A 115023-nucleotide genomic window follows, 5' to 3' on the forward strand; every position below is an offset into this window, starting at 1 on the left:
CGCGCGAGGCCCGCCGTCGGGGCCTCGTGCGGCGCGCCGGCCAGGTAGTCGATCGCGCAGCGGGTCACGTCGAGGCCGACGGTGAGGAGGGTGCCCCACTGCTCGTGCGGCGGCTTGTGCTCGTCGGGTCGCATGCAGACGACGGCGTCGGCCCCGGCGTCGCCGCAGAAGGCCTTCGCCCGCTCGGCGGGCCGGAGTCCCGGCATCGCGCCGCGCACCTCGCGCAGGTGAGCGAGCCGCTCGGCGGTCATGGAGTCGGCCGGTCCGGTGTCCGCCGCCGCGAGTCCGGCGTCGAGGAAGTGGTTGGTGTGCAGCAGCCAGCCGTCCTCGGCCGCCGGGACCACGGCGAGGCCGGCCGGGGAGAGCTCCAGGCTCGCGGCGGAGGAGCCGGCGGTCACCACGGTCAGCGAGGTGGAGGCGCTGACGCGGGCCGTCGAGGCGATCTCGACGGCCTGGTCGAGGGTGTCCGCCTCGTCCAGGATGCGGCGGGCGACCGCGTGCACGGGGACGCCACCGCTCGCGGAGTCGGAGGCGTGGAACAGGATGTTGAAGTGCACGCCGAGGCCGGCGCTGTTCACGCCGATCTTGCCCGGGGCGCCGAACTCGGTGAACAGCTTCACCGTGCGACCCTCGCTCGGCGTCAGCGCGTGCAGCAGCGCCTCCGGGACGAGCAGATCGTGCCAGTCCCAGGTCTGCACGGTCTGCGGCGCGGCTCCCGCGGGGGCGAACACGGCCGTCGAGCACTCGCCCTTCCCGGGCGCCGGGCAGCCGGCGAGGATCTCGGTGCGGGCGCCGACGGCGGCCACCGCCCAGCGCTCGACGCCGGCCGCGTCGGCGCAGGCGTCCGACTCCTCGGCCAGGCCCGGCGCCCAGGCCCGGAGCGCCTCGTGGCTGCGGCCGGCGATGTCGCGGACCTGCTCCACGGGCATGCCGAGGACGGCGAAGTGCTCCCGGTAGAGCTCCGCGACGCGACGGACCTGGGCGCCGAATCGGGCGCCGAGCAGGGTCCCGCGCTCGCGGGGGTCGGTCGTCTCGGTCGTGAGGGTGTGCAGTTCCACGCGCGTTCCTTCGAGGCTGGTGAGGCCGCATGCCAACAGGGGCGGCGCGCATCAAGCTAGAAAGGTAAAACGTTTTATGCAATGCTTCGGGGAAGTATTCGGAGGATTCGGTTCAGGACGGGTGGCGCGGTGACACGGGCGCGGGGCATCACGATCAAGGACGTGGCACGCAGGGCGGGGGTCTCCATCACCGCCGTCTCGCACGCCCTCAACGACAAGGGCACCCTCAGCGCGGCCACGCGCGAGCACATCCGGACCGTCGCGGACGAGATGGGGTACGAGGCGGACGCCCTGGCGCGCGGGCTGCGCCGCTCCACGATGGGAGCGATCGGTCTGGTGCTGCGTTCCCTCGACGCCCTCGGCGACTACGCTCCGGCGGGCGTGGACGTCTTCGAGCGGTTCGTGGGCGCCGCCGCCTCACAGGCCCTGGCCCGCGGTCTCAGCCTCATGCTGGTGCCGGATCTGACCCGGGCACCGGTTCCGCCGCTCGCCTTCTCCCTGGACGGCTACATCGTCACCAACCCGCACGTGGACGACCCGGTCATCGCCCGCCTGGAGGAGCGCGGCATCCCTTACGTGACCTACGGACGGCCGCCCGGCCGCCCGGACTTCACGCACTGGGCCTCGGAGGACGACGAAGACTCCGCCCGCTTGGTCCTGAACCACCTGGCGACCGCCGGGGCCCGCTCCGTCGCCCTCGTACGGGGAACCGACCCGAACGCCTGGAACCTCGAACACCAGGAGATCTACCTCGGCTGGTGCGAGGAGCGCGGCAGCACCCCACGGCTGTACGAGCTGCCCGAGCGCGCGGGCGTCGAAGGCGGTGTGGCCCTGGCCGACCGGATCCTCGACGAGGGGCTGCCGGACGCGGTCTTCTGCCTCACCGGACGGCACGCGGCCGGTGTGCAGCGCGGTCTCATGGCCCGGGGCGTACGGGTTCCCGCGCAGACCATGGTGGTCGCGGGCTCCGACTCCGAGCACGCCCGCAACAGCCGCCCGGCCATCTCGGCCCTGGAACTGAACCCGGTCGACAGTTCGGCGGCTCTCCTCGACATCCTCCAGTCGCTCATCGCCGGCCGCCCCGCCGACGCCCCCCGCCTCACCCGGGCCCGCTTCCGCCCGAGGGCGTCGACCCGGCGCTAGGGCCTGTCCGACCCTGATCCGCCGGACAGGCCCCAGCCCGGCCGGGGACGAGCCGGCCGGCGCGGTGGGGCGATGCCGGCTCAGCCGCGGAAGGGCGGGGAGAGGCGCCGGTGGGATCGTGGCGGCTCAGCCGCGGAAGAACCGGGAGGCACCCGTGGGATCGTGGCGGCTCAGCCGCGGAAGAGCCGGCCGGTGCGCTGGGGCCGGTGACCGGTGCGCGCGGCGGCGAGCAGGGCCTCCCGGTCGACGATCTTGACGCGGGGGCGCCCCTGGAGGCCGCCTTCCGCGCGCTCCCGCGCGTCGATGGCCCGCCAGCCGTCGAGACCGACGGCGTCCGGGTGCCCGCCGGCCGGCGGACCGTCGCCGGCCGGGGCGGTGAGCAGGCCGGCTTCGAGGTCGTCGAGGAGCGCGGAGACGGTCTCCTGGGCACAGGACTTGTTGGTGCCGATGAATCCGCTGGGGCCGCGTTTGATCCAGCCGGTCACGTACACCCCCGGCCGGACGCGGCCCCTTTCGTGGGGCACCGTGCCGGTCGTCTCGTCGAACGGGAGGCCGGGGACGGGCCGGGCGCGGTAGCCGATCGCGCGCAGGACGAGCGACGTCTCGATGGTCTCGGCGTCTTCGCCGGCGCGCGGTCCCGTCCGTTCGACGGTCAGACCGGTCACCCGGTCGTCGCCGACGATCCGTGCCGGGCGGGTCCGGAAGCGCAGCACGATGCGGCGCCGTCCCGGCACGGGGGTCCGGGCGGCGAGCTCGGCGAGCACCCCGGCCCTGGGGTCGGTGCCCTCGGGCACGTCCGCCGGCGGGCCCTCGACGAGGACGTCGACGGTGTCGAGGGCGGCGAGGGCGAGCAGTTCCGGCAGGGTGAAGGCCGCCTCGGCCGGTCCGCGGCGGCCGAGGACGACGACCTCGCGGACGCGGCTCGTGCGCAGGGCGGCCAGCGCCCGGTCGGAGATGTCGGTACGGGCCAGGGCGTCGGGGTCGGCGGTCAGGATGCGGGCGACGTCCAGGGCGACGTTGCCGTTGCCGATGACGACGGCCCTCTCGCCGTCCAAGGTGTAGTGGTCGTCGGCGTGGTCGGGGTGGCCGTTGTACCAGGCCACGAAGTCGGTGGCGGAGGCGCTGCCGGGCAGTTCCTCGCCGTCGATGCCGAGGCGCCGGTCCGTGGCCGCGCCCACGGCGTAGACCACGGCGTGGTGTTCGCGGGCCAGGTCCTCGTGGTGCAGGTCGCGGCCGATCTCCGTGTTGAGCCGGTACGAGAAGCCGGGCTGGCTCTCGACGGCCCGGAAGAGCCGGGCGACGCGCTTGGTGTCCTGGTGGTCGGGCGCCACTCCCGCGCGGGCGAGTCCGTACGGGGTGGGCAGCCGGTCGTGGACGGTGACGGTCACGCCCGGGTACCGGAGCAGCTCGTCGGCGGCGAACAGCCCGGCCGGACCGGCGCCGACGACGGCGACCCTCAACTCGCCCGGGGCCGTGCGGCGTTGGGGCGGCACGACGGCCATCGGCGTGCGGTCCTCGTGCGGGTGGTCTTCGTAGTAGGCCCGGTTGAGTGCGAGGAACGGCAGCTCCGCCTCGGTGAGTCCGGTGTGCGGCTTGAGCGCGTCGACCGGGCAGGCGGTCGTGCAGGCACCGCAGTCGACGCAGGTGCGGGGGTCGACGTACAGCATCTCGGTCTGCCCGAAGCCCGGTTCGCCGGGGGCGGGGTGGATGCAGTTGACCGGGCAGGCCAGCACGCAGGAGGCGTCGGCGCAGCACGACCGGGTGACGACGTAGGGCATGGTTCTCCGTTCACGGATCCGCCGAGTCGGCTCTCGGCCGGCTGCGTCAGGCGGCGTGCGGGGCGGGCTCGCCGCGGTGGCGGGAGGGGCGGCCGTCGATGCGCAGTGCCTTCCAGACCCGCCGTGAGGCCCTGTTCATCAGGCCGATGTCCTCGGCGAGCATCCGCACGTCGGAGAAGAGGTCGCGGAGCATCTTCTCGCCGTCGGGCGACTTCCAGAAGATGTCCTTGATGACCCAGTGGGGCACGCCTATCGTCTCGGCGGTCTTCCGGTCGGGGACGACGATGACGTCGCCGAGCACCCGCATGATCACCGGGAAGGCCACCGACAGCGCGCCCCGGCGCGCCCTGCCGTAGCCGGGGACCTTGACGCGCAGGAACTCGTGGGCGAAGGAGATGTGCCGGGCCTCCTCGGCGACGTGGATCTGCATGAGCCGGCGCATCAGCGGGTGGATCTCGTCGCCGCTGCGCAGGATCGCCTTCTGGAGGTGGTCGATGGGCTCCTCGCCGGCGAGGACGCCGGTGAAGAACGACTCGGGGATCAGCGAGCCGGCCAGCGGCAGGAAGCGGCTGAGGACGCGGAAGGAGCGCCGTCCGCCGGGCACGTCGGCGCCCGCGCGGTTCACGAACTCCTGGAACATCTGGGTGTGGTGGCACTCCTCCGTGACCTCGTGGGTGAGGTAGCGGAACTCCGGGTCCTGGTTGCGCAGGGAGAAGAGGTAGTCCATCACCCCGCGGATGAGGACGTTCTCGAACTGCATGCCCACCTTGACGATGTTGGCGTACCGCCACAGTCCGATGCGCGTCCGGACCTCCAGCGGCTGCTCCTGGTACCAGGGGTGGCCGCCGAGGGGGTCGGCCGCGGGAAGCACCCAGCGGGGGTCCGCCGGGTCGATGGCGAAGTCGGGGTGGTCCCAGTCGATGTCGGTGAACGCGTCGAAGTGGAGGTGCACCGAGGCCTCGGACAGGGTCCGGAGCCTCTCGTGATAGCTCTGCACGCTGGTCATCATCGTCCTCGGTCTCTCGCGGTCGGCCGTCCGGAGGGGGCGGGGGATCGGGGTCAGGCCGCCGGCGACCTGTCCTGCCGGCCGGCGGGCCGCTCGTCGGGGACCGCGCGGTCGAAGCGGAGGGCGGGGTCCTCGATCGGGGACCGCCGCAGCGCGCGGCGGTCGCGGTAGTAGTTGTTCCAGATCCGCCACGGGTCGCGGGTGCCCTGGCGGGGCATGAGGGCGTCGCCGCGTGCGATGTAGCCGGAGGTCAGGGACTCGCCCATGACGGAGACGGCGGAGCGGTCGGACTCCGCGGCGACGGGGGTGACGGCGGTGAGGCCCTGCCGGTCCATGTGGGCGATCAGTCGGCTGACGTAGGCGGCGGCGAGGTCGGCCTTCAGCGTCCAGGAGGCGTTGGTGTAGCCGATGATCATTGCCAGGTTGGGGACGCCGTCCAGCATCACGCCCTTGTAGAGCAGGTGGTCGCGGGTGACGACGGGCTTGCCGTCGACCGCGAGTTCCATGCCGCCGGCGAGCTGCATGCGCAGGCCGGTGGCCGTGACGACGATGTCGGCGGGGATCTCCTCGCCGGACCTGACCTTGATCCCGGTCTCGGTGAACGTCTCGATGTGGTCGGTGACCACGGACGCCCGGCCGCTCCTGAGCGTCGTGAAGAGGTCGCCGCCGGGCACGACGCACAGCCGCTGGTCCCAGGGCTTGTACGCCGGCGTGAAGTGGCGCATGTCGACGCTCTTGCCGAGCCGCGCCCGTACCGCGCCGAGGAGCACCTTGCGCATGAGGCGGGGGGCCTTGCGGCACAGGGCGTACAGGGCGCGCTGCATCGCGATGTTGCGGGCGCGCCCGACCCGGTGGACGAGCGCGGCCGGGACGCGCAGTCTGCGCAGGAGGACCGAGAGGGGGTCGTCCGCGGGGAGCGCCAGGATGTACGTGGGCGAGCGCTGGACCATGGTGACGTGCGCGGCGTCGGGGGCCATCGCGGGGACGAGGGTGATGGCGGTGGCGCCGCTGCCGATGACGACGACGCGCTTGCCCGCGTGGTCGAGGTCCCGGGGCCAGTGCTGCGGGTGCACGAGGGTGCCCCGGAAGCGCTGCTCGCCGGGGAACTCGGGGCGGTGGCCCGCGTCGTAGTCGTAGTAGCCGGTGGCGCCGACGAGGAAGCGGGCGGTGAGGACGTGGGTCTCGCCGGTGGCCTCGTCGCGGGTCTCGACGGTCCAGCGGCCCTCCTCGCCCGACCAGTCCGCCCGGACCGCGCGGCGGCCGAAGCGGATGCGGTCGGTGACGCCGTGCTCCTCGGCGGTGGCCCGGATGTAGCGCCGGATGTCCGTGCCGCCGGCGAGGACCTTGGTGCCGTGCCAGGCGCGGAAGCCGTAGCCGAAGGTGTACATGTCCGAGTCCGAGCGGATGCCGGGGTAACGGAACAGGTCCCAGGTGCCGCCGATCGCGGAGCGCCGCTCGATGATCGCGTACGTGGTCCCCGGGTTGCCGGCGAGCAGATGGCAGGCGGCACTGATCCCGGACAGACCCGCGCCGATGATCAGCACGTCGACGTGCTCGTTCCCCATGTCCATCCCCTCTGCGGCCGGTGGTGGCGGTGCATTCTCCCCCAGGCACCGGAATTTACCTGTGTCACCGCGTCCAAGGTACTGGCGGTAACGTGACGTGCGCCACCCCTTGCGCCCTGGCACGTCGCGGCCGCCGGGTACGATCCACGCCGTGGCCGAGGACAGACACACACGCGACGACGGGCGCCCCGACGGCCGCGACACACGCTGGACGGGCCACCGTGCCGAGCGCCGGGACCAGATCCTCACGGCGGCCCTCGCCGTCATCGGGCGCGAGGGGACGGCGGTCAGCGTGGCGGCGATCGGCGCCGAGGCCGGTGTGCCCCGTTCCGTCGTCTACCGGATCTTCCGCAGTCGCGAGGACCTCGACGAGCAGATCCGCGCGCGCATCACCGACGACCTGATGACCGCCCTCTCCCCCGCCCTCGGCCCCAAGGGCACCATCCGGGAGGCGATCGAGCTCGGGGCGGCCACCTATGTGGGCTGGGTGGCGCTCCACCCCCACCTCCACCGGTTCCTCGGTACGGGTTCGCCCGCCGTCACGGGCACCCGTACGGCCATCGCCCTCCACCTGGCCCTGCTCCTGGACACGTACGCCGAGCGCTTCCTCGACGGCCGGACGGCGCCCACGGGCTTCCACCACAACCTGGCGTTCGGCATGGTCGGCCTGGTGGACGGCGTGGTGAACCAGTGGGCCGCGGACCCCGAGTCGAGAAGCTCCCTCGCCGACCTGACCCACTTCCTGAGCGACGCCCTCTGGGGCGTGCTCGCGAGCGCGACGGCACGCCTGGGCATCACGCTCGACCCCGACCAGCCGATCGACCTGACCTGAGCCGACCTGATCTGAGCGACCTGATCTGATCTGATCCACCCTGACCTGACCTGATCCGATCAGCCGTGGCCTCATCCGACCTGCGTCGACGGCCCCGTGTCCACCGACCGGTGGACACGGAGTTCAACCGGCCGATCCTGTCGGCCGGAACCCTCCGCCGACGAGTCTGGGCGTATGACGAACCCGACCGTACGCATGGCCCGTCACAGCGCCCGGCATCCCTGGCGCGCGCTGATCGGCTGGCTCCTCTTCGTGGCCCTCTGCCTGGGCGCGGGCATCGCCCTCGGCGCCAACCCCGCGACCACGGAGGACTTCCGCATCGGCGAGGCGGGCCGGGCCGAGGCCCTCGCGGCCGAGGGCGGTCTCCAGCAGAAACCCCTCGAACGCGTCCTCGTCCAGGCCGCGCCCGGCACCGGCCCGCTCGACCGGGCGGAGGCCGAGGCCGCCGCGCGCGAGATCGCCGCCCGGATGCGGCAGTTGCCCGAGGTGCTGGCGGTGGCCGAGCCGGTCCCCGACGCGGAGCACACCGCGCTGCGCGTCGACATCACCATGAAGGGCGCCGAGTTCGACGGGAAGAAGCACGTCGACGCGCTGCTCGCGCAGACCGCCGCCGTCCGGGCCGCGCACCCGGGGCTGCTCGTCGAGGAGGTCGGAAGCCCCTCCATCGGCAAGGGCGTCGACAAGCTCCGCGGCGACGACCTCTCCCGCACGGAGGTCATCGCACTGCCCGTCACCCTGATCACCCTGCTGATCGTCTTCGGCTCCGTGGTGATGGCCGTCGTCCCGCTGCTGCTCGCGCTCTCCTCGATCGTGGCCGCCGTCGGCCTGTCGATGATCGCCTCGCACGTCTTCCCCGACGCCGGTGTCGGCACCAACGTCATCCTGCTGATCGGCCTCGCCGTCGGCGTCGACTACACCCTCTTCCACCTGAAGCGGGAGCGCGAGGAACGGGCCCGCGCGGCCGGCGGACGGCTCGGCACGCAGGCCCTGGTGGAGCTCGCCGCCGCGACCTCGGGCAGGGCCGTGGTCGTCTCCGGGCTCGCCGTGGCCGTCTCCAGCGCCACCCTGTACCTCGCGGACGACGTCATCTTCTCCTCCATCGCCACCGGAGCCGTCGTCGTCACGCTGGTCGCCGTCCTCAGCTCCCTGACCGTCCTGCCGGCGCTCCTCGCCCTCCTCGGCGCACGCGCCGAACGCCGGAGGGCCCGCGGGAAGCCGCTGCGGCGGGACCGCGCTTCGCGTACGGGCCGCACCGGCGGCCGGATCACCGCCGCCGTCCTCCGACCCGTCGCCAAGCACCCCGCCGTGACGTTCGCCGTCTCCACCCTCGCGCTCCTCGCGCTCGCCCTGCCGGTCCTGCACGTCGACATCACGGAGATGAGCCGCGAGACGCACTCGCGCGCCATCCCCGCCATGCGGACGTACGACCGGCTCATGGCCGCCTACCCCGAGCTGAAGGCCATGCACCAGGTGGTCGTACGAGCCGACCCGGAGCGGGCCGGGGAGGTCGCCGCGGCCCTGCGCACCCTCGCGGACCGGGCGGGTGCCGAGGACCCGGCGATCGGCGGCGCGCCCGTCCTGCGGACCTCGGCCGACCGCCGGACCACCCTCCTGGAACTGGCCGTCCCCCGCTCCGTGAGCAGCCCCGAGGCCCGCGCCTCGCTCGACCGGCTCCGCGGCGACCTCGTGCCCAGGACCGTCGGCGCGCTCGCCGGCACCGAGGTCGCCGTCACCGGCGAGGTCGCCCGCTACGCCGACTACCCCGCCCACCAGAAACGGAAGTTGCCCCTCATCATCGGGGCGCTGCTCCTCGTCACCTTCGTGATGACCGTGTGGGCGTTCCGGTCCGTGGTCCTCGGCCTCGTCGGCGTCCTCCTCAACCTGCTCTCCGCGTTCGCCTCGCTGGGCGTCCTCGTCCTGGTCTTCCAGCACCGATGGGCCGAAGGGGTCCTCGACTTCACGTCCACGGGCTCGATCGGATCCCGCGTCCCCCTCTTCCTCTTCGTGATCCTCTTCGGACTCTCCATGGACTACCAGGTGTTCGTGATCAGCCGGATCCGCGAGGCGCGCCTCGACGGCGTCCCCACCCGACAGGCGGTGCTCCAGGGCCTGTCCTCGTCGGCCGGGGTCGTCACCAGCGCGGCCGTGGTGATGGTGACGGTGTTCGCGAGCTTCGCCGCACTGCACCTCATCGAGATGAAGCAGATCGGCTTCAGCCTCGCGGTCGCGGTCCTCCTCGACGCCTTCGTGATCCGGATCCTGGTCCTGCCCTCCCTGATGCTGCTGCTCGGCGAGGCCAACTGGTGGCCCGCGCGCGGCATTCCCCGATCCGGGGAGCCCGAGCGGCCGGAGCCCCGACCGGTGTCCGTAGGCTGACCGGATGAATGACGGGACGGCATCCACAGGTGCGGAGCGGCCGGCGCTCACCGCCCTCCGCCGCTGGTACACCGCCGCCTGGCTGCTCCTCGGTCTGATCCCCACGGTCATCGGCGTCGGCAACGACTCGGGGCCCCTGAAATGGGCCTCGCTGGCCCTGGTGGCGGCGGCCCTCGCGTACACGGCCGTCCACCGCGCCCGCCACCACTCGCAGGCCTACCTGGCGGCCCTGGCCGCCGGGCTCGGCGCGATGGCGGCCCTCCCCGGCGGCGGCGCGGCCCTGCTGATCGCCGCCCTCCCCCAGTTCTGGTTCCAGACCCGTGGTCCCCGGACCGCCGTCCTGCTCAGCGGCTGCGCGGCTGCCGCGACGGCGGCGGGGAGCGTCTGGCGCGACTCCCCGGGGAACGCGGCCGCCGCCCTCACCGGATACGCCGTGTCCGTCCTGGCGGGACTCCTGCTCCACCGTCTCGTCACGGACGGCGAGGCCCGCGCCACCGCACTCGCGGCCGAACTCTCCCTCGCCCAGGAGCGGTTGGCCGCCGCCCATCGCGCCCGGGGCGCGGCGGACGAGCGGGAGCGGATGGCCCGGGAGATCCACGACACCCTCGCCCAGGGCTTCGCCTCCATCATCGTCCTCGCCGAGGCCGCCCGAGCCGGGCTCGACGAGGACGCGGAGCACACGGCCCGGCAGCTGCGCTCCATCGAGCAGACGGCCCGCGAGAACTTCGCCGAGGCCCGGGTCCTGGTGGGCGCGGCCCCGCACAGCGGGCTCCGGCCCGGCTCGGTGGTGCCGACCCTGCGCCGCACCCTGGAGCGGTTCACCCAGGACACGGGCATCACGGTCGACGCCGAGCTGGCCGAGGACGTCCACTGCGACCAGCAGACCCGGATCGCGCTGTTGCGCTGCACCCAGGAGTCGCTGGCCAACGTGCGCAAGCACGCCGACGCGAGCACCGTCGGCGTGGTCCTCGCCCAGGGTCCGTACGCCATCGAGCTGGAGATCACCGACGACGGCCGGGGCTTCGTGGTCGAGGAGTCGCGTGGTTTCGGTCTCGACGGCATGCGCAAGCGGCTCGCCGAACTCGACGGAGAACTGACGGTGACCAGCTCGGTCGGGGACGGCACCCGCGTCCTCGCGACCTTCCACACGAACGGACGGCCCTGACATGCCCGAAGTGCACGAGCCCCTCCGGATCGTGGTCGTCGACGACCACACCGTGATGCGCGCCGGAGTGGTCGCCCTCCTGGCCCCGGTCCCGGACATCTCCGTCGTCGGCGAGGCGGGCGACGGCCGCGAGGCCCTCGACCTCGTCGAACGACTGGCACCCGACGTCGCGCTCGTCGACCTGCGGATGCCGGTCATGGACGGCGTCGAGGCCACCGCCGCGATCACCGCGGGACCCGCCGGGACGCGGGTGCTCATCCTCACCACGTACGACACGGACGTCGAGATCGAGCGGGCGGTCGAGGCCGGTGCCGTCGGCTACCTGCTGAAGGACACCACCGCCGACCAGCTCGCCGAGGCCGTGCGCGCCGCGGCCCGCGGCGAGACCGTCCTCGCTCCCCGCGTCGCCGAACGCCTGGTCGCCCTGATGCGCCGCCCCGCCCCGGTCGTCCTGACCGCGCGCGAGCGGGACGTGCTGGGCGCGGTGGCCGACGGCCTCTCCAACGCGGAGATCGGCCGGCGTCTCGTCATCGCGGAGGCCACGGTCAAGACCCACCTCCTGCGCGTCTTCGCCAAGCTGGACGTCAGCGACCGCACCCACGCCGTGGTCGTGGCCCTGGAGCGGGGCCTCCTGACCCGTCGTGAGCCCCCGCGCAGGGCCGGTGGAGCCGGTACGCACCCGGCCTGAGCGGACCGGCGAAGGGCTCGTTCCCGACCGGCGGCCCGGGTCCGGCTCCCCTCTTGTCCCCCTCGTCTCCCTTGCCTCCCTCACCCTTCCCCTCTCTCCCACCCCTTGGCCGCCCGCCCGGTGCGCGCCTACGATGCCGATGATCAACGCCACCGCGCAGAGCGGCGGTCGCATTCCGGGGGGAAGCAGCATGGATCCGTACAACGTGCCGGTCGGGCCCGCGGCCGTGAACGGTCCCCGCTACCGCTTCCGCAACCCCGCCGGGCCGGCACTCGTCGTCCAGTGTCTGATCGCCACATCGGCCCTCGCCGAGCTGTACATCGTCTTCACCGGCCCCGACGCCCCCTGGCTCGAGGACGGGGGCGCCGCGCTCGGCTTCCTCCAGATCGCCTGCTGGATCTCGTTCCTGGTCTGGTTCCACCGCGCCCGCTGCAACGCCGAGGTGCTCGCCCCGGGCACCCACAAGTACGCTCCGGGCTTCGCCCTCGGCGCCTGGATCGTCCCGCTCGCCATGTGGTGGCTGCCCCGGCGCATCACCCTGGACATCCGGCGCGCCGGCGGCCCGCCCCGCGACGCCTGGCTGATCAACGCCTGGTGGTTCCTCTGGCTCTGCGACGGCCCGATCTCGGTCGCGGTGCACCTTCTGGTGCTCAAGCAGACCAACTACCACAACCCGGTCGACCACGCCATCGGCATCCTTGACTCCGTCCTGGCGATCGCCGTGATCCGCCGTGTGACCGCCGACCAGCCGGCCGGACCTCTCCCGTACTTCAACATGACCTGAACGGCGGTCGCCGCCGACGTGAACGATCCAAGTGGCGGGCGCCACACAGGAGAAGAGTTGTGGAAGGACCCGTGGCGAGGTCCGGAAGCGCGGCAGCGGAGCGTTAGCGAGACGTGAGTACCGCGCGGGAAGCTGGTCGAGACCATCGTGACCGGTGCACCGGCCACGGACCAGCAGACCACGGGGAGCCTCACCGTGCGGGGCGACCACCGGCCGGAAGGCCGCCGTCGCCCCGCCGGCCACTCCCGGGCGCCCGACCACGCCCGGACGGTCGAGGCGAGTGAGAAAGAGCAGGTGGCGGAAGTGCTCACCACACGAGTGACGGTGACGGTCCACGCATCCGATCCGCTCAGCCGGGCCGGGCTCATCAGCCATTTAAGGCATCAGCCGAGCATCGACTTCGTGCCCGAGCACGACGACGGGGGCCGGGACGCCCCCGCGGTGGCCGTGATGCTCGCGGACCGGATCGACGAACCCACCACCGCGGAACTCAGGCGCCTGCTGCGCGGCCGCGACCAGCGCGTCGTGCTCGTCGCCCGCGAGCTGCGCGAACCCGACCTCCTGACGGTGGTCGAGTACGGGGTACGGGCCATCATCTGGCGCCATCAGGCCACGGAGCAGCGGCTGTTGAGCGCCGTGCACAGCGCGGCGCGGGGCGAGGGCGAACTGCCGCCGGACCTGGTCAGCCGCCTCCTGAACCAGGTGGGGCGCCTGCAGCGGGCGACGGCGGGGGGAACGGCCACGGGAGGGGCGGTGCCGCTCTTCGGGATGGCGCCGCGCGAGGTGGACGTCCTGCGCCTGCTCGCGGAGGGCCTGGACACCCGGCAGATCAGCGAGAAGCTCGCCTACTCCGAGCGCACCGTCAAGAACATCCTGCACTCGCTCATGACCCGTCTCCAGCTCACCAACCGGGCGCATGCCGTCGCGTACGCGCTCCGCGAAGGCTACATCTGATGATCCATGAGATAGACGAGGCGCTGCGCCGGCTGCTCGCCCCGGCCGTCACGGGCGACGTCGCCTTCGACGCGCCGACCCGGGACTGGGCGGCCCGGCGCAACGCGCCCACGCTGAACGCCTACCTGTACGACATCCGGGAGGACGTGGCCCGGCGCGAGCGCGGCACGCGCGCCGAGCGGGACGCCGACGGGATCGTGACGCGGAGGCGTCAACCGCCGCGGTGGTTCCGGCTCTCGTACCTGGTGACCGCCTGGACCTCGCGGCCCGAGGACGAACACCGGCTCCTCTCGGGCGCGCTGGCCCTGCTCCTGCCGCACGAGGCGCTGTCCGGCGCCGCGGTGCCGGAGTCCGTGCGGTCGATGGCCACGTCCCTGCCGCTCTCCGTCGCGGTGCCGCCCGCCGAGTCGCGCTCGCTCGCGGACATCTGGTCGGCGCTCGGCGGCGAACTCAAGCCCTCGCTCGACGTCGTGGTCACCACACCGTTCCCGGTCACCCCGGTGTACGAGGTGGCGCCTCCGGTCACCGAGGCGGAGGTCCTCGTGCGCGGGATCGACGGCGTACCCGGCGACTCCAGGCCCCGGGTGCGGCGACGCATCGGAGTCAGGACGGACTCGGCGCCGGAGGGTGGCGCGTGAGCGAGGACGACCGCACGGGTCCCGACGGCCTGCTCGGACTGCTCTCCGCCCTCCGGGCGCGGGTCGCCGCCCTCGTGGACGCCCGCGGCGCCGGGGATCCCACGGCGGGCGACCCGCTGCGCGGCCTGTACGTCACCGAGGAGACTGCCCGGCGGATCGCGGAGACGCCGCCGACGGCGGAGCGGGACCACGCCGTCCCGCTCCCGGACGTCGCCGGAGTGGACCGGCTCGCCCGCCTGACGCGGGACTTCGGGCTCACGGCCCTCGACGCGCACATCCTCGTCGCGGCGCTCGCGCCCGACGTGGACCGGGGCTTCGAGGCGCTGTACGGGTACCTCAACGACGATGTCGGCCGGCGCCGCGCCACCGTGGCGCTGGCTCTGGACCTCGCGGGCACGGGCCCCTCCGACCCGGCCGCCCGTGACCGCTTCCACCCGGCCGCGCCGCTGCGGTCCGGCGGCCTCCTGGAGGTCGAGGACGAGGACCGGCCTCTGCCCGGGCGGGCCCTGCGTGTGCCGGAGCGGGTGGTGGCGCACCTCCTCGGCGACGACGGGCGGCTCGACGCCCAACTGGCGGGCACCGGAGTGGAACTGCTCACCCCGGCCGAGCCGGAGACCGATGTCGCCGCCACGCCGCTCGGCGCGCGTGTCGTCGCCGCCGGACCCGTCACCGTCCATCTGCGGGAGCGTGTCCCGGGGGCCTCCACCGATGGGGTGGTGGAGGCCCTGCGGGCCACCGGGCGGCCCGTGCTGCGGTACCGGCCGGAGTCCGTGGACGAGGTGACGGCGCGGGCGCTGGTGCGCGAGGCCAGGCTGCGTGGCGCCGCCGTGGTCGTCGAGCCGCTGCCTCCGCGGCCGGGGCCGCTGGTGCGCGCGCTCGCCTCGTCCGGCGCGACGGTGGTTCTCGCCGGCGCCGAGGCACCTGATCCCCTGTGGGCCCCGGACGCGGAGCTCGTCGCCGTCGACACGCCGGGGGAAGCGGCGGGGTCCGGTGGTCTGTGGCACCGCGAACTCGACGCGTCGGAGCTGGACTTCGACCTGGACGCGGCCACCGCCCCGTACCGTCTGAGCGGCGATCAGGTGCGCCGGGCGGCGCGCTCCGCCCGGGCGCTCGCCGCGTTCGAGGGGACCGCGCTGACCCTCGCGCAGCTGCAGCGCGGCGCCCGGCTGGTCTCGGCGCCGCTCCTCGACAGCCATGCGCGACGGGTCCGGCCCGCCGTCGGGTTCGCCGATCTGGTGCTGCCCGAGGAGCCGCTGGGGCTGCTGCGCGAGCTGACCGGCCGGGCCCGCGACCGGGACCGGGTGCTCGGCGAGTGGCGGCTGCGGAGGGGCGGCGGGCGCGGGCGGGGTGTCGTCGCGCTGTTCGCCGGGGAGTCCGGCACCGGAAAGACGCTCGGCGCGGAGGTCGTGGCGGGCGAACTGGGCCTGGACCTCTATGTGGTGGACCTTTCGTCGGTGGTCGACAAGTACGTCGGCGAGACCGAGAAGAACCTGGAGCGGATCTTCGCCGAGGTGGACCGCACGGACTGTGTGCTCCTCTTCGACGAGGCCGACGCGGTCTTCGGCAAGCGCTCGGAGGTGAAGAGCTCGCACGACCGGTACGCCAACCTGGAGAGCGCCTATCTGCTCCAGCGCCTGGAGGCGTTCGACGGGATCGCGGTCCTCACGACCAACCTCCGGGCCAACATCGACGAGGCGTTCACCCGCCGGCTCGACCTGGTGGTGGACTTTCCCTTCCCGGACCCCGGGCAGCGAGTCTCGCTCTGGCACTCCTGCCTGGCGGGCACGCCGAGGGCGGAGGGAGTGGACGAGGAGATCGCGCGGTGCGCCCAGGAGTTCGAGCTGGCCGGCGGCGCGATCCGCTCGGCGGCGGTGACGGCCGGCTATCTGGCGGCGGCCCGCGGCTCGGCGGTGACCGGCGAGGACGTGCGCGCCGGGGCACGGCGCGAGTACCAGAAGGCGGGCCGGCTCGTCCCGGACGCCGGCATGCCCTGGGCGCCGTGAGGGCACGCGCCAGGCGAACGGCCGAGGGGGCCACCCGTGTGCGGGTGGCCCCCTCGGCTCGGTCGCGTCACGTCCGCCGCCGGCGGCTCACATCACGCTGCCGCCGACCATCTTGCGCAGGGTCGGCCAGTCGACCTCGCCCGTCGCGGTGAGTCCGACGGCCGTCTGGTACTCGCTGATGTGCGCCGCGACGCTGCTGCCGTAGCGGGTGGGCGTCACCTTGCCGGTACGGAGGTTGTCGATGCCGTACTGGGCGCGGACACGCGCCTTGGACAGGTCGTCCGCGGAGTAGCTGCGGTTGTACGCCCACCAGAAGGCCGCGATGAGCTGCGTGGTCTCCATCGTGCTGCTCCCGGACTTCACCTCTTCGGGGGTGACGCCCTGGGCCCAGAGGGAGGTGAGGGTGGCGCGCCCGAGGGTGCCCGGCGCGTCGGTGTTCAGGATCTCGCCGGAGTTCTTGCCGTTGTCGACGGCGTCCTTGACGACGGCGCGCTGGTAGCAGGCGATCGCGTCACGGGTCGCCCCGTCGATGACACCGCGGCTCCAGCTTCCCGTGAGCCTGCAGGGGTTGCCGCTGCTCATCGCGGCGAGCCGCTCCTGGGCGTACTCGACGACGAGGTCCTTCGCGTTGCCCTGCACCCACGGGGGCACGGGCTTCGCCGAGGCCGGCGGGGGCGGGGGCTGCTGGTTGCCGCCGCCTCCCGTGCCCGGGCCGGGGTCGGTCGGCGCGCCGCCGCCGGAGCCGCCGGAGCCGCCGCCGGTGGCCCCGCCTCCCGTGCCGCCGCCGGCGCCTCCGTCACCGCCGCCTCCGTCGTCCTCCCCGGGCGGCGGGGGGCCGCCGCCGTCCAGCGGGGGCGGCTCGTCGCCGGGCGGCTTCGCCCCGCCGGACGTGGCGCCGCCGCCGGCGCTGGGCGGGGGTGCCTCGGGCAGCTCGTCCCCGTCGCCCTGCGGCGCGGGCCTGGGCGCGCCGGTCGCCTGGATCTCCTTGGCCGCGCTGACGATCTTCGGGGAGAAGCCGAACCAGAGCACGGCGAAGGCGATGGCGGCGGTCACGAGGAGCCCGCCGACCACGACCAGCCAGTTCCCGAGGACGGGCCGCTGGTCGTACGTGCCCTCCAGGTCGAGGGCGGTGTCGTCGCCCGCCCGGCGGACGGCCACGGTGAACCGGTGCGACTCCTCGGCGCCGGTCCACCGCACGGCCTGCGGCCGTACGACGAGTTCCCCGAAGGCGGCGCGGCCGGGGGCGATCTGCACGGCGTTCGGCCGTACGTCGAAGGTGAGCCGGTTGGCCTCGTCGCGGACGATCAGGGACGCGGTGAGCGGGGTGTTGCCGAGGTTGTCGACGGCGATGCGGGCCCGTCCCCGGAAACGTCCGACGAGCGCGGGCGGCAGCAGTTCGGCGCGGGTCTCGGCGAAGGGCGTGACGGTCAGCCGGCCCTCCACCACGTCGCGGGCGGCGGAGTTCTCCCGGGGGTCGACGCGGATGCCGTAGGCGAGGGGACCGGCCTCCACGTCCGACGAGCGGGGCGGAGCGAAGGTGATCTCGGCGGTCCCCTCACTGCCCGGGTAGAGGCGGAGGACGTCCGGCTCCACCCGGGACCAGCCCGAGGGTTTGCCGACGAGGGAGAGCCGGTACTCCTCGACGGTGTCCCCGGTGTTGCGCACCCGCAGCCGGGCGGAGGTCCGGGTGCCCGGCTCGATGGTCACATCGGCCGGGTCCAGAGAGGTCCACATGGTCATGGGCGCAGGCTAGAGGGGCGGTCCTGCCGTCCGGCTGCCCGAACGTCTCTGTTCGGGGGCAGCACGAGGTGCCCCCGGCGGCCTCGCGGGTGCGCCCCGCGGGCGTGCGTACGGCCGGCCGGCCGCGCGGCGGGCCGGGTCGTGGGTCGCCGGCGTGACCGGGAGGGCACGCGCCCCTGCCCTCGCGACCGCCCCTTCTTCCCTCGCCGCGGCGGTGGGCGCGCGGCGAGAGTCGGAAGCGTACGAACGCCGTCCGGGACGAGAGCCGTCCAGGACCGAGGGGAGGGCAGGCGGGATGGAGTCGATGCATCGCGGCGGGCCGGAAGCGCACCGAAGCGGTCGCCCCGTGCCCCGCCCGGCGCGCGCGCCGCTCTCGGCGGACGCGGCACGGTTCGCGGCGGCCGGCGGTGCCGCGCGCCTGGATCCGGGTGCGGCGGCGGCGCTCCAGCGCGCCGTGGGAAACGCGGCGTTCGCCGCGGCGGTGCAGCGCTCGGCGGAACGGGACGCGCACACGCACGGCCCCGGCTGCGGGCACGGGGAGACCGTGCAGCGGTCGGCGGAGCGCGACGCGCACACGCACGGGGCGGGCTGCGGGCACGGGGAGGCCGTGCAGCGGTCCACGGTCCCCGATGTGCTGCGCTCGGCGGGCCGCCCGCTGGAGGACTCGGTCCGCACGGACATGGAGTCCCGGCTCGGAGCGGACTTCTCCGATGTCCGCGTCCACGACGACGCGGCCGCGAGGGCATCGGCGGCGGAGGTGGGTGCCCGTGCGTACACCTCGGGTGCCCATGTGGTCATCGGCGACGGCGGCGGCGACCGGCACACGCTCGCGCACGAACTGACCCACGTCATCCAGCAGCGGCAGGGCCCGGTGGCCGGTACGGACAGCGGCGACGGGCTGAAGGTCTCGGACCCGTCGGACCGCTTCGAGCGGGAGGCGGAGGCCAACGCGACCCGCGTCCTGAGCGGTCCCGCTCCCGCGACGGCGGCCGAGCCCGTCCAGCGCGCCGCCCGGCCGGCCCGGTCCGCGGCGGCGTTCAGCTGGGCCGACCCCATCCAGCGCGCCTGCGCCAGCTGTACCAACCCGAACTGCACCAACAAGTCGCTGTGCAAGTTCGGCACCCCGACCTACCAGGTCGGCACGCACGGCAACAAGAAGAAGGAACAGACCCGCCTCGCGCAGCTCTACGGCGCCCCCGTCAGCGGCAACACCCACGAGTCCGAGCACGTCATCGGCTACGAGCCGCTCTCCCAGACCAGCGGTCTGACGCGCGGCGGCTCCTCGGCGGCGAGGCAGCTGGAGAACCGCGCCCACGCCTACCAGGAAGTGGCGCCGTTCCACCGTGCCCACATCGGCACGGGAACGACCGGCACGGCGGACGCGTCCGGTCTCAACTCCCACGACTACCGCGCCCAGCAGCGCGCCCTGATGGTGTCGGGCGACATCAGCAGCGCAGTCCAGCTCAACCAGCTCGGCTACGCCCATCTGCCCGGGTTCCAGAACCAGGCCGCCACCCCCGCGCTGCAGCAGGCGAACGACTCCTACAACGCCATGGTCGGTTCCATGCACTCCACAGGCGTCACCTACGCGGGCCCCACGGCCAACACCACCGTGGGCGTGGACTGGTGGCAGCAAGCGGAGATGCACGCCGCCCGGCTCATGGCCCAGGGCCGCAGCCTCGACGAGGCCCGGCACGAAGCGTACAAGCGCTACAACCCCGACTACGAAGGCTGACACGGGCGCCCACAGCCGCAGCCGTCGCCTCTGATCCGTCCCACCCGTCCCTCCAGGAGTCTCCAGCATGCCCACCTACCTGTCCCCCGGCGTCTACGTCGAGGAAGTCGCCAGCGGCTCCCGCCCGATCGAGGGTGTCGGGACGTCCGTCGCCGCCTTCGTCGGACTGTCGCCGACCGGCCCGCTCAACGAGCCGGTGCTCGTCACCAACTGGTCCCAGTACGTGGCGTCGTTCGGGGACTTCACGGACGGGTACTACCTCGCCCACTCCGTGTACGGCTTCTTCAACAACGGCGGCACCGCCGCCTACGTGGTGCGCGTGGGCGGCGGCGACGCCCAGGGCGCCACGGAGCCCGTCGGAGCCGGCGCCGCCGCGCCGCGCGAGCTCGTCGCCGGTGAGGCCGTCGCGCTCGGCACCTTCCGCGTCGCGGCCGTCGCGGCCGGGTCCGAGGCCGGTGGCGCGCTCACCGTCGAGGTGCAGGACGTCGAGGGCGAGGCCGAGCGGTTCAAGCTGGTCGTCAAGGACGGCGAGAAGGTCGTCGAGAGCTTCGACGCCTCCGCGAAGAAGAGCGCCCGCAACTACGTCGTCGCGCAGGTCAAGCAGCGCTCCAAGACCATCGTCCTGGAGGAGGCGGCGGCCGGCGGGCAGCTCGCCCGGCCCGACGCGCAGACCGTGACCCTCGCCCCGCCGGTGCAGGCCCCCGCACCGGTCGCGACGCGGGCCGACGCGCCCGCCGCGATGGAGTCCGGCCAGTTCATCGGCGACTCCGCCGACCGCACCGGCTTCGGCGGCCTGGAGGCCTTCGACGAGATCAACATGGTCGCCGTGCCGGACCTGATGGCCGCCTACCAGCAGGGGCTCATCGACCTGGAGCAGGTCAAGGCCGTCCAGCTCGGCCTGATCGCGCACTGCGAGCTCATGGGCGACCGGATGGCGATCCTCGACCCGCCGCCGGGCCTGAACGCCCGGGACATCCGCAAGTGGCGCCAGGAGATCGCCGGTTACGACTCGCGGTACGCGGCGCTCTACTACCCGTGGATCAAGTCCTTCGACCCGGCCGGCGGCCAGACCCGCACGGTGCCGCCGTCCGGCCACATGGCCGGCATCTGGGCCCGGAACGACTCGGAGCGCGGTGTCCACAAGGCCCCCGCCAACGAGATCGTGCGCGGCGCGGTCGACCTGGAGCTCCAGATCACGCGCGGCGAGCAGGACCTGCTCAACCCGATCGGCGTGAACTGCATCCGTGCCTTCCCCGGCCGGGGCATCCGGGTGTGGGGCGCGCGGACCCTGGCCTCCGACCCGGCCTGGCGCTATCTGAACGTCCGCCGCTACTTCAACTACCTCGAGGAGTCGATCCTCGTCGGCACCCAGTGGGTGGTCTTCGAGCCCAACGACCAGTCGCTGTGGGCCCGCATCCGGCGCAACATCTCGGCCTTCCTGGTCAACGAGTGGCGCCAGGGCGCCCTGTTCGGCCAGCGCGCCGAGGACGCCTTCTACGTGAAGTGCGACGCGGAGACCAACCCCCCGGAGTCGGTGGACCTCGGCCGGGTGGTCTGCGAGATCGGCATCGCCCCCGTGAAGCCCGCCGAGTTCGTGGTCTTCCGCCTCGCGCAGTTCCAGGGAGGCGGCGGCGAGCTGGAGGAGTAGTCCCCCCTCGCAGCACCCCCGTACATCCCGACCCCCTCATGAACAGGAGTGACCCGCATGTCCCTCGACACCGGTGACGCCCTCACCACCCACAATTTCGGCCTGCAGATCGACGGCGTCATGGTCGAGACCCTGCAGGAGATCAGCGGCCTCACGATGGAGCAGGACGTCATCGAGTTCCAGCAGGTCTCGGCGGACGGCAAGCCGATCATCAAGAAGCTCCCCGGCGTGAAGAAGGCCGGCGAGTGCACGGTGACCCGCGGCGCCACGCAGTCCGCCGCCTTCACCGAGTGGATCTCCGCGTCCATCGCCGGCGACATGGGCTCGGCCCGCAAGGACGCGTCGATCATCTTCCTGGACTACCAGCTGACCGAGGTGAAGCGGTACAACCTCCGCAACGCCTGGTGCACCAAGGTCGAGCTGAGCTCCACCAAGGCCGGTGACGCCGCCGCGCTGACCGAGCAGGTCACCATCACCTTCGAAGAGCTGACCCTCGGCTGATGCGACGCGAAGGATCGTCGGGAGCGCAGCCCGACCGCCCACAGGAGCCGCTGCGGACGGAGTTCGAGTTCGAGCTGCCGCGCGGGTTCGTCGACGAGGCGGGCACCGTGCACCGCCGCGGGGCCATGCGGCTGGCCACGGCCCGGGACGAGCTGCTCCCGCTGCGGGACATCCGGGTCCGTGAGAACCCGGCGTACCTGTCCGTGGTGCTGCTCGGCCGGGTCGTCACCCGGCTGGGCACGCTCCCGTCGGTCCACGACGGGACGGTGGAGAACATGTTCGCCTCCGACCTGGCGTTCCTCCAGGACTTCTACCGGCAGATCAACGCGGAGGGCCACACGAGGGCCGCCGTCGCCTGCCCGCACTGCGAGGAGTCCTTCGAGGTCGAACTGGCCGGGAGCCGCCTGGGGGAATCGTGACGTACGCGGCCGACCGGATCGAGGAGGAGACCGCGTACCTCGCCTTCCACTTCCACTGGGGCATGGACGACATCCTCGATCTGGAGCACGCGGACCGGCGGAGGTACGTGGCACAGGTGGCCTCGCTCGTGGAGCGGTCGCAGGCCTAACAGCATTTCTGTGAAAGGAGGTTGGAGACGGTGGGGATGTTCGAGAAGTGGCGGGGACGGAAGGCGGCCGATGCCGGTGCCGGTGCCCCCGCGCGGGACGCGGCGCCCGTCGCCCCCGCGACGGCGACCGGGGACGCGTGGCTGGGGCTGCCGCCCGTGCAGCGCGTCCTGGACGGCGCGCCGCGCACCGTCACGGAGCACGGCTTCGCCGCGTCGCTCGCCACCCACTGGAACCCCTCCTTCCAGACCGACCTCGGCCATGGCGCGGTGCCGGACGCGCCCGGAGGCGTACTCCTCGACGCGGTGCGCCCCGTACGGGAGCCGGCGGGCGCCCCGGCCGCGGAACTTCCGGGGCTGCGGCTGCCGGTGGCCGGGACGGTGCCGTCCACGCCGTCGGTTGTACAGCGCGCGATCACCGCGGAGGCGCCGGGCGGACGAAGCGCCTCCCCGTCCGGACGGGGACAGGGCGAGCCGGGCGCTCCGGCACGGGCCGACAGGCCTGTCCTGGGGCGGGGCGACGCGGCCACCCCGGCGAGGGGCGAGGCGCCCGCACCGGTACGGGGTGTGGCGTCCGCACCGGCGGGGAGCGACGCGGCGCCCACAGTTCGGGCTGCAGCCCCTTCACCGGTACGGAAACCCGTACGGGGGAAGGCGGCGGTTCCGGTACGGGGTGGAGCGTCCGCACCGGCGGGGAACGACGCGGCGCCCACAGTTCGGGCAGAAGCCCCCTCACCGGTACGGAGAGACGCAGCCACCCCGGCACGGGCCGAAGTACCCACAGCCGTACGGGGGAAGGCAGCTGCGCCGGTACGAGGTGAAGCGTCCGCACCGGTGGGGAACGACGCGGCGCCCGCAGTTCGGGCAGAAGTCCCCTCACCGGTACGGAAGGACGTGGCCACCCCGGCACGGGCTGAGGTGCCGACACCGGTACACAGGCACGCGACCGCTCCGGCGCGCGGTGAGGCAGCCTCTCCGGCACGGGGTGACGTGACCACTCCTGTAGGGAATCGTTCTGCCACCCCGGTACGGGACGGCGCCGCCGCTCCGGCACAGGGCGGCAGCACCCCGTCCACGACCGGGCGCTCCGTCCCTCCCCGCTCGGCCCCGCCCCGCTCCACGCCTCCCGCGGTCCAGCGTGCCGCCGCGCCCGCGAGTGCTCCGGTCCGGCCGTCCCGGCCCTCCGTGCCGCCCGTGAGCGAGACAGTCGGCACATCGGGCGCGGAGCGGTCGACCTCGCCTGCCACGCCCCTGGGGCCCGTCCGTCCCACGGCCGTGCGGCGTTCGCCGCTCGTCTCCGCCCGGCCCGCCCAGCCGCCACGGCGCCTGACTCCGGCCGGCGCCGCACGACCGGCCGACCGACCCACCCCCGGCACCGCTGGCGCCCAGACCACGGCAGCCCCCACGCGTACCGCCGAGACGGGGTCCACCGCCCCGGCCGGCGTCACTCCCACGACCGCGACCGACACCGCCGCCCCGGAGCCCCAGGCCACCGGGCGGCCCCAGAACGTCCCGGGCCCTGCTTCCCCCGCTGGGCCCGGGACTCCCGTCGGCGCGCTCGACGCTCCGGTGCAGCGCCGTCCTTCCGTACGGCGGTCACGGCGCGCCCCGGGTGCCGACTGGAGCACGACGGCAGCCACGCCACCGCCGGCCCCGCCGGCCCCGGCACCCCGGACCGACCCGGGACCTGCCACCCGACCCGTACCCCCGGCCGCTTCCCCGGCGGCACCCGCGCCTCTCCGCGCCACCACACCCCCGGCCCGGCCGGGACTCGGCGCGCCCGTGCAGCGCTCCGCCACCGACGCACCCGCGCCGCAGGCCAGGTCCGCACCGCGCCGATCCCCGATCGGGGCGCCGATCACGCGTCCTTCCAACGCTCCGGAGGCCGCCGCCTCGCCCGCCTCAGAACCCTCGCCGGTCCAGCGTGCGACGGCGCCCCTGCCCCCGCCCACGGATTCGGCCGGCACGCCCGGTCGCGCCACCCCGACGCAGCCCGAGCCGGGCGTCCCGACGGGTCGGCGCACCGCTGCTCCCCTGCCGACGGCCCCGCCGCAGGCTCCCGCACAGGCCGAACCGAGCCCCGCCGTACAGCGCGCCACGGCGCCCCAGCCTCCCCGGAGCCGCACCCGCACCCCGGCCGCGTCCGAGACCCCCGCTCCCCTTCCCGTGGTCACGGTCACCGACCTTCCCCGGGCCACCGCGCCCACCGTCCAGCGACGTTCGGCGCGCCCGCTCGCCACCACCCGCCCGCTCACCCCGAACCTCCCCGGCACCACAGCCGCGCCCGCCGGCCCCCGCACCTCCACCGGTCCTGCCTCGCGCACGGCGTCCCCGGCGGCCGTTCCCGTCGCCGCGCCCGGCATCTCCGCCGTCCCGCTGTCGCACCACGCGCCTCAGCCGACCGCCGCCGTCCCTCTCTCCCGCCCCTCCCCCCTGCCCACCCCCTCCGTCCAGCGCTCCGCCGGTCCGCCGCCCGCCGGCGCCGCCCGTGGCGTCGTCGTCCCCCTCGCCCCGCCGTCCGCCGTGCGGCCCGTCGCCCGCCCCGTGGTCGTCCAGCGCCAGAGCGCTCCCGCGCCCGCCGCCACTCCTGTTCCCGCGCCCGTGCTCCCCGTCCCGATCCAGCCGACCGCCGCCGCTCCCGGTGCCACTCCCCCGGCGCCGCGCACCCCCACGGTCACCCGTACCGCCCCCACCCCCTCCCCCGTACAGCGCAGCACGGCGCCCGCACCACCCGCCTCCACCGCCTCTCCTCCCGCCTCCGAATCACCATCCCAGCTCGACGAGTTGGCCCGTCGTCTCGTCACCCCGCTCTCGCGCCTCCTGCGCGCCGAGCTCCGCGCCGACCGTGAGCGGGTGGGCCGGCTCCGCGACCACGGCCACTGACCCACGAACGACCGCACCCGCCTACCCGAGAGACCCTCCTCATGCCCACGCAGCTGGACCCCGCATCCACCGTCTTCTTCAAGCTCACCATCGACGGCCAGGACCTCGGCCTGTTCAACGGCTGCGACGGCCTCTCCTCCGAGGTGGAGGTGGAACAGCGCCGGGAGGGCGGCAACAACGGCTTCGTCTGGCAGCTCCCCACCCGTGTCACGTTCTCCACGATCCGCCTCACCCGCCCCCTCACCCCGGACACGGCCAAGGTGGCCGCCTGGATCTCGTCCCTCGCCACGGGCATCACGCGCCCGACGGCGCAGATCGCGGCGCTGCGCGCGGACGGATCGACGGTCGCGCAGTGGGGGCTCGTCGAGGTGCTGCCGGTGCGGTGGACGGGGCCGACGCTGGACCCGGCGAGTCCGGCCGTCGCCACCGAGACGCTGGAGATCGCGCACCACGGCTTCACCGACGCGGGGGGCGCCTGAGATGGCGGGGATCATGGGGGCCCTGGCGGCCCGCGGGCTGTCCCGGGCCTCGCTCGCCATCCATCAGCCGCCGACGGATCTCGGCGGCTCGATGGGCGGTCGGATGGGCGAGGTGAAGTTCCAGTTCAATCCGGACCAGTTGCAGCTCAGCCGGTCCGCGCACTGGCACACCGAGCCGGCCGTCGCGTACACCCGTGGCGCGCCGCCGAAGTTCACCGGCAGCGTGCCCGCCCAGCTCCAGCTGGAGGTGTTCCTGGACCGGTCCGACGACCCTTCGTCCAACGACGTGCAGCAGCAGGTGGAGCTCCTGCTCTCCTGCTGCGAGGTGACCCAGCAGAGCATCAGCGCGAAGGCGCCGTCGCCGCCGTGGGTGGAGTTCTCGTGGGGGTCGTTCTCGACGGTGCGGTTCGTCGCCTACGTGACCTCCGTGTCCGCCACGTACACCCTCTTCAGTCCGAGCGGCATCCCGATCCGCGCCACCTGCTCGCTGTCGCTGACCGAGGTCGCCACCGCGACCAAGAAGCAGAACCCGACGTCCGGCGCTCTCTCGGCCCGCAAGGCGCACCGCACCGTCGCCGGGGACTCCCTCGCCTCGCTGGCCTGGCGGGAGTACGGCGACGCGACGCGCTGGCGGGTCATCGCCGAGGCGAACGGCATCGACGACCCGATGCGGCTGCGCCCGGGCACGGAACTGCTGCTCCCGTCCACCACCGACATGCCGGAGACCGAGGGCGCCTCATGAGCGAGAAGACCTTCACCACCGTCCTCCACGTGCAGCTCGACGGCACGCCGCTCCCGGACCCGCTGGCGGTCCGGCTCACGGAGGGCTGGGTGGACGCCAGTGTGAACGTCCCCTCCGCCTTCCAGCTGACCTTCAGCGACAAGGACGGGACGCTCACCGAGAAGTTCCCCTATCTGAAGGTCGGGGCCATGGCGGTGCTGTCGCCGTTCACCGACGGGCGGCTCGGCGAGCCGATGCTGACCGGTGAGGTCACGGCCGTGGAGGTGGACGCGGCTCCCGGGCACGGCCGGTACCTGATCCTGCGCGGCTACGACCCCGGCCACCGGCTGCTGCGCAACCGGCGTGTCGAGGGCTACCCGAACATGACGGCGTCGGACATCGTCCGGAAGCTCGCCGCGCTGAACCGCATCCCCCTCGGCAAGGTCGAGGCCACGCCCACCGTCTACGAGCTGGCCACCCAGCCCAACATCACGGACTGGGACTTCCTGTCCCGGCTGGCCCGGGAGAACGACGTCCGGCTCTCCGTCGACGCGGCGGGCCGGCTCGTCTTCGCGGCGCTGCCGCCGGCCTCCTCCGCGCCGTCCGACACCGCGCCGGCGGCGGCCAGCCCGTACGTCCTGGACTTCGGCGCGAACACCCTGCACAGCCGGGTGTCGGTGACGGCGGCCGGTCAGGTGGGGAAGGTCGACGTGCGGGGCTGGGATCCCCGTACCAAGCAGGCACTGTCCTCGCCGACGCCGGCCGTGGCGAGCCGGGAGATCGTCTCCGACATCACTCCGGCGCAGCTGTCCGCTCCCTTCGGCGCGGCCGAACTCGCCGCGACCGGAACGCCGTTCACGACACAGTCGGAGGTGACACGGGCGGCGACCGCGCTCGCGGACGACGTCACCGGGTCGTTCGCCGAGGTGGAGGTCGCCGTCACCGGCAACCCGTCGCTGAAGCCGGGGCAGCCGGTGGCCGTGAAGGGCGCGGGTTTCCCCTTCGAGGGGCGCTACACCGCCACCGGGGTGCGCCATGTCTTCGCCTCGGGGCGGCAGTTCACCACGTGGCTGACGGTGTCGGGCCGGCAGTTCCGCTCGCTGTACGGAACGGCCTCGGGCGGCGGCGAGCCCGCGCCGCCGATGCCGGGCGTCGCGGTCGCGCTCGTCACCAACACCAAGGATCCGCTGTCCCTCGGCCGGGTCAGACTGCGCTTCCCCTGGCTCTCGGCGACGTACGAGAGCGGCTGGTGCCGGGTCGCCCAGCTCGGCGGGCGCGGCGGCGGCGGTCTCATGCTGCCCGAGGTGGACGACGAGGTGCTCTGCGCCTTCGACCGGGGCTCTCTCGAACACCCTTACGTCCTGGCCGGGTTGTACAACGGCGTCGACCGGAACACGCCGGCGACGGACCGGGTGCCGCCCGTCGATCCGACCAGCGGACGGGTCCAGTGGCGTGCCCTGACCTCGCGCACCGGCCACACCGTGGAGCTGCGCGAGGAGGGCGGCCGGACCCGCGCCTCGCACGGCATCCGGCTGCGGACGTCGAAGGGCGGGCTGAGCGTCGAGCTGAACGAGGCCCGCACGACGCTGACGATCGACAGCGACGGAACGGTCACGATCAGCGGGGCCCGGGGGGTCACGGTCGAGTCGGGGATGGACCTGGAGCTGTCCGCCGCGGGGAAGATCCGGCTGAACGCGGGCCTGGGCGTGGACATCAAGGCCGGGGCGAAGTTCAAGGTGCAGGCGCTGACCCAGGCCGTCGTCAACGCGCCGATGTTCATCACCTCGACCGTCCCGATGCCGAACCCCGTCGCGGCGAACCTGCCGTTCTGAGCGGAAGGAAGAAGCCATGAGTGAGCACTTCGTCGGTGCGGGCTGGGCCTTTCCCCTGCGTACCGGGCCGAGCGGCTCCATCGCCCTGGTCCGGCGCGACCGCGAGATCGAGGAGTCGATGCGCCTGGTCCTGGCCACGGCGCCGGGCGAGCGCCCGATGCGTCCCGAATTCGGCTGCGCGGTCCATGAGTTGGTGTTCGCTCCGGTCAACGACGCGACGATGGGTCGGGTCCGGTACGAGGTGATGTCCTCGCTCGACCGCTGGGAGCCGCGCATCGAGGTGGAGGAGGTCACGGTCGCCCCCGCGCCCGGGGAGCCGACCACGCTGTACATCGACATCCGCTACCGGGTGCGCGGCGCGAACAATCCGCGCAATCTCGTCTTCCCCTTCTACGTCATCCCCTCCGAGGACTGAAAGAGCCGCCATGGCCCTGCCCGCACCCCATCTCGACGACCGTCGCTTCCAGCAGTTCGTCGACGACGCCAAGCGCTACATCCAGCAGGCGTGCCCCGAGTGGACCGACCACAACGTCTCCGACCCGGGCGTCACCCTGGTCGAGGCCGTCGCGCACATGGCGGACCAGCTCGTCTACCGGCTCAACCGGGTCCCGGAGAAGAACCACCTGGCCTTCCTCGACCTGCTCGGGGTGACGCTCTTCCCGCCCGCCGCCGCCCGCGCCGACATCACCTTCCGGCTCTCCGCGCCGCAGCCCGAGCCGGTGCTGCTGCCCACCGGCACGGAGGTGTCCACCGGACGCACGGAGACGGAGGAGGCGGTCGTCTTCGCGACGACCGCCGATCTGACCGTCGTCCCCTGCGAGTTGACCCGGCTGCTGCGGCAGGAGGCCGGGGGCACGCCCGAGGACCGCTCGCAGGACATCGTGGGCGGAGAGGACGTCCCGGCCTTCTCTCCCCTACCGCGTGTCGGGGACGCGCTGCTCCTGGGGCTCTCGGCGGCCGTGCCGGACTGTGTGCTCGTCCTCGACCTGGACAGCCGGGTGGACGGCGTCGGCGTGGACCCGCGCCGGCCGCCGCTGGTGTGGGAGGCGTGGTCGGCGGCCGAGGGGTGGGTCGCGTGCGAGGTCGACGAGGACTCCACGGGCGGACTCAACCGGCCGGGCGAGGTGGTGCTGCACATGCCGTCCGGGCACGCGGTCTCGCGGCTCGGCGGGCACGAGGCGGGCTGGGTGCGCTGCCGGGTCGTGGACCCGGCCGAGGGCCTGCCGTCCTACAGCGAGTCGCCGACGGTACGGGCGGCGGGCGCGTTCACCATCGGCGGGACGGTGCGGGCGGCGCACGCGGAGGCCGTGCGGGACGAGCGCCTCGGCGAGTCCGAGGGCGTGCCCGGCCAGCGGGTGCGGCTCGCGCACGCCCCGGTCGTGGACCGGCCTCCGCTGCTCCTCCAGGTCGCCGAGCGGGCGGACGGCGGCGGGGCCGAGGAGGACCCTGAGGCCGGCTGGCAGGAGTGGACCGCCGTCCGCGACTTCGCGTCCTCGCGCCCCGGCGACCGGCACTTCACCCTGGACGCGACGACCGGCGAGATCGCCTTCGGCCCGTCCGTGCGCCAACCGGACGGCACGCTGCGGCAGTTCGGCGCGGTGCCGCCGAAGGGCGCCGCGATCCGCGCGGTCCGCTACGGCACCGGGGGCGGCCGTGCGGGCAACGTGGCCCGGTCCACGATCACCGTCCTGCGCAGCTCCATCCCGTACATCGCGCGCGTCGAGAACCGTGAGGCGGCGCGGGGCGGCGTGGACGGCGAGACCGTCGAGGAGGCCAAGTCCCGGGCGCCCATCACCCTGCGCGCGCAGGAACGGGCCGTCACCGCCCGCGACTACGAGGAGCTGGCCCGGCGGGCCGCGCCCGAGGCCGCCCGGATCTCGTGCCTCGCGGCGGACGGCGCCGAGTCGGGCGAGAACGCGGTCCGGGTCCTGGTGGTGCCGCAGGCGGTTCCCGACCGGGGCGGACGGCTGCGCTTCGAGCAACTGGTCCCGGGCGACGAACTGCTGTCCCGGGTGACGGGGTTCCTCGACGAGCGCCGCCCCCTGGGCACCCGGCTGGCTGTCGGGCCGCCGTTCTACCAGGGGGTGACGGTGGTCGCGACGCTCCACTCGTTCCGGGCGGCCGAGGCGGAGCGAGTACGCGCCGAGGCACTGGACACGCTCTACGCGTACCTCGACCCGCTGACCGGCGGGGCGCACGGCGAGGGATGGCCGTTCGGGCGCCCGCTGCGCGCCGGTGAGGTCTTCGCGGCGCTCCAGCGGGTCCCGGGGGTGGAGCTGGTGGACGAGGTCCTGCTGCATCCGGCCGATCCGCTGACCGGCCGGCGCGGTGACACGACGGACCGGATCGAACTGGCCCCGTCCGCACTGCTGTTCCCGTTCGACCACCGTGTCCGTGTGATCGAGGCGCGGTGAGCGGCTCCGCGCGGGGCACGGTCCCCGGGCTCGCGACCCCGTACCCGCTGGGGGCGGCGCTGCCGGCCGTCTACGCGGAGGACGACTTCGGGCAGCGGTTCGTGTCCGGTCTCGACGTCGTCCTCGCTCCCCTGTTCAACGTCCTGGACTCCCTTGAGGCGTACTTCTCGCCCGCCCTGGCCCCCGACGACTTCGTGGACTACCTCGCGACCTGGGTCGGTGCGGAACTGGACGGCGGCGAGCCGCTGCCGCTGCGCCGGCACGCGGTCGCCTCGGCCGTGGCGCTGCACCGGGTCCGGGGCACCCGGCAGGGGCTCGCGGCGGCGGTCCGGCTGGCCTTCGGCGTGGCCCCGGAGATCACCGAGAGCGGCGGGGCGAGCTGGTCCGCCCGCCCGCTCGGCCCGTTCCCCGGGGCACCGGTGGCCGGGCTGCACGTCGTCCTGCGGGTCGCCGACCCGGCCGCCGTCGATCCGCACCGGCTGCGCGCGGTCGTGGCCGCGGCCCGCCCCGCGCACCTGCCGTTCACCGTCGCGGTGACCTCTTCCCGTACATCCGAAGGAGCATGACCCCCATGAGTGACGCGCCCCAGTCCCGTCCCTGCCCGGACTGCGCGAGCCCGGTGCGGACGACGGACCAGTCGTTCTGCGACAGTTGCGGAGCGTTCCTGCGCTGGGACACCCCGGCCGGAGCGGCCCCGGCCGCCACGTCCGAGGAGGCGCAGGAGACGGCCACCGCGCCACAGGAGGACCGGCCGCTCGCCGGTGCGGGCTCGGGGGCGGGATCGGGCAGTGACAGTGCCTCCGGCTCCGGCTCCGGCTCCGAGGAGGTCACGGCCCCACTCCCCGCCGTGTCCGCATCCGCATCCGCCGAGGCGCCCGCGACCGTACCCGTACCCGAGGCGAGGACCGAGCCGGAGGAGGCGTCGACCGCGCGCCCCGCGTCCGGTGGATCCACTCCCGGGGAAGCGGCGTCGCCCGCCCCCGAGAACCCCTCGGACACGGTCGTACGCTCCCTCCTCGTCCCGGTCCCGGGGAACCGGCCCGCGGAGCCGGCCGTCGCCGCTCCCGTGCTCCCCGCGCGCCCGGAGGCGGCGCGTCCGGCGGTACGGGCCGCCGCGGCGCCCGCGCCCGTCGAGGGCGGCACCCCCTGCCCGGCCTGTTCGCTGGCCAACAGGCCGGGCCGTCACTTCTGCCGCTTCTGCGCGACCCCCATGGTCCCCGAGCGGCTCTCCACGGCCGAGGGCCCGTACGCGGGCCGGCGGCCCGGGCTCGCCCGCGACCGGAGCCGCGTGCTGGTCCGCGCCCTGATCGCCACGGCGATCGTGGCCGTGGTCGTCGGCGGCGTCTTCGGCGGCCCGCCGGCCGCCCGCGCGGTGCAGGACCACTTCGCCACCCGGGTCCCCGTGCACCCCGTGGCCTGGGTGGCCTCGCACGCGGCGCCGAAGCAGGAGCCGAAGCTCGCGGGCGACGGCTACTCCAACACCTGGTGGGGCACCGGGTACGCGGGCGACTCGGCGGGCCAGTACCTGGAGGCGCGCTTCGCCGAGCCGACCGATCTGCTCAGCCTCCTCATCACCCCGGGCAGCGCGAAGAACACCACCCAGGCGGACGGCCAGGCCACCCCGCAGACCTTCGACCTCGTGGTCAAGGACGCGGCGGGCGAGCTGCACGTCTCGCACCACCGCATCAACGACGGCGGCACCCAGCGCGTCGACCTGCGGGTCCGGGACGCCCTGTCGGTCCAGCTGGTCCTGCGCACGGCCTGGCGCGCCGACCCGCGCAAGCAGGTGGCCGTCGCCGAGCTGGAGTTCTTCGGCCGGTCCGTCTCCTGACCGGCGTCACCCGTCGAGCAGCCGGTACAGCTCCGGGCCGCCCCGCTCCGAACGGACGAGTGCCGTCGGCGCGGGAGGCGGCGACGGCACTCGGAGGAGGGGTCGGGGTCAGGGGCAGCTGATGCGAATGTCACCCGTGTCGGTGGTGCAGGTGTCGCTGCCGGGGCCGCCGTTGGCGGTGTCGTTGCCGGCGATGCCGTCGGTGGTGGTGAGGCGGTCGTTGCCGTAGTAGCCGGTCAGGGTGTCGTTGCCCGGGCCGCCGTTCAGGGTGTCGTCGCCGAAGCCGCCGTCGATGTTGTCGTTGCCGAAGCCACCGTGGACGGTGTCGTTGCCGTAGCTCGCGCGGATGGTGTCGTTGCCGCCGAGACCGCAGATGACGTCGTTGGAGTAGCCGCCGTTCAGGGTGTCCGCGCCACTGGTGCCGATGATCGTGCAGCCGCGGGCGTTGTTCACCGAGGTGGTCGCGGTGGCCGTGTTGCCGGTGGTCACCGGGTCGGGCTGGGTGGCGGTGACGCCGGCCGTGTCCGTGAGCGTTCCGGTGGCCCGGGGTTCGGCCGTCACGGTGACCGTCGCGCCGGCGCCGGGGGTGAGGGAGCCGAGGGCGCAGGTGGCCCCCGTCGCCGTGGTGGTGCACGAGCCCTGCGAGGGGACCGCCGAGACGAGCGTCCCGCCGGCGCCGGACAGCGTGTCCGTCAGCGTGACGCCGGTCGCGGTGGCGGTGGAGGACGACGCGTTGGTGACGGTCACCGTGTACGTGGCGCGGTCGCCGATGCTCACGGTGGTCGTACCGGACTTGGTCACCGACAGGTCGGCGTACGGCGGGGGCGGGGGCGTTCCGTCGCCGCCCTGGTAGCGGGCGAGGGCGAAGGCGAAGCCCGCCCCGTAGCCGGCCGCGACGATCTTGCCGTCGGGCTCGACGAGCACCCCGCGGGCCTCGTCGAAGTCGTTGAAGCCGGTCACCACGAAGCCGTCTCCGCCGAAGCCGGTGTCGACGGTGCCGTTCGCCAGGAAACGGACGAGGCCGAAGTCGTTGGCCTCGGAGCTGTTCGGGTCGTCGGCGCGGCCGGCGAGCACGATCCGGCCGTTCTGTTGGAGCGCCATGGCGTAGGCGAGGCCGCCGTCGCCCGGGGAGCTGACCGAGGTACGTCCGGCGGTGCCGAAGCCCGCGTCGGGGGTGCCGTTGGCGTTGTAGCGGAGCAGGGCGTAGCCGGCGCCGCCGGCGCCCGCGGCGAGGATCTTGCCGTCGGGCTGGACGGCCACGGCGTTGCCGAACTCGGTGCCGCCGAAGTCCGCGGTGACCATGCCGTCGCCGCTGAAGGTGGTGTCGAGGGTGCCGTTGGTGTTGTAGCGGGCCACGCCGATGTCGAAGGCGGTGTTGCCGACGTAGCCGACGGAGACGATCTTGCCGTCCGGCTGGAGGGCCATGCCCCGGGCGATGCCGCCGCCGTCCTGGGGCGAGGTGGGTGTGAAGCCCGCGACCACGGCGCCGTCGCCGCCGAGCGTCGGGTCGAGGTCCCCGTCGGTGTCGAGGCGGACCAGCGCGAAGCCGCCGCCCGCGCCCTTGCCCGCGGCGACGATCCGGCCGTCGGGCTGTACGGCGACGTCGGCGCCGTCCGCGGACCCGCCGAACTCGTCGACCCGTACCAGGCCGCCGTCGCCGAAGCCCGTGTCCAGGCTCCCGTCGGTGTTGTAGCGGGCCACGGAGAAGAAGCAGCAGCCTCCGCCCTCCTCCGCGAGCACCTCGGTGGTGCCCGCCACGACGATCTTGCCGTCCGAGGGCTGGATCGCCACGGCGTTGGCCGAGTGGGCGCCCCCGCCGAAGTCGCTGGTCGTCGTGCCGTCGCCGCTGAAGGCGGGGTCGAGGCCTCCGCCGGTGGTGTAGCGGGCGAGCGCGAAGCCGGCCTCGCTCGTCCCCACGACGACCAGCTTTCCGTCGGCCTGCCGCGCGATGTCGTGGCCCTCCGCGTAGCCGGTGATGGGGGTCGTCACCCGGCCGCCGGTCCCGAAGGCCGGGTCCAGGTCACCGGGGGCCGCGAGGGCGGTACCGGGCAGGGCGAGGACGAGCGCGAGCCCGAGCGCGACCGGTGCCCCGGCCCTCCCGCCCGGTCGGCGTCGCCGTGCCGCCGGTCTGAGAAGTGCGTGGGTCATGGGTGGGCGAACCTCCGTCTTCGCAGGTGAACAGGGCCAGCGGACAGCTTCGGCCCGGGGCGCTCCCTGTCCGCGCGAACCGTGCCGGGCTGCGCCCCACTGGCCCCGGGGAACCACCCCCGCGAGGGAGCGCATGGGGGCGCGCGGACCGTGGGCGTCCCTGATGCGGCGTCAGGGACGGTTCAGGGGCGAGCCGGGGTGATCCCCGGCGCGACGCACGGACCGGGCGGACAGACTCGAAGGGACATGATCGACATCTGACGAGTGGAGCTCCCCATGCGCCGTTCCTCGACCCTGCCCCTGGCCCTGACCCTGGCCGCCGCCGTGGCGTTGGGCCTCGCCGCGCCGGCGCAGGCGGGCCCCGCCGGGCCCGCCCGTGCCTCCGCGCTCGACCGTGACGGCGTCGAGCGCGTGGCTGTCGGTCCTTCCGGGGTCGATGGTTCCGGGATCGACCGTGAGGCCCTGCGTGCGGCGATGGTCCTCCGCCCCGACGACGGGATCGCGGGGATCGTGGCCGAGGTGCACAAGGGCGGGGAGACCTGGCGGGGCACGTCGGGGGACACCGTCTCCGGGCGGCGCGTCAGCCCCGACGCCCACTTCCGGATCGGGAGCATCAGCAAACCCATGGAGGCCGTGATCCTGCTCCAGCTGGCCGGCGAGGGACGTGTCGATCTGGACCGCAGCGTCCAGCACTACCTGCCGGGGCTGCTGCCGGAGAGCCGCTTCCGGGAGCCGATCAGCGTGCGGCAACTGCTCAATCACACCAGCGGTCTGCCGGACGACTTCGAGGGCGCCCCGGCGCCCTCCCCCGAGGAGGAGATCGAGCGCCGCCTCGACTACCTCACCTTCGACGAGGTCATCGAGCAGACGCTCCGCCCCGAGGGCAGGCCCGCCCCCGGCCCGCACTTCAGCCCCGGCACCCGCCAGCAGTACAACTCCTTCGGCTACCGCATAGCCGGCAAGCTGATCGAGGAGATCACCGGGCACTCCTACCAGTACGAGGCCACGACCCGGATCCTGCGGCCGCTGAAGATGCGGGAGACCCGGGCGGCCGTGCCGGACCGCAGCACCGCCGTGCCGCGGCCGTACCTGGCCGGGTACCTGTCGCGGAGCGACGGCGAGCCGGTCGACGCCAACGTGCAGGGCGGGCTGCCCGCGAGCACGACCTCCACCACGGGTGACCTCGACCGCTTCATCACCGGCCTGTTCGACGGCCGACTGCTGCGGCCGGCGCAGACGGCGGAGTTGTTCACCGTGCCGAAGGGCCCGGACGGCAAGCCGCTGCCGTATGCCGACGGCGCCTCGTGCAACACCGGCCCCGCGAGGGGGACGGCCTGCTTCAGCGTCGGTCTGATGTCCACGCCGCTGCCCGACGGCTCGGTCCTCTGGGGCAAGACCGGCTCCGAACCGGGCTACAGGTCCGGTGTCTTCGCCTCCCGGGACCTCGACCGTCGCGCGGTCTACGCGATGGGCACCTCGACGTCGAGGGTCAACGGCGCCCCGGCGGTCGCCCAGCGCCTCGCCCTGGCCGCCTTCACCGGCTGACGGTGGCGGCGGTGGGAGTGAGGGGAGGGGTGGGGGCGAGGGCGTCCCCGGCGCCGGTGGTGGGCGGAGCACCGCGTACCCTCGCCTCCGACGGTTGCGGGACAGACGGTGGGTAGGGAACGGAAGATGGCTGAGGCGCCCGGGCAGGGTACGGAGTCCGGTGACGGCGGCAGGGCGCGGGCCTCGACCGTGCGCGTGTTCGTCGCGCTCGCCCCGCCCGACGACGCCAAGGACGAGCTGGAGCGCGCGCTGGGCCCCGCGTACGAGGCGTACCCCCGCATGCGGTGGAACCGGATCGAGGACTGGCACATCACGCTGGCGTTCCTCGGGGAGCTCCCGGTGGCGACCGTCCCGCTCCTGCGGCCCCCGCTGGCGGAGATCGCGGCGGCGCGGCGGCCCGTGGAGCTGGCGCTGCGCGGTGGCGGGCACTTCGACGACCGGGTGCTGTGGAGCGGGATCGACGGGGATCTGGACGGACTGCACGCGCTCGCCACCGAGGTGCGGACAGTCGTCAAGGAGTGCGGGATCCCCTTCGAGGAGCGGCCGTTGCGCCCGCATCTGACGCTCGCCCGGGCCCGCCGCGACGATCCGACCTCCGTGCTGGAGGCGGCGGCCGGGCTCGCCGGCTTCACCGGCCGAAGCTGGCCCGCCGAGCGCCTCCACCTCGTCGGCAGCGACTACGGGCGCGGTCCCGGCCCGATCCGCTATCGCGACATCGAGTCCTGGTCCTTCGCCCTGCGGTAGCCGTGGGTGCGGCACTCGAGGGTGAAGCCCAGCGAGCCGTACAGCCGCGCGGCCGGGAGGTTCTCGGCGTTGTGGTTGACCGTCACCCGCCGGAGACCGAGCTCCGCCATGCGGCGCATGGACGCGGCCATGACGGCCCTGGCCAGGCCCCGGCGGCGGAAGGCCTCGTGGGTGCCGACGGGCTCGAAGTGGCCCAGGCCGTTGCGCGCGTCGACCCAGTGGACGGAGTAGGCGCCGATGCGCCCGTCCGGGGCCTCGGCCACGATCTCGCCCGCCGGGTCGTATCCGGGCCGGGTCATCATCCCGTCCCGGTAGGCGGCGCCCGTCCAGTCGGAGCCGAAGGAGGCGTTGCGCGCCTCGGCCAGGGCCTCGGCGTCGTCGAGGGTGGCCGCCCGGACGGTGAATCCCTCGGGCACCACGACGGGAGGGAGGTCGGCCAGGTCCCTCGTGTTCACGTCGTCCCAGACCCGGAAGAAGGTGAAGCCCAGCTCGTTCAGCAGACGTCCACGGGTCGTGTCCGTCTCGAACAGATCGGTGAGGACGTACTCCTCGTCGTCCGCCATGTGCCGTGCGGTGGTGTCCGCGGCGAACGTCAGCATCGCGCGTTCGGAGTCGGTGCCGCGCAGTTCCGGCGCGCAGAACGCGTCGAACGCCGAGCCGAACCGCAGGCAGATCGTGACGCCCCCGATCCGGCGCTCGTGCCCGTGCTCTCCCGTGTGCTCCCAGACGTGCACCAGGTCACCGACGGGCAGGCCGCCGCGCAGGTTGTCGTACACGCGGTGGGGAAGCTCGCCCACGTGGTCGTAGGCGTCGCGCCCGGCGGTGGCGATCCATTCCGCCACCGTCTCCTGGACGCGGGGCATGTCGGAGGGGAGGAAGGGGCGCGGTGTGAGCATGATCGTCTTATATCCGTGCCGATCGGGCGGGAACAAGCGGGTTTCCGCCCGGGCGGCTGAGCGGCCGGGGCAGGGCGGCTGAGCGGCCGGGGCAGGGCGGAGGAGCGGCCCGGGCAGGGCGGAGGAGCGGCCGGGGCCGGGCGGAGGAGCGGCCCGGGCGGGGGCTGCGCGGTCCGGGCGGGCGGCTGCCGTGCCGGTCAGCGGCCGTACATGCCGCGGCAGAGGTCGGCCGCGCCCATGGGGGCCCGGATGGTCTCGGCCTGGTGGCAGAGGCCGCGCATCTCGGGTGGCCGGCCGTCCGTCTGCCGGGGCGGGCGGACGGTGGCGGGCCGGTTCTTCTGCGGAGCACGGGGAATGGCCCTCGTACCGGCTGTCCCGTTCCCGGCCGCGCTCTTTCCGGTCTTCGTGTGCGCGGTCTTCCTGCTCCCGGACTTCCGGTTCCCGGACGTCCTCGTCCCGGTGTTCCTCTGCTCCGGCTTGCGGGGCCGGTTCGCCGTGGTGTGCGGACGGTTCGCGGCCGGACCCTGAACAGGTGCGCGCCCGGCGGAGGGTCGCTCGTCGGACGCGTCGGCGGCCGGCCCGGCGGAGGTACGGGCCGGTGGGGCGGCCGGCCGTGGTTCGGTGGCGGTGAGCACCTCGCGCGGGGCGGGTTCCGTGGGCGCGGGCCAGGTGGGGAGCGGCGCGGGAGGCCGGTCGGCGGCCGGGGCGAGCCCGCCGGGGCGGGCCGGTGGGGCCGGGGCGCGGCCGTGCGGGACGGCCACGCATCCCGTGGTGAGGAGCGCGATGAGCAGGAGGAACGTCGTGCGGCGGGCGTGCATGGGAGTCACGGTGCCCGAGCCGCGACGGGAGGGTACGGCGGCTCGGCCCGAGTCCACCGTGACGAGTGAACCGCCCGCCGTCCGTGGACGGAGCGGTGCCGCGGTGTGCGACCCGCGCCCACGCCCTCCGTACGACTTCGCGCTCCGGCGGATGGCGTAACCCTCGCTGGGCCGACCCCTTCAAGATCAATAACCTGACGCCCGGCGCGTGACCTCGCGTCTGTCGGACAGAGAAGGCAAGCGACTTCCCGTGAGAATTCCGATGTTGCAGCGCATGACCTGGTTCACCGCGACGACCGCACTCCTGACGGTTCTCGGCACCGCCCCGGCCGGAGCGGCCGACACATGGCAGCAGGTGGGCACGGACTCCCGCAGCGGAGTCAGCGGCCTCGCGTACGAGGGACGCACCGAGGACGGGGACGGGGTGAACGCCCTGGTCGTGCACGACAACAAGAAGTCCGGGCAGCCGCGCCTGTCCCGGATCACGTACACCGAGGGCTCCACCGTGATCGCCCCGCTCGCCTGGGACGGCGCGGAGCCCGTCGATCTGGAGGCCGTCGAGCCGATCCCGGGCATGCCCGGGGAGTACCTGGCGGTCACCGGCCGCGGCATCCTCTACCGCGTGAAGGTCGTCGACACGACGGCGACGGTCGTCGACTACACCCCGCTGCCGGCGATCGGCGAGGGCGACGACTTCGAGAGCTTCGCGCTCGTGGCCCGGGGCGGGATGTTCGCGGCGCTGTGGGCGGACCGGGGTGCGGGCACCGGGCGGCCGGCCACCCTGTACGCGGCGCCTTTGTCGTTCGCGGCGTGGGGGCAGCCGCTGTTCGGCGCCGTCTCGCAGCGGACCTACCGGTCCTCGTCCCCGGCGGTCGACGGCACGCGGCACATCTCCGACATCACGGTGACGGACTCCGGCCGGATCGTGGTCGGTTCGGCGGGCGACGCCGGTGACGACGGGCCGTTCGACTCGGCGGTGAGCGACGCGGGCCGGGTGACCCTGTCGGCGGCGGGCCGGGTACGGATCACGCTGGCCGAATCGCCGACCGTGCTCGGGACGTTCCCGGGGTACAAGGTCGAGGCCGTGGAGTGTCTGCCCGGGTCCGCCGACGCCCTGCTCGGCACCGACGACGAGAACCTCGGCGGATACGTGCGGACCGTGCCGGTCTGCGCGACCTGACCCGGACCGCACCGCCGTGCGGCCGTCCCACCGCGGGCGGCCGCACGGCGGAGAGCGGTCGTTCACCGCTCGTACACCAGGACTTGGGATCACCGGCCCTCCGGCGGCTGCCGTGCCGACACGGAGAGGGACCACGCTCACGCAGGACCGAAGAGCCCCCCGTCCGAGGAGACTTGCGTGACTCGCTCCACCACCGCCCGGTCGACCGTACTGGCCCTGAGCAGCGTGCTCGCCGCAGCGGCCCTGGCCGTTCCGGCCCAGGCCGAGGACCATCACCGTGGCTCGGGCCGTTCGCTGCCCGTCGTGACGCCGCGCTCGGAGACGCCGGCGCTGCACGACGACGAAGCGGGCGGCAACGCGGACGCGGACGACCCCGCCATCTGGCGGAACGCCGCCGCACCCGGCCGCAGCCTCGTCATCGCGACCGCGAAGGAGGGCGGCCTGCGCGTCTACGACCTGGACGCGCGGCCGGTGCAGTCCATGGCGGCGCCGCCGGCCGCCGGGCCGGACCACGCCCCCGGACGCTTCAACAACGTGGACCTCGTCGAGGGTCTGCGGCTGTCCTCCGGCCGGGCCGACCTGGCCGTCACGAGCGACCGCGGCCACGACAAGCTGCGCTTCTACCGCATCGACCGGGACCGTGCGGGGGGCCCGCTCAGCGACGTCACCGACCCGGCGGCGCCGGCCGTGTTCTCCCGGGACCAGGCCGAGGTCGACGAGCAGCGGACCGCCTACGGACTCGCGACGTGGACGGACCCGGCGTCCGGGAAGGCCTACGCCCTGGTCAGCCGGCGCGAGCGCACCAGCATCGCGCTGCTCGAGCTGCTGCCCGCCCCCGGCGGCAGGGTCACCTACCGCAAGATCCGCACCCTGGACCTGCCCTCCTCCTTCCGCCTTCCCGACGGCACGTCGTGGTCGCCGTGCGCCGAGCCCGACGAGCTGCCGCAGGTCGAGGGCATGGTCGTCGACCCGGCGAACGGCACGCTGTACGCCGGGCAGGAGGACGTCGGCATCTGGCGCCTGCGCGCCGACCTCACGGGCACCCCGCGACTGATCGACAAGGTCCGTGAGTACGGCGTTCCCGGTGTCTACGACGAGGAGACCGAGGAGTGCACGCCGGGCGCCGACCCCGGCTACGGCGGCACGAAGCTGAGCGCGGACGTCGAGGGCCTGACGCTGGTCACCGAGCCGGACGGCGACGGCTACCTGCTGGCCTCCAGCCAGGGTGACGACACCTTCGCCGCGTACGACCGCGAGATCGGCGACGGCAACGAGTACGAGGGCGGCTTCCGGGTCGCGCCCGCCGGTACCCCGCAGACCGGATCGGTGCCGGACGGCTCCGAGGAGTGCGACGGCGCGGCCGCCCTGAACGCGCCCCTCGGCTCGGCCTACCCGAACGGGCTCCTCGTCGTCCAGGACGGTCACGACTCCCCCGGCGACGGCGACCGCCCGTCCACCAACTTCAAGTTCGTCGACCTCGGCAAGGTCCTCCACCCCCTCGACGACTGACCGGGCCGCCCCGGCGGCCGGCCGGGGCACCTCACCGGGGCCCGACAATTCCGTGGCGGGACGGCCTCTTCACGGAAGAGGATGGGCGTATGAATGATCAACCCGAGCGCTGGAGCCGGGCGACCGTCTACCCCGACATGTGGGCGGACCCTGCCGACGACCCTCGTGACACCGACGGCGACGGCCCGGAGGGCGAGCTCGCGACCCTGCTGGACTTCCTCTCCGGCTACCGTCTGACCCTGCGCATGAAGTGCGAGGGCCTGGACCCGGAACAGCTGGCCCGCCGTTCGGTCCCGCCGTCGACGATGTCGCTGCTCGGCCTCGTCCGGCACCTCGCCGAGGTGGAACGGGACTGGATCACCTGGATCACGGGTGAACCGCTGCCGAAGGTGTACGGGAAGCGTGACGCGGACTTCCACGAGGCCGTCGCCGACCAGGCGGTGGTCGACGCCGCGTTCGCCGATCTGGAGCGCGAGCAGGCCGCGGCCGACGCCGCCCTCGCCGAGCACACGGACCTGGGCGAGCGGCTCCCGAAGGACGGGATCGCGGTGCGCGAGCTGATGGTGCACCGGATCGAGGAGTACGCCCGGCACTGCGGGCACGCCGACCTGTTGCGCGAGTGCGTCGACGGGAGGGTCGGCCAGTAGCGGGGGTCCGTCCCCCCTCGTCTGCCGAGACCCGGCGCGCGGCCGGCCTCCTCGGCCGCCGGCCGGTGCGCCGGCGGCCGGGGCGAGGTCATCGGGGTGCGAGGAGGGTCGCCAGCGCCTCGGCGGTGGCCGGATGCCGGGCGAGGAGTGCCGCTCCCGTCCCCGCCGACGACTCCGCCTCGGTCCATCCCTCCGTACGGCCCAGGAGCTCCGCGAGGGCGTCGCAGGTCGCCGGGTGGGCGGCGAGGAGCGCCGCTCCGTGTGCGGCGCCGGCGGCGGGAAGGGCGCGCGGGGCGGCCGGCTGTCCGTGCCACGGCGGGACCCAGGCGTCCAGGGCCGCGAGCCGGGCCGGGAAGATCCGTCCCGCCTCGCGGATGAGCAGCGGGGCGAGTTCCGCCGCGTTCGACCGGAGGGTCGTGATGAGGACCGGAAGCCACGGCAGCAGTACGGCGTCCGGCAGACGTCCGAAGGCGTTCGACACCGCTTCCACCACCACGTCCGCGAGAGCGGGCACCGGCTCCAGGGCGTGGACGAAACCGCTGAGGTAGCGCGGGTAGGAGGGTACGACCAGGGGGTTGGCGAGGAGCTCGTCGCAGCGTGCCCGCAGCTCGCCGCGGGAGAGCGTGCCCAGCTGGACCCGCGCGGCCCACAGCAGGGCCGTCTTCGCCGGGTCGTTCGGGTGGGCCTGGGCGACCGCCAGTTCCAGCTGTGTCCTGTCGCAGCCCAGGGAGAGCGCCAGGCTCTCCATGCCGAACAGGAAGCCGAGCATGGCCGCCACCTGCCCGACCGTCGCGTCCTCGTCGCGGAACGCCGTCGGCAACAGCGTGCAGTAGTGCGCGTACCCGGTTCTGACGAAGGACTCGATCCACGGCGGCAGCACCGGCTCGCTGGTGCGGTAGTACGCGAGGAGTCCGCGGACCCGGCGCAGGACCTCCGGCGCCCCGTCGACCGTGCGCTCCCCCGCCAGGACGTCGAGGGCGCGGGTGCCGAGCTCCTCGGCGAGGCGCCGGCCGCCCAGGTACAGCGTGGCGTCCTCGACGGCCGCGAGGACCTCGGCGGTCGTCGCCCGGGGGCCGTACGCGGTGCGGCGCAGACGCTGCTCCAGGACCTGTTCGAGGCTCACTCCCTCGTAGCCGAGCTCGATGAGCGCCCGTTGGTGGGTGCCGAGGGCGAGGTCCCAGGACTCCTGGATCGACCGCTCGCCGAGGCGTCGCTCCCCCATGACGGGGCGTGCGGCTCCGTGCGGCAGCAGGCGGCGCAGCATCCACAGGACGTCCGAGCAGGCCCGCAGCTCCGGTCGGGAGGTCATGTCGAGCAGGGCCCGGCGCACGCCGCGCTGTTGGAGGTTCAGCTCCAGGGGTGCCAGTCGGTCGTGGACGTCGCGGGCCAGCGGCGGCAGCGCTTCGTAGCCGACCTGTCCGATCCGGTCGCCGCCCATCATGATCTCGACGAGGCGGCGCACGTCCCGGCGCCCGGGCACACGGTCCTTCTCGATGCAGGTGACCGCGGCGTCCTGGAAGTCGTACGGCGTGGGCTTGGCCCGGTCCCGCATCCCCGCGAGCAGGATCGATGTCTCGAAGACGGCGATCGCGTCGGCGGTGGAGGCCAGGTAGCCGTTGCGGCGGGCGGCGCGGACGATGTCCACGGACCAGCCGAGCAGTTCGGTCTCGTCCAGGGTGTCGAGGACGGGCGGCTTCTGGAGGAAGCCGGAGAGCCGGTCCTCGGCCGGTGCGCCGGCGGCGGGAAGGACGGTCGGCGGGAGCGCCTTCTTCGCGGTCCGCTCCGTGCCGGCCTGCCCGGCCAGGCGGTACGGCTTCACCCGGGTGCGCTTGAGGTTCTTCGTCCACTGCGTCGCCGCGATCGACACGGACCCCGAGGCGAGGCCGAACTGGGCCTCGATGGCCGCGTTGCTGGAGGGGATCAGGCCGTACTGCCAGGTCGTGGCCGTGCGGGGAGTGATCTCGAAACCGTCGCCGCCGTGCACGCCGAACTCGTCGACGCGGCTGGCCGCGTGGAAGGCGCCGCAGACGTACAGGCAGTCGGCGGGGTCGGTGCCGGTCGCGGCCAGGTGCTCGCGCATCCGGGTCCACATGTAGCGCTCGCGGTCCTCGTCGACGCGGACGCGGTCCCCGTCGCCCGGGGCGAGCCGGCGGAACAGGCTGCCGATGAGGAACATGACCTGGCGGTAGGTGTCGTGGTCGCTGTCGCCGAGCGGCACCTCGACGTACTGGTGCCACCACTCGGACCAGTGCCGCACCCTGCCGTGGCGCAGCAGGTGCTCCTCCAGTTCGGCGAAGCGCGGCCGCAGGTCGCCGATCTCGACGCCGACGGCCTCGCCGTGGAGTGCGGTCTCGGCCTCGGTGCCGGTCGCCGTGCCGCTCCCGGCCCCGGTCCCGTCCTCGCGGGCCGGGTCGTCGGTCCGCTCGTGCCGGGCGTCCCACTGGAAGACGTGGTCGGAGGAGCGGTCGACGAGGACCAGTTCCACGCCGGGGGTGTCGAGGGCGTACGCGATGGCCTGGTACTCGGCGGAGGCTTCCGTGATCGGGGCGACGACCGACAGCGGCGCCCAGTCGGGCGGGAAGCCGTCGATGTCGCTCGCGAACGCCTGCACCGCGACCGGCAGCCGGCAGTTCCGCAGCTCGGTGAGGAGCGGCGTCATGTCCTCGCACAGCTCCAGGTACACGACCTTGGGCTGCTTCTCGCGCAGCCGGCGGGCCATGGCGAGGGCGGAGGCGGGCGAGTGGTGGCAGACGGGGAAGATCTCCAGCGGTTCCGCCACGGCGCGGTCGACGTCGTCGACGAGGCCGAGGAGGATGCCCTCCAGGGCGTCCTCACCCCCGGCGAACTCCGTCGCCGCATCGTGGAGTTGACCGCGCAGCGCGGTGAAGGGGGTCCCGGTCACGACAGCTTCGCGATCGCTTCGCGGCCGCCTTCGAGGAACTCGGGCCACGAGCCGCCCTCCTCCTTGCCGCGCGGCTCGACGACGCCGTGCAGGTACTTGTTGAGGATGGCCAGGTCCTCCGGCTCGCGCCGGGCGAGCGTGCCGACCAGCGAGGCGGCGAGGGCGCGGGCGGTCAGGGTGCGCTCGCCGAAGAAGTTGCTGTGCAGGATCGAGTCCTCCAGGACGCCGATCTGCTCGGCGGTCGAGAGGGCGGACTCCAGCTTCTCGTCGTCGCTGCCGGCCGCGGCGGCGGAGGCCCGCAGGTCGGCGAAGCTCTGGAGGAGGACGTCGAGGAGGGTGGGCGGCACGTCGAGTTCGATGGCGTGCCGGCGCAGCAGTTCCTCGGTGCGGAAGCGGACGATCTCGGCCTCGCTCTTCTTGTTCGTCACGACCGGGATGCGGACGAAGTTGAAGCGGCGCTTGAGCGCGGAGGAGAGGTCGTTGACGCCCCGGTCGCGGCTGTTGGCGGTGGCGATGACCGAGAAGCCGGGCTTGGCGAAGACGATGTTCTCGCCGTCGGCGCCATCGAGTTCGGGGACCGAGATGTACTTCTCGGAGAGGATCGAGATGAGTGCGTCCTGGACGTCGCTGGTGGAGCGGGTCAGCTCCTCGAAGCGGCCGATGGTGCCGGTCTCCATCGCGGTCATGATCGGCGAGGGGATCATCGACGCGCGGGACTGGCCCTTGGCGATGACCATCGAGACGTTCCAGGAGTACTTGATGTGGTCCTCGGTGGTGCCGGCCGTGCCCTGGACCACCTGGGTGGAGTTGCGGCTGATCGCGGCCGAGAGGAGTTCGGCGAGCCAGCTCTTGCCGGTGCCGGGGTCTCCGATGAGGAGAAGGCCGCGGTCGGAGGCGAGGGTGACGATGGAGCGCTCGACGAAGCTGCGGTCGCCGAACCACTTCTGGGACACGTCCCGGTCCAGGCCGTCGGCGCGCTCGGAGCCGAGGATGAAGAGGCGGACCATCTTCGGGGACAGGCGCCAGGAGAAGGGCTTGGGGTGGTCGTCGATCGACTCCAGCCAGTCGAGTTCCTCGGCGTACTTGATCTCGGCGGGAGCGCGGAGCAGGTCGGACATGCGAGGGGCCTTTCGGTCTCAGGTGAGGAAGGTCTTGAGTTCGTGCACGAGCTTGTCGATGTGGCCGGAGATCACGGGGGTGCCGAGCGCCTTGAACCGCTCCCGGAACCAGGGGTTGACCTCCTGGCGTCCGGAGCTGGTCACCGAGCCCACGGGGATGAACCGCACCCCGGAGCGGTGGACCTCCTCGATGCCCTCGAACAGCGGCTGTGAGCGGTCGAACTCGTAGAAGTCGGAGATCCAGACCATGACGGTGTTCTTCGGTTCGGCGATCTTCGGCCTGGCCATGGCCATGGCCACCGGCCCGTCGTTGCCGCCGCCGAGGTTGGTGCGCAGGAGCACGTCGAACGGGTCGTGCACCCAGGGCGTGAGGTCGATCGCACGGGTGTCGTACGCGATGAGGTGGACGTCCACCTTGGGCAGCCCGGCGAAGATCGAGGCGAGGATGGTGCAGTTGACCATCGAGTCGACCATGGAGCCGGACTGGTCCACGACGACGACGAGCCGCTGGGGCGTGGTCCTGCGGACGGTGTGCCGGTAGTAGAGGCGGTCGACGTAGAGCCGCTCCTCCTCGGGGCTCCAGTTGGTGAGGTTCTTCCAGATGGTGCGGTCGAGGTCCAGGTTCCGGAAGACCCGCTTGGGCGGGACCGAGCGGTCGAGCTCTCCGGCGGTGGCCTTCTCGACCTGGGTACGGAGGACTTGGGCGACCTCCTCGACGTACCGCCTGATCAGCGCCTTGGCGTTGGCCAGTGCCACGCCGGACAGGTTGCCCTTGTCGCGCAGCAGCTGTTCGATCAGGGACATGCTGGGGGTGAGCCGGGCGGCCAGCGCGGGATCGGCCAGCACTTCCCGCAGGTGCATGCGCTGGACGAGGTCGGCCTCGATGGCGCCGAGTTCGGGTCCGAGGCCGCCGCCGTCGAGGGCCGCCGCCCGCGCGCCGCGCAGCCCGCCGGGCGGGGAGCCCAGGGCGCGCTCCAGTCGGCCGGCGTCGGACTGCCAGCGGGCGAGCTGTCCGGCGGAGACGGTGCCGGAGCCGGTGGAGAAGACGTTGAGCAGCAGCTTCGAGGCGAGCGCGGCGCGCCGCACCTCGGCGGCCCGGTCACGGGCGCCGTCCGGCTCGGGCCGCGGGGCCATCAGGCCGTCCAACTCGTCGGCCAGCTCCGGGTGGCGCTGGACGACGGAGTCCACGGAGGCGCCCGGGTCGAGGAGCGCGGACGGCAGGCCGATGTCCTCGACGACGGCGAGGCTCGCCGATTCCAGGGCCGCCTGCTCCTCGGGGTCGAAGAGCCGGGCGAGGAGCCGCCAGTAGAGGACCTGGCGGCGGTTGTCGTGGGGATCGGGTCCGGCCGGCGCCGACGACACGGGGCCGGTCGTGGGCCCGGTCTCGTGCGCGGGCTCGGGCGTCGGCGCGGACTCGGGCGTCGGCGCGGACTCGGGGGTCAGCGCGGACTCGGGGGTCAGCGCGGACTCGGGCGTCGGCGCGGACTCGGGCGTCGGCGCGGACTCGGGCGGGAGCGCGGGCTCGGGCGGGAGCGCGGGCTCGGGCGGGAGGGTCGTGTCGGTCATGAGCGCAGCAGCTTTCCGGCACGCTCGCGCAGGACGGCGACCGCGTCGGTGGCCGCCTTCTCCGCACGGACCCCGGCCTTGTCGGTGGTGCCGCCCGCCCAGGCGCCCGCGTGGACGGCGACGGTCTTCTTCCGGACGGTCGTCTCGACGGCGAGCGGCTGGAGGAGGAACTCTCCGGCGTCCCAGCGGAGCAGACCCAGGCACGCGCCCGAGGCGGCGATCGCCTCCGGGGTGAGCGGACCGGCGGCGGGCACGCGGTCGGTGTCGACGGCGAGTCGGTGGCCCGCGACCGCGAACGTCAGCGGGCCGTCGTCCTCGCGCTCGGCCGCGTACCCCTCCAGGAGGACGGGCACGGCGAGCCGGGCCGGGTGGCGGTCCAGCGGCGCGGTGACCGGGTCGCCGGCGGCGGCGAGGGCGACCCGGGCCGTGGCGAAGGGCTCGGCGGGCTCCCCCGCGCGGGCGCGCGCGTCGTCCCAGACGAGGTCGCCCTCGGCGGTGACGGGCATGGCGTCGAGCTCCATGGCGCGGCCCTCGCTCACGGCCGCGAGGAGCGACATGCGGGGCCGGAGCAGCTGCCAGAGCCCGGCGCCGACGACGGTGTCCGGCTTGGGCGCGGACACCGCGGCCCGGACCAGGCGCGGTGGCGTGCCGTCGGCCGGCTCGAACACCGCGTGGACCTGGGCCTGTACGGCGGTCGCGTGCTCCTGCACGTCGACGCCGAGCGGCAGCAGGCGACCGGTCGCGGTGGACCCGGCGGGTGTGCGGGCGGCTCCGGGCAGGGTCAGCAGCAGGGCGCGTGACCACAGGTCGGCCCAGCGGCGCACCGGGACCCTCTCCAGGGTGGCTCCCGGGCAGGAGGCGGCGAGTTCGGCCGAGAAGCCGTCGAGCAGCGTCGCCTGGCGGCGGAGCCGGGGCTCGGGCAGCATCGCGGAGACGACCGGCGCGGCGCCGCCGACGAGCTCGTGGTCGATGCCTCGCCAGCCCGCGCGGGCGAGGTCGCACAGCCAGGCGCGGGCGGCGGAAAGCACGTTCGCGACGGGCTCCTCGCCGTCGACGGGCTGCGCGGGCTCCTCGGCCGCCGGACGGCCGGTGGCTTCCCGCACGCGTGCCGTCAGGGCGTCGTGGACGGAGCCCAGGAGCGCGGTGCGGCCGGCGGCGAGTGCGACGAAGTGGTCCTCGCCGGCGGCGCCCGCCGCGGCCTTGTCGGCGGCCTCGGCGACGAGGGCGGCGAGCGGCGTTCCGCCGAGGGCGGCCGCGAGCGCGGCGAGCCCGTCGGTCTGCGCGGGCTGCGGCCGGAGCAGGCCGGTGACGAGGGCGTCGTCGAAGGCGTCCACGGCGGCCAGTGCCTCGTCGAGTCCGTCGATGGGGTCGCCGAGCAGATCGGTGCGCATCAGGCGGCCGCCCTCGTCGGCGGGAACCACTGCATCTCGGGCAGCGGCCCGGTGGCCGGCTCCCGTTCGAGGTAGGCGAGGTGCCTCAGGAGCCGGCTGAAGACGGGGGCGGCGGCCGAGGTGTCGCCCTGCGCGGGGCGCGTGGCGGCCATCGCCGCGACGAGCGCGTGGGCGTCGGGCTCCGTGTCGGAGGTGTCGGCCTTCAGATAGCGGGCGACGCGCTGCGCGCCGTACTGCAGGAAGGCCTCGGTGACGAGCGCGCGGATGTGGTTGCAGAAGGAGCCCCGCGCGCCGCCGCAGGGGCGGTTGTTGTTGGTGCTGCACGCGAACGCGTACGTCCCGGCGGCGATCGAGGACACGTATACGCGCCCGGTGTCGGATCCGCTGGACACCACGCCCTGCAGACGTCCGTCGGCCAGCTCGACGAACGGCACCTTGGCAAGCTTCCTCGGCCGCGCGGGCGGTACCACCCGCGCCGCGCTCGACCTCTCCCAGACCGGCAACGCACTTCTCCCATGCACGTCAAAGGGGTTGTTCACGCCGGAGCGGCGGAACATCGACAACGTATCCCCGCCCACTGACAACGCCTCCGGACGCCGTCGGGCGAGGGCCTCCGGCCTCGAACCCCGACGCGAGGCGGTCGTCGGGCGCCTCACGCACGCCAGGTTAAAAAACAAGCCAAGATCGGTCCGCGCCGAAACGGCGGAAAACCCCCGGGTCAGGGGCACCGGATGCCCTGTGTAGTTGCGTCGTCACAGGTCACACGGCTCCTCCGCGTCGTCGATCAACTCCCGCGCGGATGAACGGCGATGGATCAACCTTCAAAGGTTCAGCACAAGTTGCGCACATCCCTCTTCAGGAGGCCTTCGATGCTCTAGATTGACCTTGCTTCACAAGCCCGGACACCAGGCGACAAATGATGATCTAACGCTCCGGTGCCATGGACGGTCGGCAGTCATGTCCTGGCACCTGACGTGGGGTTGTCGGGTTCCTGGTGGATGTGTTTCAAGCAGCGCTGCAGTTGCCGGTACGTCATTCGCGGGGAGGCGAGGGCCTCCCGGAGCGAGGAACAGCGCGGCGCGGGAGGCGGGGGCCTCCCGAGGGGAGGAACAGCGCGGGAGGCGGGGGCCTCCCGGGGGGAGGAATCGTGTGGAGCCAACACGTCGAGCCCACTGGCGCCCTGGGGGGGTCCGTGCAGCAGGGGGAATTGATCAACCCGTTTCCATCGACGCACGGGCGTCTGGAGAACGGGGCGATCGGCCGGAACACGATCGACTGGGAGCAGCGGTACCGCCGAGCCGTGATCGCCGGCGACACCGCGGCCACCGCCGTCGTCGTGGCGGCGATCGGCGGCTTCTTCGGGGCCCGGGACGCGGCCAACTGGCATGAGAAATGGGGCATTCTCGCCTTCGGCACCGAACTGCTGGTGCTGGCGACGCTCGCGGTGAGCCGGGCCTGGGCGCCGGCCGTGCTCGGCCAGGGCGCCGAGGAGTTCCGCCGGCTCGGCCGCTCCATGTTCACGGCGGCCGTGGTCCTGGCGCTCGGCGGGATCGCCTTCACCTCGCACAACATCAAGCTCTGGATCTTCGTCGCGATCCCCGCCATCGGGCTCGTCACGATGACGACGCGGTATCTGCTGCGCGTCTGGCTGCACAAGCAGCGGAACGAAGGACGGTGTCTGCGACCGGTGCTCGCCGCCGGGGACGTGGCCACCGTGCGCGACCTGATCACCCGGACGCGCAAGTTCCCGCACCTCGGCTGGCGCGTGGAGGCGGTCTGCACGGCGGACGGCCTCGGGCTCGACGGCGACCAGATCGACGGCGTACCGGTCGTCGGCCCGCTGACGGACGTCGCCAACCACGTCCGCCGCGACGGCTACCGCGTCGTCGCGGTCACACCGGACGCGCACTGGTCGCCGGACCGGCTGCAGCGACTGGCCTGGAACCTGGAGGGCAGCGACGCCGAGATGGTCGTGGCCCCCGTGCTGATGGAGGTGGCGGGCCCCCGGCTGCACATCGACGCGGTGCTCGGGATCCCGCTGCTGCGGGTCAGCATGCCGACCTTCACCGGGGGCCGGCGGGCGGTCAAGGAGGTCGTCGACCGGATGGGCGCGGCGGTCCTGCTGCTGCTGTTCGCGCCGCTGATGGTGGTCGTCGGGCTGCTCGTCCTGCTGGACAGCCGGGGTGGGGCGGTCTACCGCCAGCGCAGGGTCGGCAAGGACGGCCGCGAGTTCACCATCCTCAAGTTCCGCACGATGGTGGCCGACGCCGACCGGGCCCGCGCCGAGCTGGCCCACCGCAACGAGGGCGCCGGCCTGCTGTTCAAGCTCCGCCGGGATCCGCGGGTGACCCGGGTGGGGGCGGTGCTGCGGCGCTACTCGATCGACGAGCTCCCGCAGCTGTTCAACGTACTCACCGGATCGATGTCGCTGGTCGGCCCGCGGCCCCCACTGCCGGAGGAGTCCGCCGCGTACGGCCCGGACATCCGGCGCCGGCTGCTGGTCAAACCCGGGCTCACGGGCCTGTGGCAGATCAGCGGACGCAGCGACCTGTCGTGGGAGGAGGCGGTCCGGCTGGACCTCCGGTACGTGGAGGACTGGTCGCTCGCCCTGGACACGGTGATCTTGTGGAAGACGCTGCGCGCGGTGCTGTACGGGCAGGGGGCCTACTGAATGCACGGGGATCGTCGTCCGGCCGGCAGGACGGCAGGCCGTAAGGGCCTGCCCAGGGGGAGGAACGGATCATGAGAGTCAGCGTTTTCGGCCTGGGCTACGTGGGCTGCGTGTCGGCCGCGTGCCTGGCCAGCATGGGGCACGAGGTCATCGGCGTCGACGTGAACCAGGTGAAGGTCGACCTGGTCAACGACGGCAAGGCTCCGGTGGTCGAGGAGCGCATCGGGGAGCTCATCGCCGAGGTCGTGCGGACCGGGGCCCTGCGCGCCACCCGCGACGTCCGCGAGGCGATCGAGGACAGCGACGTGTCGCTGATCTGCGTGGGTACGCCGTCCGAGCCCAACGGCAGCCTGTGCACCACGTACCTGGAGCGGGTCACCGAGGAGATCGGCGCCGCGGTGGCCGAGCGGGGCGGGCGGCAGACCGTCGTGTTCCGCAGCACCATGCTCCCGGGCACCTGCCTGAACCTGCTGGTGCCGATCCTGGAGAAGTACGTCGGCGGCACGGCCGGGGTGGACATCGGGGTCGCGGTGAACCCGGAGTTCCTGCGCGAGGGAACGAGCGTGCGGGACTTCTTCGACCCGCCCAAGACCGTCATCGGCGAGCTCGACGAGGCCAGCGGCGACGTCGTCGCGGCGCTGTACGAAGGACTGCCCGGCGAGGTCTTCCGGGTGCCGATCCCGACGGCCGAGGCCATCAAGTACGCCGACAACGCGTTCCACGGCCTGAAGATCGGCTTCGCGAACGAGCTGGGCGCGGTCTGCCAGGCGCTCGGGGTGGACTCGCATCAGGTGATCGACGTGTTCCTGGCCGACCGCAAGCTGAACATCAGCCCCGCATATCTGCGGCCCGGCTTCGCCTTCGGCGGCTCCTGCCTGCCCAAGGACCTGCGCAGCCTGGTCCACGCGGCTCAGCGGGCCGACGTCTCGGTCCCCATCCTCTCCCACGTGCTTCCCTCCAACTCCGAGCACCTGCGGCGCGCGGTGGAGCTGGTCGAGCGCACCGGCAAGCGCCGGGTGGGCCTGTTCGGACTGTCCTTCAAGCCCGGTACCGACGACCTCCGCGAGAGCCCGCTCGTCGAACTGGCGGAGAGGCTCTTCGGCAAGGGGTACGAGTTGAAGATCTACGACCCCAACGTGAACCTCTCCCGGCTGCTCGGCGCGAACCGCGAGTACATCGAGACCCGGCTGCCGCACCTCGCGCAGCTGCTCGCGGACTCCGTCGACGAGGTGCTCGACCACGCCGAGGTGTGCCTGGTCGGGACCAGGGATCCGGCCGTCCTCGAGGCGCTTCCCCACGGCGGCAGCCCGGTGATCGTCGACCTCATCCATCTTCCCGACGCCGACGCGCGCCGGACCGAACCGGGGTACATGGGCCTTGCTTGGTGACACGACCAGGAGCGACGGGCCGGCCCGTCGCGCACTGATCCTGGTGGAGAACCTGTCGGTGCCGTTCGACCGACGGGTGTGGCAGGAATGCACGACGCTGCGCGACGCGGGCTGGGAGGTGCACGTCATCTGCCCCCGCGGTGAGAAGCGGGACACGGAGCCGGAGGCGGTGATCGACGGGGTGCGGATCCACCGCTACCCCTTGCGCGCGGCCACCGGAGGTCCGGCCGGCTATCTGCGGGAGTACGGATCGGCGCTGTGGCACACGATCCGGCTGGCCCGCAGGGTCGGCCCGGTCGACGTGGTCCACGCCTGCAATCCGCCGGACCTGCTGTTCCTGCCGGCCCTGTGGCTGAAGCGGCAGGGGGCGCGGTTCGTCTTCGACCAGCACGACCTGGTGCCCGAGCTGTACCTCTCCCGGTTCGACCGCGGGGAGGACCTGCTCTACCGCGGCGTGTGCGCGCTGGAACGGATGACGTACCGGGCCGCGGACATCGTGCTGGCCACGAACGAGAGCTACCGGGACGTCGCGCTGCGCCGTGGGGGCAAGCGGCCGGAGGACGTCTTCGTGGTGCGCAGCGCCCCCGACATCGACCGCTTCCACCCGGTGCCGCCCGAGCCGGAGCTGAAGCGCGGCAAGCCCCATCTGCTCTGCTACCTGGGCGTCATGGGCCCGCAGGACGGCGTCGACTACGCCCTGCGCGCCCTCGCCAAACTGCGCGACGAGCTCGGGCGTACGGACTGGCACGCGGTGTTCGTCGGCGCCGGCGACGCCTTCGACGCGATGGTCGAGCTGTCCCGGCGGCTCGGGCTCTCCGAGCAGGTGCAGTTCACCGGGCGGATTCCGGACGCCGACCTGGTGCGCTACCTGTCCACCGCGGACGTGTGCCTCTCCCCCGACCCGTGCAATCCGCTCAACGACGTGTCGACCATGAACAAGGTCCTGGAGTACATGGTCATGGGCCGGCCGATCGTCTCGTTCGACCTCAGGGAGGCACGGGTCTCCGCCGGCGACGCCGCCGTCTACGCGTCCGCCGACGACGAGGCCGAGTTCGCCGGGCTCATCGCGCGACTCCTCGACGATCCGGAGGAGCGGGCCCGGATGGGCAAGATCGGCCAGGAGCGGATCAGCGGGCAGCTCTCCTGGCGGCACTCCCAGCAGTCCCTGCTGGCCGCGTACACCGCGGCCGCCGGTGACCGCACTCCCGTGTCGGTGAACCGCCCGGTCAGGTCAGGGAGAAGGCCGCGTCGTTGAGCGATGACACGATACGCCTGGTGACGATCGGGCGGATTCTCCGTCGGCGCCGACGGCTCCTCACCATCCTGACCCTGGTGGGTGCGCTCGTCGGCTACGGCACCTCGCTGCTTCTTCCGCCGCGCTACACGACCTCGGCATCGGTCCTGCTGCCGGGGGCGTGGGGCGAGCGCGAGCTGCTGACCCAGACCGAGATCGCGACGAGTTCGGTGGTCGTCGACCGCGCGGCCGCCGCACTCGGCTGGACCGGCGTCGACGGCAGCGAGCTGCGGGAACAGGTGACCGCCAAGGCCGCCGACGGGAACATCATCAAGATCGCGGGAACGGCCGAGACCCCGGAGCGCGCACAGCAGCTCTCCGACCAGGTGGCCCAGCAGTTCGTCGCGTTCGTGGACCAGATCGAGGGCGACAACGCCGATCCCGAAGGGACGGCGAAGCCCGAGGCGCTGCGACAGCTGGTGGTGCAGACCAGCCGCCGCATCGCCGAACTGGCCGACGGGGCCGGTTCGGGGCAGTCCGTGGAGAGCGTGCAGACCCGCACCGAGCTCGCCAAGCTGCGCACCGCGCTGCAGGAGGCCGTGGACAAGCTGGAGCAGGCCGACCCCGCCACCGCGAAGGCCAACATGGTCGTCATGGGGCCCTCGGTCCGGCCGACCGGCGAGGCGCCGCCCACGAGGACGCAGCTCATCGCCGGCGGGGCGCTGCTGTCCTTCCTGCTCACGGTCGTCGGGCATCTCGCCGCCGCGCGGATGAGCCGCCGGCTGCGCACCGCTCCGGAGATCGCGGCGGCGCTGGGCGCGGCGCTCCTCGGCACCGTCGACGTACCCGACGAACCGGCCGGACGCCGGGCGGAAGGCCGTGGCCCGCGGGCCCTGACGCGCCGTCTGCTCGGCCTCGACGTCCGGTGGGACGTGCCGACCCCGCGGAACTCCGGCGACGAGGCCGGCCGGCAGATCCGCTATCGGCGGGTGTACGCCCGGCTCCAGGACCTGCTGCCGGTCCCCCGGCGGCTGCTGGTCGTCGTCCCCGACGGCGACGAGACCGCCCTCCGGGCCGCCGGGCAGCTCGTCGCCGAGGCCGAGAGCGACGCTTCCGCGGACGCTTCGGGCGGGGGGTACCCCGTGCTGCGGGTCGTGGCGGTCTCGGTGTCCCGGCCGATGGTGCCGGACCGCGACGAGGAGGCAGGTGCCGTGGTCGTGCTCAGCGCGAGCAGCTGGACCGCGGGGGAGCTCGCCGGCGTCGCCGACGCGTGTGCCGACGCCCGGCACGCGATCGTCGGCGTCGTTCTCGCCGACACGGTCCGGTCCCGTCCGTCGCGTGACGCCGGGCGTCATCGGGACGCCACCACACCGGCGCTCGCGGTCGGCGCCGACACGACGGGAGGTGCGGGATGACGACGAGTACGACCTCGGAGCCGCCGGCCGCCGCTCCGCTGCTCGACCTGCAGGTGCTGGTCGTGGCGGTGCGGAGGCGGCGCCGTCTCTGGGGCTCCCTGGCGCTGCTGGGGCTGCTCGCCGGAGCGGCGCTGGCGATCCTGCTGCCGCCGCCCCCGACCGCGGTGACCAAGATCCTGGTCGCCCATCAGGAGGACCAGCCGAACGACCCCGGGACGCTGATCCGCACCGATGTCGCGCTGCTGCAGACCACCCGGATCGCCGGCAACGCCCTGCGGGCCCTCAAGTCCTCCGAGGAACCGGTGGACTTCATGAAGGACTACGAGGGTGTCGGCCTGACCAACAACGTGCTGCAGATCACCGCGACCGGCGACAGCGACGCCGAGGCGGTGGCCCGTGCCCAGGCGCTGGCCGACGCCTTCATCGCCGACCACGTGCGGCGGATAAGAGAGGCCGCGAACTCCGACTCCAAGGCCCTGGTCGACCAGCGTGACCGGCTGCGGGAGGAACTCACCCAGGTCAACAAGGCGATCGGCACCGAGGAGCCGCAGAGCGGACCGAAGACGTCGGCGACCATGGAGTCGCTCTTCGCCCGCCGCGCCGAACTCACCTCGCGGATCGCCGACTTCGACCAGCGCGCCACCGAGGCGCGGATCGGCACGCCCCATCTGATCGCCGGCACCCAGATCGTGGACGTCCCGCGTCCGGTGCGGCACTCCCTGCCGAAGACGGCCGCCACCGACGCGGGGATCGGGCTCGCCCTGGGCCTCGCGCTGGGCCTCGCGGTGGCCGCGGTCGGCTCGGTGGTGGCGGACCGTCCCGTGCTGCGCCGGGAGATCGCGGCGAACCTCGGCGCCTCGGTCATCGCGGAGCTGCCCCGGCGGTCGACCGGTCCGTGGCGGCGGCGCCGGATCCGGGCGGCACGCGAACGGCTCACCGCGTCCCTGGCCCGCTCCGCTCGCGAGTCGGCGGAGCCGCTGTCGCTGCTGGAACTGGGCTCCGCGCCCAGCACGAGCGCGATCGCCCTGGACCTCGCCAGGGCTCTGGGGGCGGACGGGCCGGTGGCCGTCGTCGACGGTCTGCCCGGCACGCACCTCGCCTCCCGCCGCCCGAAGCCGGGAGACCCGGCCGTGCTCGGCGCCGAGCGTGGCGCGGCCCTCGCGTCCCAGGAGCGGCGGATCGGGGTCGGGTCGGTGGCACCCGGCACGGCCTGGACCGACCTGCGCCACCTCGGCACGCGGACGGTGCTCGTCGTGCGCGCCGGGCACGGCAGCGCCGCGTGGCTGCACACCGTGGCGCGGCAGCTGGCCGAGCAGCACATCCCGGTGATCGGCGTGGTGCTGATCGACCCCGATCCGCGCGACCGGACCGACGGCACGCTGTGGGACGGGCACACCGCGCTGCGCGGCCGGAGCGAGCGGCCGGCCAGGCCGGGCGTGACGGGCCGGCGGCGGACCGAACGGGTACCGATGTGGGCCGCACGGGTCCCGGACAACGACCAGGAGATGCGGTAGGACATGTGTGGCATCGCAGGCACGTACCGATGGCCGGACGGGAAGACCGTGACCGACCGGCTCACCGACACCCTCGCCCACCGTGGTCCGGACGGGGCGGGCAGATACAGCCACCCCGTCGGTGACGGCGAGGTGCACCTCGGGCACCGCCGACTGGCCATCGTCGACCTCTCCGAGACCGGCGCCCAGCCGATGGTCTCGAACGGGCTCGTCCTGACGTACAACGGCGAGCTGTACAACGCGCCCGAGCTGCGCGCCGAACTGACGGCCGCCGGGGTGCGCTTCCGCGGCACCTCCGACACCGAGGTGCTCCTGGAGGCCTGGCGGCGCTGGGGGACGGACTGTCTTCCCCGGCTGCGCGGCATGTTCGCGTTCGGGATCTTCGACGAGCGCACCGGTGAGCTGGTGCTCGTCCGCGACCAACTCGGCATCAAGCCGCTGTTCCTGCTCCGGCGCGGTGAGGGGCTGGTGTTCGCCTCCGAGCTCAAGGCGCTCGCCGCCGCCACCGGCGGGTCGCTGGAGGTGGATCACGGGGCGCTGGTGGCCTCGCTGCTGTACTACTGGGTGCCCGACTCGCGGTGCGCGTTCCGCGAGGCGGAGAAGCTCCCGCCGGGGAGCTGGCTGCGGTGCCGGCCCGACGGCCGGGTGGACCGCGGCCGGTTCTGGCACCTGAAGGACGTCGCCGCCGAGGGCCGGGACCGGGCCCTCAGCGGCGAGCGGCCGGACCTGGCCGCCATCGTGGAGGAGTCGACCCGGCGGCACATGCTCTCCGACGTGCCCGTGGCGACCTTCCTCTCCGGCGGTCTCGACTCCAGTTATCTGACCGCCCTCGCGGCCCGTGAACAACCGGGGATCTCCGCCTACACGATCGGGTTCCGCGCCGAGGACGCGAAGTTCGAGGCGATGCCGGACGACCTGCGCTACGCCCGGCAGGTGGCCGAGCGGTTCGGCGTCGACCTGCACGAGATCGAGATCGCCCCGGACGTCCTCGACCTGCTGCCGCGGATGACGTACCACCTCGACGAGCCGATCGGCGACCCCGCCGCGATCAACACGTTCCTGATCTGCTCGGCCGCCCGGGAGGCCGGGGTCAAGGTGATGCTCTCCGGGATGGGCGCCGACGAGCTCTTCGCGGGCTACCGCAAGCACCTGGCCAATCTGATCGCGCTGCGCTACCAGCGCGTCCCGGGACCGCTGCGGCACGGCCTGTCCCGGGCCGTGGACCGGCTGCCGGTCGCCACGGCCAGGCGGGGGTACCGGTCGGTGCGGTTCGCGAAGCGGTTCCTCTCCTTCGCCGACCTGCCGGAGGAGACCGCGTTCCGGCGCAGCTACACCATGTACGACCGGGAGGAGCTGCTCGGCCTGGTCGATCCGGACCTGGCCGGGACGGTCGACGACGTGCTGACCGAGCACGCGGACGTCTACGAGGACAACGAGCTCGACGACTTCGTCAACCGCATGTGCCTCGGCGACGCCCGGATGTTCCTGCCGGGTCTGAACCTCGCCTACACGGACCGGTCGAGCATGGCCGCGTCGACCGAGGTGCGGGTGCCGTACGTGGACGTCGAGGTGGTCAAGGCCGCCTTCGCCGTGCCCGGTGATCGCAAGATCGTCGGACGGCAGGGCAAGGCCGTCCTCAAGGAGGCGGCCACCTCGGTCCTGCCCCGGGAGATCGTGTACCGGCCCAAGGGCCTGTTCAGCGCCCCGCTGCGTGCCTGGATGAGCCGGGACCTGGCTCCGCTGGTGCGCGAGGTGGTGCACGACGGCGTGCTCGTCGGCTCCGGGCTCCTGCGCCGTGACGCGCTGGCGCGGATGGTCGCCGAGGACGCCTCCGGGCAGCGGGACTTCTCCAAGCATCTGTGGCATGTGCTGACCCTCGAGTACTGGTACCGCGGCGCGACCTCAGAGTCCGGCCGGACCACTCGCTTGACGGCTTAGAAACAAGGGGACTTCGGGTGAAGCAGGTTGTGCAGAACTACAAGAGCGGCGAACTGGCGGTGCTCGACGTGCCGGTGCCGGGATGCAAGCCGGGCGGTGTGCTGGTCCGTACCGCGTACTCGCTGATATCCACCGGGACCGAGCTCATGAAGGTGTCCGAGGCCGGCATGTCGATGCTGGGCAAGGCGCGCTCCCGGCCCGACCAGGTGGCCAAGGTCATGCAGAGCGTGGCAACGAACGGGGTGCCCGCCACCTACCGCAAGGTGATGGGCAAGCTGGACTCCTACACCCCGCTGGGCTACTCGCTGTGCGGGGTGGTCGAGCAGGTCGGTCCCGGCGTCGACGACGTGAAGGTCGGTGACCTCGTCGCCTGCGCGGGCAACGAGCACGCGCTGCACGCCGAGTTGAACTGGGTGCCGAAGAACCTCTACGCCCGGGTGCCGGACGGTCTCGCGCCGCGGCACGCGGCCTTCGGAACCGTCGGTTCGATCGCGCTGCAGGGCGTCCGCCAGGGCGAGCCGCAGCTCGGCGAGGTGGCGCTGGTCATCGGCCTCGGGCTGATCGGGCAGCTGGTGGTGCAGCTCCTCGTGGCCTCGGGGGTCCGGGTCGTCGGGGTCGATCCCGATCCGGCGCGCTGCGAGCTGGCCGAGCGCCTGGGCGCCGCCGCCTGCGGCGATCCCTCCTCCGCGGCCGTGGAGGCCGCTGTCGCCGAGCTCACCGACGGGCACGGCGTGGACCAGGTGTATCTGGCCGCTGGCGGCTCCAGCAACCAGCCCGTCGAGCTGGCCGCCCGGCTGTGCCGGGACCGCGGCCGGGTCGTCGACATCGGCAAGTGCCGCCTGGACCTGCCGTGGAACGCGTACTACGAGAAGGAACTGGACGTCCGCTTCTCCCGCAGTTACGGCCCCGGGCGGTACGACCCCGAGTACGAGCTGGAGGGGCGTGACTACCCGATCGGCTACGTGCGCTGGACCGAGCGCCGCAACCTGGCGTGCTTCCTCGATCTGCTCGCCCGCGGCCGCGTCGACGTGGATCCGCTGATCTCCCACATCGCCGACTTCGACGACGCCGTCGAGACGTACCGGCGTCTGAAGGACGGCGAACTGAAGGCCGTCGCGGTGCTGTTCCGCTACCCAGAGCAGACGGAGGAAGGAGAGGCGGAGGCCCCGGCGGTGGCCGTGCCCGCGGTGCGACGCGGCACGCCGTCCGCCCCGGCCCGGCCCGGCAACGCGCCGGTGCGGCTCGCGTTCGTCGGCGCGGGGAACTACGCCACGTCGATGCTGCTGCCGCACCTGGCGGAGCGCGAAGGCGTCTCGCTGTCGACGGTCGTCACCACGACGGCGCTGTCCGCGGCCAACGCGCAGCGGAAGTTCGGCTTCGCCCGGGCGACCACCGACCTCGACGGCGTGCTCGGGGACCCGGCGATCGACGCGGTGTTCGTGGTCACCCGGCACAGCTCGCACGCCGAGCTGACCCGGAAGGCGCTCCTCGCCGGCAAGGCGGTGTTCGTGGAGAAGCCTCTCGCCCTCTCCGAGGACGAGCTGGCGGGCGTGCTCGCCGCGGTGGAGGAGTCCGGCAACGACCGGCTGCAGGTGGGCTTCAACCGGCGGTTCGCGCCGCTGCTGCAGGAGGCCAGGAAGCGGTTCGGCGCCCGGACCGGTCCGGCGAGCCTCCGCTACCTGGTCAACGCGGGGCGGCTGCAGGACGGCAGCTGGTACCTGCGGCAGGGCACCGAGGGCTCGCGGTTCGCCGGCGAGGGCGGGCACTTCATCGACACGGCGAGCTGGCTGCTCGGCGCCGACCCGGTCTCGGTGTACGCGGTCGCCCCGGCCGGCAACGAGGACCTGCAGATCGTGCTGCGCTACCCGGACGAGTCCACGGCGACCATCAGCTACGTCACCACCGGCGCCCCCGGCTTCCCCAAGGAGACGCTGGACCTCCTCGCGGACGGGAAGGTCCTGCGTCTCGACGACTTCGTCCGTGCCTCGGTGTACGGGCAGAAGCGGTGGGTGAGTTCGCGGCTGCCCCAGGCCCGGGACAAGGGCCAGAACGCCGAGCTGGCCGCGTTCGTCAAGGCCGTGCGGACCGGCGGACCGATGCCGGTGCCGCTGGAGTCGCTGGTCGCCACCACGGCGGCCACCCTCGCCGTGCAGGCGGCCCTCGCGGCCGGTGCACCGGTGACGCTGGCGAGGACCCCATGACCATGAGCGCGGGCTGGTACCTCCGGCGGCTGTCCCGGATGGGACCGCGGGAGGTCGGCGGCCGGGCGGTCGACGCGGTGCGCAGGCGGCGGTGGCGGTCGGCGCTGCCCGACTCCCCGCGTGTGACCGGCGCCCGCTTCACGGCGGTCCTGCCCGCCGGGACGATCGCCGAGGTGCCGCCGGACGCCGCGAAGCGTCTCGTCGCCGAGGCGGACCGGCTGATGGCCGGGCACGCCGAGTTCTTCGGGGTGGTACGCGACGACATGGCCGACCCGGACTGGTGGTGCGACCCGAAGACCGGGCGCCGGGCTCCGTCGGGGTACGCCTTCGACGTGCCGTACCGGAACGAGGACGCGGTCGGGGACATCAAGCAGATCTGGGAGCCGTCACGGCACCAGTACCTCACCGTGCTTGCCGCCGCCTACGCGGTCACCGGGGACGAGCGGTACGCCGAGCGGGTGGCCGAGCACCTGCGGCAGTGGTGGGCGGCCAACCCGCCGCTGCGCGGGGTGCACTGGATCAGCGGCATCGAGCTGGGGATCCGGCTGCTGTCGTGGGTGTGGATCCGCCGGCTGCTCGACGGCTGGCCGGGCGCGGCCGGTCTCTTCGAGGGCGATCCGGTGGCGCTGGACCAGATCTGGCACCACCAGCGCTGGCTGGCCGCCTTCCCCAGCCGGGGATCGTCGGCGAACAACCACATCGTCGCCGAGGCCGCCGGGCAGTTCGCCGCGGCCTGCGCGTTCGGGTGGTTCCCCTCCTCGGCGCGCTGGCGGGCCGACGCGCTGGCGTCGCTGGAGCGGCATCTGCGGAGCAACACCTTCGTCTCCGGTCTGAACCGGGAGCTGGCCACCGAGTACCACGGGCTCGTCCTCGAGCTCGGCCTGGCCGCGGTGGCCGAGGCGGACGCCGCCGGCGTGCCGGTCCCCGCGACGCTCCGGCTGGTGCTGCTGCGGATGACCGACGCGCTCGCGGCCGTCGTGGACGGCCGGCTGCGGCCGCCGCGCCAGGGGGACGCGGACGACGGGCACGGTCTGGTCGTGGACGGCGAGGGCACCGACCGCTGGGGTTCGCTCCTCGCCACCGGGGACGCCGTGTTCGGCCGGCTCGCCTGGTGGCCGGAGGTGACCGGCACCGATGTGCGCACCCCGCTGCTCGCCGCGCTCCTCCGGCCGTCCGCGCCGGGCGTGAAGCGGCCGGCGAGCCGGCCGTCCCACTTCGCCGACGCGGGCATGACCATCCTGCGCGGTCCCGGGGAGATCTGGTGCCGCTGCGACGGCGGCCCGCACGGGTTCCTGTCCATCGCCGCGCACGCCCACGCGGACGCGCTGTCCGTGGAGGTCCGGCACGACGGGGTCGACGTGCTCGCCGACCCGGGGACGTTCTGCTACCACGGGCAGCCCGAGTGGCGGCAGTACTTCCGGTCGACCCTCGGACACAACACCCTGCAGTGGGAGGGCGTCGACCAGTCCGAGTCCGGCGGCCCGTTCCTGTGGACCCGGCACGCCCGCAGCCGTGTCCTGGTCGCGGACGCCGCCGAGGACGGGGTGTCCCGCTGGTGTGCCGAGCACGACGGCTACGGGGATGCCGTGCACCGCCGCCGGGTGGAACTGACCGGCGCGAGCGAGGAGCTGCGTGTGGTCGACGAGGTCCGCGGCGCTCGTGGGACCGTGCGCCTGGCGTTCCACCTGGGCCCGGAGATCGCCGCGGAGCTGGTGGGGAACCGGGCGGTGCTCACCTGGACCCGGGACGGCGAGGACCGCTCCGCGGTGCTCGACCTGCCCGGGCAGCTGTCCTGGCGGGCGCATCGCGGGGAGACGAACCCCCCGCTGGGCTGGTACTCCGCCGGTTTCGGGCGCAAGGAACCCTCCACCACGCTGGTCGGCACCGGACGCGCCGACGGCGTGGAGGAGTTCACCACCGTGCTCGGGTTCCGCGGCTAGGGGGAGGCGTGGTGATCAGGAGGCGGCGCCGGGCGCTGCCGGTGGCGGCGCTTGCGCTCGTCCTGGCGGCGGCGACCGGCTGCACGGGCGCGGCGGACGCCCCGGCGGAGTCGGCCGGTACGCCGTCCGGGTCGGGGGCGGCCCCGACCTCCGGAGCGCCCGCCGTCCCGGGGGCGCCCGCCACGTCCGTGGCCCGGGTGTGCGCGAATCCCGCGGCCGGGCCGGCGAAGGCCCCGGCCGGGGCGGTGACCGTCGACCCCGCTGTCGTCGGTGACCTGGCCGCGAAGACCGAGAGCAGCCCCTCCGGCACCACGTTCTGGCTCCGGCCCGGGACGCACAGGCTCGGACCGGGCCCCTACGACCAGGTCGTCCCCAAGAAGGGGAACCGCTACCTCGGCGCGCCGGGCGCCGTGCTGGACGGCCGGAAGACCAACCAGTACGCGTTCGGCGGCACCGCAGTGGACGTCACCATCAGCCATCTGACCGTGCAGCGTTTCATCGCGCCGAACAACGAGGGCGTGGTCAACCACGACATGGCCGACGGATGGGTGATCGAGCACGCGACCATCCAGGACAACTCCGGTGCCGGGCTGATGGCCGGTGCCCGTCAGCGGGTCAGCGCCAGCTGCCTGCGCGGCAACGGCCAGTACGGCATGAACGCGTACAAGACCGGTGACTCCATCCGCGGCCTGGTGGTCGAGGGCAGCGAGATCGTCGGCAACAACACCGACGACTGGGAGCGGCGGCAGCCGGGCTGCGGCTGCACCGCGGGCATCAAGTTCTGGGCCGTCGACGGCGCCGACATCCGCGGCAACTGGGTGCACGACAACCGCGGCGCCGGCCTGTGGGCCGACACCAACAACAACGACTTCCGCATCGAGGGCAACGTCCTGGAGTCCAACGACGGGGCCGCGCTGATCTACGAGACCAGCTACAACGCGGTCGTCCGGAACAACACGATCCGGCGGAACAACTGGGTCGAGGGCCGCGCGGAGTCGGCCGGGGACGACTTCCCGTACGCGACCGTCTACGTGTCCGAGGCCGGCGGCGAGCCACGGGTCCCGGCCCGCACGGACAGGATCGAGATCTACCGGAACCTCCTGGAGAACAACTGGAACGGGATCACCCTGTGGGAGAACGCCGACCGGTTCTGCAACAGCCCGGCCAACACCTCCACCGACTACTGCACCCTGCTCGTGAAGGACACCTCCCGCTGCGCCCGCCCGGCGATCGCCGACGCTCCGCTCTACGCCGACTGCCGGTGGAAGACCCAGCGGGTGGACATCCACGACAACCGCTTCGTGCTGGACACGTCCGTCCTCGCGTGCGCGGAGAAGTGCGGTCGCATGGCGGTGCTCGCCAACGACGGCACCTCCCCCGACTGGTCGCCGTACCGGGGCGGGCGGGTGGCCGAGGCGGTCACCCACCGGCAGGGGAACCGCTGGCACGACAACGTCTACCTCGGGCCGTGGAGCTTCGTCGCCGGGGAACAGGGTCGGACGCTCGGTTCCGGGCAGTGGCGGGGCGCGCCGTACCGGCAGGACGCGGGCAGCAGCTTCACCGCACGGGCGGGTGGTTGAGATGGACGGAGACCTGAAGCACCTCGACCGGCCGGGCGGACCGGACACCACGGATGCGCGGCCCGGTGCCGCGGCGGCCGGCACGCCCAAGGCCGTCGGGATCGCGTGGGCGCTGCTGGGCCTCAACACGCTCGGCTCCGCCGGGGCGAAGACCGTCATCCCGCTCCCCCGCTCCCTCATCCAGATGGCCACCATGGGTGCGCTGGTCGTCGCGTTCGCGCTGGCGCTCGCGCTCAATCTCCGGCTGCGCATCCGGCCCAGCGCCTTCGTGTTCCTGCTGACCCTGCTGCTGGTGCCGAGCCTGATCTCCAGCGTTCAGCCGGACATCGGACTCGGCGCGCTGTTCCGCTGCGGGCGGCTGGCTCTCTTCGTCAGCACGCTGTGGCTGCTCAGCCGCTGGTGGGACGGCAGTCTGACCTTCGTCCGCCACCACATCCGGATGTACTTCGCGGTGCTCGTGCTGGTGGCCGTCGGCCTGGTCGTCGCCCCGGGCACGGCCATGCCCGAGTACTACGGCCAGCGGCTGGTCGGCGCGCTGTGGCCGCTCACCCCGCCACAGATCGGGCAGTACGCGGCGGTGGTCATCGGGCTCACCGTGCTGCTCCTGCTCGGCCGCCGCACCACGGGAGCCGGAGCGGCGATGCTCATCGTGCCGTCCTTCGTCCTGCTCGCGATGACCCACACCCGTACGGCGACGCTGGGCCTGCTCATCGGGCTGGCGCTGGCGATCGGCTCGCTCATCCTGACCAGCGCGGCCGCCCGCCGGTTCTTCGCCTGGGCGGTGCTGTGCGCCGCGGTGGCCGCCGTGGTGTTCAGCTCCGCGCTGCGGGCGTGGTTCCTGCGCGGGCAGAGCCAGGAGAACTTCGCCAACCTCACCGGCCGGGCCAAGGTCTGGGACGCCCTCCTCTCGGCGCCCCGGACGACCGGGGAGAAGGTGTTCGGCACGGGCCTGGGCGACAAGTCGTTCGACGGGCTGCCCATCGACAACAGCTGGCTGGCCGTCTACGACGAGCAGGGCCTGATCGGTGTCACCCTCGTGGCGGCGATGATCATCGTGATCGGCGGTGTCGCGCTGCTGCGGCCGCCGTCGCTGCCGAGGGCCTGCGCCATCTTCCTGATCAGCTACTGCGCGCTCTCCTCGTACACCGAGGTCGGACTCGGTGACGCCTCGGCGTATCTGCTGCATCTGGCCCTGGCCGCCTCCCTGCTCGCGGTGCCCGCCGCGGGCACGCCCCCGGCGGTGGCGGCCGAGATCCCCCGACGACGTATCCCCCGATGGGCCAGGAGGTGACCTGAACATGCATGTCCTTGTAGTGCACAACCGCTACTCCTCGGCGCAGCCGAGCGGGGAGAACAGGGTCGTCGACGAGGAGGTGGGGCTGCTGCGCGCGGCCGGCCACCGCGTCGACCTGTTCGAGCGGCGCAGCGACGACATCGCCGTCAAGTCCCTGCTCGGCAAGGTCGCGGTGCCGCTGCTCGTGCCGTGGAACCCGGCGGTCCGTACGGAGCTCACGGCCCGGCTGCGCGCCGAGAGGCCGGACGTGGTCCACGTCCACAACGTGTTCCCGCTCCTGTCGCCCGCGGTGCTCGCCGCGTGCGCCGACGCCGGTGTGCCCGTCGTCGCCACGCTGCACAACTACACCCAGGTCTGCCCGCCCGGCACGCTGCACCGGGACGGGCGGCCGTGCACCGAGTGCGTCGGGACGGCCGCGGCGCTGCCCGCCGTCCGGCACGGCTGCTACCGGAACTCCCGGCTCGCGACGGTGCCGCTGGCGGCGAGCATGACGCTCAACCGGCGCCGGTGGTGGTCGGGGGTGGACCGGTTCTTCTGCATCTCCGAGGCACAGCGCGACATCCTCGTGCGGTCGGGCATGCCGGCCGAACGGCTGGCGGTGAAGCACAACTTCGTGCCCGACCCGGGCGTCCGGCGGGAGGGCGACGGCGAGCATGTGCTGTTCCTCGGGCGGCTCGCGGAGCCCAAGGGCGTGCGGCTGCTGATGGCCGCGTGGGACCAGCTCGCCACGGACGGCGGTGTGGGCGTGCCGCTCGTGATCGCCGGCGCCGGGCCGCTGGAGCCCGAGGTGTCCGCCTGGGCCGCGGGCCGGGACGACGTGCGGTACGCCGGTCTGTGGGACCCGGAGGAGTGCCGGAAGGGCGTCGCGCGGTCGGTCGCCGTGGTGGCCCCCTCGATGGCCCAGGAGACCTTCGGCCTGGTCGTCGCGGAGTCGATGGCGGCGGGGGTCCCGGCCGTGGCCGCCGGTCACGGCGCCTTCGTCGAACTCGTCGAGGACGGGGTGACCGGGCTGCTGCACGCGCCCGGCGATCCCGCCTCGCTGGCGGACCGGATCCGCCGGATCACGGCCGGTCCGGACCGCAACCGGGAGATGGGCGAGGCGGCCCGGCGCCGTTACGAGAAGGGGTTCAGCCCGGCCGTCGGGCTGGAGCGCCTCGTGGAGGAGTACCGCACCGCGATCGCGGGTCGGTCGGGCGGCGCGGACAACGCGCCGCCGGCAGGGAACGAAGAAGCCGGCTCGTCGCGGGGCACCCGCGCGAGCGGAGATGGGGGGCACTAGATGACACGATGCCGACTCTGCGGTTCGGCGGCGCTGGCCAGCGTCGTCGATCTGGGGGCGACACCGCCGTGCGAGAGCTTTCTCGCGGCGGACCGACTGGACCGGCCGGAACCGGCGTACCCGCTGCACCTGCGGGTCTGCACCGACTGCTGGCTCGCGCAGATCCCCCCGCTGATCACGCCGGAGGAGACCTTCCAGGAGTACGCGTACTTCTCCTCGTACTCGACCTCCTGGGTGGAGCACGCGCGCACGTTCGTCGCCGGCGCGGTGGAGCGGGTGGGGCTCGGCCCCGACGCCTTCGTGGTCGAGGTGGCGAGCAACGACGGGTACCTGCTGCGGCACGTGGTGGACCGGGGGATCCGCTGCCTCGGCGTCGAGCCGTCCGTGAACGTCGGTGCGGCGGCGCGGGACGCGGGTGTGCCCACGCTCACGGAGTTCCTGTCCCCGGAGACCGGTGCGGCCGTCCGCGCCGAGCACGGCCCGGCGGACCTGGTCGTCGCCAACAACGTGTACGCGCACATCCCCGACGTGGTCGGCTTCACCGAAGGGCTGCGCGCCCTGGTCGCGGACGACGGCTGGGTCTCCATCGAGGTGCAGCACCTGCTGACCCTGATCGAGGAGAACCAGTACGACACGATCTACCACGAGCACTTCCAGTACTACACGGTCGCCTCCGCGATCCGGGCGCTCGCGAGCGGCGGACTCACGCTCGTGGACGTCGAACTGCTGCCCACGCACGGCGGCTCCATCCGGCTGTGGGCGCGGCCTGCCGAGGTCGCCGGCGAGCCGAGCGGCCGGGTGGCCGAGGTGCTGGACCGGGAGAAGGCCGCCGGGCTCCAGGAGCTGTCCGGGTACGCGGAGTTCTCCGCCCGGGTGGCCAAGGTCCGCCGGGACCTGCTGCGGTTCCTCATCGACGCGGCCGAGCGGGGCGAGACGGTCGTCGGCTACGGCGCCCCGGGCAAGGGCAACACGCTGCTCAACCACTGCGGCATCCGGCCCGACCTGCTCGCGTACACGGTCGACCGCAACCCCTACAAGCACGGCAGGTTCACCCCGGGCACCCGGATCCCGATCCTGCCGCCCGAGCAGATAGCCGCCGACCGGCCGGACTACGTCCTCGTCCTCCCGTGGAACCTGCGGGACGAGCTGATCGAGCAGCTGTCCTTCGTGCACGAGTGGGGCGGCCGGCTGGTCTTCCCCATCCCGGAACTGAGCGTTGTCGAGGTGAAGGCATGAAGGTCGTCCTGTTCTGCGGCGGTTACGGGATGCGGATGCGCAACGGCACCTCCGACGACGTGCCCAAGCCGATGGCGATGGTCGGCCCGCGCCCGCTGATCTGGCACGTGATGCGCTACTACGCGCACTTCGGGCACACCGAGTTCATCCTGTGCCTCGGGTACGGCGCGCACCACATCAAGGACTTCTTCCTCAACTACGAGGAGACGACGTCCAACGACTTCGTGCTGCGGGGCGGGCGGACCGAGCTGCTGTCCACCGACATATCCGACTGGACGATCACGTTCGCGCAGACCGGCATCGAGTCGCCGATCGGGGAGCGGCTGCGCCGGGTCCGGCACCATCTGGACGGGGACGAGATGTTCCTCGCCAACTACGCCGACGTGCTCACCGACGCCCCGCTGCCGGAGATGATCGACCGGTTCGCGCAGCGCGACGCCGGCGCGTCGATGATGGTGGTGCCGCCGCAGCAGTCCTTCCACTGCGTGGACCTGGGCGAGGACGGCCTGGTCGGGGGCATCACCGCGGTGAGCGACATGCCGCTCTGGGAGAACGGCGGCTACTTCGTGCTCCGCCAGGAGGTCTTCGACCACATACCCGAGAACGGGGACCTGGTCGCCGACGGCTGTGCCCAACTGGCCAAGCGCGGGCGGCTGTCGGCCTTCCAGCACCGCGGCTTCTGGAAGCCGACCGACACCGTGAAGGAGCGGGCCGCCCTCGACGCCTCCTACGCCCGGGGCGACCGCCCCTGGGCCGTGTGGGAGCGGGACACCGCGGGGGCGACGGCGTGATCCGGCTCGGAACGGGGCGCCTGGACCGGATCGTCGCGGTGGGCGCGCACTGCGACGACATCGCCATCGGCGCCGGCGGAACGCTCCTCACGATGTGCCTCGCGCGGCCCGGTCTCCGGGTCGACGCGCTGGTGCTCTCCGGCGGTGGCGGCGAGCGGGAGGAGGAGGAGCGGGCCGCGCTGGCCGCCTTCTGCCCGGGCGCCGACCTGCGGCTGACCGTGCTCAAGCTGCCGGACGGCCGGCTGCCCACGCACTGGGACGAGGCCAAGGCCGCGGTGGAGGAGCTGCGCGCGGGGACGGAGCCCGATCTCGTCCTGGCCCCGCGCACGGACGACGCGCACCAGGACCACCGCGGCCTGGCGCAGCTGATGCCCACCGCGTTCCGCGACCATCTCGTGCTCGGCTACGAGATCGTCAAGTGGGACGGCGACCTCGGCCGTCCTTCGGCGTACCAGCCGCTGACGCCGGAGATCGCCGAGGAGAAGGTGCGGCTGCTGCAGGAGCACTACCCCTCGCAGCGGCACCGGCCCTGGTACGACCGGGAGGCCTTCCTCGGCCTCGCGCGGATCCGCGGAATCGAATGCCACGCGCGCTACGCCGAGGCGTTCGCCGTCACCAAACTCACTCTCGATCTGGGGGAATGAACCTTGCGCGTACTGCTGACCGGACACCAGGGCTACCTGGGCACCGTGATGGCCCCTGTCCTCGCGGCCGCCGGGCACGAGGTCGTCGGCCTCGACGCCGGACTGTTCGCCGACTGCGTCCTCGGCCCGCAGCCCGCCGACCCGTCCGGGCACCGGGTGGACCTGCGCGACGTCACGGCCGAGCACGTGGCCGGCGTGGACGCCGTCATCCACCTGGCCGCGCTGTCCAACGACCCGCTGGGGTCGCTGGCGCCGGAGCTCACCTACGACATCAACCACCACGCCTCCGTGCGCCTCGCCCGGCTCGCCCGCGACGCCGGTGTGCGGCGCTTCCTGTACGCGTCGACGTGCTCCGTCTACGGCGCCGCCGGCGGGGACGAGCTGGTGGCCGAGGACGCCCCGCTGCGCCCGGTGACGCCCTACGCGGAGTCCAAGGTGCGGGTGGAGGACGACCTGCACGCGCTGGCCGACGACGACTTCACCCCGGTGTACATGCGCAACGCCACCGCCTTCGGCCACTCGCCCCGGCTCCGTGCCGACATCGTGCTGAACAACCTGGTGGGGCACGCCCTCCTGTCCGGGGAGGTCCTCGTCCTGTCCGACGGCACCCCCTGGCGCCCGCTGGTGCACGCCGCCGACATCGCACGGGCCTTCACGGCCGCGCTGACCGCGCCCCGCGACGCGGTGCACGACCGGGCGTTCAACATCGGCAGCGAGACCAACAACGTCACGATCGCCGAGATCGCCGAGCAGGTCGCCGAGGCGGTGTCCGGCGCGAAGGTGGTGATCACCGGGGAGAACGGGGCCGACCCGCGGTCGTACCGGGTGGACTTCTCCCGGTTCCGCGCCGCGATCCCCGGCTTCGACTGCGAGTGGACGGTGAAGCGCGGCGCGCTCGAACTCGCGGACGCCTACCGGGAACACGGGCTGACGCGGGAGGACTTCGAGCGGCGCTTCACCCGCCTCGCCGTGCTGCGCGCGGCGTCCGAGGCCGGCTCCGTCGACGACACCCTGCGGTGGCGCCGATGACGGCGCCCGGCGAGGAGATGCACGCGCTGGTGGAGCGGCTGTACCCGCTCTGCCGGAGCATCACCGGGGACGGTGTGCGCGCCACCCTGGACATCGTCGGCGAGTACCTCCCGCTCCAGGTGCACGAGGTGCCGACCGGGACCCAGGTGCTCGACTGGACGGTGCCTCAGGAGTGGAACATCCGGGACGCCTACGTCGCCGACGCCACCGGCCGCCGGGTCGTCGACTTCGCCGCGTCCAGCCTGCACGTGCTCGGCTACAGCGTGCCGGTGTCGCGGACCATGCCGCTGTCCGAGCTGCGCGCGCACCTGCACACCCTGCCGGACCGTCCGGCCTGGGTGCCGTACCGCACGAGCTACTACAAGCCGGAGTGGGGGTTCTGCCTGGCCCAGGAGACCCTGGACGCGCTGCCGGACGGCGACTACGAGGTGTGCGTCGACTCCACCCTGGAGGACGGCCACCTCACCTACGCCGAGCACGTGGTCCCCGGGCAGGTCGCCGAGGAGGTGATCGTCTCCTGCCACGTCTGCCACCCGTCGCTGGCCAACGACAACCTGGCGGGCATCGCGGTGGCGACGTTCCTGGCCCGGTCGCTGGCGGAGCGGACGCCGTACTACACGTACCGCTTCATCTTCGCGCCCGGCACCATCGGGGCGATCACCTGGCTGGCCCGCAACGCCGAGCGGGTGGACCAGGTGAAGCACGGGCTGGTGCTGGCCTGCGCGGGCGACTCGGGGCAGCTGACGTACAAGCGGAGCCGGCGCGGCGACGCGGAGATCGACCGGGTGATGAGGCACGTCCTCACCGCCACCGGACGCCCGCACACCGTCGACGAGTTCACACCGTACGGCTACGACGAGCGGCAGTACTGCTCGCCCGGGTTCGACCTCGGCGTGGGCTCGCTCAGCCGGACCCCGTACGCGGGCTACCCCGAGTACCACACCTCGGCGGACAACCCGGACTTCGTCTCCCCGGAGGCCATGGAGGACACGCTCGCCGTCTGCCGCGAGGCCTTCGCCGTCCTCGACCGCAACCGCCGCTACGTCAACCTCAGTCCGTACGGCGAACCCCAGCTGGGCAGGCGAGGGCTGTACGACGCGCTCGGCGGCCGCAGCGACACCAAGGAGGCCCAGATGGCCATGCTCTGGGTGCTCAGCCTCTCCGACGGCGAGCACGATCTGCTGGACGTCGCCGAACGGTCCGGGCTGCCGTTCGACACGGTCGCCGCGGCGGCCGACGCCCTGGGCGCCGCGGAGCTGATCAAGGCATGACGGCGATACCCACCGAGGGGGAGACGACGACACCGGCGGACCGTCGGACCGCCAAGCGGGCCATCGCGGGCCGGCTGTCCTGGGGGCTGGCCGACCAGGCGGCCTCCAGCATGTCCAACTTCGCGGTGGGGATCTACGTGGCGCGCTCGCTGGGGCTGACCGCGTTCGGCGTGTTCAGCCTGGCCTGGGTGACGTACGGCGTGGTGCTCAACGTCTCCCGGGGCCTGGCCACCGATCCGCTCGTGGTGCGCTTCAGCGGCGTGCCGGCCTCGTCCTGGCGCGCGGCGGTGGCCAGGTCGTCGGGTACCGCGCTCGGCGTCGGTGCCGCCCTCGGCGCCGTGTCCCTCCTGGTCGGCCTCGCTCTCGGCGGCCGGGTGGGAACGGCGTTCGCCTGCCTCGGCGTCGTCCTGCCGGGACTGCTGCTGCAGGACGCCTGGCGGTTCGCCTTCTTCGCCGCCGGCGCGGGACGGAAGGCGTTCGTCAACGACATGGTCTGGGGCGTCGCGCTCGTCCCGGCCATGGTGGTGGCGGCCCGGGTGGGCAGCGTGGCGGCCTTCGTGCTCGCCTGGGGCGCGTCCGCCGCGGTGGCCGCCGCGTACGGCTGGTTCCAGTCCGGCATCCGGCCCCGGCCGGCCGGGGCGCGCGCGTGGCTGCGCGAGCACCACGACCTCGGCTCCCGGTACCTCGTCGAGAACGTCACCAACAGCGGCGCGAGCCAGCTCAGGGCGTACGGGCTCGGCGCGATCGTCGGGGTCGGCGCGGTGGGGGTGATCCGCGGCGCAGAGCTCCTGCTCGGCCCGTTCCTCGCCGTGCTGATGGGGCTCTCCCTGGTCACGGTCGCGGAGGCGGCACGGGTGCTGCGGCGTGCCCCGCACCGGCTCGGCGCGTTCTGCCTGCTGCTCGGCGGCGGGCAGGCCGTCGCCGCGCTGCTCTGGGGCGGGGCGCTGCTGCTCGTTCCGGACCGGGCCGGGGAGCTCGTGCTCGGCGGCGTCTGGAGCGCCGCCTCGGAGCTCATCGTGCCGGTCACGGTCGGCGTCGCCGGTGCCGGTCTCGGCACCGGCGCGGCGGCCGGGCTGCGCGCGCTCGGCGCGGCCCGGCACAGCCTGCGCAGCCAGCTGATCGCCTCCGCCTGTTACGTCGTCGGCGGGCTCGGCGGCGCCGCCACGGCCGGCACGGTCGGCTCGGCCTGGGGCGTCGCCGCCGCGACCGTCTGCGGCTCCGCCGTGTGGTGGCTGCAGCTGCACGTGGCCCTGCGCGAGCACCACCAGAACTCGATCACCGAAGTGAGGACCACATGACCGCCCGACCCCGGCTCAGCATCGGCCTGCCCGTGTACAACGGCGAGGAGTACCTCGCCGAATCGCTCGACGCCCTGCTCGGGCAGACGTACGAGGACTTCGAGCTGGTCATCTCCGACAACGCCTCGACCGACGGTACGCAGGACATCTCCCGCCGGTACGCCGAGAAGGACTCGCGCATCCGGTACATCCGGCTGCCGCGCAACATCGGCGCCGCGCCGAACCACAACTACGTGTTCACCGAGTGCCGTGGCGAGCTGTTCAAGTGGGCCTCGCACGACGACCTGTACGCCCGGGACCTGCTGCGGCGCTGTGTGGAGGCGCTGGACGAGCGGCCGGACGTGATCCTCGCCCACGCCGACCAGGCGGTCATCGACGAGGACGGCCAGGTGAAGGTCCCGTACGAGTACACGCTGGCGACGGCCTCCCCGTCGGCGCCCGAGCGGTTCCGCAGCATGCTGTTCGAGCCCGGCGGCGACGACTTCTACGGGGTGATGCGGGCCGAGGTGCTGCGCCGGGTGAAGCCGCACGACAGCTACCACCACGCGGACCGCACGTTCGTCTCCGAGATCGGCCTGCACGGACCCTTCCACCAGGTGCCGGAACTGCTGTACTTCCGTCGCGACCACCCCACCCGCGCCGAGCGGGCCAACCCCTCCAAGCGCTCCCGGTGCGTCAACCTGGACCCGCGCCGGGCCGGCCCGCTCCACCCGACGCCGCGGCTGCTCGCCGAGTACGTCTGGGGCTTCGTCTCGGCGATCCAGCGGGCGCCGCTGTCCGCCGCCGACCGCCGCGCCTGCTACGGCCACCTGGCCGCGTGGGCGACCAGCCGGGCCCGGCCGGGCGCCGGCGAGCGGGTCGAGGACCGCGCCCCGGTCGACCCGGCGCGGCTCACCGTCTCCGTCGACGACCTCGTCGCCGGGCGGGAGGGCCGGCGCGCATGACTCAGGTACGTGTCGGGGTGTTCGGCCTGCTCGGCTCCGGCAACCTCGGCAACGACGGGTCCCTGGAGGCCGTGCTCGGATACCTCCGCGAGCGGCACCCGGGGGCCGTCGTGGACGCGCTGTGCGGCGGACCCGAGGTCGTGACGGCGCGGTACGGGATCCCCGCGACACGGCTGCACTGGTACCGCGGGGAGTACCGGACCGCGTCACGCGCGGGCGCGATCGCGGGCAAGGGCCTCGGCAAACTGGTCGACGTCCTCCGCACCGCCGCCTGGGTGCGGCGGCACGACGTGGTGATCGTGCCGGGCATGGGCGTCCTGGAGGCCACGCTGCCGCTGCGGCCGTGGGGCTTCCCGTACGCCCTGTTCCTGCTCTGCGCGTCCGGCCGGCTGACCGGCACCCCGGTCGCGCTGATCGGCGTCGGCGCCGCCCCGATCTCCGAACGGGCCACCAGGACCCTGGTCCGCTGGTCGGCGCGGCTCGCCGCGTACCGCTCGTACCGGGACGACCTGTCCCGCGACGCGATGCGGGCGATGGGCGTGGACACCGCACGCGACGAGGTCCACCCCGACCTCGCGTTCGCCCTCCCGGCTCCGCCCTCCCCCGAGCACCCGGCGGGCCCGCCCGGCCCGGTCTGCGTCGGCGTCATGGACTTCCACGGCGGGAACGACGACCGCGCGCGGGCGGAGGAGATCCACCGGCGCTACCTCGACGGGACGACCCGCTTCGTGCGGGCGCTGGTCGAGGACGGCAGGCCGGTGCGGCTGCTCACCGGCGACGCGTGCGACGCGGCGGTGGTCGCCGCGATCCTCGACGCGGTGGACTCACCGCTGGTCACCGCCGCCGAGGCGGCCTCGCTGGCCGATCTGATGAAGGAGACGGCGGCCGCCGACGCCGTGGTGGCGACCCGCTACCACAACCTGGTCTGCGCGCTGAAGGTCGGCACACCGACGCTCGCGCTCAGCTACGCGGCGAAGAGCGACGCGCTCATGGCCCAGATGGGCCTCGCCACGTACTGCCACCCGGCCCGCGAGGTCGACGCCGACCGGCTGCTCGAACAGTTCCGGGAGCTGGAGAAGCGATCGGCCGAGCTGCGCCGGACCCTCGCCGAGCGGAACCTGGCCGCCGCCCGGCGGCTCGACCACCACTTCGCCGCCCTGACCGCGGCCCTGTTCCCGACGTCCGACCACGCACCCACCCCGCGGAAGGCACCATGAGAGTGACCGAAGTCCCGGCGATCGCCGGCGCATACCTGTTCGAGCCCACCCCGCACGCCGACGAACGCGGCTCCTTCTGCCGCACCTTCGACGCCGACGTGGTCCGCTCGGTGGGCCTCGACCCGGACGCCTTCGTCCAGGACAGCCTGTCCCGCTCGGTCCGCGGCGTACTGCGCGGGCTGCACCTGCGCTCCGGCGCCGGCGAGGCCAAGCTGGTGCGGTGCTCGTACGGAAAGATCTTCGACGTCGTCGTGGACCTGCGGGCCGACTCGCCGACGTACCTGTCGCGGGCCTTCTTCGAGCTGTCCGACGCGACGCAGACGACCCTGTACATCCCGGCGGGGTGCGCGCACGGCTTCCAGGCGCTCACCGACCCCGCCGACGTCTCGTACCGGATCGACCGGCGCCACGACCCGGCCGAGGACGTGACGATCGCCTTCGACGACCCGGAGCTCGCCATCCCCTGGCCGCTGCCGGTCGCGTCGACGTCCGTCCGGGACCGGGAGGCACCGAGCCTCGCCGAGGTCCTGAAGCACAGGGAGAGCTGAGGCAGGCGTGGACACTCGAGCATTCGAACTCCCCCGGTCGCGACGGGCGAACGAGCGGCTGCACGCCATGGTCCCCGGAGGCGCGCACACCTACGCCAAGGGTGACGACCAGTACCCCGAGAACCTGGCTCCGGTCATCAGCCACGGCCGCGGGGCCCATGTGTGGGACGTCGACGGCAACCGCTACATCGAGTACGGCTCCGGACTGCGGTCGGTCAGCCTCGGCCACGCCCACCCCCGGGTGACCGAGGCGGCGCGGCGGGAGCTGGACCGCGGCAGCAACTTCGTCCGGCCGTCGATCCTGGAGGTCGAGGCCGCCGAGCGCTTCCTGGCGACGGTGCCGACCGCGGAGATGGTGAAGTTCGCGAAGAACGGCTCCGACGTCACCACCGCGGCGGTCCGTCTCGCCCGCGCCGCCACCGGGCGCCCGCGGGTGGCGATCTGCGGCGACCATCCGTTCTTCTCCGTCGACGACTGGTTCATCGGCACCACGCCGATGTCCGCCGGCATCCCGGCGGCGACCAACGAGCTCACCGTGACGTTCCCCTACGGGGATCTGACCGCCACGGAGGAACTGCTCACCCGGCACCGGGACGAGATCGCCTGCCTGATCCTCGAACCCGCCGGCCACACCGAGCCGCCGCCCGGGTACCTCGCCGGTCTGCGCGAGCTGGCCGACCGGCACGGCTGCGTCCTGGTCTTCGACGAGATGATCACCGGCCTCCGCTGGTCCGAGGCGGGCGCCCAGGGCCTGTACGGCGTCGTCCCCGACCTCTCCACCTTCGGCAAGGCGCTGGGCAACGGCTTCGCCGTGTCCGCGCTGGCCGGCCGCCGCGACCTGATGGAACGGGGCGGGCTGCGTCACTCCGGCGACCGGGTGTTCCTGCTGTCCACCACGCACGGCGCGGAGACGCATTCGCTGGCCGCCGCGATGGCCGTGCTCGGCACCTACGTCGAGGAGGGCATCACCGCGCGGCTGCACGCGCTGGGCGACCGGCTGGCGGCGGGTGTCCGTGAGGCCGCCGCCGCCGCGGGGGTCGGCGACCACGTCGTCGTACGGGGCCGGGCCAGCAATCTGGTCTTCGCCACGCTCGACGAGAACCTGCGGCCGTCGCAGGAGTACCGCACCCTGTTCCTCCGGCAGCTCCTCGCGGGCGGGGTGCTGGCCCCGTCGTTCGTGGTGAGCAGCGCGCTCGACGACGCCGACATCGACCGGACCGTCGAGGTGGTGGCCGAGGCCTGCGCGGTGTACCGGAAGGCACTGGACGCCGCCGACCCCACGCCCTGGCTGGCCGGGCGGCCGGTGAAACCCGTGTTCCGGCGCCTGGTGTGATGCGACGTCACATGAGGTGACGTCCGTGCGGTTCCCGCCGACCGGTGTCGGTCATCCGGTCGGCGACGCCGTCGACGAGCCAGGCGGTCGCCGGCACCACCGCCAGCGCGGTGCACCACCCGCCGAGGGTGTCGGTCGGGTAGTGCGCGCCGAGGGCGACCTGCGCCCAGCCCATGGCGGCGCCGGCGGCCAGCGCCGCGGCGAGCACGAGTGACAGGCCGGCCGTCCTGCCGAGGCCGAGCCGGCCGGTCACGAGCAGTGCCAGCACGAGGGCGATGGCGGTGAGGAAGGCGGTGTGCCCGCTCGGGAACGACAGGTACCCGCCGTTGATGGTGCGGCCCACCAGGGGCTTGAGGAGGGTGGTCGTCGCCACGGCCGCTCCGGCGGCGGCGACCGTCAGCACGGCGGCGCGGGGCCGCCGAAGCAGCAGGCTGAGGGTCACGGTGGCCGCGACGAGCATCACGGCCCCGGCGGGCTCCCCCAGGTAGTCCGTGGCCAGGGCGAAGGTCTGCCGCGGGGTCCGCACACCGTGGGGCAGCGGCCTGATCCACCCGTCGGCCCTGCCGGGCCCGCTGTGGCCCGCGTACAGGAGGCCGAGCGCGAGGACCAGCAGGGCGGCGGCGGCCGCGATCGGCCCGAGCCGGGCGCGCAGTGACGGGGGCAGTGCCGCGGGCGCCGGCCGGCCGGTCACCGTTCCGCTCGGGCCAGACGATCCCATACGAGCCCCCGTCGTGTCCGACCCACTGTCCAGCGACCTCGACCGCCCCCGTACCGAGGGCGTCGAGGTCAGTCCGTCCTTGTCACCCTAAGGGACAACAAGATCCGCGCAGGGCGCTTCGGTGCTTCTCGCGGGGCACCGGGGAGCGACTTCCCGCCGCCCTGTGCCCGCTGTACGAGGACCCCGAGCGTGAACTGCCCGGTCCGGTCGACACGATGGCGGCGTACGGGCCGTGCTGCTCGCCCCCCTCGATCTGCCGGTTCTAGTCGTCGGCGGGCTCGTCGATCGGCCAGGCGATCTCCAGGCGGTTGTCGGGGTGGTCGGGTGTCCCGGTCCACCGGCGGTAGACCATCCGGACCGGGCCCGCGAAGTCGAAGCCGTGCTCGGTGATCCATTCGGCGACGGCGTCGTACGCGCCGAGGATCTGCGGGAACGCGGCGGCCGCGCCCTCGACCTCCGTGCAGGCGAGGGTGGTCCCGGGCAGCTCGCGCACGGTCATGCCCTCGGGCAGGTCAGTGGGCTGCGCGCCGTCTTCCCAGAACGGCAGGCAGGCCTCGACGAGCGTCTCGTTCTCGTCGTCGCACACCCCGTGGAACCGGACGAAGGCAGGCCCGGTGAAGGTGAGCGGACCGCGGCCGGCGACCGCGTAGATCTCCTGGTAGGCGGCGCGGAGGAAGGCGTCGAGGCCGGAGTTGTCCACGGTCGCCCCACGGACGAGGATCCGTTCGGCCTCGCCCTGGCGGACGGTGACGCGGTGGGTCATCTGTGCTCCTTCGGTCAGTCGGCTCAACAGGCTGTGGACCACGGAGCGCTGCACCTCCAGCCGCTGCTCGGCCGCCTCCAGGTGCGTCTGCAGGGCGGCGGCCAGCTCCTCCTCGCCGCCGCCGAGCAGCCGGCGCACCTCCTCGACCGGGATGTCCAGCTGCCGCAGCGCCCTGATCGACTGCGCCGTACGCACCTGGTCACGCCGGAAGTACCGATAGCCGCTCACCGCATCGACGAACGCCGGCACCAGCACGCCGCTGGCGTCGTAGTGCCGAAGCGCGGTGATCGAGAGGCCGCTGGCCTGCGAGAACTGCCCGATCGGCAGTAGGTTTCTCCTGTCCACGGCATTGACTGTGCCGTCTCGCGCCACCCGAGAGTCAAGCCCTTCCGCGGCGGATCCCGTCCCCCACGGCATCCCGGTCGACCGTTCGCCCCCACGCGCCGATAATGGACCGTATGCCACGAAATACCGCAAACAAGGGCTACGGTCCGTCCACCGTGACGGTCAAGGGGCGGGACATGCGGGTGCGCACCCTCGCATTCTTCGTCCTGGCCGCCCTGGCGATCTGGTTCATCGCGGCGAACACGGGGTCGGTCACCATCAGACTGTGGATTCCGACGGTCACCCTCCCCCTCTGGATCGTCCTCACCGTCACTCTTCTCGTCGGTATCGTTCTCGGTGTGTTCCTCGCCCGCCGCCGCGCGCGCCGGTGACGGGCGGCGGGGTGCGCGATCATGAAGGGATGACACGCACCTTCGAAGAGCTCGTCGCGGAGGCCTCCGCGGCGCCGGTCGACGGCTGGGACTTCTCCTGGCTCGACGGGCGGGCGAGCGAGGAACGGCCCTCCTGGGGCTACCAGCGGCTCCTCGGTGAGCGGCTCGCGACCGTCGCGGCCGGGCTCGACATCCAGACGGGCGGCGGGGAGGTCCTGGGCGGTGTGCCGGTACTGCCGCCGACGATGGCGGCCACGGAGTCGTGGCCTCCGAACGTCGCCCGGGCCACCGCGCGGCTCCACCCCCGCGGGGTGGTCGTCGTCGCCGATCCCGACGAACCGCCCCTCCCGTTCGGCGACGCCGCCTTCGACCTCGTCGGCAGCCGGCATCCGGCCACCGTGTGGTGGGCGGAGATCGCCCGGGTCCTCAGGCCGGGCGGCACCTACCTCGCCCAGCACGTGGGGCCCGCCAGCGTCTGGGAGCTGGTCGAGTGGTTCCTCGGGCCGCAGCCCGGGGCGGCCCGGCACCGTCACCCCGACGACGAGACCGCCGCGGCACGCGCGGCCGGCCTCGACGTGGTGGACGTGCGCGCCGAGCGGCTCCGCATGGAGTTCCACGACATCGGCGCCGTGGTCTGGTTCCTGCGGAAGGTCATCTGGATCGTGCCGGGGTTCACGGTCGAGGCCCAGCTGCCCCGGTTGCGCGCGCTGGACGCGCTGATCCGCGCGGAGGGGCCGTTCGTGGCGCACTCCGCGCGGACCCTGATCGAGGCGCGGAAGCCTTTCGCACCGGAGTAGGCCCGTCGGTCCGCGCCCGGCTCAGGCGGTCGGCGCCGCCGCGGACCGGACGCCGAACCACTGCTCGGCTCCGTACTCCTCGAAGCGCTCCACCTCGGTGAACCCGAGCTTCGCCGCGAGGGTCATCGCGCGGTCGTTGGCGGTCTGGGTGGTGAGCACCACCGGTTCGCCGGGAAGCGTCCCGGCGAACCAGTCGAGTGCCGCCGCGCACGCCTCGGCGGCGTACCCGCGCCCCCACGCCTCCGGCAGAAGCAGATAGCCGAGCTCGGCCTCTCCGGCCTCCGGGCGGACGTGCCCCGGACGCTCCGCGTCGCGCCGGTCGAGCGTGATCATGCCGATCATCGTCCCGTCGAGATCGATCACGAACAGCCCGGGGCGCCGACCGGGCACCTCCGGCATCGCGCGGTCGACCTCCTCGCGCGACCGCGCTCCACCGATGTAGGTGCCCACCTCCGGCGAGGCGAACAGCTCGATGAACGCGGCGCGGTCACGGGCCTCGGACGCGCGGAGCACGAGCCGTTCGGTCCGTATCGGGGCCGGCGGCCAGGTGTCAGGTCCCAGTTCAGTCATGACGGGCAACGTATCGCACGGCCCGGGCGGGCGCGCCGGTGATCTCCTCGACGGGGGAGGTCAACGGTCCACGTGCCGTGCGCAGTTCGGTCCGGACCGTGGAGCTCCGTCCGCGACGGCGCGCGCTCATGGCCTCGGAGGCGTACCGCGGGCGATAACCACGACCTGGTCCTCCGGATGCCAGTGCCGGACGTGGGCCTTGGGCGGGTTGACGCGCAGACCGTGGTCGGGGGCGGTCGTGGCGCGGGAGTGGGAGCGGTAGCCGATGGCGCAGGCGCCCTGGCGGGCCGCCGACGCGGCGACGGAGGCGAAGGAGGCGGCGCGTCCGGTCCTGACGTAGTGGGCCGCCGGCCGGAGGTGGAGGGAGTTGCCGTCCGGGGCGAGGAGTTCCTCGAACACGGCGGTGAGGTGCGGGTTCTGGCAGATCTGGGTCATCAGGAGTCCGATGAGCCTGCCGCTGACGATGAAGTCGGCGCCGGGGGCCTGCGGCGCGATGAGCCGGTTGCGGTCGTCGGTCATCTCGGCGACGACGGGGAGCCGCCGTCCACCCTCGTTCTCCCGGGCCCGCAGGTGGAGGAGGGTGACGAGCGTCCGGTCGTCCGGGGCGGGGCGGCCCGGCCTGTGGTCGGGGCCGAGGACGATCACGGTGTCGTACCGGTCGAGGTCCAGCGCGTCCGTGGTCGCGCGCAGCGTGGGATCGCAGGGCCGGTGGAACACCGCCAGGTGTGCGCCGACGGCTTCGGTGACGGCCCGGATGCCGGTGAGGGTGGCGGTGCGCGGCTCGGCCACGACGTCGAGGGACGAGCCGGGTGGTGTGCGGCCCGCCAGTTGGGCGGCGATACGGGGTGCCCGGCGGTTCCAGCCGAGGAGGAGGACGCGTTCGGGCCGGAGGGGGGTCTCGGGCGGTGCGTGCGTGAGCGCCGTCGGGTCGTAGGACGTCGGGGTGACCGACAGATGGGTCGACCGCTCGTCCTCGGCGATCACGAGGAGGGTGTCGTCGGCGAGGAGCGGGGTGGCACGGGGCGGGTTGAGCGCGACGGTGCCGTCGCCGTGGACGATGCCGACGGCGGTGGACACCGGACAGGCGCGGGCGGCCTCGTCGAAGGTGCGGCCCGGCGCCCGGGGGTCCGTGACGGTGTGGAACTCGTGTCCGGCGAAGTCGAGGAGTTCCTGGTGGACGAGGGAGAGTCCGGGCTGTCGTGCGCAGTCGGCGAGGAGCCGGGCCGTGATGTCGTCCATGTCGAGGACGGTGGCCCGGGCTCCGCCCGCCAGGCGGGCGGCCGTGAGGTAGCGGTCGTCGCGCACGGCGGCCACGACACGTACGGGATCGGCCTCCCCCGCGGCCGCCGAGAGGGACAGCAGGGTCTTCACGACCCCGGTGTCGTCGTGGGGGTCGTCGCGGGGCAGGACGAGGACGGACTCCGCGGTCGCCGGGCTCACGCGCGCGAGTGCGGCGGGATCGGTGGGGCGGCCGGTGCGGCAGACGATCCTGGTGCGGCCCGTGGTGCCGACGGTGGTGCGGAGGTCCTCCTCCATGGCGGGTTTGTCGCGGTCGGCGAGGACCGCGATCACCCGGCGGCGGCCGTCGGTGCGGGCGGCGACGAGTTCGGAGACGACGGTGGGGATCTGTTCGGACCAGCCGAGGACGACGGTGTGGCCGCTCTCCAGGATTCTGGCGTGCCCTCGGTTGAGGGCGATGAGCCGGTCGGTGAGGCCGGTGGTGATGAGGCTGACGAGGGTGGAGACGTAGAAGAGGGCGATGAGGGCGAGGAGTACGGACAGGGCGACGCGGAGCGGGGGGCCGACCTCGCCGCCCAGCCGCATGGTCTGCCCGGTGTTGCGCCACACGGCCGCGATCCTGGAGCCGAGGGAGGCGGGGGTGCGCTGGTCGGTCCAGGCGAGGACGGTGCTGACGGGGACGACGAGTGCCAGGCAGACGAGGGCCAGCCAGCCGCAGAGGGCGGCGATGCCGCGGGTGAGGGTGGTGTCGAACCAGTAGCGGAAGCGTTCCTCGGCGGAGTGGGTCCGGTGGGCGGAGCCGGGCCGGTCCACGGGCAGCGTGTCGACGGCCGGCGCCTCGTCGGCCGGAGTGTCGTCGGTCCGGCCGGGACCGGATCCCCGCGCGGCGTCCCGCTGCCCGGGTACGACCTTTTTGTCTTCTTTTCGCACGTCAGCAGGGTGCCGCCCCGCCGTCGGCGGCGGGGCGGCATCCGGGCATATTCATCCCTTCGTGATCAGCGCGGCCCACACAGGTGGGACGTGCCGGTCAGGCGTACGGGTCGAAGGGCCTCCCGGTCAGGCGTACGGGTCGAAGGGGATGCCGGCCGGCTTCGCCTTGGCCAGGTGGGAGGCGAAGTTCCCGTCCTTGAGGCCGAAGACCGCACTGCCGAAGTCGGCCTGGCTGAGCTTCTCGCGGATGCCGGCCGGATAGCCGTTCCAGCCGACGAGGGCGGGGAACTGCCAGGTGTGCTGGTGGTTCTCGGGCGGTTCGTCGTTGGAGTTCGCCGGCCGGAAGCAGTGCGTGCTGATGCCGTCCTTGTGGTAGACGACCTTCGGGTGGGTGCCGTCCCAGCGGATGCGGTCGCGGCCGTAGATGTCGAAGTCGCCGTGGGCGGAGGTGGAGACGTACTGGGCCTGGTCGTTCTGCACCCAGACCACGACGTGCTCCCAGTCGTGGCGGTGTCCGCCGAGGCCGCTGCCGGCCACCGCCTGGTCCTTCTCGAAGTAGAGGCCGTAGATGACGGCGCACCAGCCGTTGTTGCACTTCGCGCGGGCGTACCCGTTGGTGTTGGTGAGGTCCGGGGCGTCGCGGCACTGGCCGTTGAGCGCGCCGGAGGGCTTGAGACCACCGTTGAGGGTCCCGTCGGGCCCGATCGCGGGGGTCGGGTAGCAGCCGTCCGTGTCGTAGTCGAACGCGGGCTGGAAGGTCTGCTCCAGACCGTCGGCGTCGGCGGGCAGGGCGGTGGGCGGTGCGGCGAGCGCGCTGCTCGGCAGGGCGATGATCAGCGCGAGGGCGCCTGCGAGGGCGAGGGCGCCCCTGGTGGCGTACACGGGTGTCTTCACTGCGTCCCCCTGGGTCGGGCGGCATGGGTCGGGCAGCCATGTTGGCATGCACAGCTCATTCCTACGAGAGTGCCGGAGCCTCCCCGGCCACCCTCACCCCAGCCGCCACTTCTGGTTCGCCGCGCCCGTGCAGGACCAGATCTGCGCCCGCGTCCCGTTGGCGGACGCGTTCCCGCTGGCGTCCAGGCACTTGTCGGCCGGGACGTCGACCAGGTCGGCCGAGCCCTCCTCGTAGCGCCAGCGCTGGGCACCCGAGCCGTTGCAGCCGTACAGCTGGACCTTCGTCCCGTCGGCGGTCGCCCCGGCGCTCACGTCGAGGCACTTGCCGAGGGCCTGGACGGACCCGTCCGCGCGGATCGTCCAGCGCTGCGCGGCGGTGCCGTTGCAGTCCCACAGCTGGACCGGCGTGCCGTCGGCGCTCGAACCTCCGGCCACATCGAGGCACTTGCCGTCGAGACCGCGCAGGACACCGGTCCTGTCCTGCCCGCCGGACGGCGTGCCCGCCCAGGTGAAGGTCGCGGACGTCCTGCCGGGCAGGGAGTACGTGTACCGCTGTCCGCCCCAGTCGACGCTCATCGTCTGCGCGTTCGCGGAGCCGTTGTACGCGATCAGCGCCTTCGAGCCGTCGGGGTTGCGCCAGGCCACGTTCGGCACGGCCGTGGAGGCCGTGGAGGCGATCCGCTCGGCCCCGGGCTTCACGAACTTGGTGAGGTGGCCCATGGTGTAGTACTCGACGGTGTAGTCGACCTGACCGTGGCGGGCATCGCCGTTGTGGACGGTGATCAGACCGTCGCAGGTGCCGCAACCGCCGTTGTGCGGGCCCCGGTTCTGGTCGACCGCGAGGGACCACTTCGTCACCGACTTCGCCCAGTTCCGGGTGTAGTCGATGATGTTCATCATGTCCTCGCGCTGCTGGTCGGCGATCCAGGTGCCGCCGGAGTGCTCGGTCTGGACGGCGTCGAGCTGCGGGTGGCGCTCGTGGACCTCGCTCTGCTTCGCGATGTCGCCGCCGTAGCCGTGCCAGGCGACCCCGCCGAAGTTCGGGTGACTGCGGACCGCCGCGTCCTCCACGGTGGGGGCCGCGTACGCGTCGTAGGTGTCCCAGTTCCAGTCGTGGGCGAGGACCTTGGTGGGCAGACCGGCGTTCTGGAGCTTGGGCAGGAGCTCGTTCTTGGTGAAGTACGCGAGCCCCGAGCCGTTCCAGCTCATCGACGGATACCCGGAGCAACAGGTCGGCTCGTTCTGGGCGGTGACGTAGTCGACGGGGACGCCCTGGTCGCGCCAGCCCTGGAGGTACTTCACGAAGTAGTCGGCGTACGTTCCGTAGTGCTCGGCCTTGAGCCAGCCTCCGTTCAGCTGCCCGCTGTCCTTCATCCAGGCGGGCGCGGTCCACGGCGAGGCGACGAGGGTGAGACGCGGGTTCAGCTGCCGCGCCTGGCGGGTCAGCGGCAGGACGTCCTGGAGGTCGTGCGCGAGGGAGAACGAAGCGAGCGCGGGGTCGGTCCGGCCGGCGGGCAGGTCGTCGTAGGTGTAGCCGAATCGGGCGAGGTCGGAGCCGCCCATCGGGTTGCGGACGAAGGACAGGCCGATGCCTTCCGTCGGGGAGAAGAGCTTCTTCATGGTCGCGTCCCGCGTCGCCTGGCTGAGCGCCCCGGAGCCCTTCATGAGCCAGGCGGCGGTGTCGGTGAACGAGGCACCGCCGCCGGTGAAGGTCTGGTAGCGGGTGTTCTCGTCGACGGTGATGTTCGTGCCGCTCCCGCCGCTCCCGGCCTGGAAGGTGAGCGGGGCCTGCTGCTGGAGGCCTCGGATGACGTGACGGCCACCGGCGTCGTCGGTGGTGGTGAGCCAGACGTCGACCTGCTCGCCGGCGGCCCGGGCCGGGGCGGCGGAGAGTCCCGTGAGGCCGGCCGTGACGAGAGCGCCCGCGAGGAGCGCCCCCGGAAGCCGGCCGGCGAGTGGTGTCCTGTGCGGCGTACGGAACATGTCGGTGCCCTTCTCGGCGTGTGGGGGTGGGGGTCCGCGCGGACCGAGGTGCGTTCCGAGGCGTGAGTGAACTGCCGGAGAGGAGGGTCCGTCAAGGCTCCGCGCATTCAGATCCTGAACGCACAACTCAAGGAATACAGGCGGGAGTTGCATTTCCGACTCCTTCGTCGTGAAGTCTTGACGGCCGAGTCGTACGGCGGTTGACTCTGCGCACGGCGCCGGAACCGGTTCCGGGAGCGGTTCCGACAGCGATGTCGTACCTGGGCGCGGAGGTCTCCGATGCGTGTCACGATCAGCGATGTCGCACGTCGGGCGAGGGTCAGCAAGACGACCGTCTCCCGGGTCCTCAACACCCGGGGCGAGGTCGACCCCGCCACCGCCGCCCGCGTTCGTGAAGTGATCGACACCATGGGCTATGTGCCCAGCTCCGGAGCGGTCGGTCTCGCCCGGGGCGCCAGTCGGACGGTCGGCATGCTGACGCCCTCCCTCACCTGGCCGTGGATGGGCGAGGTCCTCCAGGGCGTCGCCGACACGGTCGAGGCCGCCGGCTACGGGCTGCTGCTGTACACCTGCCACCGGGGAGCGGACTCGGTCCGCCATTTCACCGACCAGGTCTCCGCCCGCGCCTTCGACGGACTGCTCGTCGTGGAGCCGGAGAACACCCTGGACACCCTCACGTCGCTGCACCGGGGCGGCCTGCCCGTCGTCCTCGTCGACGACCGCGGCCACCGGCCGGAGTTCCCCTCCGTCGCGACGACGAACCGCGCCGGCGGCGCGTCGGCCGCCGCCCATCTGTCCGCCTCGGGCCGCTCCCGGCCCCTCGTCGTCACGGGCCGCCGCGACTTCGGCTGCGTACGCGAACGCCTGGACGGGTTCCGTGAGGTCCTGCCCACCGGGCTCGTCGTCGAGGGTGAGTTCACGGAGGCGACCGGCCGGGGCGCCGTCGAGCGCGCGCTCGCCTCGGGGCACACCTTCGACTGCGTCTTCGCACACAACGACCTGATCGCCGCGGGCGCGCTGCGCGCCCTGCGCGAGGCAGGACTGCGGGTACCCGAGGACGTCTCGGTCGTCGGGTTCGACGACCTTCCCATGGCCCGGCACACCGAGCCGCCGCTCACGACGGTCCGTCAGCCGATGCGGGAGATGGGCCGCGCCGCCGCCCGACTGCTGCTCGCCGGTCTCGACGGCGAGCCGATCCCGGACGAACCGGTCGTCCTGCCCACGGAGTTGGTGGTACGCGGCTCGGCACCGGGCGCCTGAGCCGCCGGGCGCCGAGGCACCGGCCGGGCCGGGGCCGCGTGCGCGGCCCGAACGACAGGGCGGCCCTGAGGGACCGCGGCCGGAGCGGGGGCACTCAGCGCAGCGCGGCCGTCACCAGGCGCCGGATCTCCTCGGCGGGGACGGTTCCGCCGTTGACCAGACGGTCGAAGACCAGGCCGTCCACGCAGGTGAGCAGGGCGACCGTGCGCTCACGGGCGTCCGCGAGGCCCTGGGCGGCGAGGAAGTCCTCGACGGACCGACGGGCCGCGTTGTCGCGCGGCACGAGGATCTCCCGCAGCTCGGGGTGGTGCACGCTCTCCAGGGCGCAGGCGTAGCGCGCGAGCGAGCGGCGGCGGCCTTCCCCGGTGAGCCGGTGGCCTGTGAACGCGGTGAGCCCGGCGACGAGTTCCTCGGCATCGCGCGGTGCGCCGGCCCGCTGCCCGGCCTCCTGGATCTCGGCCTGGTCGCGCTCGACGAGCCGGAGCACGAGTGCGGTCAGGAGCGACTGGCGGGTGCGGTGGTACGCGGACGTGGTGCCGGGCGGCAGGCCGGCGGCCCGGTCGACCGCGCGGTGGGTGAGCCCGCGCATGCCGTGCTCGGCGAGTACGTCGATGGCGGGTGTCCGGCATGGACGGCGGGAACGCGGTGGTGGTCGGTGGCGGAATCGGCGGCCTCGCGGCGGCGATCGGACTGCGGCGGATCGGATGGGAGGTGAGCGTCCTCGAACGCGCCGCCGTGCTCGAGGACGCCGGGGCGGGCATCTCCCTCCACGCCAACGGCATCCGCGCCCTGGACGCGCTGGGTGTCGGCGCCGACGTGCGCGCGGCAGCCCGGCCCCAGTACACGGGCGGCACCCGCGTCCCGGGCGGCGGCCGGCTGGCCCGGATGGACGGGGCGGCCCTGGAGCGGGCGCTCGGCACCCCCATCGTGGGGATCCCGCGCGCCACGCTCCACCGGCTGCTGCGCGCGGCGCTGCCCGCCGGCTGCCTGACCGTCGGCGCGGAGGTGACGTCCCTGGACCTGACGGCCGCGGACCGGGTGGGGGTCGCCACCCGCGAGGGGGCGAGGGAGGCGGATCTCGTGGTGGCCGCCGACGGCGTGAACAGCGCACTCCGGGCGCTGCTGTTCCCCGGACACCCGGGGCCGGCGTACAGCGGATCCACGGTCCTGCGCGCCCTCACCGACTCCCCCGTGCCCTCGGTGTCCGACTTCGAGCTGACCTGGGGCCGGGGCGCCGAGTTCGGGCACATCACCTTCACCGACGGCCGGGCCGAGTGGCATGCCGTGCTCAACTCGCCGCCGGGCGTGCTCCATCCGGATCCCCTGGAGGTGCTGCGCCGCCGGTTCCGGGACTGGCACGAACCGATCCCGGCCCTCCTCGCGGCGACCCGCCCCGAGGCCGTGCTGCACCACGACATCCATGAACTGGCCACTCCTCTATCTGCCTTCACCGCCGGACGGGTCGCCCTGCTCGGTGACGCGGCCCATGCCATGACCCCGAACCTCGGCCAGGGCGCGTGCCAGGCACTGGAGGACGCGGTGTCGCTCGCGGCCGCGCTCGCCGCCTCACCCGGGCTCGGCGCGGCGCTGGCCCGGTACGACGCCGAGCGGCGCCCGCGCAGCCAGTCCGTCGCGCGCGCCGCCCGCCGGGCCGGCCGGATGGGCCAACGGCTGGCGCATCCCGTCGCCGTCGCCGTACGCAACACGGCTCTGCGGGCGGCGCCGGACGGTGCGGCTCTGCGCGCGATCCTGCGGCACGCCGACTGGACACCGCCACGCCTGGATCCGGCATTCCCGTAGACGATACGTATCGTCTCGTCTACTGTGGTCGTCATGACCACCGCTTCCCCCGCGCACATCGCCATGTTCTCCATCGCCGCCCACGGCCACGTGAACCCGAGCCTGGAGGTCATCCGCGAGCTCGTCGCCCGGGGCCACCGCGTCAGCTACGCCGTCCCCGCGTCCTTCGCCGAGAAGGTCGCGGAGACGGGGGCGACGCCCGTCGTCTACACCTCCACGCTGCCGACCGACGACGACCCGGAGGCCTGGGGGACCGAACTGATCGACAACCTCGAACCGTTCCTCGCCGACGCGACGCAGGCGCTGCCTCAGCTCGCCGCGGCCTTCGACGGGGACCGGCCGGACCTCGTGCTGCACGACATCACCGCCTATCCGGCACCCGTCCTCGCCCACACCTGGGGCGTGCCCGCCGTCTCCCTGTGGCCGAACCTGGTGCCGTGGGAGGGGTACGAGGAAGAGGTCGCCGAGCCCATGTTCGCCGAACTCAAGGCCTCGCCCCGCGGCAAGGCCTACTACGCGCGCTTCGAGGACTGGCTCGGCGGGCACGGGATCGACACCCCTCCCGACCGGTTCGTCGCCCGGCCGCGCCGTGCGATCGTCCTCATCCCCCGGGCCCTCCAGCCGCACGCCGACCGGGTCGACGAGTCCGTCTACACCTTCGTCGGCGCCTGTCAGGGCGAGCGCGCCGAGCAGGGCGAGTGGCGGCGGCCGGCCGCGGCCGAGAAGGTGGTCCTGATCTCCCTCGGCTCCGCCTTCACCAAGCAGCCCGACTTCTACCGGGACTGCGTCGAGGCCTTCGCCGGTCTCCCGGGCTGGCACGTCGTCCTGCAGATCGGCAGGTTCGTCGATCCGGCCGAGCTCGGCGAACTGCCGGCCAACGTCGAAGTGCACTCCTGGGTACCGCAGTTGGCGATCCTCCGGCAGGCGGACGCGTTCGTCACCCACGCGGGCGCGGGCGGCAGTCAGGAAGGGCTCGCCACCGCCACCCCCATGGTCGCCGTGCCCCAGGCCGTCGACCAGTTCGGGAACGCCGACATGCTGAGCACCCTGGGGGTGGCCCGGCATCTGCCCATGGAGGAGGCCACCCCCGAGCGGCTGAGGGAGGCCGTCCTCGCACTCGTCGGCGACCCCGACGTGGCCCGCCGAGCACGGGAGATCCAGGAGACGATGGCCCGTGAGGGTGGCACGCGCCGCGCCGCCGACCTGATCGAGGCGGAGCTCGTCTGACCCAGCGCCCCGGCGATCACCCGCACCGCCCGCGGCGGCCCGCAGGCCTCGATGTCCGTTGTGCCGACAGGCCGTTGCGGGCGGGACGTAGGGTCGTGCCATGTCCAAGACCGAGATTGACCAGGTGACCGCCGAGTTCTACGGCGCGTTCGACAACCGGGGCGGCAAGGCGGCCGACGTGGACCGGATCCGGCGGCTCGTCCTGCCCCAGGGGGTCATCGTCTGCACCGCGCCCACCTTCACCGCGTACTCCGTGGAGGAGTTCGTCGTGCCGCGCGAGCGGCTGCTCTCCGAGGGACGGCTCGTCGACTTCTCCGAGTGGGAGACCTCCGAGGAGACCCGGATCGAGGGCGACATCGCCTCGCGGTTCGGCACGTACCGCAAGTCCGGTGTGCTCGACGGGAAGCCGCTCGAGGGCGAGGGCACCAAGACCATCCAGTTCGTCCGGACGCCGGACGGCTGGCGGATTTCGGCCTTCTCCTGGTTCGACAACCCCTGACCCGGACCCGCGGCCCGTCGCCCCCCGTACGAGGAGGGCGACGGGCCGGCTCCGTCAGACCACCGCGCCGGCGCCCGCACTCCGGCGCGGCGCGGCGGCGGCCGGTGCCGGATGCCGGGTCTCCAGGGCGACCGCCAGCGGCATCGCCGTGAACACCGTGGACGCCATGCCGAGCACCACGCCCGCGAGCAGCGCGACGGAGAAGTCCGTGAGCGAGTCCCCGCCCAGGACCGCGAGCGCCACCAGGACGAAGAGCGCCCCCATCCCGGTGTTGACCGTGCGGGGCAGCGTCTGGGCGACGGCCCGGTCGGCGAGGTCCGCGAGCGGCACGCCCCCGCCCCGGCGGCGCAGTTCCCGCAGCCGGTCGAGGACGACCACCGAGTCGTTGACCGAGTAGCCGACGACGGTGAGCAGCGCGGCGAGGAAGACGCTGTCCACCGGCTTGCCCAGCCAGGCGAACAGACCGACCACGAGCAGCACGTCCTGCGCCATCGCCGCCACGGCGGCCGTCGCGTACGTCCAGCGGAACCGCACCGTCAGGTACAGGAGCTGCGCCGCCACCGCCAGGCCGAGCGCGAGGAGCGCGTGGGTGCGCAGCTCTCCGCCGAGGCTCGGGCCGATCAGGTCGTCGCGCTCCACCTCCACCGGGCCCGCCACCCGGGTGAGCGCCTCCCTGATCTCCCGCTGCTCGCCGTCCCCGGTCTCCCGGACGCGCACCGAGACGTCGCCGTCGCCGGTCGTCTGCACGACGGCGTCGGGGAAGCCCGCGTCGGCGACGGCCGTCCGGGCCGTGTCGGCGTCCACCGGGCGCTCGGCCGTGTACTGGACGACCCGGCCGCCGGTGAACTCGACGCCGAACTCCACGCCCCGCACGCCGATTCCGGCGAGGGCCACGAGCAGCAGTCCGGCGCAGCCGGTCAGCCAGCGGCGCCGGTGCGCCATCAGGCGCGGCACCCGGCGGTTCAGCCGGGTCCGCAGCCGGCCGAGCGCGGCCATGCCGGTCACGGCGGGCCGCCTGCGGACGGCGGGCAGGCCCAGTGTCAGGTCGGCGAGCAGCCGGGTGATGACCATCGCGGTGATCAGCGAGGTGAGGACGCCGATCGCCAGCGTGACACCGAAGCCCTTGACGGGCCCGGTGGCGAAGACGAACAGCAGGCCGGCCGCGAGCAGGGTGGTGATGTGGGAGTCCGCGACGGCACTCCACACCTTGCCGAAGGCCGTCGCGACCGGCCGCCGCAGATCCCGCCCGGCGGACCTGCCGAGCGAGGCGTACTCCTCCCTGGCGCGTTCGAAGACCAGGACGTTGGCGTCGACGGCGATGCCGATGGCGAGGACGAAGCCGGCGAGGCCGGGCAGGGTGAGGGTGGCGCCCAGGGCCACGACCGCCGCGTACGAGATCAGTCCGTACAGCAGGAGGGCGATCGTGGCCAGGACGCCGAGGAGCCGGTAGACCACCATCACGAAGAGGCCCGTGCACGCCAGGCCGATGACGGCGGCCAGCGCGCTGGCCCGGATCGCCTCGGCGCCGAGCGTCGGGCCCACGGTGCTCTGCTCGACCGTCGTCACCGGCACGGGCAGCGCGCCGCCCTGGACGAGCGCCGCGAGGTCGCGTGCCTCCTGAGCGGAGAATCCGCCGGTGATCTGCGCGGAGCCGCCGCCGATGCCCGCCCCGCAGGGGACACCGGCCTGCATGCCGGGCGCGGAGACGATCCGGTCGTCGAGGACGATCGCGACCCGGCGCGCCGGGTCCGCCGGGGCGGCGCAGGCGGCGTCGCCGGTCAGCTTCGCCCAGCCGTCCGCGGCGCCGTCGCGGAAGGAGAGGTCGACGGTCCAGCCCCGGCCGGCCGTGGTGTCGAGGGTGGCCTCGGCGCCCTTGACCCCGTCGCCGGTGAGGGCGGGTGCGGCGAGGGCGAGGAAGCGGCCGGGGGCGTCGGGGTCGGGCAGGACGCGCTTCCCGTCGGCGGCGGCCGGTCCGGCCGGCCCCTGTGAGGTGCCGGTGACGGCGTGGAAGGTGAGCTGTGCCGTACGGCCGATGGTCTCGGCGGCCTGGCGCGGGTCGCGCAGGCCGGGCAGTTCGACGACGATGCGCCGCTCGCCCGAGCGCGCGAGGGAGGGTTCCGCGACGCCGAGGCCGTCCACGCGCTTGCGGAGCACCTCCAGGGCGCGGTCGGTGGCGGCGGCGTCGGCACGGGTGGTGGGTCCGTCCTCGGTCTGCAGGACGATGCGGGTCCCGCCGCGGAGGTCGAGTCCGAGGCGGGGCGGGGTGGTCAGGGTGATCCAGAGGGAGAGCGCGACGACGGCGAGCGCGAGGAGCGCGCGCCGGAGCGAGGCACGAGAGGACATGGGTTCTCCACGGGCGGGCGCACGGCTCGGCGGGGCGCCGCCTCCGGGAGGTGGCGCCCGCTGTCCGTGCGGGACGTTCGGTCGGGTGCGCGTCGCGGAGGTGTCGTGCGGATCGGGCCCGATCCGCACGACACCTCCCGGGACCGGGCCGTGGGCATGCCGAGGGCCCGGACGGCGACGCGGAAGGACGTCAGCTGTGCCGGGTGGAGGGTGGGCCGCGCGGTGCGCGCGGGCCGTGGAGGCCGCCGGGCGGCGCGCGTTCGCGCCGCGGGTCCCCTTCGAGGAGGCCGCGCGCGGGTACGGAGAGGTCGGCGGGTGCGGCGGCGGGGGCGGCGGGCGCCGCGGGGAAGCGGACGGGGTTCTCGACGGCGACCGGGAGGCCCACGACGGCTGCGGGCGCGAGGTGCGGCTCCTGCGGGGTCGCGCGAGGAGCCGCGGGGGACGCGGCCTGGTGGGAGGCGGTCGCGGCAGGGAGGCCCTCCGCGGGTGCGGCGGAGGCCGGAACGAGCAGCAGGGACCAGAGCGCGCAGAGCATCGCGGGCAGGAGCGCCGAAAGCCGCCGCGCGGAACTCCCCGCCACTGCCCCTCCCCCGCTCTCCGCCGATCGCCGTCCGATCCCTGTGCGGCCTCAGCCTAGACGGGGCACGACACGGCGACGCACCGGGTGCGCGGGGCGGTCGGGCACGGGGGCGAACGCGGCTTCTGAGCACGGGGGCCAATGCGGCTTCTGAGTACGGGGGGAGCCCGGTGGTGTGCGTACGGAGTGAGCCCGGTGTTGAGTACGGGGTGAGCCCGGTGATGTGAGTACGGGGTGAGCCCGGTTGTTGAGTACGGGTGCGAGCCCGGCGTTTGAGTACGGGTGCTCATGTCCCGGCCGTGGGGCCCCGGGACGATGGTTCCGTCACCGTTCCGCCGCGGATCCAGGGGGCCTCCCGTGCTCAGCCGTATCGCCGCCCACGTCGTCCCGTTCTTCGGGCGGCTGACCGTCACCTCGGACCCCGGGGCCCGTGTCGAGCCGGGCAGCATCCTCGTCGTGAACCACACGTCGCTCGCCGACCCGGCGCTCGTGCTCGCCGCGCTCCGCGGGCGACTGGCCGTCGAGCCCGTCCTGCTGGCCACGTCCGGCCTGTGGCGGATCCCGCTGCTCGGGCGGGCGCTGACCCGCGAGGGCCACGTGCCCGTCCACCGCAACTCGGCGCGCGCCGCGGCGGCCCTGGACCACGCGGCGGTCGCGCTCGCCTCGGGGCGGCACGTGATGCTGTACGCGGAGGGGCGCATCCCACCCCGCCGGGACGCCGCCGAGAACCCGCCGGAGATGTTCCGCACCGGTCTCGCGCGGCTCGCGCGGGCGACCGGGGCGCCGGTCGTGCCGATCGGCCAGGCCGGGGCCCGGCGGATCACCTCCGGCGGGCGGGTCAAGCAGGTCGCCGGGGTGCTCACCGCACCCGTCCGCCGGCCGGGCCTGCACGTCCACATCGGCACGCCGCTGCGCCTGCCCGACGACGTGGCCGCGGCGACGGAGCTGGCGCACGGGGCCGTGACCGCGGCCTGGCGGACGGCGGCCGGGGCGCTGGGCGAGCCGGCGGCCCTCGGCGGCGGCGAGGGACCCGCCGCCGCGCCGCGCCGCGGGTGACGGCGGGGCCGTACCCCTACGGCCTCATCGTGCGGAGTCGTCCCGGGCGGGCAGCGGGCCGGCTTCGGCGCGCTCGCTCGCGTCGGCGTCCGCCAGCCAGAACAGCAGCGGGGACAGGGCGAGTTCGAGGGCGGCCAGCGCCAGCTGGAACCAGTGCGGCCGCCCCTCCACGGCGAGGGAGAGGAGCCTTCCGAGCGCTCCCAGCAGGAACACGGCGGTGAGCGCGCGCACGGCCCCGGCGGGGACGGGTGACCGCCTCGCCGCCCAGAGCCAGGCGAGACCGTACCCGGCGAAGGTCGCGCCGAGGAACCGGCCGAGGCTGTCGACCGTCGGACCGGCCGACTCGGCCCCCGGAATCGCGGCGTTGCCGAGGAGGACGTGGAGAAGTCCGATCGCCACGCACGCGTACCCCATGGCGAGGGCGAGCCCTCGAAGTGTCTTTGCTCTGGTCATGCCCGCGACCCCCATCGGTTGGACACGCATCCGCCGGTGGACACACCTCCAGGAGCAGTGCCCGCGTCAGAGTACGGCCGCTTACTGGACGTGTGTCAAGTAACATGGCGGCGTGCCTCCTCGCAGACGACTCAGCCCCGCCGCACGCCGCGCCCAGCTCCTGGAGGTCGCCGCACGGCTGTTCGCGGCCCTGCCGTACGACGAGGTGCTCATGGAGGACGTCGCCGAGCGGGCCGGGGTCTCCCGCGCCCTGCTCTACCAGTACTTCCCCGGCAAGCGCGAGCTCTTCGCCGCGCTCTACCAGGAGGCCTCCGAGCAACTGCTCGCGCGGACACGGCTCGACCCCGCCGACACCCTGGTCGAACAGCTGACACAGGGACTGGACACGCACATCGAGTACTTCGCGGCGAACCGCAACACCGTGCTCGCGGCGAACCGCGTCCTGGCCGGCGACGTCCTCGTCCAGACGATCATCACCGGTGAACTCGACGCCCTGCGGGCGCGGTTGCTCGGCGTGCTGCCGCTCGCCGACGACCGGACACGGGCGGCCGTGTCGGGGGCCCTGAAGAGCTGGCTGGTCTTCGTGCAGGTGCTGTGCGTGGACTGGCTGACCCACGAGACCTGTACGCGCACCGAACTGCGCGACGTGTGCGTCGGCGCCGTCGTGGGCGCCCTCAGGCCCCTCCTCGACGAGGACCCGGCCCCCGACTGGCCCCGCTGACCACGCGGCGGCCCGGCGGCGCCCGTCAGAAGACCGAGAGACCCGTGATGGTCGTGAAGCGGTCCAGGGCCGTCACGCCCGCCACCGAGTTGCCCCGGCTGTCCAGGCCCGGGCTCCAGACGCACAGGGTGCAGCGGCCCGGGACGACGGCGACGACCGCTCCGCCGACGCCGCTCTTCCCGGGGAGCCCGACGCGATAGGCGAAGTCACCGGCCGCGTCGTAGGTGCCGCAGGTGAGCATGACGGCGTTGACCTGCTTGGCCTGACTGCGGGTCAGCAGGCGGCTGCCGTCGGCGCGGAGCCCGTGCCGGGCCAGGAAGCCCGTGGCGAGGGCCAGGTCGGCGCAGGAGGCCTCCAGGGAGCACTGGCGGAAGTACTCGCGGAGCAGCGCGGGGACGGGACCCGTGATGTTGCCGTAGGAGGCCATGAAGTGGGCGAGGGCCGCGTTGCGGTCGCCGTGGGTCGCTTCGGAGGCGGCGACACCGGCGTCGAAGGAGAGGTCCGGGTTGCCGCTCTCGGCGCGCAGGAAGGCGAGCAGGCTGCCGGAGGCGTCACCGGTCAGGCGGTGCAGCCGGTCGGTGACGACGAGGGCGCCGGCGTTGATGAACGGGTTGCGGGGGATGCCGTGTTCGTACTCCAGCTGGACGAGGGAGTTGAACGGGTCGCCGGAGGGCTCCCGGCCGACGTGGGCCCAGAGCGCGTCGCCCTCCCCGGCGAGGGCGAGCGCGAGGGTGAAGACCTTGGTGACGGACTGCGTCGAGAAGGAGCGGCGCCAGTCCCCCACTCCGTAGACCGTGCCGTCGAGTTCCGCCACGGCCATGCCGAAGTCGCGCGGGTCGCCGGCCGCGAGGGCCGGGATGTAGTCGGCCGGGGTGCCGCGGTCGGTGAGGTCCGCGAGCTCCTCGGCGATGCGGTCGAGGACGGGCTGGAAGGAGGTCGTGCCGGTCACGCGCCGCCCCGCACTCTCCGGTCGTCGGCTCCGGCGGCGTCGGCAGTTCCGGCAGCGTCGGGGGTTCCAGCCGCGTCGGCGGCTCCGGCCGCGTCGGCGTTCTTGGAGACCGCTGCGGCCAGGCCGAGGTCGCCGCCTTCCGGCACGGCGAAGTAGCGGGCGACGTCGGCCTCCGAGACCTCGGCGAGGGTGGCCGGGTTCCAGCGGGGGGCGCGGTCCTTGTCGACGACCTGGGCGCGGATGCCCTCGACGAGGTCGGGGGTGGCGAGGGCCGCGCAGGAGACTCGGTACTCCAGGTCGAGGACCTCCTCCAGGCCGGCGAGGGCACGGGAGCGGCGGAGGGTGGCCAGGGTCGCCTTGAGGGCGGCCGGAGACCTCGCGAGGAGGGTCTCGGCCGTCTCCTTGGCGGCGGGCACGCCGGTGTCGAAGAGGCGCTCGACGATCTCCTCGACGGTCGGGGCGCTGTAGCAGGCGTCGATCCACTCGCGCTGCTCTGCGAGGACGCCCGCGGGCGGCGCGACGGCGTGGCGGGCGAGGGCCTCCGCGGCCGGCAGGTCCGCCAGGTCGCGGGCCAGGACGGGCAGTTCGGCCGAGGGCACGAAGGAGTCGGCGAGGCCCGTGAGGATCGCGTCGGCGGCGCCGACGGGTGCGCCGGTGAGGGCGAGGTGGGTGCCGAGCTCGCCGGGGGCGCGGCCCAGGAGGTGGGTGCCGCCGACGTCGGGCACGAACCCGATCCCGGTCTCGGGCATGGCGACCCGGGAGCGTTCGGTGACGACGCGGACGGAACCGTGCGCGGAGACGCCGACGCCGCCGCCCATCACGATGCCGTCCATGAGGGCGACGTAGGGCTTCGGGTAGCGGGAGATCCGCGCGTTGAGCCGGTACTCGTCCCGCCAGAAGGCCGCGGAGGCCGATCCTCCCGCGCGTGCGTCGTCGTGGATGGCGCGGATGTCGCCGCCGGCGCAGAGGCCTCGCTCCCCGGCGCCTTCGATGACGACGGTGGTGACGGCCGGATCGTGCTCCCACTCCGTGAGGGCGCCGTCGACGGCGAGGACCATGGCGTGGGTCAGCGCGTTGATGGCGCGGGGCCGGTTCAGGGTGATGAACCCGGCGCGGCCCTCCGTCCGGAGGAGCACGTCGGGAGTTCCGGTCGGCACGATCACTCGGTCCCTTCGGGTGGCACGGCTCTGTGTCCCGGCCACCGTACCGGGGCGCGTCACACCCGCCCGGACGGGGTGGAGGGGCGGGAAGGACTCATCCGCTTCTCGCGGATCCTGATTGCACGGTGCGCGGTCCTGTGACGGCCGCTACTCCGCGTCCTCACACCGAGTCCTTCCCGTCACCTCCATGGAACCACCGGCGGGACGGGGGCGCGAACGCCGCCGCGCGCGGGGCGTGACCACCGGGTGGTCGCGCCCCGCGCCGACGGCCTCAGGCGGGGAGCAGGTCCTGCGGGATCCGCACCTGCCGGGGGGTGGAGAGGCGCAGTTCGATGATGTCCCGGACCGTGGGCCATTCCTCGTCGAGGATCGAGTAGAACGCCGTGTCGCGGACGGCGCCGTCGAGCCCGCGGGAGTGGGCGCGGCGGATGCCCTCGCAGGTCGCTCCGAGGCGTTCGATGGCGATCCTGGACCGGGTGTTGCGGGCGTCGGCGCGCATGGTGATGCGGCGGACGCCCCAGGCCTCGAAGGCGTGCCGGAGCATGAGGTACTTGGCCTCGGTGTTGATCCCGGTGCCCCGGGCGTCTCCGGCGATCCAGGTGTTGCCGATCTCGGCGGCGTCCGGGACGGCGGTCAGCGGATCGCCGTGGGGCATGCCGGGAACGGGCGGCCAGACCAGCGGGCCTCGCCAGTAGTCGAGTTCGAGGAAACGGGTCGAGCCGATGACTCGCTCGTCGGCCGTACTGACCAGGGCGAAGGGCAGGCAACGGCCTGCCGCCTGATCGGTCAGGGCGCGGGCGATGTAATCGAGGGCCGATTCGAGGCCGTCGGGTACGGGGGTGAAGGCGTAGGCCGATCGGTCCGCCCCGCCGGCCCGGGCGAGGGCTTCGGCGTGCCGCATCGCCAGCGGCTCCAGGCGCACGGAGCGCCCGGTCAGGAGAACAGGTACTGGCACGGATCCTCGGGTCTTTCACGGGCAGGGACGACTCCCGCCGCGGAGAGGCCGCGGCGGCAGCAGGAGGGGGTTCTCGTCCGGCGCCGAAAGTGTCGTGAGAACGACAAATGAGCAGGTAAAACGGTTCGCCACCGGGTGCGAGGAGGATCAGTATGCAGCCACAACCGCTCCGAGAACAGAACCCCGGGAGAACCCGCGTCCACGCATGGGTGAAGCCTGCCGTGCGACCGGGCCGACCGGTCTCACGGGACGGACGGGGCCGCCCGCCAGTCGGACGGCCCGTGGGCTCAGACGCAGGTGGGATGGCCCCAGCCGTCGGAGTTCTTCGCGATGGTCTCGCCCTTGTCGTAGGCACGACCACAGCGGCAGCGGCCCGGGAATTTCGCGTTCAGGGTGCCGCCGGACGGGCGACTCCTGCGGGCCGGACCCCCGCCGGCGCCCGCGGAGCCCGTGCGGGGCGCAGAGGAGCGCGCCCGGGGCGTGGAGGGGCGTGCGCTGGGCTCCGCCGGGGGCAGCTCGGCGCCGCCGCCGGAGGCGAGTGGCTCCTGCGTCCGGGCGGAGTGGCTGGCCGCGCGGTCGGCGGCGTCGTTGAGGGGGTCGCCGTCGACCTGGTGCGCGGGGACGTACACGAAGTCGACGTCCCGGCCGGTGAGCAGCGCGTCGATCCGTACGACCAGGTCCTTGTTGGCGACCGGGGTGCCCGCGGCGGTCTTCCAGCCCTTGCGGCGCCAGCCGGGGAGCCAGGTCGTGACGGCCTTCATGGCGTACTGCGAGTCCATGCGGACCTCGGCGGGCACGGCGGGGTCGAGGGCCTCCAGGAGGCGCTCCAGGGCCGTGAGTTCGGCCACGTTGTTGGTCGCCCGGCCGAGGGGTCCGGCCTCCCAGCGGTCGATCGCTCCGTCGGCGCGGCCGATGACCCATGCCCAGGCCGCGGGCCCGGGGTTTCCCTTCGACGCGCCGTCGCACGCCGCGATGATCTTCTCCACCATCCCACGATCCTGACACGGCGGCGGGGGTGGGTGGTCCCACCCCCGCGGCGCCGGCCGTCGTGGGTCAGAAGTCGCCGTAGTTGACCTGCCAGGTGGGCAGGCCCATCCGGCGCCAGAGGGCGACGACGCGGTCACGGTCGTCGAGCGAGACGCGGACGTTGTAGCGGTGGCGCACCCGGGCGTCGAAGAGCTCGGCCTTCACGAGGTCGTCGCCGCGGCCGTCGCCGGACGCCCGCATCCACAGTTCGTCGTACGGCACCTCGTGGTGGGCGAGCCAGGACTCGGTGAGCGCGCGGTGGTCCTCGCTCCGGCCGGAGAGCAGCACGATCCGGTCCCGCTCGGTGTGCCGGAAGGCCCGCAGGGCGTCCCGCACCGAGACGTTGAGCAGGTCGCGGTCGCAGTGCCTGAAGTCGTACGGGCCCCGGTCGACGCGCAGGGCGAGGGTGCCGTCGATGTCGCACATGACGGCGGTGGGGAGGCTCGGGTCGGGGACATAGGGCTCTCCGACGGTGGGGCGGTCGTTGAGCCAGTCCGCGGTGAGCCGCCAGCCGCCCCGGGTGGCCTTGGTGTGCTTCTCGGCCAGGATGCGGATGATCTCCTCGCCGACGGGCCGCTCGCGGGCGGCGTCGCGGCGGACGCACTCGTCGACGGGGACGTCGGTGAAGTCGTGGACGGCGAAGGTGGCGAGGCCGCCCACGGCGGCCTTCAGCCGCTTCGGGATGTGCGGGGTCAGATGGGTGTTGTCGACGACGACGTCGAAGCCGTCGTCGACGGCGGCGCGGACGGCGGCGTCCTGGATGCCGAGCACGGTCTGCTCGTGCTTGTGGGACCGGCCGCGGTCCGGCGAGGGGACGTCGAGCATGGAGCGGAGGTCGTCGAGGTTGACGCGCCGCACGCGTCCCTCGGCGGCCGCCTGGAGGGCGCGGGCGGCCGTCGTCTTCCCGGAGGCCGGGAGGCCGGTCATGACATGGACGACAGGCACGGTCAGTTCTCCTGGTCGTGGGCGAAGGGGTCGGTGGCCTCGGGACGCAGCTGTCGCCAGACGAGGAGGTCGGTCGGGCGTCCGTCGAGGCGCAGGAAGAGGGTGGCGCGCAGGGCACGGTCGGCGAGGCCCGCGGCGGCGCGGGCGAAGGCCGCCCGGTCGCCGGTGAGGTGGGCGAGGCGGGAGAAGGCCTCGTCGACGGCCCGCTCGCGGTCCGCCGCGGCCGTTTCGAGCCGGGTGATCACCTCGCGCACCCAGACGTCGAACTCGTCCGGGACCTGCTCGAGGAGGGCGTCGAGGGGCTTGCCGCCGGAGGCCTCGACGTCGGTGACGGCGCAGCCGAGGCCCTTGGCCACCTCACCGGCCGGCAGGGCGGCGAAGCGCTGGATGCCGTGGCCGCGCCAGATGTCCCGCTCGGTGACGCCGGTGAGCACCTTGTGCAGGCGCACGTACTCGCTGAGCTTGGCCTTGGCGCGCAGGCCCGAGGCGAAGCGCAGGACGAAGCCCTCGGCGTCGGTGCCGGTGGCCGAGTGGCCGCCGGGCAGGGTGTTGGACTCGGTCAGGGCGACGAGCTCGTCGAGGCCCATGGCGGGCCAGGTGCGGACGACGGAGCCCAGGGGCTTCCATCCCTCGGCGGCATCGGCGAGGGGCAGCTCGGTGCCGTCGGGGCCGAAGGCGGCGAGCAGCACGAGGTCGCGGCGCTCGCCGTAGTTCACGACGATGCGGTTGCCCGGGTAGAGCATCTCGGCGAGGTAGGTCACGCCGGGTGTCAGGCCCGTGGTGTCGGCGGCGTCCAGGCGGCGCTGGGCCCAGGTGGCCTGGCCGCTGGTGAAGGAGCCCTTGGAGGCCACGTGCCAGCGGTCGGCGTAGTGGAAGAGCACGGCGAGGCTGCCGTCGACCTTGTCGTAGACCTCGAAGGGTTCGTCGGGCAGCGGGGGCGCGTACGGGCGTCCGCCCGCGTGTTCGGAGAGGTTGAAGAACTTGGGGAGGGGGAGTGCGACGATCCGCCCGGTGGCGTCGTCGGCGACGAGGCCGCGGCAGCGTGTGGTGGCCTGGTTCCAGTGCTGGGCGTACTGGCACGCGCGCGTGTACGTGTAGATCGACAGTGGCAGCTCGGGGTGCCGCTTGCGTGTGATGTGCCCGTCGGCGAGTGCGGTGGCGAGCTCGTCGGACGGCATCAGGTCGTGCAGAGTCAGGGTCGCCTGGCTCATGGGGGTCCCTCCCGTGTGTTCCGTTGATCCATTCTCGGGCGGGAGGGCCGGGGAGGACACCGAATTTCCCCGGTGAGGGGGCCCACCGGGCTCCCGAGCCGGGGCGTGTCGGTGGTGCCCCGTAGACTCGCCGTCTGCCCGTCGGTGACGGATCCGGCGCAGTCAGAGGAAGCGAGCCCCATGAACCACGCGGACGGCACGGCACCGATCTATGCCGAGCTCATACGGGAGCGGGGGGACGTTCCCGGTGACGTCCGTCAGGTCGCCGAGGAGGTTCTGCGGGATCTGAGCCGTGTGATCCAGATGCCTCCGCAGGGGATCCCGGGGCCGCAGGGCGCCGTCGTGCACGCCGGTGCCCCGCACCCGGGTGTCGCCGGCCCGATGGGCGTCGGCGGACCCGCGGGCATGGTGGGCCAGGCGGGCGCCGTCGTCCCGCACCGGCCGATGCTCTGACCCCGTTCCCGGACTCCGATGCGGGCTTCCGGCCCGTTGTCAGTGGCGTACGCCATGCTGCGTTCCGAAGTGGCCCGCGCCGCGGCGCGGGCGGGTCTCGCACGGTGACACAGGGGATGACGACATGGCCGAGGTACTGCTCTTCCACCACGCGCTGGGGCTGACGGAGGGCGTCCACGCGTTCGCCGACGGGCTGCGACGGGCCGGGCACACGGTGCACGTGCCCGATCTGTACGAGGGGCGGACGTTCGCGGACGTCGAAGCCGGCGCGGCGTACGCCCAGGAGGCCGGCTTCGGCACGATCGTCGCGCGGGGCGAGCGGGCGGCCGAAGGGCTGCCGGAGGCGATCGTGTACGCCGGGTTCTCGCTCGGCGTGCTGCCCGCGCAGAAGCTGGCGCAGACCCGGCCCGGGGCCGTCGGCGCGCTGCTGATCAGTGCCTGTGTGCCGGTGACCGAGTTCGGCGCGGCCTGGCCGGAGGGCGTGCCCGTGCAGGTGCACGGGATGGACGCCGATCCCTTCTTCGCCGGCGAGGGCGACCTGGCGGCGGCCCGCGACCTGGTGGCGGGCGCCGCGGACCGGGAGCTGTTCCTGTACCCGGGGACGGCCCACCTGTTCGCCGAGCGCGGTACGGCCGACCACGTGCCCGAGGCGGCCGCGCTGTGCGCCGAGCGGGTGCTGTGCTTCCTGGACGCGCTCAAGGGCTGAGCCTGGCGGGGCCCGGCCCTCACGGCCGGGCCGGGTCAACCGATCGGTGGACCCCGGGGTCGGCCGACCCGCCGTCCGGGAGGGGCCGGGCGGCGGACCGGGGCGCGGCGGGCGCGGGCGGAGGATCGGGGCAGGGCGCGGACCCCCGGCGGGGCCGTCCGCGCGGTCGCCGCACCGAGGAGTCCGTCATGCCGAAGTTCCGCCGTTCGTCCCGTGCCGCCCGGGTGCTCGTGCCCGGCGCGGTGGCCGTGGTCCTGCTCGCGGGCTGCGCCCAGGGCTCCGGAGGAACGGCCGCCGCCACCGGTGCGACGCCACCCGCCGCGACGTCCCCCACGGCCGGACCGCCCACCCCCGGCTCCCCCGTCACCGTGACGCCGGACCCGAAGGGCACGGTCGCGCCGGGCACGCTGCTCGTCACGGACTTCGGCTCCGACACGGTCACCTTCGTCGACCCGACGCGGGGCGCCACCGGCTCCGTGAAGGTCGGCACCGCGCCGTACGGTCTGGTCGTCGACGCGGACGGAAGGGCCTGGGTGGCGACCGCCGAGGGCGTGGCCGTGGTGGACACGGCGAGCCGCGAGCGCCTCGCGCTGATTCCGTACCGGACGGACACGGGGCCGGTGACCACGGGCGAGTACCGCGGCGGCGGCATGGGCATCGCGCTCGCCCCGGACGGACAGCGGGTGTACGTGGGGGTCAACGTGCCCGGCGGGAACGGCACCCTGGAGGTCGTCGACACGGCGGCCCTGAGGGTCACGGACGTCGTCCCGGTCGGCCGGCGGCCGTTCGACGTGGACGTGTCGCGGGACGGAGCGGAGGTGTACGTGACGAACCACGACTCCTTCGACGTCACGGCCGTGGCGGCGGGGACGCTGGAGCCGCGCCGGATCGAGGTCGCCCCGTACGGCACGGAGGGCGGTCTCGGTTCCTGGCTCAAGCCGCACTACACGGCCGTGCGGCCCTCGGACGGGAAGCTGCTGCTGCCCTTCGAGGGCGAGCGGCTCGCGGTGGTCGACCCGGGGACGGGCCGGACGACGATCGAGCGGATGACCGCGAACACCCATCAGCACGGCACGACCGTGACCGCCGACGGAACACTGCTGACGGTGGGCACCGGGCCGATCGACCCGGACGCGGACGAGGGGCCCTCCCTGACCGTGCGTACGCCGGGCGGGGCCGAGCGGGTCTACCCGCTGGAGGGGCCGCACGAGAACGTGGCCGTGTCCGGGGACGGCCGCACCGCCTATGTGACGGGCGGCTTCACCCGGGACGGGTACTGGGACGGTCTGAGCGTCGTCGACCTCGCGACGGGCGACACCCACCGGCTCGCGGCGGGGTCGCGGCCCCTGGGCGTCGCCGTCCTCTGACCGGGTTCAGGGCCGCTCGACCCGGAAGTCGCCTGCGGCCGGGTAGGGCTCGGCCAGGATGTCGCCCGAGGAGCCGAGTCGCGCCCGGAGGTGGAGGGTTGCCCCGGGCACCACGTCCACGAGGAGCTCACGCCGGATGCCGAGGCTCAGCCGGGCGTCCGTGATGTGGGGGGAGACCAGGTCGGCCCTGCCCGGCACGGGGAGGGCCGCGAGGACCTCGCAGGTGACGAGGTCCCACTGGTCGAGCCGCGGGTGGGCGGCCCGGGCGAGGAGCCGCAGGGTGAGTGCGGTGAGGTTCTCGACGGCCTGGACCACGTGCTCACACCCCCGGCGGAGCCGTGGCCAGGGCCGGAGCCGGGGCGCGGCGGCCGTCGAGGTACGCGACGAGCGCCGAGGAGATGGGCAGGCCGGTGTGCGCCTCGTAGTAGCTGTAGGCCGGCATGGGGTTGACCTCGAAGCACACCCACGCGCCGTCGGGCGTGCGGCGCAGGTCGATGCCCGCGAGCGGCAGGCCGAGCGCGGCAGCGAGCTCCGCGCAGCGCCGGGCGATGTCCGGGGGGAGGTCGAGCGGGGCCAGCCGGGCGGGCCGTCCGTCCTGGTCGGCGTAGCGGTAGTCGATCGCGTCGCTGTCGACGGCGGCGGCGTAGGTGTCCGCGCCGACGACGTGGACGCGGACGTCCTGGCCCGGCACGTAGGCCTGGAACTGCGTGGGGAGTCCGCGGACGAGAGCGAGCCGGCCCTCGTCGGCCGCGGTGAACTCCCTGACGATGGAGCGGATGCCGCTCGCCGACTTGTAGACGATCCGGCCGTGCCGGGCGCGGAACGCGAGGATCTCCTCGGGGTCGTCGCTGACCAGGGTCTCGGGTACGGCGAAGCCGGAGCGCGCGACGAGCTGGGACTGGTACGGCTTGGAGGAGTTGGACTCCATGGCGCGGGGCCGGCTGACCACGACGGCCGGGGTCGTGTCGAGCCAGCCGACGAACCACTCCTGGAACGCCGCCGCCCGCGCCCGCGCGGCCGGGTCCCCGTCCTCGGGCGGCTCCAGCGGGCGCGCGTACACGGCCGACACGTCGCCGAGCGGGACCCGCATCCCCTCGACGGTCAGCCGGGCGTCCAGCGCGTCTGTTCCGACGACGAGGTCGTACCGGGCGGTGCGGGCCTGGTCGATCACCAGGTGCCGCAGGTCGGCGTCGCGTGCGGCGCTGATCGCCCGGGCGAGGGGCGAGTCGTCCGGACGGCCGAAGAACAGGATCACCCGAGCCTCCTCGTGGGCCGTTCGGCGACGGCCAGCAGGAAGGCGGCGGTGGCCTCGACGTGCCGCGGATCGTCCAGGCGCGGGCACAGGAGCACGTCCGACACGACGGCGCCGGTCGCGCGGGGCGCGAACCGGAGCTCGAAGTGCCGGGTGCCGAGCGCGTCGGCGAGGCGGAGGCAGCGCTCGCCGTGGTCGCCGGCACGCGGACCGATCACCCGGTCCCCCGCGACGAGCAGGGTGTCGCGGTACGCCGCGGGCGCCGCCGGCAGCACGTCGACCGGGACCGGCGATCCGGGGCCGCCCGGCCAGGCGAGGCGCGGCACGTGGCGTTCCCCGGGGGCGGGCGGGCCCACCAGTCCCCCGCGGGTCGCCCCGCCCCGCCGGGCCACCGGAAGGCCGCACCGTTCGGCGTGGACGAGGGCCGTCGTCGGGGAGAGGGTCCCGTGGGCCGTTCCGTACGCGCTGATCACGCCGGTCACCCGGGGCGCGAGGGACAGCAGCCAGCTGGCGACCAGGGCCTGTCGCTCGCTGTGCGTGTACAGGGCGTCCTTGGCGCGGGGGCCGTTCACGGCGCCGTCGCCGAGCGACAGGCCCGGCAGCCGGTTCAGCACCGCGCCGACGGTCCCGTCGTCGAGCACCCGCCCGGTGGGCAGGGTGATCCGGGTCGACGCCTCACCCCGGCCGTTCACCCGGTGGCTCCACCGGGCGCGGGCGAGGTCGGCGGGCGTGAGGGTCAGGACGCCTCCGTGGCCGCCCCGGGCCGACAGCGCGCGGGCCACCGCCGCCGCGCCGCCGTCGCCGGGTGGGGCCAGGAGCAGGAGGGCTCCGCTCATGGCCGAGGGAGGCAGTCGTAGGCCCGCTTGGCCTGCGCGTCGCCGGCCTCGACGGCTTCCCGCAGCGCCTCGGTGCCCGGTCCGTACCGCGGTCCGCCTTCCAGATCGGGCCGGAGCTCGCTGCCGATGAAGGGCTCGGTGGTGTCGGCTCCGCCCATGTCCCGCTCCAGCGCGGCGAGCCGGGTCTGCAGGTCCAGGATGGCGGCGACCGTGGGATCGGCCTCCCCGCCGGCCGATCGTGACGTCACGGACGGAGGGTGGTCGAAGTCGTCCTTGATCTCCTTCCGCGGCGGCTTGCCGTCCCTCAGGTCCTTCCGGTCCTTGCCCTCCTTGAACGCTTCCTTGGTCTCCTTGGTCTCCTTGACCGGGTCCTTTCCGCAGGAGACCCCGACGGAGGCGGTCATGGTGGCCGCCGACGGCGAGATCCGTGTGACGGAGACACAGGAACCGGCGCCCGCGAACGACGTCGAATCGGGTGAGCCGGCGGCGGTGAACGAGGTGTTGCCGCTGCTTCCGGGGTACGGATCGCCGTCGTCGCCGCGGTTCTGGTTCAGTTCGAGGTTGCGCCGGTTGTCGGCCTGCACCAGGCCGACCTTGTAGTGGTTCTCGTCCCGGTTGTTCGGCTGCGTCTCGTCGATGTGCCAGATCAGCAGCCCGTCTCCCGGCAGGGAGACGTCGTACCCGGTCCGCTGGCGGTTCTCGAGCAGGAAGTACTCGCTGCCGCCCTCACCGTCCTTCCACAGCCGGTGCACGGTCTGGCTGGTCTTGACGTCCGGGAAGGACTCGGTGCCGCTGGTGGTGACGATCTTGGTCGTGGCCCAGCCCTGGTTGACCTTGCACCAGGCGGACGGGTGCGTGGGGATGTCTCCGCCGCCGCCCCAGGACCCGGATCCCATCAGGCACCACGAACCGACGCCCTCGGAGCTGTCGTCCGTGTCGTACAGGTCGGGGAAGCCGAAGAGCAGGTGTCCGAGCTCGTGCGCGCAGACGCCGATCCTCGCCTCCTCCGAGATCGTCAGATAGCCGAAGACGTTGACGCCGTCGCTCTGGTGCACGGCGGGCAGCGTCGACTTGTGCGACCAGATGTGGGACGGCAGTCCGGTCCGGTCGGCGGCGGGTCCCGCGTGCACCACGATGAAGGCGTCGACGAAGCCGTTCCCGTCGTTGTCGAACGGTGCGAAGTTGACGTTCGGGTCCACGGCCTCCACGGCGGACCGAGCCATCTCCGGTGACCGGAAGGGCCCGCTGGGCCTGGCGATGCCGAAGTTCCCGGCCGCGTAGAAGTCCATGGTCTCGGGCATGCGGAACGGGCCGTGGACCTCGCCGACGAGATCCACCAGGCCGTTCGTGACCTCGCGGTAGTACTCGCGCACGCTGCCGTGCGGCATCGCGCCGAGCGAGAAGAACAGCGTGTCGAGGTCCGCCGTCGACTTCGTCATCGGCGCGTCCGCGAAATCGACCAGGACGACGACCGCTCTGATGGTGCCGCGCAGGGGTGCCCGGTCGGCCGCCGCCGCGCTGATGGTGGCGCGCGGGGTTCCCGGCGGAAACGCCTCCGGAGGGAAGATCGTTCCGTCGTCGAAGCCCAGCCGTGTGGGCGTGCTCGTGAAGCCGAGCAGGTTCGTGAGCTCGCCGGGCCCGTCGCGCAGCTGGTCGAGTTCGTCCAGCATGCGCCGGCGCAGTTCCGGGCTGGGGGCGACGGCGCAGAACGAGGACGAGGTGGCGACGTGTTCGGCCATGACGACTCCCGAGAGTGATGAGGTGTCGCTTTCCGTAGTGACGGTAGCCGTCGCCTGTCCCGGCAGCGCGCTGAAGGAGCGAGCGATCGGCCGGCGGACCACGCCGAGGAGCGATCCTGCCGCAATGAGGATAGAAAGGGTGAACCACGGACAGTCAGCGAAAAATTGTCACATGGGCCTCCTGAGCCACACCTGATGGCTCCTTGCACGCTCATACGGAAGGCTCATACGGAAGGGCGGACAGCGTGACGCGACCGAGGATCCTCGTGGTGGGCGCCGGCTTCGCCGGAGTGGGCTGCGTGCGGCGGCTCGAACGGCGTCTCGCCGAACGGGAGGCGCTGATCACGCTCCTCTCACCGTTCTCGTACCAGCTGTATCTCCCGCTGCTCCCCCAGGTGGCCGCCGGTGTGCTGACCCCGCAGTCGGTCGCGCTGTCGTTGCGGCGCAGCCAGCGGCACCGGACCCGGATCGTCCCGGGCGGTGTCGTCGGGATCGACACCGCGGCGAAGGTCTGCGTGGTGCGGACGATCTCCGGCGAGTACGTGACGGAGCCGTACGACCATCTCGTCCTGGCGCCCGGCAGCGTGACCCGCAGCTTCGACATCCCGGGGCTCGCCGAGCACGCGCGCGGAATGAAGACGCTCGCCGAGGCCGTGTACATCCGGGACCACGTCATCGCCCAGCTGGACCTCGCGGACGCGAGCAACGACGACGAGGAGCGCGCCGCGCGGCTGCGGTTCGTCGTGGTCGGCGGCGGTTACGCGGGGACGGAGACGGCGGCGTGCCTCCAGCTGCTGACGCACAACGCGGTCAAGCGGTATCCCCGGCTCGACCCCGACCTCATCAAGTGGCATCTGGTGGACATCGCGCCGAAGCTCATGCCCGAGCTGGGCGACAAGCTGGGCGCCGCCGCCATGGACATCCTGACGAAGCGCGGCATCGAGGTCTCCCTCGGGGTGTCGGTGGCCTCGGTGGACGAGGAGGCGGTGACGCTCACGGACGGGCGGGTGCTGCCGAGCCGGACGCTCATCTGGACGGCCGGTGTGGCCGCGAGTCCGCTGATCGGCACGCTCGGCGCGGAGACCCTCCGCGGCCGGCTCGCCGTCTCGGCCGAGATGGACGTGCCCGGGCTGGACGGGGTGTGGGCGCTCGGCGACGCGGCGGCGGTCCCCGATCTCGCCAAGGGCGAGGAGGGGGCGATCTGCCCTCCGACCGCGCAGCACGCGATGCGGCAGGGCAAGGCCGTCGCCGACAACCTGGTCGCGACGCTGCGGGGCGAGGCGAGGCACCCGTACACGCACAAGGACCTGGGGCTCGTGGTGGACCTGGGCGGGATGGACGGCGTGTCGAAGCCGCTCGGCGTGGAGCTGCACGGGGCGGCCGCCCAGGCCGTGGCCCGGGGCTACCACTGGGCGGCGCTGCGGACCAATGTGGCCAAGACCCGGGTGATGACGAACTGGCTGCTCAACGCCGTCGCGGGCGACGACTACGTACGGACCGGGTTCCTGGCGTCGAAGGCGGGGACGCTCCGGGACTTCGAGTACACGGACGCGTATCTGACGCCGGAGCAGGTCCGCAAGCACACGGGATCGTTCCGCGGGGCGGTCGGGACGGGCGGCGGGAACTGACGGTCGCGGCACGCGGCGCCGGGGCTCGTGCTCCGGCGCCGCGCCCGTCCGTTCGTCCGTCCGCCGCGGGGCCCTCCGTGCGTGCGTCAGCGGGCGAGTCGCCGTACCGGACCCATGACCACGACCGGTTCCGCGGCCGGGTCGAGGGCGCGCAGGAGTTGCCGCAGCGCCTCCCGTTCCAGGGCGATGCAGGCCTGGGTGGGACCCCCGTGGTCGACGTGGATCCAGACGCCGCCGCCCTTCTCCTCGCCGAGGGGGCGCTCCTTGTCCAGCGGAGTGCGGCCGGGCACCCGGTTGTAGTCGATGGCGATCACATGGTCGAAGGAGCCTTCGAGGGGTTCGCCGGCGAAGCCGGTGCCGCTGATGGCGAACTCCTCGTCCTCGTCGTACGGGAGCCGGGAGCCGGGGTCGGGCAACAGGCCGCCCGCGTCGCCGATGCCGAAGACCCCGATGGGGGTGCGCAGATCACCGGCGTTGTGGTCCTCGGTCCATCCTTCGAGGGCGTTGTGGGCGGGCCACGGTCCGGCGGCCTCGGTCCAGCCCCCGGACGGGTCGCGCCGGTACAGGGTGGCGGTGGCCGTGTGGGAGTCGGCGGTGGCGCCGGTGACGACGAAGGCCTGGGTGGTGCCGTCGGGCACGAGGGCCTGGGTGAAGGGGCCGAGGCCGGGGATCCGGGGTGCGGGGACCGGGGCGGAGGCGAGGTCGTTGGCGGCCCTGCCGGGCGGGCCCGGGGCGGGACGGCCGTCGCCCGCGGCGGGCGAGGACGACGGGGTGGGTGCGGCGGGTGCGGGTGGGGTGGGGCTGGCGCAGCCGGTGAGCAGGCAGCCGGTGAGCGACAGGGTCGCGCACAGTGTGCCGGCGCTCAGCAGCGCGCGGGCGCCCTTGCGGACGGGCATGGGACGGCATCCTCCTGGCCGGGGGCAATGCAGCGATCCGTACCCGTTCGGCGGGCGGCACTGCCGCCGTGACCGCGCCCTCACCCGTACGGACGCGTCCGGTGGAGCGGAAAGAGGTTGACCGGGCGGGCGGGGCGCGCTTGTCTGCGGGGATGAGTGATCTTCGTATCGAACGGGCGCGGACCGAGGAGCAGCTCGCCGACTGGCGGGCCGTGCACAACACGATCATCCCGACGGCGGTGCTCTCCCCCGAGGACGTGCGGGAGCGTGCCGGCCGGAACCGGCTGGACGTCGCCTACCTCGGGGACGTGGCGGTGGGGTGTTCGACGGTGCGTCCGCCGGACGAGGAGACGCCGGCGGCGACCGTGATCGCGCGGACGCTGCCCGGGTACCGGGGGCGGGGCTTCGGGACCGCGCTGTACGAGCGGGGGCTCGCGCACGCGCGGACGCTGAGCGACGAGGGCGTGGAGACGGTGGTCCTCGCCTCGAACGAGGAGGGGCTGCGGTTCGCGCTGGCACGCGGTTTCGTGGAGGTCGAGCGGTACGTCCTGCCGGGTGACACGATTCCGTTCGTGGCGCTGCGTCTGGCCTGACGGGCCGCCCCGGACAGGATTCTGACGAATCGTCAGTTCTTGCTGTCACGGGTCTGGGAACCTTCGGGGCCCGGCGCTACCCTCCGCGCATGATTCGGACGGTGGTGTGGGGTACCGGAAATGTCGGGCGCGCGGCCATTCGCGCCGTGGACGCCCATCCCGGGCTCGAGCTCGCGGCCGTGCTCGTGTCCGACCCGGCCAAGGTGGGCCGGGACGCGGGCCGGCTGGCGGGGCTCGGGCGCGATCTCGGGGTGACGGCCGGCGACGACGTCGGCGCCGTGCTCGACGGGCGGCCGGGGGCGGTGGTGTACGCGGCCTCCGGCGACACCCGGCCCGACGGGGCGCTCGCCGATGTGGCCCGGGCGGTGGCGGCGGGCGCCGTGGTGGTGACGCCCGCTCTGTATCCGCTCTACGACCAGCGCAACGCGCCGCCCGAGTTCCGGGATCCGGTGCTCGCGGCGGTCGCGGAGGGGGGCGGTTCGCTCTTCGTGTCGGGCGTCGACCCGGGCTGGGGCAACGACGTGCTGCCACTGCTCGTGAGCGGTCTGGCCGCCACGGTGGACGTGATCCGCTGCCAGGAGATCTTCGACTACTCGACGTACGAGCAGGAGGAGTCGGTCCGCGAGCTGGTGGGGATGGGCCGGCCGATGGAGTACGAGCCGCCCATGCTGTGGCCCTCGGTGCCGACGATGATCTGGGGCGGACAGATACGGCTGATGGCCCGGGCGCTCGGGGCCGAGGTCGACGAGATCCGCGAGACGATGGAGCGGCGCCCGCTGGAGTCCACCGTGAAGACGCGGACGATGGGCGTCTTCGAGGCGGGCACACAGGGCGCGGTCCGCTTCGAGGTGCAGGGGATCGTCGGCGGGGAGCCCCGCATCGTGATCGAGCACGTCACCCGGATCCATCCCTCGTGCGCTCCGGACTGGCCGGAGCCGCCGGACGGGGCGGGCGCGCACCGGGTGATCGTCGAGGGGAGCCCCCGGATCGAGGTGACGGTGGCGGCGACCGACGAGGGCGAGAACCGCTCGGCGGGCGGGAACGCCACGGCGGTGGGCCGCCTCGTCGGGGCGATCGACTGGCTGGTGGCGGCGGAGCCGGGACTGTACGACGCGCTGGACGTGCCGCTGCGGCCGGCGGTCGGGAAGCTGGGAAGGAGACCACAGTGATCATCGACATTCCCGAGGGCCAGGAGCCGATCGGGTACGTGTGGGGCGACATGGTCCCGGAGATCGGGACGGCGGCGGCGAACTTCTCGCTGTCGGTGTACGCGCACACGACTCTGGGGCTGCGCGAGTTCGAGGCGGCCCGGCTGCGGATCGCGCAGATCAACGGGTGCGGGTTCTGTCTGGACTGGCGTACCGACCGGGACGGGGTGAAGGTCGAGGAGGGCTTCGACGAGGTCGTAGCGGCCTGGCGCGAGACGGAGGTCTCGGAGGCCTTCGACGAGCGGACGCGGCTCGCGGCCGAGTACGCGGAGCGGTACGCGCTGGACCACCACGGCCTGGACGAGGAGTTCTGGGCGCGGATGACGGCGCGGTACAGCCAGGCGGAGATCGTGGAGCTGACGATGAGCCTGGGCTCGTGGCTGGCGTTCGGGCGGCTCAACCGGGTGCTCGGGCTCGACACGGTGTGCGTGCTGCCGACGCACTGAGGAGCGCGAAGAGGGGCCGGCCGGGATCCCGGCCGGCCCCTCTCGCGTGGGGGCGGTCAGAAGTCCTCGGCGACGATGCGCTCGATGTTGCGTTCGGCGAGGGCGGTGATGGTGACGAAGGGGTTGACGCTGGTGTTGCCGGGGATGAGGGAGCCGTCGATGACGTAGAGGCCCTGGTAGCCGTGGAGGCGCCCGTGGTTGTCGGTGGCCCGGTCGAGGACGGCGCCGCCGAGCGGGTGGTAGGTGAGGTGGTCGCCCCAGATCTTGTACGCGCCGAAGAGGTCGGTGCGGTAGATCGTCCCCTCCTTGCTGTTGATCTTGTCGAAGATGGACTTGGCCATGTCGATGGACGTCTGCTTCCAGGCCCGGTCCCAGCTCAGGTCGACCCTGCCGGTGGCGGGGTTCCAGCTGAACTCGGCGCGGCGCGGGGTGCGGGTGATGGAGAGGTAGAAGGAGGCGTAGGTCTCGATGCCGGTGGGCAGCGGGGCGACCTCGGCGAAGGCGCCGCCGGCGTCCCAGTTGTCGATGCCCGCGGTGGGCATGGAGGACTGGAGCTTTCCGGTGGGGTCCCACATGTGGTTGGCGCGGCCGCACATGACGTTGCCGTTGTCGCCCCAGCCCTTGCCGATGTGCTCGTTGAGGGAGGGCAGGGCGCCGGTCGCCTTGAGGCGGGTGAGGAGCTTGCTGGTGCCGACGCTGCCCGCGGCGAAGAAGACCCGGTCCGCGCGGACGGTCTTCGTGACGAGGGTGGCGCCGGTGGTGTCGATCTGGTCGATGACGACGGTGTAGCCGCCGGCGGCCGCGGGGCTGACGGAGGTCACCCGGTGGAGCGGGGAGACGTTCACGCGGCCGGTGGCGGCGGCCTGGGCGAGGTAGGTCTTCTGGAGGCTCTTCTTGCCGACGTTGTTGCCGTAGATGACCTCGCCCTCCAGGGCGGACTTCTGGACGGTCCCGGCCGCCTCCTGCTTCATGTAGTCCCAGTCGTAGACGTTGGGCACGAAGACGAAGGGGAAGCCGGAGCGCTGGGCGTGCTTGCGGCCGACCCGGGCGTACTGGTAACAGTCCGCGTTCTCCCACCAGTTGACGTCCACCGAGGTGACGCCCAGGCCCGCGTTGGCGCGCGGGTAGTAGGTGGCGTACATCTCGGCCGGGTCGACGGTCGGGAGGATCGCCGGGAAGCGCTCCCGGAGCGGGGTGACGGCCATGCCGCCGTTGACGAGGGACCCTCCGCCGACACCGCGCCCCTGATAGACGGTGATGCCGGCGAAGTCCTCGGCGTCGAGGATGCCGGTGTGCACGGGCACGTCCTTGTCGAGCGGGAAGCCGAGGAACTGGCTCAGCGGCTGCTTGGTGCGGGTGCGCAGCCAGAAGGAGCGGTAGTCCGGCTTGGTGGTGTTGGCGAAGATCTTGCCGTCGGGTCCGGGGGTGTCCCAGGCCATGCCCATCTCGATCATGTGGACGTCGACGCCGGCGCGGGCGAGCCGCAGGGCGGCGACGGAGCCGCCGTAGCCGGTGCCGATGACGAGGGCGCGGACGTGC

At 73.5% G+C, this 115023-nt stretch carries 98 protein-coding genes (2 of these 98 running past the window's edge); 63 read left to right on the plus strand and 35 right to left on the minus strand.

Translation table 11 applies throughout. From position 1 onward, the window contains the following. Positions 1 to 1058 carry the 5' portion of a C45 family autoproteolytic acyltransferase/hydrolase gene (locus IE237_RS10060; RefSeq protein ID WP_189801442.1) on the minus strand. Its footprint begins 7 nt before the window's first position, so only the first 1058 of its 1065 coding nucleotides appear in the window; the start codon lies at positions 1056 to 1058; its stop codon lies off the left edge, out of view. Positions 1059 to 1220: 162 nt separating this feature from the next. On the opposite strand from IE237_RS10060, the gene IE237_RS10065 reads away from it, so the two are divergent. Beyond that, positions 1221 to 2201 (plus strand): LacI family DNA-binding transcriptional regulator, encoded by a 981-nt coding sequence (locus tag IE237_RS10065; protein WP_229842499.1) that lies wholly within the window; start codon positions 1221 to 1223, stop codon positions 2199 to 2201. A 170-nt stretch (positions 2202 to 2371) separates the two neighbouring features. On the opposite strand, the gene IE237_RS10070 is transcribed toward IE237_RS10065, so the two are convergent. From IE237_RS10070 to IE237_RS10080, 3 genes are all read right to left on the minus strand, one after another. Then, positions 2372 to 3979 (minus strand): FAD-dependent oxidoreductase, encoded by a 1608-nt coding sequence (locus tag IE237_RS10070; RefSeq protein WP_189801444.1) that lies wholly within the window; start codon positions 3977 to 3979, stop codon positions 2372 to 2374. A gap of 46 nt (positions 3980 to 4025) precedes the next feature. Next, a complete protein-coding gene (locus tag IE237_RS10075) occupies positions 4026 to 4976 on the minus strand; it encodes an AurF N-oxygenase family protein (RefSeq protein ID WP_440862281.1) in 951 nt (316 codons plus the stop codon). A gap of 62 nt (positions 4977 to 5038) precedes the next feature. Then, positions 5039 to 6550: a flavin-containing monooxygenase gene (locus IE237_RS10080; RefSeq protein ID WP_189801445.1), complete on the minus strand. Its 1512-nt coding sequence runs from the start codon at positions 6548 to 6550 to the stop codon at positions 5039 to 5041. A 151-nt stretch (positions 6551 to 6701) separates the two neighbouring features. Between IE237_RS10080 and IE237_RS10085 the strand changes: the two genes are divergently transcribed. The 8 genes from IE237_RS10085 to IE237_RS10120 all read left to right on the plus strand — a co-directional run bounded on the left by IE237_RS10085 (position 6702) and on the right by IE237_RS10120 (position 15990). Further along, entirely contained in the window at positions 6702 to 7382 is a 681-nt protein-coding gene (locus IE237_RS10085; RefSeq protein ID WP_189801446.1) for a TetR/AcrR family transcriptional regulator, read from the plus strand. Between the two features lie 174 nt (positions 7383 to 7556). After that, on the plus strand, positions 7557 to 9758 hold the full coding sequence (locus IE237_RS10090; protein ID WP_189801447.1) for an MMPL family transporter: 2202 nt from the start codon (positions 7557 to 7559) through the stop codon (positions 9756 to 9758). Positions 9759 to 9762: 4 nt separating this feature from the next. Next, positions 9763 to 10923: a sensor histidine kinase gene (locus tag IE237_RS10095; RefSeq protein ID WP_189801448.1), complete on the plus strand. Its 1161-nt coding sequence runs from the start codon at positions 9763 to 9765 to the stop codon at positions 10921 to 10923. A 1-nt stretch (position 10924) separates the two neighbouring features. Further along, positions 10925 to 11611 carry a response regulator gene (locus IE237_RS10100; protein ID WP_189801449.1) on the plus strand — a complete coding sequence of 229 codons (687 nt, stop codon included), beginning with the start codon at positions 10925 to 10927 and terminating at the stop codon, positions 11609 to 11611. 190 nt (positions 11612 to 11801) lie between these two features. Beyond that, positions 11802 to 12395, plus strand: a complete 594-nt coding sequence (locus tag IE237_RS10105) for a DUF4328 domain-containing protein (RefSeq protein ID WP_189801450.1) — start codon at positions 11802 to 11804, stop codon at positions 12393 to 12395. 303 nt (positions 12396 to 12698) lie between these two features. Next, positions 12699 to 13349 (plus strand): helix-turn-helix transcriptional regulator, encoded by a 651-nt coding sequence (locus IE237_RS10110; RefSeq protein ID WP_189801657.1) that lies wholly within the window; start codon positions 12699 to 12701, stop codon positions 13347 to 13349. Continuing rightward, positions 13349 to 13987, plus strand: coding sequence for a Pvc16 family protein (locus IE237_RS10115; protein WP_189801451.1), 639 nt, complete (start codon positions 13349 to 13351; stop codon positions 13985 to 13987). The genes IE237_RS10110 and IE237_RS10115 overlap by 1 nt, the downstream gene beginning before the upstream one ends. Continuing rightward, complete coding sequence (locus tag IE237_RS10120) at positions 13984 to 15990, plus strand: ATP-binding protein (protein WP_189801452.1); 2007 nt, start codon at positions 13984 to 13986, stop codon at positions 15988 to 15990. Before IE237_RS10115 ends, IE237_RS10120 begins: the two co-directional genes overlap by 4 nt. A gap of 87 nt (positions 15991 to 16077) precedes the next feature. On the opposite strand, the gene IE237_RS10125 is transcribed toward IE237_RS10120, so the two are convergent. Then, entirely contained in the window at positions 16078 to 17730 is a 1653-nt protein-coding gene (locus IE237_RS10125) for a COG1470 family protein (RefSeq protein WP_189801453.1), read from the minus strand. 346 nt (positions 17731 to 18076) lie between these two features. Here IE237_RS10125 and IE237_RS40650 point away from each other — a divergent pair, with 346 nt between their 5' ends. The 13 genes from IE237_RS40650 to IE237_RS10190 all read left to right on the plus strand — a co-directional run bounded on the left by IE237_RS40650 (position 18077) and on the right by IE237_RS10190 (position 32339). Beyond that, positions 18077 to 19465 carry an eCIS core domain-containing protein gene (locus tag IE237_RS40650; protein WP_370468159.1) on the plus strand — a complete coding sequence of 463 codons (1389 nt, stop codon included), beginning with the start codon at positions 18077 to 18079 and terminating at the stop codon, positions 19463 to 19465. 67 nt (positions 19466 to 19532) lie between these two features. Then, positions 19533 to 21113 (plus strand): phage tail sheath family protein, encoded by a 1581-nt coding sequence (locus tag IE237_RS10135; protein WP_189801454.1) that lies wholly within the window; start codon positions 19533 to 19535, stop codon positions 21111 to 21113. A 57-nt stretch (positions 21114 to 21170) separates the two neighbouring features. Then, on the plus strand, positions 21171 to 21614 hold the full coding sequence (locus IE237_RS10140) for a phage tail protein (protein ID WP_030693830.1): 444 nt from the start codon (positions 21171 to 21173) through the stop codon (positions 21612 to 21614). After that, on the plus strand, positions 21614 to 22033 hold the full coding sequence (locus tag IE237_RS10145) for a hypothetical protein (protein WP_189801455.1): 420 nt from the start codon (positions 21614 to 21616) through the stop codon (positions 22031 to 22033). The genes IE237_RS10140 and IE237_RS10145 overlap by 1 nt, the downstream gene beginning before the upstream one ends. Then, the gene (locus IE237_RS10150) at positions 22030 to 22182 is read left to right on the plus strand and encodes a DUF6760 family protein (protein ID WP_167346856.1); all 153 of its coding nucleotides are present in this window, start codon (positions 22030 to 22032) and stop codon (positions 22180 to 22182) included. Before IE237_RS10145 ends, IE237_RS10150 begins: the two co-directional genes overlap by 4 nt. A gap of 1779 nt (positions 22183 to 23961) precedes the next feature. Continuing rightward, positions 23962 to 25062 (plus strand): hypothetical protein, encoded by a 1101-nt coding sequence (locus IE237_RS10155; RefSeq protein ID WP_189801456.1) that lies wholly within the window; start codon positions 23962 to 23964, stop codon positions 25060 to 25062. Between the two features lie 41 nt (positions 25063 to 25103). Then, entirely contained in the window at positions 25104 to 25541 is a 438-nt protein-coding gene (locus tag IE237_RS10160; RefSeq protein WP_189801457.1) for a phage tail protein, read from the plus strand. Positions 25542 to 25554: 13 nt separating this feature from the next. Then, positions 25555 to 26283, plus strand: coding sequence for a CIS tube protein (locus IE237_RS10165; RefSeq protein ID WP_370468160.1), 729 nt, complete (start codon positions 25555 to 25557; stop codon positions 26281 to 26283). Next, positions 26280 to 28094, plus strand: a complete 1815-nt coding sequence (locus IE237_RS10170) for a VgrG-related protein (RefSeq protein ID WP_189801459.1) — start codon at positions 26280 to 26282, stop codon at positions 28092 to 28094. The genes IE237_RS10165 and IE237_RS10170 overlap by 4 nt, the downstream gene beginning before the upstream one ends. Before the next feature lie 16 nt (positions 28095 to 28110). Then, positions 28111 to 28509, plus strand: a complete 399-nt coding sequence (locus tag IE237_RS10175; protein WP_189801460.1) for a GPW/gp25 family protein — start codon at positions 28111 to 28113, stop codon at positions 28507 to 28509. Positions 28510 to 28519: 10 nt separating this feature from the next. Then, a complete protein-coding gene (locus tag IE237_RS10180; protein ID WP_189801461.1) occupies positions 28520 to 30508 on the plus strand; it encodes a putative baseplate assembly protein in 1989 nt (662 codons plus the stop codon). Then, entirely contained in the window at positions 30505 to 31074 is a 570-nt protein-coding gene (locus IE237_RS10185) for a phage tail protein (RefSeq protein WP_189801462.1), read from the plus strand. The genes IE237_RS10180 and IE237_RS10185 overlap by 4 nt, the downstream gene beginning before the upstream one ends. Positions 31075 to 31079: 5 nt before the next feature. Then, positions 31080 to 32339, plus strand: coding sequence for an NADase-type glycan-binding domain-containing protein (locus IE237_RS10190; RefSeq protein WP_189801463.1), 1260 nt, complete (start codon positions 31080 to 31082; stop codon positions 32337 to 32339). Positions 32340 to 32447: 108 nt separating this feature from the next. On the opposite strand, the gene IE237_RS10195 is transcribed toward IE237_RS10190, so the two are convergent. Then, positions 32448 to 34487 (minus strand): DUF11 domain-containing protein, encoded by a 2040-nt coding sequence (locus tag IE237_RS10195; RefSeq protein ID WP_189801464.1) that lies wholly within the window; start codon positions 34485 to 34487, stop codon positions 32448 to 32450. Positions 34488 to 34763: 276 nt separating this feature from the next. Between IE237_RS10195 and IE237_RS10200 the strand changes: the two genes are divergently transcribed. Both IE237_RS10200 and thpR read left to right on the plus strand, forming a co-directional pair. Next, positions 34764 to 36032 carry a serine hydrolase domain-containing protein gene (locus IE237_RS10200; protein ID WP_229842502.1) on the plus strand — a complete coding sequence of 423 codons (1269 nt, stop codon included), beginning with the start codon at positions 34764 to 34766 and terminating at the stop codon, positions 36030 to 36032. Between the two features lie 126 nt (positions 36033 to 36158). Next, positions 36159 to 36776, plus strand: a complete 618-nt coding sequence (thpR, locus tag IE237_RS10205) for an RNA 2',3'-cyclic phosphodiesterase (RefSeq protein WP_189801465.1) — start codon at positions 36159 to 36161, stop codon at positions 36774 to 36776. Here the strand turns inward: thpR and IE237_RS10210 are convergent. Continuing rightward, positions 36737 to 37672: a GNAT family N-acetyltransferase gene (locus IE237_RS10210; RefSeq protein ID WP_189801466.1), complete on the minus strand. Its 936-nt coding sequence runs from the start codon at positions 37670 to 37672 to the stop codon at positions 36737 to 36739. The genes thpR and IE237_RS10210 overlap by 40 nt on opposite strands. A gap of 197 nt (positions 37673 to 37869) precedes the next feature. After that, positions 37870 to 38490, minus strand: a complete 621-nt coding sequence (locus IE237_RS10215; protein ID WP_189801467.1) for a hypothetical protein — start codon at positions 38488 to 38490, stop codon at positions 37870 to 37872. A gap of 274 nt (positions 38491 to 38764) precedes the next feature. On the opposite strand from IE237_RS10215, the gene IE237_RS10220 reads away from it, so the two are divergent. From IE237_RS10220 to IE237_RS10230, 3 genes are all read left to right on the plus strand, one after another. Beyond that, positions 38765 to 39670 (plus strand): SdiA-regulated/phytase-like domain-containing protein, encoded by a 906-nt coding sequence (locus IE237_RS10220; RefSeq protein ID WP_229842503.1) that lies wholly within the window; start codon positions 38765 to 38767, stop codon positions 39668 to 39670. Between the two features lie 177 nt (positions 39671 to 39847). After that, positions 39848 to 41179: a phytase gene (locus tag IE237_RS10225; protein ID WP_189801469.1), complete on the plus strand. Its 1332-nt coding sequence runs from the start codon at positions 39848 to 39850 to the stop codon at positions 41177 to 41179. 89 nt (positions 41180 to 41268) lie between these two features. Next, positions 41269 to 41826, plus strand: a complete 558-nt coding sequence (locus IE237_RS10230) for a DinB family protein (protein ID WP_189801470.1) — start codon at positions 41269 to 41271, stop codon at positions 41824 to 41826. An 88-nt stretch (positions 41827 to 41914) separates the two neighbouring features. Here IE237_RS10230 and IE237_RS10235 read toward each other — a convergent pair whose 3' ends face one another. From IE237_RS10235 to IE237_RS10255, 5 genes are read right to left on the minus strand one after another with little or no spacing between them, the layout of a single operon-like run. Beyond that, positions 41915 to 44728: a DUF5682 family protein gene (locus tag IE237_RS10235; protein ID WP_189801471.1), complete on the minus strand. Its 2814-nt coding sequence runs from the start codon at positions 44726 to 44728 to the stop codon at positions 41915 to 41917. Further along, positions 44725 to 45846: an ATP-binding protein gene (locus IE237_RS10240; protein WP_189801472.1), complete on the minus strand. Its 1122-nt coding sequence runs from the start codon at positions 45844 to 45846 to the stop codon at positions 44725 to 44727. The genes IE237_RS10235 and IE237_RS10240 overlap by 4 nt, the downstream gene beginning before the upstream one ends. 18 nt (positions 45847 to 45864) lie before the next feature. Further along, positions 45865 to 47412, minus strand: coding sequence for a VWA domain-containing protein (locus IE237_RS10245; protein ID WP_229842508.1), 1548 nt, complete (start codon positions 47410 to 47412; stop codon positions 45865 to 45867). Beyond that, positions 47409 to 48833, minus strand: coding sequence for a hypothetical protein (locus tag IE237_RS10250; RefSeq protein ID WP_189801473.1), 1425 nt, complete (start codon positions 48831 to 48833; stop codon positions 47409 to 47411). The genes IE237_RS10245 and IE237_RS10250 overlap by 4 nt, the downstream gene beginning before the upstream one ends. Beyond that, positions 48803 to 49306, minus strand: a complete 504-nt coding sequence (locus IE237_RS10255; protein ID WP_189801474.1) for a hypothetical protein — start codon at positions 49304 to 49306, stop codon at positions 48803 to 48805. Before IE237_RS10255 ends, IE237_RS10250 begins: the two co-directional genes overlap by 31 nt. Before the next feature lie 689 nt (positions 49307 to 49995). On the opposite strand from IE237_RS10255, the gene IE237_RS10260 reads away from it, so the two are divergent. The 21 genes from IE237_RS10260 to IE237_RS10360 all read left to right on the plus strand — a co-directional run bounded on the left by IE237_RS10260 (position 49996) and on the right by IE237_RS10360 (position 77568). Further along, a complete protein-coding gene (locus IE237_RS10260) occupies positions 49996 to 51474 on the plus strand; it encodes a sugar transferase (protein WP_189801475.1) in 1479 nt (492 codons plus the stop codon). 71 nt (positions 51475 to 51545) lie between these two features. Then, positions 51546 to 52862: a nucleotide sugar dehydrogenase gene (locus IE237_RS10265; RefSeq protein ID WP_189801476.1), complete on the plus strand. Its 1317-nt coding sequence runs from the start codon at positions 51546 to 51548 to the stop codon at positions 52860 to 52862. Further along, positions 52852 to 54117: a glycosyltransferase family 4 protein gene (locus tag IE237_RS10270; protein ID WP_189801477.1), complete on the plus strand. Its 1266-nt coding sequence runs from the start codon at positions 52852 to 52854 to the stop codon at positions 54115 to 54117. The genes IE237_RS10265 and IE237_RS10270 overlap by 11 nt, the downstream gene beginning before the upstream one ends. After that, a complete protein-coding gene (locus IE237_RS10275; protein WP_189801478.1) occupies positions 54114 to 55511 on the plus strand; it encodes a Wzz/FepE/Etk N-terminal domain-containing protein in 1398 nt (465 codons plus the stop codon). Before IE237_RS10270 ends, IE237_RS10275 begins: the two co-directional genes overlap by 4 nt. Next, positions 55508 to 57025: a Wzz/FepE/Etk N-terminal domain-containing protein gene (locus tag IE237_RS10280; protein WP_189801479.1), complete on the plus strand. Its 1518-nt coding sequence runs from the start codon at positions 55508 to 55510 to the stop codon at positions 57023 to 57025. The genes IE237_RS10275 and IE237_RS10280 overlap by 4 nt, the downstream gene beginning before the upstream one ends. A 3-nt stretch (positions 57026 to 57028) precedes the next feature. After that, complete coding sequence (asnB, locus tag IE237_RS10285; RefSeq protein WP_189801480.1) at positions 57029 to 58963, plus strand: asparagine synthase (glutamine-hydrolyzing); 1935 nt, start codon at positions 57029 to 57031, stop codon at positions 58961 to 58963. A 17-nt stretch (positions 58964 to 58980) separates the two neighbouring features. After that, positions 58981 to 61164 carry a bi-domain-containing oxidoreductase gene (locus IE237_RS10290; protein WP_189801481.1) on the plus strand — a complete coding sequence of 728 codons (2184 nt, stop codon included), beginning with the start codon at positions 58981 to 58983 and terminating at the stop codon, positions 61162 to 61164. Continuing rightward, the gene (locus tag IE237_RS10295) at positions 61161 to 63104 is read left to right on the plus strand and encodes an alginate lyase family protein (RefSeq protein WP_189801482.1); all 1944 of its coding nucleotides are present in this window, start codon (positions 61161 to 61163) and stop codon (positions 63102 to 63104) included. Before IE237_RS10290 ends, IE237_RS10295 begins: the two co-directional genes overlap by 4 nt. An 8-nt stretch (positions 63105 to 63112) precedes the next feature. Then, positions 63113 to 64684 carry a right-handed parallel beta-helix repeat-containing protein gene (locus IE237_RS10300; RefSeq protein ID WP_189801483.1) on the plus strand — a complete coding sequence of 524 codons (1572 nt, stop codon included), beginning with the start codon at positions 63113 to 63115 and terminating at the stop codon, positions 64682 to 64684. A 1-nt stretch (position 64685) separates the two neighbouring features. Then, on the plus strand, positions 64686 to 65975 hold the full coding sequence (locus IE237_RS10305; RefSeq protein ID WP_189801484.1) for an O-antigen ligase domain-containing protein: 1290 nt from the start codon (positions 64686 to 64688) through the stop codon (positions 65973 to 65975). A 7-nt stretch (positions 65976 to 65982) separates the two neighbouring features. Continuing rightward, entirely contained in the window at positions 65983 to 67257 is a 1275-nt protein-coding gene (locus IE237_RS10310) for a glycosyltransferase family 4 protein (protein WP_189801485.1), read from the plus strand. Beyond that, positions 67258 to 68493 carry a class I SAM-dependent methyltransferase gene (locus IE237_RS10315; protein WP_189801486.1) on the plus strand — a complete coding sequence of 412 codons (1236 nt, stop codon included), beginning with the start codon at positions 67258 to 67260 and terminating at the stop codon, positions 68491 to 68493. After that, positions 68490 to 69284 carry a sugar phosphate nucleotidyltransferase gene (locus IE237_RS10320; protein WP_189801487.1) on the plus strand — a complete coding sequence of 265 codons (795 nt, stop codon included), beginning with the start codon at positions 68490 to 68492 and terminating at the stop codon, positions 69282 to 69284. The genes IE237_RS10315 and IE237_RS10320 overlap by 4 nt, the downstream gene beginning before the upstream one ends. Next, positions 69281 to 69928, plus strand: a complete 648-nt coding sequence (locus IE237_RS10325; RefSeq protein ID WP_189801488.1) for a PIG-L deacetylase family protein — start codon at positions 69281 to 69283, stop codon at positions 69926 to 69928. The genes IE237_RS10320 and IE237_RS10325 overlap by 4 nt, the downstream gene beginning before the upstream one ends. Positions 69929 to 69931: 3 nt before the next feature. Next, a complete protein-coding gene (locus tag IE237_RS10330; RefSeq protein ID WP_189801489.1) occupies positions 69932 to 70957 on the plus strand; it encodes an NAD-dependent epimerase/dehydratase family protein in 1026 nt (341 codons plus the stop codon). Continuing rightward, complete coding sequence (locus IE237_RS10335; protein ID WP_189801490.1) at positions 70945 to 72228, plus strand: DUF4910 domain-containing protein; 1284 nt, start codon at positions 70945 to 70947, stop codon at positions 72226 to 72228. Before IE237_RS10330 ends, IE237_RS10335 begins: the two co-directional genes overlap by 13 nt. Beyond that, positions 72225 to 73526: an MATE family efflux transporter gene (locus tag IE237_RS10340; RefSeq protein WP_189801491.1), complete on the plus strand. Its 1302-nt coding sequence runs from the start codon at positions 72225 to 72227 to the stop codon at positions 73524 to 73526. The genes IE237_RS10335 and IE237_RS10340 overlap by 4 nt, the downstream gene beginning before the upstream one ends. Beyond that, entirely contained in the window at positions 73523 to 74470 is a 948-nt protein-coding gene (locus IE237_RS10345) for a glycosyltransferase family 2 protein (RefSeq protein WP_189801492.1), read from the plus strand. Before IE237_RS10340 ends, IE237_RS10345 begins: the two co-directional genes overlap by 4 nt. Next, the gene (locus IE237_RS10350; RefSeq protein ID WP_189801493.1) at positions 74467 to 75687 is read left to right on the plus strand and encodes a polysaccharide pyruvyl transferase family protein; all 1221 of its coding nucleotides are present in this window, start codon (positions 74467 to 74469) and stop codon (positions 75685 to 75687) included. The genes IE237_RS10345 and IE237_RS10350 overlap by 4 nt, the downstream gene beginning before the upstream one ends. Continuing rightward, positions 75684 to 76235 (plus strand): dTDP-4-dehydrorhamnose 3,5-epimerase family protein, encoded by a 552-nt coding sequence (locus tag IE237_RS10355; protein WP_189801494.1) that lies wholly within the window; start codon positions 75684 to 75686, stop codon positions 76233 to 76235. The genes IE237_RS10350 and IE237_RS10355 overlap by 4 nt, the downstream gene beginning before the upstream one ends. Before the next feature lie 7 nt (positions 76236 to 76242). After that, a complete protein-coding gene (locus IE237_RS10360) occupies positions 76243 to 77568 on the plus strand; it encodes a glutamate-1-semialdehyde 2,1-aminomutase (RefSeq protein ID WP_189801495.1) in 1326 nt (441 codons plus the stop codon). A 7-nt stretch (positions 77569 to 77575) separates the two neighbouring features. Here IE237_RS10360 and IE237_RS10365 read toward each other — a convergent pair whose 3' ends face one another. After that, positions 77576 to 78286, minus strand: a complete 711-nt coding sequence (locus tag IE237_RS10365) for a phosphatase PAP2 family protein (RefSeq protein WP_189801496.1) — start codon at positions 78284 to 78286, stop codon at positions 77576 to 77578. Positions 78287 to 78548: 262 nt separating this feature from the next. Continuing rightward, complete coding sequence (locus IE237_RS10370) at positions 78549 to 79394, minus strand: MerR family transcriptional regulator (RefSeq protein WP_189801497.1); 846 nt, start codon at positions 79392 to 79394, stop codon at positions 78549 to 78551. 113 nt (positions 79395 to 79507) lie between these two features. Here IE237_RS10370 and IE237_RS10375 point away from each other — a divergent pair, with 113 nt between their 5' ends. After that, entirely contained in the window at positions 79508 to 79765 is a 258-nt protein-coding gene (locus IE237_RS10375) for a LapA family protein (protein WP_229842514.1), read from the plus strand. A 29-nt stretch (positions 79766 to 79794) separates the two neighbouring features. Beyond that, positions 79795 to 80562: a class I SAM-dependent methyltransferase gene (locus IE237_RS10380; RefSeq protein ID WP_189801498.1), complete on the plus strand. Its 768-nt coding sequence runs from the start codon at positions 79795 to 79797 to the stop codon at positions 80560 to 80562. A 21-nt stretch (positions 80563 to 80583) separates the two neighbouring features. On the opposite strand, the gene IE237_RS10385 is transcribed toward IE237_RS10380, so the two are convergent. From IE237_RS10385 to IE237_RS10400, 4 genes are all read right to left on the minus strand, one after another. Next, positions 80584 to 81132, minus strand: a complete 549-nt coding sequence (locus IE237_RS10385) for a GNAT family N-acetyltransferase (RefSeq protein WP_189801499.1) — start codon at positions 81130 to 81132, stop codon at positions 80584 to 80586. A gap of 126 nt (positions 81133 to 81258) precedes the next feature. Beyond that, positions 81259 to 83184, minus strand: coding sequence for a CASTOR/POLLUX-related putative ion channel (locus IE237_RS10390; RefSeq protein WP_189801661.1), 1926 nt, complete (start codon positions 83182 to 83184; stop codon positions 81259 to 81261). 243 nt (positions 83185 to 83427) lie between these two features. Continuing rightward, complete coding sequence (locus IE237_RS10395; RefSeq protein WP_189801500.1) at positions 83428 to 84243, minus strand: NPP1 family protein; 816 nt, start codon at positions 84241 to 84243, stop codon at positions 83428 to 83430. 45 nt (positions 84244 to 84288) lie between these two features. Further along, positions 84289 to 86178, minus strand: coding sequence for a ricin-type beta-trefoil lectin domain protein (locus IE237_RS10400; RefSeq protein ID WP_189801501.1), 1890 nt, complete (start codon positions 86176 to 86178; stop codon positions 84289 to 84291). A gap of 279 nt (positions 86179 to 86457) precedes the next feature. Between IE237_RS10400 and IE237_RS10405 the strand changes: the two genes are divergently transcribed. Further along, a complete protein-coding gene (locus IE237_RS10405) occupies positions 86458 to 87438 on the plus strand; it encodes a LacI family DNA-binding transcriptional regulator (RefSeq protein ID WP_189801502.1) in 981 nt (326 codons plus the stop codon). A gap of 94 nt (positions 87439 to 87532) precedes the next feature. Here IE237_RS10405 and IE237_RS10410 read toward each other — a convergent pair whose 3' ends face one another. Then, positions 87533 to 88027 (minus strand): TetR/AcrR family transcriptional regulator, encoded by a 495-nt coding sequence (locus tag IE237_RS10410; RefSeq protein ID WP_189801503.1) that lies wholly within the window; start codon positions 88025 to 88027, stop codon positions 87533 to 87535. 38 nt (positions 88028 to 88065) lie between these two features. Here IE237_RS10410 and IE237_RS10415 point away from each other — a divergent pair, with 38 nt between their 5' ends. The 3 genes from IE237_RS10415 to IE237_RS10425 all read left to right on the plus strand — a co-directional run bounded on the left by IE237_RS10415 (position 88066) and on the right by IE237_RS10425 (position 90964). Further along, a complete protein-coding gene (locus tag IE237_RS10415) occupies positions 88066 to 89238 on the plus strand; it encodes an FAD-dependent monooxygenase (RefSeq protein WP_189801504.1) in 1173 nt (390 codons plus the stop codon). Positions 89239 to 89271: 33 nt separating this feature from the next. Further along, positions 89272 to 90465: a macrolide-inactivating glycosyltransferase gene (mgt, locus tag IE237_RS10420; RefSeq protein ID WP_189801505.1), complete on the plus strand. Its 1194-nt coding sequence runs from the start codon at positions 89272 to 89274 to the stop codon at positions 90463 to 90465. 100 nt (positions 90466 to 90565) lie between these two features. Continuing rightward, positions 90566 to 90964, plus strand: a complete 399-nt coding sequence (locus IE237_RS10425; RefSeq protein WP_189801506.1) for a nuclear transport factor 2 family protein — start codon at positions 90566 to 90568, stop codon at positions 90962 to 90964. 54 nt (positions 90965 to 91018) lie between these two features. Here IE237_RS10425 and secD read toward each other — a convergent pair whose 3' ends face one another. Together secD and IE237_RS10435 are read right to left on the minus strand one after the other, a co-directional pair. Further along, entirely contained in the window at positions 91019 to 93307 is a 2289-nt protein-coding gene (gene secD, locus IE237_RS10430) for a protein translocase subunit SecD (RefSeq protein WP_189801507.1), read from the minus strand. Positions 93308 to 93497: 190 nt separating this feature from the next. Continuing rightward, positions 93498 to 93887 carry a hypothetical protein gene (locus IE237_RS10435; protein ID WP_189801508.1) on the minus strand — a complete coding sequence of 130 codons (390 nt, stop codon included), beginning with the start codon at positions 93885 to 93887 and terminating at the stop codon, positions 93498 to 93500. 354 nt (positions 93888 to 94241) lie between these two features. On the opposite strand from IE237_RS10435, the gene IE237_RS10440 reads away from it, so the two are divergent. Continuing rightward, complete coding sequence (locus IE237_RS10440; protein ID WP_189801509.1) at positions 94242 to 94940, plus strand: lysophospholipid acyltransferase family protein; 699 nt, start codon at positions 94242 to 94244, stop codon at positions 94938 to 94940. 24 nt (positions 94941 to 94964) lie between these two features. On the opposite strand, the gene IE237_RS10445 is transcribed toward IE237_RS10440, so the two are convergent. Then, positions 94965 to 95393, minus strand: a complete 429-nt coding sequence (locus tag IE237_RS10445; protein WP_189801510.1) for a DUF4345 domain-containing protein — start codon at positions 95391 to 95393, stop codon at positions 94965 to 94967. A 112-nt stretch (positions 95394 to 95505) separates the two neighbouring features. Between IE237_RS10445 and IE237_RS10450 the strand changes: the two genes are divergently transcribed. Then, entirely contained in the window at positions 95506 to 96114 is a 609-nt protein-coding gene (locus tag IE237_RS10450) for a TetR/AcrR family transcriptional regulator (protein WP_189801511.1), read from the plus strand. Between the two features lie 25 nt (positions 96115 to 96139). Here IE237_RS10450 and IE237_RS10455 read toward each other — a convergent pair whose 3' ends face one another. The 6 genes from IE237_RS10455 to IE237_RS10480 all read right to left on the minus strand — a co-directional run bounded on the left by IE237_RS10455 (position 96140) and on the right by IE237_RS10480 (position 102360). Further along, a complete protein-coding gene (locus tag IE237_RS10455; RefSeq protein ID WP_189801512.1) occupies positions 96140 to 97063 on the minus strand; it encodes a glutaminase in 924 nt (307 codons plus the stop codon). Beyond that, positions 97060 to 98226, minus strand: coding sequence for an enoyl-CoA hydratase/isomerase family protein (locus IE237_RS10460; RefSeq protein ID WP_189801513.1), 1167 nt, complete (start codon positions 98224 to 98226; stop codon positions 97060 to 97062). Before IE237_RS10460 ends, IE237_RS10455 begins: the two co-directional genes overlap by 4 nt. A gap of 268 nt (positions 98227 to 98494) precedes the next feature. Continuing rightward, the gene (locus IE237_RS10465; RefSeq protein WP_189801514.1) at positions 98495 to 99178 is read right to left on the minus strand and encodes a GNAT family N-acetyltransferase; all 684 of its coding nucleotides are present in this window, start codon (positions 99176 to 99178) and stop codon (positions 98495 to 98497) included. A gap of 287 nt (positions 99179 to 99465) precedes the next feature. After that, positions 99466 to 100167: a ribonuclease H family protein gene (locus IE237_RS10470; RefSeq protein WP_189801515.1), complete on the minus strand. Its 702-nt coding sequence runs from the start codon at positions 100165 to 100167 to the stop codon at positions 99466 to 99468. Positions 100168 to 100231: 64 nt separating this feature from the next. Further along, entirely contained in the window at positions 100232 to 101149 is a 918-nt protein-coding gene (locus IE237_RS10475) for a phosphatase domain-containing protein (protein ID WP_229842520.1), read from the minus strand. Between the two features lie 2 nt (positions 101150 to 101151). Then, entirely contained in the window at positions 101152 to 102360 is a 1209-nt protein-coding gene (locus tag IE237_RS10480; protein ID WP_189801516.1) for an RNA ligase, read from the minus strand. A gap of 180 nt (positions 102361 to 102540) precedes the next feature. Between IE237_RS10480 and IE237_RS10485 the strand changes: the two genes are divergently transcribed. From IE237_RS10485 to IE237_RS10495, 3 genes are all read left to right on the plus strand, one after another. Further along, positions 102541 to 102813, plus strand: a complete 273-nt coding sequence (locus IE237_RS10485; RefSeq protein ID WP_189801669.1) for a hypothetical protein — start codon at positions 102541 to 102543, stop codon at positions 102811 to 102813. 124 nt (positions 102814 to 102937) lie between these two features. Beyond that, complete coding sequence (locus IE237_RS10490; RefSeq protein WP_189801517.1) at positions 102938 to 103519, plus strand: dienelactone hydrolase family protein; 582 nt, start codon at positions 102938 to 102940, stop codon at positions 103517 to 103519. A gap of 188 nt (positions 103520 to 103707) precedes the next feature. Then, on the plus strand, positions 103708 to 104886 hold the full coding sequence (locus IE237_RS10495; protein WP_189801518.1) for a YncE family protein: 1179 nt from the start codon (positions 103708 to 103710) through the stop codon (positions 104884 to 104886). Between the two features lie 6 nt (positions 104887 to 104892). Here IE237_RS10495 and IE237_RS10500 read toward each other — a convergent pair whose 3' ends face one another. Genes IE237_RS10500 through IE237_RS10515 form a run of 4 tightly spaced genes read right to left on the minus strand, consistent with a single transcriptional unit; the run spans position 104893 to position 108713 of the window. Beyond that, positions 104893 to 105201, minus strand: coding sequence for a hypothetical protein (locus tag IE237_RS10500; protein ID WP_189801519.1), 309 nt, complete (start codon positions 105199 to 105201; stop codon positions 104893 to 104895). 4 nt (positions 105202 to 105205) lie between these two features. Next, positions 105206 to 106141: an ATP-grasp domain-containing protein gene (locus IE237_RS10505; protein ID WP_189801520.1), complete on the minus strand. Its 936-nt coding sequence runs from the start codon at positions 106139 to 106141 to the stop codon at positions 105206 to 105208. Beyond that, positions 106138 to 106974 carry a hypothetical protein gene (locus IE237_RS10510; protein WP_189801521.1) on the minus strand — a complete coding sequence of 279 codons (837 nt, stop codon included), beginning with the start codon at positions 106972 to 106974 and terminating at the stop codon, positions 106138 to 106140. The genes IE237_RS10505 and IE237_RS10510 overlap by 4 nt, the downstream gene beginning before the upstream one ends. Then, entirely contained in the window at positions 106971 to 108713 is a 1743-nt protein-coding gene (locus IE237_RS10515; protein WP_189801522.1) for a M6 family metalloprotease domain-containing protein, read from the minus strand. The genes IE237_RS10510 and IE237_RS10515 overlap by 4 nt, the downstream gene beginning before the upstream one ends. A 245-nt stretch (positions 108714 to 108958) precedes the next feature. Here IE237_RS10515 and IE237_RS10520 point away from each other — a divergent pair, with 245 nt between their 5' ends. Then, on the plus strand, positions 108959 to 110341 hold the full coding sequence (locus IE237_RS10520) for an NAD(P)/FAD-dependent oxidoreductase (RefSeq protein WP_189801523.1): 1383 nt from the start codon (positions 108959 to 108961) through the stop codon (positions 110339 to 110341). Positions 110342 to 110427: 86 nt separating this feature from the next. Here the strand turns inward: IE237_RS10520 and IE237_RS10525 are convergent, their stop codons facing one another. Next, positions 110428 to 111237 carry a hypothetical protein gene (locus tag IE237_RS10525; protein WP_189801524.1) on the minus strand — a complete coding sequence of 270 codons (810 nt, stop codon included), beginning with the start codon at positions 111235 to 111237 and terminating at the stop codon, positions 110428 to 110430. Between the two features lie 152 nt (positions 111238 to 111389). On the opposite strand from IE237_RS10525, the gene IE237_RS10530 reads away from it, so the two are divergent. The 3 genes from IE237_RS10530 (at position 111390) to IE237_RS10540 (ending at position 113484) form a co-directional block, all read left to right on the plus strand. After that, a complete protein-coding gene (locus IE237_RS10530) occupies positions 111390 to 111830 on the plus strand; it encodes a GNAT family N-acetyltransferase (protein WP_189801525.1) in 441 nt (146 codons plus the stop codon). Between the two features lie 89 nt (positions 111831 to 111919). Further along, entirely contained in the window at positions 111920 to 112999 is a 1080-nt protein-coding gene (locus tag IE237_RS10535; RefSeq protein ID WP_189801526.1) for an NAD(P)H-dependent amine dehydrogenase family protein, read from the plus strand. Next, a complete protein-coding gene (locus IE237_RS10540) occupies positions 112996 to 113484 on the plus strand; it encodes a carboxymuconolactone decarboxylase family protein (protein ID WP_189801527.1) in 489 nt (162 codons plus the stop codon). Before IE237_RS10535 ends, IE237_RS10540 begins: the two co-directional genes overlap by 4 nt. A 56-nt stretch (positions 113485 to 113540) precedes the next feature. On the opposite strand, the gene IE237_RS10545 is transcribed toward IE237_RS10540, so the two are convergent. After that, positions 113541 to 115023: the 3' portion of a GMC oxidoreductase gene (locus IE237_RS10545; RefSeq protein WP_189801528.1), read on the minus strand. 167 nt of this gene lie beyond the right edge of the window; the window shows 1483 of its 1650 coding nt (coding positions 168–1650); the start codon falls outside the window, past its right edge; the stop codon is at positions 113541 to 113543.

This window comes from Streptomyces tanashiensis (genome assembly GCF_014648895.1).
In the GTDB taxonomy this organism is placed as follows: Bacteria; Actinomycetota; Actinomycetes; order Streptomycetales; family Streptomycetaceae; genus Streptomyces; species Streptomyces tanashiensis.

Excerpts from the sequence above, each read along its gene's own strand:
- IE237_RS10215 (WP_189801467.1), bottom strand. The coding sequence starts at position 38,490 with ATGCACGCCCGCCGCACGACGTTCCTCCTGCTCATCGCGCTCCTCACC.
- IE237_RS10365 (WP_189801496.1), bottom strand. The coding sequence starts at position 78,286 with ATGGGATCGTCTGGCCCGAGCGGAACGGTGACCGGCCGGCCGGCGCCC.
- IE237_RS10395 (WP_189801500.1), bottom strand. The coding sequence starts at position 84,243 with ATGCCAACATGGCTGCCCGACCCATGCCGCCCGACCCAGGGGGACGCA.
- IE237_RS10210 (WP_189801466.1), bottom strand. The coding sequence starts at position 37,672 with ATGCTCACACCGCGCCCCTTCCTCCCCTCCGACATGCCCCGCGTCCAG.
- asnB (WP_189801480.1), top strand. The coding sequence starts at position 57,029 with ATGTGTGGCATCGCAGGCACGTACCGATGGCCGGACGGGAAGACCGTG.
- IE237_RS10375 (WP_229842514.1), top strand. The coding sequence starts at position 79,508 with ATGCCACGAAATACCGCAAACAAGGGCTACGGTCCGTCCACCGTGACG.
- IE237_RS10180 (WP_189801461.1), top strand. The coding sequence starts at position 28,520 with ATGGCCCTGCCCGCACCCCATCTCGACGACCGTCGCTTCCAGCAGTTC.
- IE237_RS10200 (WP_229842502.1), top strand. The coding sequence starts at position 34,764 with ATGCGCCGTTCCTCGACCCTGCCCCTGGCCCTGACCCTGGCCGCCGCC.
- IE237_RS10385 (WP_189801499.1), bottom strand. The coding sequence starts at position 81,132 with ATGACTGAACTGGGACCTGACACCTGGCCGCCGGCCCCGATACGGACC.
- IE237_RS10525 (WP_189801524.1), bottom strand. The coding sequence starts at position 111,237 with ATGCCCGTCCGCAAGGGCGCCCGCGCGCTGCTGAGCGCCGGCACACTG.
- IE237_RS10070 (WP_189801444.1), bottom strand. The coding sequence starts at position 3,979 with ATGCCCTACGTCGTCACCCGGTCGTGCTGCGCCGACGCCTCCTGCGTG.
- IE237_RS10240 (WP_189801472.1), bottom strand. The coding sequence starts at position 45,846 with ATGTCCGACCTGCTCCGCGCTCCCGCCGAGATCAAGTACGCCGAGGAA.
- IE237_RS10480 (WP_189801516.1), bottom strand. The coding sequence starts at position 102,360 with ATGAGCCAGGCGACCCTGACTCTGCACGACCTGATGCCGTCCGACGAG.
- IE237_RS10340 (WP_189801491.1), top strand. The coding sequence starts at position 72,225 with ATGACGGCGATACCCACCGAGGGGGAGACGACGACACCGGCGGACCGT.
- IE237_RS10230 (WP_189801470.1), top strand. The coding sequence starts at position 41,269 with ATGAATGATCAACCCGAGCGCTGGAGCCGGGCGACCGTCTACCCCGAC.
- IE237_RS10515 (WP_189801522.1), bottom strand. The coding sequence starts at position 108,713 with ATGGCCGAACACGTCGCCACCTCGTCCTCGTTCTGCGCCGTCGCCCCC.
- IE237_RS10535 (WP_189801526.1), top strand. The coding sequence starts at position 111,920 with ATGATTCGGACGGTGGTGTGGGGTACCGGAAATGTCGGGCGCGCGGCC.
- IE237_RS10320 (WP_189801487.1), top strand. The coding sequence starts at position 68,490 with ATGAAGGTCGTCCTGTTCTGCGGCGGTTACGGGATGCGGATGCGCAAC.
- IE237_RS10115 (WP_189801451.1), top strand. The coding sequence starts at position 13,349 with ATGATCCATGAGATAGACGAGGCGCTGCGCCGGCTGCTCGCCCCGGCC.
- IE237_RS10400 (WP_189801501.1), bottom strand. The coding sequence starts at position 86,178 with ATGTTCCGTACGCCGCACAGGACACCACTCGCCGGCCGGCTTCCGGGG.
- IE237_RS10295 (WP_189801482.1), top strand. The coding sequence starts at position 61,161 with ATGACCATGAGCGCGGGCTGGTACCTCCGGCGGCTGTCCCGGATGGGA.
- mgt (WP_189801505.1), top strand. The coding sequence starts at position 89,272 with ATGACCACCGCTTCCCCCGCGCACATCGCCATGTTCTCCATCGCCGCC.
- IE237_RS10350 (WP_189801493.1), top strand. The coding sequence starts at position 74,467 with ATGACTCAGGTACGTGTCGGGGTGTTCGGCCTGCTCGGCTCCGGCAAC.
- IE237_RS10380 (WP_189801498.1), top strand. The coding sequence starts at position 79,795 with ATGACACGCACCTTCGAAGAGCTCGTCGCGGAGGCCTCCGCGGCGCCG.
- IE237_RS10315 (WP_189801486.1), top strand. The coding sequence starts at position 67,258 with ATGACACGATGCCGACTCTGCGGTTCGGCGGCGCTGGCCAGCGTCGTC.
- IE237_RS10100 (WP_189801449.1), top strand. The coding sequence starts at position 10,925 with ATGCCCGAAGTGCACGAGCCCCTCCGGATCGTGGTCGTCGACGACCAC.
- IE237_RS10145 (WP_189801455.1), top strand. The coding sequence starts at position 21,614 with ATGCGACGCGAAGGATCGTCGGGAGCGCAGCCCGACCGCCCACAGGAG.
- IE237_RS10415 (WP_189801504.1), top strand. The coding sequence starts at position 88,066 with ATGGACGGCGGGAACGCGGTGGTGGTCGGTGGCGGAATCGGCGGCCTC.
- IE237_RS10495 (WP_189801518.1), top strand. The coding sequence starts at position 103,708 with ATGCCGAAGTTCCGCCGTTCGTCCCGTGCCGCCCGGGTGCTCGTGCCC.
- IE237_RS10470 (WP_189801515.1), bottom strand. The coding sequence starts at position 100,167 with ATGGTGGAGAAGATCATCGCGGCGTGCGACGGCGCGTCGAAGGGAAAC.
- IE237_RS10195 (WP_189801464.1), bottom strand. The coding sequence starts at position 34,487 with ATGACCCACGCACTTCTCAGACCGGCGGCACGGCGACGCCGACCGGGC.
- IE237_RS10245 (WP_229842508.1), bottom strand. The coding sequence starts at position 47,412 with ATGACCGACACGACCCTCCCGCCCGAGCCCGCGCTCCCGCCCGAGCCC.
- IE237_RS10135 (WP_189801454.1), top strand. The coding sequence starts at position 19,533 with ATGCCCACCTACCTGTCCCCCGGCGTCTACGTCGAGGAAGTCGCCAGC.
- IE237_RS10140 (WP_030693830.1), top strand. The coding sequence starts at position 21,171 with ATGTCCCTCGACACCGGTGACGCCCTCACCACCCACAATTTCGGCCTG.
- IE237_RS10510 (WP_189801521.1), bottom strand. The coding sequence starts at position 106,974 with ATGAGCGGAGCCCTCCTGCTCCTGGCCCCACCCGGCGACGGCGGCGCG.
- IE237_RS10220 (WP_229842503.1), top strand. The coding sequence starts at position 38,765 with ATGACCTGGTTCACCGCGACGACCGCACTCCTGACGGTTCTCGGCACC.
- IE237_RS10425 (WP_189801506.1), top strand. The coding sequence starts at position 90,566 with ATGTCCAAGACCGAGATTGACCAGGTGACCGCCGAGTTCTACGGCGCG.
- IE237_RS10190 (WP_189801463.1), top strand. The coding sequence starts at position 31,080 with ATGAGTGACGCGCCCCAGTCCCGTCCCTGCCCGGACTGCGCGAGCCCG.
- IE237_RS10530 (WP_189801525.1), top strand. The coding sequence starts at position 111,390 with ATGAGTGATCTTCGTATCGAACGGGCGCGGACCGAGGAGCAGCTCGCC.
- IE237_RS10445 (WP_189801510.1), bottom strand. The coding sequence starts at position 95,393 with ATGACCAGAGCAAAGACACTTCGAGGGCTCGCCCTCGCCATGGGGTAC.
- IE237_RS10355 (WP_189801494.1), top strand. The coding sequence starts at position 75,684 with ATGAGAGTGACCGAAGTCCCGGCGATCGCCGGCGCATACCTGTTCGAG.
- IE237_RS10125 (WP_189801453.1), bottom strand. The coding sequence starts at position 17,730 with ATGACCATGTGGACCTCTCTGGACCCGGCCGATGTGACCATCGAGCCG.
- IE237_RS10490 (WP_189801517.1), top strand. The coding sequence starts at position 102,938 with ATGGCCGAGGTACTGCTCTTCCACCACGCGCTGGGGCTGACGGAGGGC.
- IE237_RS10280 (WP_189801479.1), top strand. The coding sequence starts at position 55,508 with ATGACGACGAGTACGACCTCGGAGCCGCCGGCCGCCGCTCCGCTGCTC.
- thpR (WP_189801465.1), top strand. The coding sequence starts at position 36,159 with ATGGCTGAGGCGCCCGGGCAGGGTACGGAGTCCGGTGACGGCGGCAGG.
- IE237_RS10080 (WP_189801445.1), bottom strand. The coding sequence starts at position 6,550 with ATGGGGAACGAGCACGTCGACGTGCTGATCATCGGCGCGGGTCTGTCC.
- IE237_RS10405 (WP_189801502.1), top strand. The coding sequence starts at position 86,458 with ATGCGTGTCACGATCAGCGATGTCGCACGTCGGGCGAGGGTCAGCAAG.
- IE237_RS10265 (WP_189801476.1), top strand. The coding sequence starts at position 51,546 with ATGAGAGTCAGCGTTTTCGGCCTGGGCTACGTGGGCTGCGTGTCGGCC.
- secD (WP_189801507.1), bottom strand. The coding sequence starts at position 93,307 with ATGTCCTCTCGTGCCTCGCTCCGGCGCGCGCTCCTCGCGCTCGCCGTC.
- IE237_RS10165 (WP_370468160.1), top strand. The coding sequence starts at position 25,555 with ATGGGGGCCCTGGCGGCCCGCGGGCTGTCCCGGGCCTCGCTCGCCATC.
- IE237_RS10160 (WP_189801457.1), top strand. The coding sequence starts at position 25,104 with ATGCCCACGCAGCTGGACCCCGCATCCACCGTCTTCTTCAAGCTCACC.
- IE237_RS10170 (WP_189801459.1), top strand. The coding sequence starts at position 26,280 with ATGAGCGAGAAGACCTTCACCACCGTCCTCCACGTGCAGCTCGACGGC.
- IE237_RS10090 (WP_189801447.1), top strand. The coding sequence starts at position 7,557 with ATGACGAACCCGACCGTACGCATGGCCCGTCACAGCGCCCGGCATCCC.
- IE237_RS10485 (WP_189801669.1), top strand. The coding sequence starts at position 102,541 with ATGAACCACGCGGACGGCACGGCACCGATCTATGCCGAGCTCATACGG.
- IE237_RS10410 (WP_189801503.1), bottom strand. The coding sequence starts at position 88,027 with ATGCGCGGGCTCACCCACCGCGCGGTCGACCGGGCCGCCGGCCTGCCG.
- IE237_RS10095 (WP_189801448.1), top strand. The coding sequence starts at position 9,763 with ATGAATGACGGGACGGCATCCACAGGTGCGGAGCGGCCGGCGCTCACC.
- IE237_RS10310 (WP_189801485.1), top strand. The coding sequence starts at position 65,983 with ATGCATGTCCTTGTAGTGCACAACCGCTACTCCTCGGCGCAGCCGAGC.
- IE237_RS10305 (WP_189801484.1), top strand. The coding sequence starts at position 64,686 with ATGGACGGAGACCTGAAGCACCTCGACCGGCCGGGCGGACCGGACACC.
- IE237_RS10105 (WP_189801450.1), top strand. The coding sequence starts at position 11,802 with ATGGATCCGTACAACGTGCCGGTCGGGCCCGCGGCCGTGAACGGTCCC.
- IE237_RS10345 (WP_189801492.1), top strand. The coding sequence starts at position 73,523 with ATGACCGCCCGACCCCGGCTCAGCATCGGCCTGCCCGTGTACAACGGC.
- IE237_RS10175 (WP_189801460.1), top strand. The coding sequence starts at position 28,111 with ATGAGTGAGCACTTCGTCGGTGCGGGCTGGGCCTTTCCCCTGCGTACC.